Genomic DNA, 112,811 nt, shown 5'->3' on the forward strand with positions numbered 1-112,811 from the left:
TGAGTTCTCCCTGAGACTTTAAGTCTCCTGAAGGAACGTTGAAGACGACGACGTTGATAGGCCGGGTGTGTAAGCGCAGCGATGCGTTGAGCTAACCGGTACTAATGAACCGTGAGGCTTAACCTTACAACGCCGAAGATGTTTTGGCGATTTGAGAGAAGATTTTCAGCTCTGATTCAGAGTCCGAAGGATTTTGCGCTGAGACAAGGCGGCAAACGAGGCGATGGAAGGAGCATACATAAGTATGTGACTGACACTCGCGAGAGCAGCCAACGCAGTATGAGCGCAAAAGACACAGGACGAGCACAAAGAATTTGCCTGGCGGCACTAGCGCGGTGGTCCCACCTGACCCCATGCCGAACTCAGAAGTGAAACGCCGTAGCGCCGATGGTAGTGTGGGGTCTCCCCATGTGAGAGTAGGGAACTGCCAGGCATCAAATTGCAGTAAGCCGGGGTGACAACCGGTGGTAATAAAGCGAAGAAATTCGGTGGAGCGGTAGTTCAGTCGGTTAGAATACCTGCCTGTCACGCAGGGGGTCGCGGGTTCGAGTCCCGTCCGTTCCGCCACTTATTAAGAGCCCTGAGCATTTGCTCAGGGCTTTTTTGTTTGATCTGTTCTCTATTATTGCTAATTCAGCAAAAATCCTCTGCATTAATCGCTCTTTTTCTCCTCCACACCATCAGCCATAATTTCATCCGTTAACCGAAATGAAGAAATAACGAGGAAAATCATGGCAATCCCTGCATTTGGTCTTGGCACCTTCCGTCTGAAAGATGATGTTGTTATCGCATCCGTAAAAACCGCGCTGGAGCTGGGCTATCGTGCTATCGACACCGCGCAAATCTATGACAACGAAGCAGCGGTGGGTCAGGCCATCGCCGAAAGCGGCGTGCCGCGTGATGAGCTGTTCATCACGACCAAAATCTGGATCGAAAACCTGAGCAAAGACAAACTCATCGCCAGCCTGAAAGAGAGCCTGCATAAGCTGCGCACTGACTATGTTGATCTCACGCTGATCCACTGGCCGTCACCGAACGATGCGGTAGCTGTTGAAGAGTTTATGGCAGCCCTGATGGAAGCGAAGAAGCTGGGTCTGACCCGTCAGATCGGTATCTCCAACTTCACTATTCCACTGATGGAGCGCGCGATTGCCGCCGTTGGCGCTGAGAATATCGCGACTAACCAGATTGAGCTCTCGCCGTATCTGCAAAACCGTAAAGTGGTCGATTGGGCGCGTGAGCACGGCATCCATATCACCTCTTACATGACGCTGGCCTACGGTAAGGCACTGAAAGATGAAGTGATTGCCCGCATCGCGGCGAAACATGGTGCGACCCCAGCGCAGGTTATCCTGGCATGGGCGATGGGCGAAGGCTATGCGGTTATCCCATCGTCCACCAAACGTGACAATCTGGCCAGCAACCTGAAAGCGCAGGATCTGCAGCTGGATGATGAAGATCGTAAAGCGATCGCCGCACTCGACTGCAACGATCGTCTGGTGAGTCCGGAAGGTCTGGCTCCACAGTGGGATTAATCTCCCGCTTTCGGCATGCCGTTCGCACTGCCGTCTGAGACGATATTACGACAGCTCCTTCGGGAGCTGTTTGACGTGCTCACTTAGAAAGTCAATAAATGCCCTGATGCGCGTGCTGACCGCCCGGTCGCTGTAGTACACCGCACTGAATGGCATCTCCACCGGCAAGCGTTTGTCGGCAAGTAACTCCACAAACTCCCCACGGCCAATCTCTTTATCCACCATATAATCCGACAAACAGGCTATGCCGTTACCGGTCAGGCACAGCTGCTTGAGCGTTTCGCCGCTATTGGAGGACACCGCCGATTCGATCTCTAACAGCTGACCATCGCAACAGGAGACAGGCCAGGTATTCAGCGATACCGGCTCGGTGAACCCGAGGCAGTGATGCTGTTTCAGATCTGACGGATGCTGCGGCATACCGTAGCGCGCGACATAGTCTGGCGAGGCGACGATCTTACGATAGCTGGTAAATAGCGGTCGGGCGCGCAGGCTGGAATCCGTTAAGGTCCCGGCCCGAATGGCCACATCCACTTTTCGTTCAATCAGGTTAATAAACGTCTCTGAAGAGACGAGCGACAGCGTCATTTCCGGGTAGCGCTCGCGAAATGGCTTCACCAGCGGCATGAGAAAATGCAGCATCACCGGCGTCGCGGCATCCACCCGCAGCAGGCCCCGCGGCGTTGTGCGCGTTTCCAGCAGGTCATTCTCTGCTGCCGCCATTTCCTGCAAGACCACCTGCATCCGGCGAAAATAGCGCTCGCCTTCCTCCGTCAGACTGAGCTGGCGGGTGGTCCGATTGAGCAGGCTTACGCCTAGCTTTGATTCCAGCTTCTTGACCGCCCGGCTGACGGCAGAGTTGGCCTGTCCGAGCTGCTCGGCCGCCCGGCTGAAACTTCCGCTTTCCACCACCGCCACAAAGATGGCGATCTCCTCTGATGTGGCTCTCATTATTGCACCTGTAGCAAAATTCTATTGATACTTTGATAGTTTTTGTTATTTATACAGCCCTTCATACTACGTGTCATCTTAATCCTGATGCTACGGAGTAAATTATGCCACTGGCGCTATTTGCCTTAACTATCGGTGCCTTCGCGATTGGCACCACTGAATTTGTGATTGTCGGCCTGGTCCCGACTATCGCGCAACAACTCTCTATCTCTCTGCCTTCGGCGGGACTGCTGGTCTCTATCTACGCGCTGGGCGTGGCGATTGGCGCTCCGGTGCTGACGGCGTTAACGGGGCGTATGCCGCGTAAACAGCTGCTGCTGGCGTTGATGGTCCTGTTTACGGCGGGTAATGTGCTGGCCTGGCAGGCCCCGGGCTATGAAACGCTGATCCTGGCGCGATTGCTGACCGGTCTGGCACACGGCGTGTTCTTCTCTATTGGCTCGACAATCGCCACCAGCCTGGTGGCAAAAGAGAAAGCCGCCTCAGCTATCGCTATTATGTTCGGCGGCCTGACGGTCGCGCTGGTCACCGGGGTGCCGTTCGGGACTTTCATCGGTCAGCATTTTGGCTGGCGGGAAACGTTCCTCGCGGTATCGATTCTGGGCGTGATTGCGCTTATCAGCAGTCTGCTTCTGGTACCGAATAATATTCCGGGCCGCGCCAGCGCCAGCCTGCGCGATCAGATGAAAGTCTTAACTCATCCTCGCCTGCTGATGATCTACGCCATTACCGCGCTGGGCTATGGCGGCGTATTTACCGCCTTTACTTTTCTTGCTCCGATGATGCAGGAGCTGGCCGGTTTCAGTCCGTCTGCGGTTAGCTGGATCCTGTTGGGCTACGGTGTCTCGGTCGCTATTGGCAATGTGTGGGGAGGCAAACTGGCCGATAAGCATGGCGCCGTCTCCGCGCTGAAGTTTATCTTCGCCGCGCTGGTTGTGCTGCTGCTGGTCTTCCAGTTGACCGCCAGCATCCACTATGCTGCGCTGGCAACGGTGCTGGTAATGGGTATTTTCGCCTTCGGCAACGTGCCGGGTCTGCAGGTATACGTGGTGCAAAAAGCCGAACAGTATACGCCTGGCGCCGTCGACGTCGCTTCCGGCCTGAATATTGCCGCCTTCAATATTGGTATTGCGCTGGGGTCCATCGTCGGCGGGCAGACGGTTGAACGGTATGGTCTGGCGCAGACGCCGTGGATTGGTGCGGTGATTGTGCTGGTCGCCCTGCTGTTGGTGATGCTGAGCGGTCGTTTAGATAAATCGCCGCGCCGTTCGACAGCGGTTTCTCTCGAAGGCTAGGGTTTATCGCAAATTGCATTGAAAGTGGATGGGAAAATCCCTATAACAGAAGAACCAGTCGTTGTTGGGCTGGTTTCTGTTATTGAGGATTGATGCCCAAATTGCGAAAGAATACCTATGCCATGCGCTACGTCGCCGGACAACCTGCGGAGAGGATATTGCCTCCGGGGGCGTTTGCGGGCGTCAGTCCGGTTTATCCTGCCGGCACGCCGTTAAGCAGCGATGAAAAGATCCGCGTGCTGGTATGGAATATCTTCAAGCAGCAGCGCGCAGAGTGGCAGTCGGTCCTCAAAAATTTCGGCAAAGATGCGCATTTGGTCCTGTTGCAGGAGGCGCAAACTACCCCAGAACTGGTCAGGTTCGCGACTTCAAACTATCTGGCCGCCGATCAGGTACCGGCGCTGGTATTGCCGCAGCATCCTTCCGGCGTGATGACGCTGGCCTCCGCTCACCCCATCTATTGCTGTCCGCTGCGCGAGCGCGAGCCTATTTTGCGATTGCCGAAATCGGCCTTAGTGACCGTTTATCCGCTGCCCGATGCGCGGCTGCTGATGGTGGTCAACATCCATGCGGTCAACTTTAGCCTTGGCGTCGATGTCTACAGCAAGCAGTTGCTGCCGATCGGCGATCAGATCGCTCATCACAGCGGGCCGGTGATCATGGCCGGGGATTTCAATGCATGGAGCCGGCCGCGAATGAACGCGCTGTACCGCTTTGCGCGTGAGATGTCGTTACGCGAAGTTCGTTTCTCTGACGATCAGCGCCGCCGTGCGTTTGGTCGTCCGCTCGATTTTGTGTTCTATCGTGGGTTAAGCGTGCACGATGCTACCGTGCTGGTGACCCGCGCCTCCGATCACAACCCGCTACTAGTCGAATTCAGTCCCGGCAAGCCTGATTAATTTAAGGTATGTCAGGCCTGCCATCGGGCAGGTCTGCGTTCAGCACGATGCTGCCCTAAATTACTCACACAACCGAAGGACAACACAATGACAACACGCTCTCACCATGACAACGTCGAAAAGCAGTTCGGCTCCCAGGCCAGCGCCTATTTGACCAGCGCCGTGCACGCCTCCGGGCGCGATCTGCAGCGGCTGGCTGAACGGCTGGCCGATTTCCCTCAGGCGAAAGTGCTGGATATGGGCTGCGGGGCAGGGCACGCCAGCTTTACCGCGGCGGGACAGGTTGCCGAGGTGACCGCCTATGATTTATCAAGCCAGATGCTGGAAGTGGTTACCGCGGCGGCAAAAGAGAAAGGCTTTAGCAATATCGTGACCCAGCAGGGATATGCTGAAACGCTGCCGTTCGCTGATGCCAGCTTTGATGTGGTGATTAGCCGCTACTCCGCGCACCACTGGCATGATGTCGGCCAGGCGCTGCGTGAGGTGAAACGTGTTCTCAAGCCGGGCGGGGTGATGATCATAATGGACGTGATGTCGCCGGGTCATCCGGTACGTGATGTCTGGTTGCAGACCGTGGAAGCGCTGCGCGATACCTCGCACGTGCGTAATTATTCCAGCGGCGAGTGGCTGGCGCTGGCCAATGACGCAGGCCTGGTGATTAATCATTTATCGACCGATCGCCTGCCGCTGGAGTTCAGCTCATGGGTGGCGCGGATGCGCACCCCAGAGGCGCTGGTAGAAGCGATTCGCTTATATCAGCAGAGCGCTTCGGCGGAGGTCAAAGCCTACTTCGAATTACAGCAGGACGGGTCGTTTACCAGCGATACCATCCTGTTCGAAGCGCATAAAGCGGTTTAATACGGGCAACAAAAAAGGCACCGGGGGAAGTCGGTGCCTTTTTATCGAACCCTGACGTATCAGGACTCTGGTCGATCGCTGTTTTTCACAAACAGCGTTAGCTGATCGCCAGGCCGCAGATTGTCGGTATCGCTGTTCCAGCGCATCACGTCGCGAATATTAACACCGTGACGCTTGGCGATGCTCGACAGCGAATCACCTTTGCGAACACGATAGGTGATGCTATCGCTGTTGTTCGCCAGGCGCTGTGCGCTGCTACCTGCGCCGACAACCAGACTCTGCCCGACTTTTAACCCTGAACCGCGCAGATTGTTCCACTGCTGCAAATCCCGGGTCGTGACGCCGAGACGCGAAGCAATCCCGGAAATCGTGTCGCCAGAGCGTACCTTATAGCTACGGCTGGTCAGCGGCGTATTGTCCGCGAGCTGCGTTGGCTGCACGGCGGCAATGTCGCCAGAGGCCAGCGATTCACGCAGCTGAGCGGCGTGCTTCTGCGGCACCATGACGTACTTTGGCCCACTCGCGCCCAGCGTTGACCCCTTTACGCCAGCGTTGAAGGTTTTCAGTTTGCTGACCGGCATTCCTGCCATGTCCGCGAGCTGAGAAATATCAACCGGGCTGTCGAGGCGAACGCGCGCCAGCGCACGGCTTTCATCGGCCGTAGGCAGCTTTACGCCGTAACGCTTGCTGTTTTTGAGAATGTCGCTCAACGCCAGCATTTTCGGTACGTAGATTTTCGTTTCATGCGGCAGAGACAGCGACCAGAAATCGGTGGGTTTACCACGCGAACGGTTCGCTTTTACTGCTTTCATGACCCGACCTTCGCCGCTGTTATAGGCTGCGACCGTTAATAACCAGTCGCCGTCGAACATTTTGTTCAGACGTTGCATCATGTCCAGCGCCGCGGTAGTAGATGCGACGACGTCACGACGCGCATCGTAACTGCGGGTCTGTTTTAAACCATAATTGCGCCCTGTGCTCGGAATGATCTGCCAAATGCCTGCGGCATTGGCGCCAGACGTCGCGTGTGGGTCAAAAGCGCTCTCCACTATGGGTAGTAATACCAGTTCCATTGGCATGTTACGTTTCTTAACCTGCCCGGCTATCCAGTACATATACGGCTCTGCCCGTAAAGTTACATCGTGGAGATAGCTCTTATTTCTTAAGTACTTCTGTTTCTGTTCGCGAATCCGGGGATTATCCGGTATTCCCATCTTTAGCTCGTCGCCTATGGAAGTCCACAGATCCTGGTCTTGCGCGTAGAAGGTTCCATCATCTAACCAGCGCGCTTGACTTGTGAACTTACCTGCTTCCCCTTGACCAGCCGCAGAAAGGCTCTGTGCTCGCTGTTCGACGGTGCCATCGTGCTTAGACGCCTGGCACCCCACCAGCAGGACAGAGGCGAGTAATATCGCTCGTGCCTTCATGTGTGTGTCAATAGTTGCTTAAAAGACGACCAAGAATAACGGCGAAGTTGGCCGATGACAAGAATTAAATATCAGAAGTCGTCTTTCTTTGACCTTAACCATGCAAATCGCGCCACAGAGTGTTGCAAATTTGTTTCTTGGTTAATTTTATCAATTAAATCAATATCATTTACGCGTAAAAATAAATTTATACGACGCTCATTTTTCAGAGTTACGGGTAGTGTTTTTTGTTTTTTTGCACGTAACTCATTAACTTTATGATAGTAATCGTTTATGTCCCTATCATCTGGCAGGATACTCAATGCAAACTTCATATTCGCTAACGTATATTCATGTGCGCAACATATGAGGGTTTCTTCAGGAAGGGCGTTAATTTTCATAAATGATTGATACATCTGCTCTGCAGTACCTTCGAAGAGCCTTCCGCAGCCGCCGGAGAACATTGTGTCGCCACAGAACAGATAAGGTTCGCTGTAGTAACAGATATGTCCTAATGTGTGACCTGGCGTAGAGAAAATGGAAAAATCGTGCCCGAGAATTGACAGCCGATCGCCATCGCCTACCACCTGAGTGACTCCCTTATCCTGGGTTTCCGCCGGCCCGTAAACCACTATAGAAGGGAATTTTTCACGTAATTGTTTTACGCCACCGACGTGATCCTGATGGTGATGGGTTAGTAAAATGGCTTCGGGCTGCCATTGGTTTTCCTCAATGGCCGCCAGAACCGGCGCGGCTTCGCCTGGGTCAACGATGATGCAGCGGCCGTTATTCTCACTGAGAACCCAGATGTAGTTGTCCTGAAACGCGGGAATACTGATAAGATTCATAAATTACCTCTAAAGCGTAGCGGAAGGTGGCAATGAAGCCGGCAAGGATACCTCACACAGTGACAGCGCCTGAGCATTGGTCCAGTATGCCGTGGGGCGAATACTATCGCGAAACGCTGGAGCAGCAGATGAAACCGTGGCTGGCTAAATTATATGGCTTTCATCTGCTTAAGATTGGCAATCTGAGCGCGGAAATCAATACTGAAGCTTGCGCCATCTCGCACCAGGTCAATGTCTCGCTGGCAGGAAATCCGATGCAGGTTCGGGCCGATCCGCTGCATTTACCCTTTGCCGAAAAGTCCGTCGACGCGTGCCTGCTGGCGCACACCCTGCCGTGGTGTAGCGATCCGCATCGTCTGCTGCGGGAAGCCGATCGTGTACTGATCGATGATGGCTGGATGATCCTGACCGGGTTTAATCCGGTCAGCCTGATGGGGTTGCGTAAGCTGGTGCCGTTCCTGCGCAACGGTACGCCTTATAATAGCCGTATGTTTACGCTGATGCGCCAGCTGGACTGGCTGTCGCTACTCAACTTTGAAGTGCTGCACTATGGGCGTTATCAGGTTTTACCCTGGTCGCGCCACGGCGGCAAACTGCTGAGCACCCATCTGCCAGCGCTGGGCTGTTTGCAATTGATTGTCGCCCGCAAACGGACCATTCCGCTGACGCTCAATCCGATGAAATCCGGTAAAGCGAAAACCCAGCTGCGGCCGGCAGTCGGCGCCACCCGGCAGTGGCGCAAGGGGCAGAATTAGCTCTCCGGCTGGTAGCCGATGTCGTCCTGAGTGGGATGGGAGGCCGCCGCGCGGGCCAGCTCGTCGCAGCGTTCGTTTTCTGGATGGCCGGCGTGGCCCTTCACCCACTCCCATTTGATCTTATGCTGGCCAAGCGCAGCATCCAGCCGCTGCCAGAGGTCGACATTCTTTACCGGTTTTTTCTCTGCCGTTTTCCAGCCGCGCTTTTTCCAGTTGTGGATCCACTGGGTGATCCCCTGGCGGACATACTGGCTGTCGGTGCTGAGCACCACCTCACAATGCTCTTTTAACGCCTCGAGAGCGACGATTGCCGCCATCAGTTCCATGCGGTTATTGGTGGTCAGACGGTAGCCGGCGCTAAAGGTTTTTTCGTGCTGGCGGTAGCGCATGATGGCGCCGTAACCGCCGGGTCCTGGATTTCCCAGGCAAGAGCCGTCGGTGAAAATTTCTACCTGTTTGAGCATCTCTGGTAGACTTCCTGTAATTGAAATCGATTTGTAAACGATAAGTCTGACATAAATGACCGCTATGAGCACTGCAATTACGCGCCAGATTGTTCTCGATACCGAAACCACCGGTATGAACCAGATCGGGGCGCACTACGAAGGACACAAGATTATCGAGATCGGCGCCGTGGAGGTGATCAACCGCCGCCTGACCGGTAACAATTTCCATGTCTATCTGAAGCCCGATCGGCTGGTGGATCCTGAAGCATTCGGCGTGCACGGGATCGCCGATGAGTTCCTGCTGGACAAACCCACCTTTGCCGATGTGGCTGATGAGTTTATGGATTACATCCGCGGCGCGGAGCTGGTGATCCATAACGCCTCGTTCGATATCGGCTTTATGGATTATGAGTTCGGTAAGCTGAACCGCGGCATTGGAAAAACCGAGACCTTTTGTAAAATCACCGACAGTCTGGCACTGGCGCGGAAAATGTTCCCCGGCAAGCGCAACAGTCTGGATGCGTTATGTTCGCGCTACGAAATAGATAACAGCAAGCGTACGCTGCACGGGGCATTACTCGATGCCCAGATCCTTGCCGATGTCTATTTGATGATGACCGGCGGCCAGACTTCGATGGCGTTCTCTATGGAAGGCGAAAGCCAGCAGCAGGCGGGAGAGATGGGCATTCAGCGCGTCGTCCGCGCCGCCAGCCAGTTACGGGTAGTTTATGCCTCTGATGAAGAACTGGTGAACCATGAATCCCGCCTCGATCTGGTACAAAAGAAAGGCGGAAGCTGCCTGTGGCGTGCCTGATAACCACTAAAATGGATTAAAAGTAGGCGGTTGGGCGATTTTTGCAGCAAACGATTCAAAACGGTAGAAAAAGCGTTGACGGGGTAGAGGGGAATCCGTAATATTCGCCTCGTTCCCAACGGAACAACAACGCGGAGCGGTAGTTCAGTCGGTTAGAATACCTGCCTGTCACGCAGGGGGTCGCGGGTTCGAGTCCCGTCCGTTCCGCCACTATTCAGAAAGCCTGAATCAGCAATGATTCAGGCTTTCGTCGTTTTCGTCGCCGAATTTCAGCGCGCCTCTTGTTCCTCCTGCATACACTGCATGAATACCCGCATCGCCGGACTGATTGCTTTCCCGGCGTGATGGGCGCAGAGCGCATGGATCGTCAGCGGCGTCTCGCTGAACGGCAGCTCGACCAGCGTCCCGCGTTTGAGTTCCTCCTCTACCGCAAAGCGCGGCAGAAAACTCACCCCCAGATTGCCCGCCACGCACTGCTTGATGCTTTCAATACTCCACAGTTCGATGGTGTTCTCCATGGTAATGCCGCGCTGGCGCAGGGTACTTTCAAAAATCTGCCGGAACACGCACTGGGGCTCGTTGATGATAAAGCTCAATGGGATATGCTGCCGCGGGCGCAGGAAGTCGACCGGCGCCTGATCGACTGACGCGACCAGCGCCAGCGGCTGCGAGCCAAGTTCCATCATGGTGAGCGCATCATCGTTGCCAACCCGGTAAAACACCCCCAGGTCGACTTCGTCAGCGAGCAGCGCATCACGGATGCTGTAGCAATTGAGCGACTGCAGTGACAGGCGGACCTTCGGGGCGCGTTGCTTAAAACGCTGCAGCACCGGCGGCATTTTGTACGCCAGCAAGGTTTCACCAGTGGCGACGCGAAGTTCGCCGCCGGGTTCATCGTCCTGGCGCGCCGCCTGGCGAATCGACGCCATCACTTTGGTCAGATCGTAGACGTGCGGCAGGACATTTTTACCGGCGGCGGTGAGACACATCCGTCGGCCAATTTTCTCAAAAAGCGGGATAGCAAGCTCCTGCTCAAGCTGCTGGATATGAAAGGTTACGGTGGACTGGGTGCAGCACAGTTTCTGCGAGGCGCGCAGAAAGGATCCTTCTTCGACAACCGTTTTGAAGGTGATAAAGCGTCGCAGATCCATATTTCCTCTTTATATCGACATTCTCGAATTCAGAATGAAAAAACATTCATTTTTTTAAATTATCAGCTTCGGGTACTGTCTGCCAGTCAAGAGGAGAAAACACGTGACACCTACCCTGATTAGCGCCTTTTTAACTTACACCCTGATCACCGCCCTGACGCCCGGGCCGAATAATATTCTGGCGCTGAGCAGCGTCACCGCGCACGGCTTTCGACGGAGCATGCGGGTTCTGGCCGGCATGAGCCTGGGGTTTGTGATCATCATGCTGATTTGTGCCGGGCTGACGTTCACTCTCGTTACCCTGGATGAGGGGATAACCTCCCTGCTACGCTGGGTCGGCGCAGGGTATATCCTGTGGCTGGCCTGGCACATTGCCCGCAGCGACCCGGCCAGCGGTGGGCAGGAGGAGCGGCCTGTCAGCTTCTGGGCCAGCCTGGGGCTGCAGTTTGTGAATGTAAAAATTATCCTGTACGGCATCACGGCCCTGTCGACCTTTGTTCTGCCAGTGACTCGCGAGCCATTCTGGCTGGTGATGATAAGCCTGTTGCTATCAGTAATAGGCGTTGCCGGCAATCTTTGCTGGGCGCTGGCCGGTCAGCTGTTTCAGCCGGTGTTCGAACGCCATGGAAGAGGGTTAAATCTGCTGCTGGCGCTGCTGCTGGTCTGGTGCGCGGTACGAATGTTTATGGAATGAATTAAGGGAGCGTAACGCTCCCTTGAGGTTATTTATCCTGCGGCAGGGCGGGTTGCCCTTCATTTACCCAGGTCATGAAGATCCGATAACCGATGGCCAGCAGGGTGGCGCCGAGAAACATACCGAGAATGCCGTTAGAGGCCATTCCGCCGAGGGCGCCCAGCAGCACTACCGGCATTGGCGCGTCGACTCCGCGCCCCAGCAGCAGAGGTTTGAGGACGTTATCGGCCATGCCGGCGACGATCAGCAGGATGGTGTAGAAGATATCCATGCCGGTACTGTGGGTGCCGAGACTCCACATTAGCGCAATGGCCGGGGCCGTCACCAGGATCACCGGCACCTGGGCAATGCCGAGGAGCAGGGCCAGAATAAAGAAGATCCCGACGGCGGGAATGCTGGCCATCAGCATGATCACGCCGACCAGCAGCGCCTGGATCAATGCCACCCCGATGACGCCCTGGGCGACCGCGCGGATGGTGCTGGTGCACAGGCGGGTGAGGGTCACGCCTTTATTTTCATCGGTAATACGGATGGCAATACGCTGGGCGCTGATGGCGCCCGCTGCGCCCCAGGCCATCATAATTCCCGAGACGATAAACGAAATAATAAAGCCAATCAGCCCGCCGCCCATGCTGGCCAAAATACTGAGAAACTGTTTGGCAATGTCGCCGATTTGCGAGCGGTAATTACTGAGCAGTCCCGGGAGATCGACGGAAGCTCTCATCCACAGGGCGCTAAGCCGTTCGCCAATGATCGGTAACGCGGCAATGCGCGAGGAGGGCGGGGGAATGGTAAAGCTCTGGCTGCCCATCTTGTCTATCATGGCGCTGGCGCTTTCCGCCAGCGAGGTGATCATCAGCACCGTGGGGATGACGATCAGTAAAATACCTAACAACACCAGCACCACTGACGCCAGTCCCTGTTTGCCCGCTAACAATCCGGCAAAATATTGATGTAAGGGATAGAGCGCCACGGCGAGGATCAGCGCCCAGAGCATCATATTGATAAAGGGAGAAAAGACGGTAAAACAGAATGAGGCCAGCGCCAGAATAAGCCCAAACCGAATAAACATATCGAGAAAGCGGGTGACCAGCCGTTTTTCAATCAACAGCAGATTATTATTATCCATTTTCTTTTACGCTCACATAATATTCTTACGCCAACGCTCAGCGTTGTTTAACAAAACACGCCAGCAACAGAAAATTCATGATTTACAACGCAGAAGTGAGTTGAAGGTGATCTCCGCCCATTTGGTTGTGGGGTCTTTTAATGAGTGTAGAACAGAAATGAATGGCGCCCGGCAAATATTCTGCGGTGCGCTGGCGGGCGAAATCCCGCTTTCTTTACCTGCTGAATGAGGAAGAAAGCGGAGGGAGATTAACCGAGGGTAAAAGGATCGGCATCGCGCCAGGCGGGAAATTTTTCGCGATATTCCTGGAGGGCAGCCAGCGACAATTCGGCATCAAGACGGGTGGCCTGATGCGGATCGGCAGTGGCGACAATCTCCCCCTGGGGACTGATAATCCGGCTATCGCCGCGGTAATGATGGCCGTTACCGTCAGTACCGACCCGGTTACAGCCGGCGACATAGGCCTGGTTCTCGATAGCGCGGGCGACCAGCAGCGACTGCCAGTGCAGGGAGCGCGGCGCCGGCCAGTTGGCAACATACAGCGCCAAATCATAGTCGTTCAGATTACGCGACCATACCGGAAAGCGCAGGTCGTAACAGACCAGCGGCAGGATACGCCATCCGCGCCATTCAAAGACCACGCGTCGGTCACCAGCCTCATAATGATGGTGTTCATCGGCCATACGGAACAGGTGCCGTTTATCATAATGGTGCACCGTACCGTCGGGCTCGACCAGCAGGAAGCGGTTAACAGCGCCGTGTTCGGTTTGCAGCGCTGCGCTGCCGGCAATCAGCGCCTGGGTTTGCGCGGCCCGGGCATGCATCCACTCCACCACGTCGGCTTCGGGTAAAGACTGTTTTGCCGCTTCCATGGCAAAGCCGGTGGTGAACATCTCCGGTAAAACAATGACATCGCGCCCAATAATCCCTTCCAGTTGGCGATCAAAATGGCGCAGGTTGGCAGGGCCGTCCATCCAGACCAGCGGTTGTTGCAACAGCGTAATTTTCAGGCCAGGCACAATGGTCAACTCCATTCTCATGAGGGGGTTAGGTTAACTGTAACACCATATCAGCCTCGCGGCGGTCAGCGGAATATTTTGTTAAAAAAATGCTACTCACAGAAGCCACGGAGGAGGGGGGACGAAAAAAAGGCGGGGAAAATTCCCCGCCCGGCGTGTGATGTGGTGATTGTTTTATTATGCGGCTTCAACTTTGCGAACTTTTTCCGGCAGCTTTACCGGCTTTGTCGCCAGCTCCTCTGGCGCAAAGTCGTCGACGTTGATGCTGCGCAAGCGACTGTGCTCTGCGCGGGTCAGAATAGCGGCTTCTTCCTGATTTATTAATCCTTTGGCCAGCGCGTTGTGTGCCAGCTCATCCAGACGGGTGAACGGCAGGTTTTTACCCAACTCTTTGCAGATCCGCTGGTGGATAGGATCGGCCGCCATCACTTCCAGCAGCGCCTCTTCCAGCAGACCAACCGGGTTATGCTCGCTCGGCGTCAGGTACTGACCGCGACCGATGCGGGAGCGAGTGGCGCTGGGCACCTGCAGAATTTTAGCGACTTTATGGTCCAGCTTATCCGACGGCGCATGATGATGACGCCCGGTCGGGAAGATGGCCACACGCATCGCACCTGCCACCAGACGGTTGGGGAAGTTTTTCAGCAGATCGTCGATGGCCTGTTCAGCCTGGTGCAGCGCATCCTGCACTCCCCAGTGAACCAGCGGCAGATCGGCTTCATTGCGTCCTTCATCGTCATAGCGTTTCAGCACCGCCGAGGCCAGATACAGCTGGCTTAACACATCCCCCAGACGCGCGGAGATACGTTCGCGACGCTTGAGGCTGCCGCCCAGTACCGCCATCGACACGTCTGACAGCAGCGCGAGGTTGGCACTCAGACGGTTCATTTGCTGATAGTAACGACGGGTGGCGTCACGGGTCGGCGCGCTGCTGGTGCGTCCGCCGGTCAGGCCCAGCCAGAAACTCCGGACTTTGTTACTGCCGACATGGCCGATGTGTTTGAACAGCAGCTTATCGTAGGCGTTCAGGTCGTTATTCTGCGCGGCGGCCATCTCTTCCAGCACGTAAGGGTGGCAGCGAATAGCCCCCTGACCGAAGATCATCATGCTGCGGGTCAGAATGTTGGCGCCTTCAACGGTGATGGCGATCGGCGCGCCCTGGTAAGCCCGGGCGAGGAAGTTACCTTCGCCCAGCATAATGCCTTTCCCGCCGGTAATATCCATCGCGTCGATAATGGAGCGCTGGCCGCGGTGGGTACAGTGATATTTCACAATCGCGGACAGCACTGCCGGTTTCTCGCCGAGCATAATGCCGTAGGTGATCAGCGACGCCGCGGCGTCCATCACATAGGCGTTACCCGCGATGCGCGCCAGCGCCTCTTCAATCCCTTCCATTTTGCCGATCGAGATTTTGAACTGACGGCGAATGTGGGCGTAGGCGCCGGTCGCCATGGCGACGGATTTCAGGCCGCCGGTGGCGTTGGAAGGCAGGGTAATGCCGCGGCCCACGGACAGACATTCAACCAGCATGCGCCAGCCCTGACCGGCCATGCTCGGGCCGCCGATGATGTAATCGATCGGCACGAAGATATCCTTGCCGCGGGTTGGGCCGTTCTGGAACGGGACGTTCAGCGGGAAGTGGCGACGGCCAATTTCCACGCCCGGCGTTGAGGTGGGGATCAGCGCGCAGGTGATGCCCAGCTCTTCCTCGCCGCCCAGCAAACGGTCCGGGTCAGAGAGTTTGAAGGCCAGCCCCAGCACGGTGGCGATTGGCGCCAGCGTGATATAGCGTTTGTTCCAGGTCAGGCGCATCCCCAGCACCTGTTGACCCTGCCAGTCGCCCATGCACACCACGCCGGTATCCGGAATAGCGCCGGCGTCAGAGCCCGCTTCCGGACTGGTCAGTGCGAAGCAGGGGATTTCCAGGCCGCGCGCCAGACGCGGCAGATAATGATTCTTCTGTTCTTCGGTACCGTAATGCTGCAGCAGTTCGCCCGGGCCCAGCGAGTTTGGGACGCCGACGGTGATCGCCAGGATGCCGGAGACGCCAGAAAGTTTCTGTAGCACTCGTGCCTGAGCGTAAGCGGAGAACTCAAGCCCGCCATACTCTTTCTTGATAATCATCGCGAAGAAGCGGTGCTCTTTCAGATAGGCCCACAGCTCGGGCGGCAGATCGGCCATTTCGTGGGTGATGGCGAAGTCGTTAGCCATCCGGCAGGCCTCTTCCACCGGGCCGTCGAGGAAAGCTTGCTCTTCGGCGGTCAGGCGCGGCTGCGGATAGTTATGCAGCTTGTGCCAGTCCGGGTTGCCGCGGAACAGATCGCCTTCCCACCAGGTGGTGCCGGCGTCGATGGCTTCTTTTTCCGTACGCGACATCGGCGGCATCACCTTGCGGAAAGCGCGAAATGCCGGTGCGGAAATCATCGATTTACGCATGGGGGCAAAGTTGAACGGCAACAAAATAATGGCCAGCGGCAGCAGCAGCCAGATATTCCACAGTCCGGCCGCGCCGAGCGCCGCGGTCCAGGCGAGCAAAATCACACTGCTGAGCAGCAGGCTGACCCGGTGATAGAAGAGCGCACCGAGTAAAACGACGGTTGCAACAATACTCAAAATCATCATAGAGAAATGCTCCCTGAGCTTGTAGGAGGTCTGACCACTTGTGATGTATTGGTTGTAGTGCATGCGTTTTTATTTAGCAATGTGTTTACAAAATAATTACAACCTCGCTCACATTGTTGTATGCAAAAGCGGCACATAAAATCAAAAGGGCGGGGGATAACACTGCCTGCTGCTTCTCGCTTCGGCGGCTATCCGGTACACTGCCAGGGTTATTCCACTCATACTGAAGGATTATCCTCATGTACCAGGATCTTATTCGTAACGAACTGAACGAAGCCGCGGAAACGCTGGCTAACTTTCTGCAGGACGAAGCCAATATCCATGCTATCCAGCGTGCCGCTGTTCTGTTGGCGGATAGCTTTAAGGCGGGTGGGAAAGTGCTGTCCTGTGGTAACGGCGGTTCCCATTGCGATGCGATGCATTTTGCGGAAGAGCTGACCGGTCGTTATCGCGAAAACCGCCCGGGTTACCCGGCCATCGCGATCTCCGACGTCAGCCATCTCTCCTGCGTGAGCAATGATTTTGGCTATGAGTATGTGTTCTCCCGCTATGTTGAATCCGTCGGCCGTGCGGGCGATGTGCTGCTCGGCATCTCCACGTCAGGTAACTCCGGCAACGTGATCAAGGCCATTGAAGCCGCGCGGGCGCAGGGGATGAAAGTGATCACCCTGACCGGTAAAGACGGCGGCAAAATGGCGGGTTCCGCCGACGTTGAAATACGCGTGCCACACTTTGGCTATGCCGACCGCATCCAGGAGATCCACATCAAAGTGATCCATATCCTGATTATGCTGATCGAAAAAGAGATGGTGAAAGGCTAACAGGCAGGCGAGTGTGTACTGTTGACGGCGGCCTCGCTTTGGCGCCGTCGTGATTTGTGAGGGTGAGGTGATCTATGTGCGAACTGCTCGGGATGAGCGCCAATGTGCCAACAGATATCTGTTTTAGCTTTACCGGGCTGGTGCAGCGCGGGGGCGGGACGGGGCCGCATAAAGACGGCTGGGGCATCACCTTCTATGAAGGCAAAGGCTGTCGCACATTCAAAGATCCGCAGCCGAGCTTTCAGTCGCCGATCGCGAAACTGGTCCAGGATTACCCGATTAAGTCCTGTTCCGTCGTCGCCCATATCCGTCAGGCCAATCGCGGGATGGTGGCCCTGGAGAACACCCATCCCTTCACCCGCGAACTGTGGGGGCGCAACTGGACCTATGCGCACAATGGGCAGCTCAAAGGCTATAAATCGCTGAAAACCGGTAATTTCCATCCGGTAGGTGAAACCGACAGTGAAAAAGCGTTTTGCTGGCTGCTGCACCGTTTAACCGAGCGCTATCCGCGCACGCCGGGCAATATGCTGGGCGTTTTCAAGTATATCGCCACCCTGGCGGGTGAACTGCGTGAGAAAGGGGTGTTCAACATGCTGCTGTCGGACGGGCGCTACGTGATGGCGTTCTGCTCGACCAATCTGCACTGGATCACCCGGCGGGCGCCGTTTGGCGTGGCAAAACTGCTGGACCAGGATGTGGAGATCGACTTTCAACGCGAGACCACACCCAACGATGTGGTCACGGTTATCGCCACGCAGCCGCTGACGGCCAATGAAACCTGGCACAAGATCATGCCAGGCGAGTGGGCGTTATTTTGTCTCGGGGAGCGTGTAGTTTGAGGCCAGCTGCGGCTGAACAACCTCGTGGCTGAGCGGCTTGCTTACCACATAGCGGCCGTCAGTCACTGACACAATCGGCGGTTTGTGGGTCTGCTGGAAATAGTCATAGCCAGGCTTAAGCTGTTTCCAGAAATCTGCATAGTAGGAGTATTTGTGGCGTTCCATATTGGCGTTGGTCATGCGGAACGGATAGATACTCACCTGCACGCTTGGCTGGCCGAAGACTAAGGCGCCGGTCACAAACTGGAAGATCTCATCGATCCCGCTGTCGGTCATGGCGTAGCAGCCGACTGAGACGCAGTCGCCATGGATCATCAGGTATTTCCCTTCATAACCATGGGCGCGATCGTAGGCGTTCGGGAAGCCGATGTTAATGGCTTTATAGAAGCGGCTGTCGGGTTTGAGCTGGCTGCGGGTGACGCTATAGAACCCTTCCGGACTCTTGAAATCACCCTGACGCTGTTTCGGACCCAGGCCACCGGAATAGTTGCAGATCCGATAGCTGTCGAGGAGCTGGTAGGTTTCACCCATTTTGACGTAAAGGTCGAGCATGCGCTCTTCTTTAAAGATCTCAATGTAAACCGGTGAACCCATTAATTGCTGCTTGTATTCTTTGCTAACCGGCGTCGTCGGGCTATTGCTGCTGAGCAGCCCGGCAAATGACACGCACGGCAACAGAAGCATCGCAATAAATAATGCGATTTTGCGCATACTGCTTGTTCCTTGATAAAACAAAATAGCCACATTGCCAGGACGGCAAGAGAGACCCGAAATCAGAGTTTTCTGGATTTAGAGCGCTCACATTAGCATCACGGCATTTTTTCGCAAGGGCGACGTGGCGGCGTTTACAATTCAGCCTCACTTTATAACCCGCTTACGGCGAAAACACAGTCAGAACTTTGCGCAATAGCTCGCATTTTAGAAGCACTTATTGCCCCTCGTGCTACAGCCGCCGCTCACGAAATGTTACACTTGCGCCGGTTCATCACCAGAGTAAGAAAGGAGGCTTCTCTTCCGTCATGAGCGCCACTGGCGCCGTTTCGCCCTTTCTTCTCTGCCATTCTGTCAATAAGCTGGCCCCGGCCTGCGTCGGGGTTGAGGTTACGGATACCTGCTAACGATATGATTAAAATCACGAAAGGGCTGGATTTGCCCATAGCTGGCATGCCATTACAGCAGATCTCTCCTGCGCCAGCGGTGAAGCGCGTCGCGCTACTCGGCGAAGAGTACGTCGGGATGCGTCCCGCTATGGCGGTCAAAGAGGGCGATCGGGTCAAAAAAGGTCAGATCCTGTTCGAAGATAAAAAGACCCCCGGCGTCTACTTTACCGCCCCGGCGAGCGGGGTTGTCAGCGCCATCCACCGCGGTGAACGGCGCGTTTTACAGTCAGTGGTGATTGATATCGAGGGCAATGACGCGGTGGCCTTTACCCGTTACGCCGCGGACGCACTGGCTGAGCTGCCGCGCGACACCGTACAGCAGCAGCTGCTGGCCTCGGGCCTGTGGACCGCGCTACGCACCCGGCCATTCAGTAAAACGCCGCGCCCGGGCAGCGTGCCCGCCGCTATTTTTGTCAACGCCATGGATACCAATCCGCTGGCGGCGGAGCCGCAGCCGATTATTCTGGCCGAGCGTGCCGCCTTCGATGCCGGTCTTACCGTGCTCACGCGTCTGACCGACGGGAAAGTGCACGTCTGCCAGCCCAGCGGCGGCAAGCTGGGCGGCCATCCTGCCGGCCAGGTCTGTTTTAATCAGTTCTCCGGGCCGCACCCGGCGGGGCTGCCGGGAACCCATATTCACTTTCTGGAGCCGGTGAGCCTGAATAAACAGGTCTGGCACCTCAATTATCAGGATGCGATCGCTATCGGTCAGCTTTTCCTTGAAGGTGAGCTGAACTGCGAACGGGTAATTGCGCTCGGCGGCCCGCAGGTGAAGTCGCCGCGGCTGGTCAAAACGACGCTGGGCGCCAGCCTGGACGATCTGCTGGCGGGCGAGCTGGAGGAGGGGGAAAACCGCGTCATTTCCGGCTCGGTACTTAGCGGTACCCGCGCCCACGGCCCCCACGCTTTCCTCGGGCGTTTCCATCTGCAGGTGAGCGTGGTTCGCGAAGGTCGGGAAAAAGAGCTGTTTGGCTGGGTGATGCCGGGCAAAGAGAAGTTCTCGATTACCCGCACTACGCTAGGCCATTTCTTCAAGCGCAAGCGCTTTCATTTCTCCACGGATACTAACGGCGGCGAGCGGGCGATGGTGCCGATCGGCAACTATGAGCGGGTGATGCCGCTGGATATTCTGCCAACCATATTGCTGCGCGATCTGCTGGCCGGCGATAGCGATAGCGCCCAGGCGCTGGGCTGTCTGGAGCTGGATGAAGAAGATCTGGCGCTCTGCACCTACGTTTGTCCGGGCAAATATGAATACGGTCCGGCGCTGCGCAGCGTGTTAACCCAGATTGAGCAGGAAGGATAAGAGATGGGCTTAAAGCACCTGATTGAGAAACTTGAGCCGCATTTCACGCATGGCGGCAAGCTGGAAAAATATTACCCGCTGTATGAAGCGGCGGCGACCATCTTCTACACGCCGGGGCAGGTCACCCGCGGCGCGGCGCACGTGCGCGACGCCATCGACCTCAAGCGGATGATGATCCTCGTGTGGTTTGCCGTATTCCCGGCGATGTTCTGGGGCATGTACAACGTTGGGCTGCAGACCATTCCGGCGCTGCACAAACTGTACGGCGCCGAACAGCTGCAGCAGGTGATCGCCAACAACTGGCATTACAGCGTCGCCCAGTGGTTAGGGGTCAGCTTCAGCGCTGACGCCGGCTGGCTGAGCATGATGACCCTGGGCGCGGTCTTCTTCCTGCCGATCTATATCACCGTTTTTATCGTCGGCGGCTTCTGGGAAGTGCTGTTCGCGATTGTGCGCAAACATGAGATCAACGAAGGCTTTTTCGTTACCTCAATTCTCTTCGCGCTGATTGTGCCGCCTACGCTGCCGCTATGGCAGGCGGCGCTGGGGATCTCCTTTGGGGTGGTGATCGCCAAAGAGATTTTCGGCGGTACCGGGCGCAACTTCCTCAACCCGGCGCTGGCGGGGCGCGCGTTCCTGTTCTTCGCCTACCCGGCGCAGATTTCCGGCGATCTCGTGTGGACGGCGGCGGATGGTTTCTCCGGCGCCACGCCGCTCTCCCAGTGGGCCAGCGGCGGCGGTGAAGCGCTGGTTAACGTCGCGACCGGCATCCCGGTGAGCTGGATGGACGCCTTCCTCGGCAACATTCCTGGCTCAATTGGCGAAGTCTCCACGCTGATGATCCTGATCGGCGGCGCGATCATTCTCTTTGGCCGCGTCGCGTCCTGGCGCATCGTCGCCGGGGTAATGATCGGCATGATCGCCACCGCCACCCTGTTTAACGTTATCGGCTCCGATACCAACCCGATGTTCTCGATGCCGTGGTACTGGCATCTGGTGCTCGGCGGCTTTGCCTTCGGCATGATGTTTATGGCGACGGACCCGGTATCCGCCTCGTTTACCGATAAAGGGAAATGGAGTTACGGCGTGCTGATCGGCGTGATGTGCGTGCTGATCCGCGTGGTGAACCCGGCTTATCCGGAAGGGATGATGCTGGCGATCCTCTTCGCCAACCTCTTCGCACCGCTGTTCGATTACCTGGTGGTGCAGGCCAATATTAAGCGGAGGAAGTCGCGTGGCTGAGAAGAAAAGTAACGATAGCATCGGCAAAACGCTGCTGGTGGTGCTGGTGCTTTGTCTGGTCTGCTCCATCGTGGTAGCGGGCTCGGCCGTGGGGCTGAAATCCCGCCAGCAGGCGCAGCGGGCGCTGGATAAACAGCGCAATATCCTGGCCGTCGCCGGCCTGATACAGCCCGGGATGGATGCTGATGCGGTAGCGGAAACCTTCGCGGCGCGCATTTCGCCGCGACTGGTGAATCTGGCGACCGGCGAGCTGCTGGAGAAAGACCCGGCAAAATTTAATCAGGCCCAGGCGCTGAAGGATCCGCAGCAGAGCATCGCGCTGGACGCCAGCCAGGATCCGGCCGGCATTAAACGCCGTAGCAACCTGGCGGAAATTTATCTGGTGCGCGACGCGCAGCAACAGATTGAGCAGATGGTGCTGCCGATCTACGGCAATGGCCTGTGGTCGATGATGTATGCCTTTGTGGCGCTGGACGTTGATGGCCGCACGGTGAAAGGCATTACATATTACGATCAGGGGGAAACCCCGGGGCTGGGCGGCGAAGTGGAGAACCCGAACTGGCGCCAGCAGTTTATTGGCAAGCAGGTGCTGGATGACAACGGCATGCCGGCACTCCGGGTGGTGAAAGGCGGCGCGCGCGCCGGTGACCTGCATGCAGTAGACGGTTTATCCGGCGCCACGCTAACGTCTAACGGCGTGCAGCACAGCTTTGATTTCTGGATGGGCGAACTGGGCTTTGGTCCGTTCCTGAAAAAAGTGCGTGAGGGAGGGCTGAATAATGGCTGAACAGAGCGATATGAAAGAGGTGAAGCGCGTGCTGGTGGGGCCGCTCATCGCCAACAACCCCATCGCCCTGCAGGTGCTGGGCGTCTGCTCCGCGCTGGCGGTAACCACTAAACTGGAAACCGCCTTCGTGATGACCATTGCGGTGACGCTGGTGACGGCGTTTTCCAGCATGTTTATCTCGATGATTCGCCACCATATTCCCAATAGCGTGCGCATCATCGTGCAGATGGCGATCATCGCCTCGCTGGTCATCGTGGTGGATCAGCTGTTGCGGGCTTTCGCTTATGAGACCTCTAAGCAGCTGTCGGTATTCGTCGGGCTTATCATCACCAACTGTATCGTGATGGGGCGCGCCGAAGCCTACGCCATGAAATCGCCGCCGCTGGCCAGCTTTATGGACGGTATTGGCAACGGTCTCGGCTATGGCGCGATCCTGATAATCGTCGGCTTCCTGCGCGAGCTTATCGGCAGCGGCAAGCTGTTCGGTATCACGGTGCTGGAGACGGTGCAGAACGGCGGCTGGTATCAGCCGAACGGCCTGTTCCTGCTGGCGCCGAGCGCATTCTTCATTATCGGTTTGCTGATCTGGGCCCTGCGTAGCTGGAAGCCTGAACAGCAGGAAAAGGAGTAATCGATGATGGCTCATTACATTAGCCTGTTTGTCCGCGCGGTGTTCGTTGAGAACATGGCGCTGGCCTTCTTCCTCGGGATGTGTACCTTCCTCGCGGTGTCGAAAAAGGTCTCCACCGCCTTCGGCCTCGGCGTCGCAGTGACGGTGGTGCTGGGTCTTGCTGTGCCAATCAACAACCTGGTCTATAACCTGGTGCTGCGCGACGGCGCGCTGGTGGAAGGCGTAGATCTCAGCTTCCTGAACTTCATCACCTTTATCGGGGTGATTGCGGCGCTGGTGCAGATCCTGGAGATGATCCTCGATAAGTACTTCCCGGCACTCTATAACGCGTTAGGGATCTTCCTGCCGCTTATCGCCGTTAACTGCGCCATTTTCGGCGGCGTGTCGTTCATGGTGCAGCGTGATTACAACTTCCCGGAATCCATCGTCTACGGCTTCGGCTCCGGCATCGGCTGGATGCTGGCGATCGTGGCGATGGCGGGGATCCGCGAAAAAATGAAGTACGCCAACGTGCCCGCCGGTCTGCGCGGGTTAGGGATCACCTTTATCACCACCGGGTTGATGGCGCTGGGCTTTATGTCCTTCTCCGGCGTGCAGCTATAAGGGCGAATAAGTATGGAAATTATTCTTGGCGTCGTGATGTTCACGCTGATTGTGCTGGTGCTGTCGGGGCTTATCCTGGCTGCGCGCTCAAAGCTGGTGAACGCGGGCGACGTGGTTATTGAGATCAATAACGAAGCGGATAAACAGATCCGCACCCCGGCGGGTGACAAACTGCTGAACACGCTGTCCAGCAACGGTATCTTCGTCTCTTCCGCCTGCGGCGGCGGCGGCTCCTGCGGCCAGTGTCGGGTGACCATCAAAGAAGGCGGCGGCGATATTCTGCCGACCGAGCTTTCGCATATCACCAAACGCGAAGCCAAAGAAGGGTGCCGCCTGGCCTGCCAGGTGGCGGTGAAGCAGAATATGAAAATTGAGCTGCCGGAAGAGATTTTCGGCGTGAAAAAATGGGAGTGCGAGGTTATCTCTAACGATAACAAAGCCACCTTCATTAAAGAGCTCAAATTACGGGTGCCTGATGGTGAAGCGGTGCCGTTCCGCGCCGGCGGCTATATTCAGATCGAATGCCCGTCGCATAAAGTGGCCTATGCCGACTTTGATATTCCTGATGAATATCGTTCAGACTGGGACAAATTCAATCTGTTCCGCTATGTCTCTGAGGTGAAAGAGCCGACCCTGCGCGCCTACTCGATGGCTAACTATCCGGAAGAGAAGGGCATCATTATGCTCAACGTGCGCATCGCCACGCCGCCGCCGAAGGTCCCGGATGCGCCGCCGGGGATCATGTCGTCCTATATCTGGTCGCTGAAGCCTGGCGATAAGGTGACGATTTCCGGGCCGTTCGGCGAGTTCTTTGCTAAAGAGACCGACGCTGAGATGGTGTTTATCGGCGGCGGCGCCGGCATGGCGCCGATGCGCTCGCATATCTTTGATCAGCTTAAGCGGCTGCACAGCACGCGCAAAATCAGCTTCTGGTACGGCGCCCGTTCGCTGCGCGAGATGTTCTACGATGATGAGTTCGAGCAGCTGGCGCGCGACAACCCTAACTTTACCTTCCACGTCGCGCTCTCCGATCCGCTGCCGGAAGATAACTGGACCGGGCATACGGGCTTTATCCATAATGTTCTGTATGAAAACTATCTGCGCGACCACCCGGCGCCGGAAGACTGCGAATTCTATATGTGCGGGCCGCCGGTGATGAACGCCGCGGTGATAAAAATGCTCAAAGACCTGGGCGTCGAAGATGAGAACATCATGCTCGACGACTTTGGAGGCTGACGATGCTGACGGTATTTGTCGCGACCTTTGTGATTTTTGCGCTGGTGATCCTCGGTATGTCGCTGGGCTACCTGGTGAAGCGCAAGAGCATTCAGGGCAGCTGCGGCGGGATCTCGTCGCTGGGGCTGGAGAAAGTCTGCGACTGTCCGGAACCGTGCGACGCGCGTAAGAAACGTCTCGCTCGCGAGGCGCAGCGTCAGCAGCGGCGTATTTTGTAATGCCCGGCGGCGCTGCGCATGCCGGACCTGCTGCTTCAGTTTTGTAGGCCGGGTCAGGCGCAGCCGCCACCCGGCATAAAGCGGCTCCGTGCCCGGTGGCGCTGCGCTTGCCGGGTCTGCTGCTTCGGTTTTGTAGGCCGGGTAAGGCGCCAGCCGCCACCCGGCAATAGCATGCCAGCAATGTGAGGCCGCTTTCGCGGCCTTTTTAGCCGTTGACTCCCTTACTGCCAGCTTTTCGCCTGTGCCGGAGAATCCACCATCACCCCGTCGGCACCCAGCTCCTTCGCCGTGCGGTAGTCTTCCGCACTGTTGATGCCGAAGAAAATAATGTGCGCTTTGCCCTGTGAGCGGAAGCAATCCATCGCCTCTTTATCCCAGGTGAGCGTTGCCGGGGAGATCCCTTCGCCAAGGGTAAACTTCTCCACCACCTCCACCTTGCGCTTCAGCTCCAGCCCATACCACTGCTCGCCCTCGTGCTGGCTGCTCAGTTGACACTGGTGGCTGAGTGAAATAGTCGCAAGTTTAGTGCGAGTCTCGCTGCGGGTGACGAAGCGGGGAATAGCCGATGGCAGGGCGGCGATATAGCGGTCATCGGTGGAATAGACCCGCACGCGATCGAGGCTGTCGGTGGCTTTTAACACCGCCAGCAGGCGTTCGCCCATCACCGCCGGATCGGCATCTGGAGATTTGATATCGATGTAGAAAAAAGTGTGCGGCCACTGTTGCAGCACGCTTTGCAGGGTCGGGATCGTAGCCTGCTTACCGCGCCACGGGTGGCTGTCATCCCCCCATTTCCAGCCGGCGTCGACTTTCGCCAGCTCGGCGGCGGTTAAGCTGGAGACCTTACCCTCGGCGTTGGTCAGGGCGGAGAGATCGCTTGAACGGTAGAGTACCGGTACGCCGTCGCGGCTTAACTGCACCGTGACCCAGATGGCCTCAGCGTGGTTCTCCAGCGCCAGTTTAATGGCCGGCAGGGTATTTTCCGGCGCATCGCCGGTACCGCCGCGGTGGGCAATCAGCTGTGGGTTAGCTAAAGCGCTGCTGGCGGCCAGCAGGCAAAGGGCGGTGAGTCGTTTCTTCATAATTGTATCTTTCAGATTAGTTGATTAACGTTATGAAAATAAACATGATTTATTGCACTTTTATGTTGTCAGCGTTTTTTTGACCACCGGAGTAAAAAAAGCATCAAACTGGCGCGCAGTTTTGCTATGCTGTATGGGTATACAGTGTTGAGTCTGACGATGCGTAAAATTATCCATGTCGATATGGACTGTTTCTTTGCAGCGGTGGAGATGCGCGACAACCCGGCGTTGCGTGATATCCCCCTCGCGATAGGCGGCAGTCGGGTACAGCGTGGCGTGATTAGTACCGCGAACTATCCTGCGCGTAAGTTTGGTGTGCGCAGCGCCATGCCGACGGCAACGGCGCTCAAGCTGTGCCCGCATCTCACGCTGCTTCCCGGCCGCTTCGATGCCTACAAAGAAGCCTCGAATCATATCCGCGAAATTTTCTCCCGCTATACCTCGCGCATTGAGCCGCTGTCGCTGGATGAAGCCTACCTTGACGTCAGCGACAGCGTGCATTGTCACGGGTCGGCCACTCTAATAGCTCAGGAGATCCGCCAGACCATCGAACGGGAGCTGCACCTCACCGCCTCGGCGGGCGTGGCGCCGGTGAAGTTTCTCGCTAAAATCGCTTCCGATATGAATAAACCCAACGGCCAGTTCGTTATCGCTCCCCATCAGGTGGCAGAGTTTGTGCGGGCGCTGCCGCTGGCGAAAATACCCGGTGTCGGAAAGGTGTCGGCGGCGAAGCTGGAAAATATGGGCCTGCGTACCTGTGGCGATGTGCAGAACAGCGATCTGGCCATGCTGCTCAAGCGCTTCGGTAAATTCGGCCGTATTCTGTGGGAGCGCAGCCACGGGATTGATGAGCGGGAAATCCATAACGATCGGCAACGTAAATCGGTGGGCGTGGAGCGGACGTTAGCGGAAGATATCCACGAATGGTCAGCGTGCGAAGCGATTATCGAAAATCTCTATCCCGAACTGGAGCGGCGGCTGGCGAAGGTCAAACCGGACCTGTTGATCGCCCGCCAGGGGATTAAACTGAAATTCAATGACTTCCAGCTGACCACTCAGGAGCACGTCTGGCCGCGGCTGAACAAAGAGGATCTGATTGCCACCGCCCACAAAGCCTGGGATGAGCGGCGCGGCGGACGGGGCGTGCGTCTGGTTGGGCTCCATGTGACGCTGCTCGATCCGCAGCTGGAAAGGCAGCTTTTATTAGGGATTTAACCATGCATATTCGTGCTTACCGCGACAGCGATTTGCCATTGCTCTGCCAGATCTTTCTGCGCGCGGTGCAGGAAACGGCGAGCCGGGACTATACCCCGGCGCAGATTGCGGCCTGGGCGCAGGTGGATGAGACGCGCTGGCGACAAAAGCTGGCTGACTCAGTCGGGCGGGTGGCCGTGGTTAACAATCAACCGGTTGGCTTTATCACCGCCATCGGGACGCATATCGATTTGCTCTTTGTCTCGCCGGATCACGCCCGGCAGGGTATCGGCGGCGCGCTTATCGAGGCGCTCTGCGCTCAGTATCCTGCGCAAATCCTGACGGTGGACGCCAGCATTACCGCAAAGCCCTGTTTTACGGCCCATGGATTTAAAGTGGTGGCGGAGCAGCGGGTGGCAGCCCGTGGGGAGTGGTTTATTAACTACCGGATGGAAAAACGCGTGGCGCTAAGGTGATGCGGGGAAAACCGGCGGCGGGCCGCCGCCGGTGGTGGGGCTTATTTAGCCGGAATGGCTTTCAACAGCTCGGTCAGCAGCGTCCAGTACTGACCGACGCTTTCGATATGTACCTGCTCATCCGGGGAGTGCGGACCGGTAATGGTTGGCCCGATGGAGACCATGTCCATCTCCGGATACGGTTTTTTGAACAGACCGCATTCCAGACCGGCGTGGATGATCTGGATGTTCGGCGTCTTGTTGAACAGACGCTGGTAAGTCTCGCGCACCAGGTGCATTACCGGCGAGTTGGCGTCCGGCTGCCAGCCAGGGTAAGCGCCTTTGGCTTCGGTTTTCGCCCCCGCCAGTTTACCCAGAGAATCCAGCATGCTGACCACGTAGTCTTTGCCGCTGTCGATCAGCGAGCGGATCAGGCAGTGGATCTGCACGTTGTCATCGGTCATGGTGACGACGCCGACGTTCAGCGAAGTTTCCACTACGCCTTTCGCCACGTCAGAGTTGCGGATAACCCCGTTCGGCGTGGCGTTCAGCAGGCGGATGAAACCGTCGCGGGAAGCCTGCGTCAGCGCTGCTTTGTCGTTATCAACCGCTTCCAGGAGCACTACCAGGTTCTTCTCTTTGGCCTCCAGCTCGTTTTTCAGCAGCGCCTGGTAAGTATTCACCAGCGCTTTCAGCGCATCGGCTTTATCCGCGGCGACGGCGACGGTTGCGTATGCTTCGCGCGGGATGGCGTTGCGCAACGTACCGCCGTTGAAATCGACCAGACGCAAATCCAGCTCATCGGCGTGGCCGGCGAGGAAGCGCGACAGCAGCTTGTTGGCGTTACCCAGACCCAGGTGAATGTCACCGCCGGAGTGGCCGCCTTTCAGCCCTTTTAAGGTTACTTTAAAGCTTTGGAACCCGGCCGGAATCGCTTCGCGAGTCAGCGCCAGGTTAGAGGTGAAATCGATCCCGCCGGCGCAACCCATGTAGATTTCGCCTTCTTCTTCGGAGTCGGTATTGATCAGGATATCCGCCTGCAGCCAGTTGGCCTGCAGACCGAACGCGCCGTCCATACCGGCCTCTTCGGTCATGGTCAGTAGCACTTCCAGCGGGCCGTGAGCGACGCTGTCGTCGGCCAGCACGGCCAGTGCGGACGCCATCCCGATGCCGTTATCCGCGCCCAGCGTGGTGCCGCGCGCTTTCACCCATTCGCCGTCAATGTACGGCTGGATCGGATCTTTGGCGAAGTCGTGGACGGTATCGTTGTTTTTCTGCGGCACCATATCGAGGTGCGCCTGCAGCGCTACGGGCTTGCGGTTTCCCATACCGGCAGTCGCGCCTTTACGAATCAGAATGTTGCCAACCTGGTCACGTTCCGCGTGTAAGCCTTTTTCTTTTGCCCAACCCATAATGTGCTCGGCGAGCTGTTCTTCGTGATAGGACGGGTGCGGGATGGAGCAAATCTTGGCAAAAATATCCCAAAGCGGCTGCGGGGATAGTTGAGACAGTTCAGACACGGTAAGTCTCCTTACAGACTCCTGCATACAGCGGTTGCAGGACGAGGGTTAGCGTTAAAATACACAACAAGCCCGGGCTTGCGCGATGGGGTTGAGAATACCACTTTCCATCGCCGCAGGTAGTGTAAACAACGCAAAAAGCGTTGCGCAAACCGCTTAACACTGGTTTTTAGTGCGTCAGATCTCTATAATCTCGCGCAACCATTTTCCCCCTCGAACATTATTTAAGCCGTATTACACAGGCTGGGACACTTCACATGAGCGAAAAATACGTCGTCACCTGGGACATGTTGCAGATTCACGCCCGCAAACTGGCCAGCCGTCTGCTGCCGGTTGAGCAATGGAAAGGCATTATTGCCGTCAGCCGCGGTGGACTGGTACCGGGAGCCTTACTGGCGCGTGAACTGGGCATTCGTCATGTTGATACCGTATGCATCTCCAGCTACGACCATGATAACCAGCGCGAGCTGAAAGTGCTGAAACGCGCGGAAGGCGATGGCGAAGGCTTTATCGTTATCGACGATCTGGTGGATACCGGCGGTACCGCCGTGGCGATCCGCGAAATGTATCCAAAAGCACACTTTGTCACCATTTTCGCCAAGCCGGCAGGCCGCCCGCTGGTGGACGATTACGTTGTGGATATTCCGCAGGACACCTGGATTGAACAGCCGTGGGATATGGGCGTGGTGTTTGTACCGCCTATCGCAGGTCGTTAATTCTTCAGGACAGTGCTATTTACCACGCCCGGCTTGCCGGGCGTGGTTTTTTTTATCCTTTAGCAGGTTACAATAACAGGAGTGGCACTACGACGGAGGCTGCACATGTCACAGGCTAACCTCAGCGAAACGCTGTTTAAACCCCGCTTCAAACATCCCGAAACCTCTACGCTGGTGCGTCGGTTTTCCGCCGGAAAACCGCAGGCGATGCAGTCGGCGCTGAGCGGCAATCACGTCGATCACTGGTACCGTCTGATCAACCGTTTGATGTGGATCTGGCGCGGCGTGACCCCGCAGGAGATCCTCGATGTGCAAGCGCGCATTGTGATGAGCGAGGCCGAACGAACGGATCCAGAACTGTTCGATACCGTTATCGGCTATCGCGGCGGCAACTGGATCTTTGAGTGGGCGAAAGAGGCCATGCAGTGGCAGCAAAAGGCCGGGCAGGAAGCCGATCCTTTGCTGAGCGGCCGCCACTGGTTGCATGCATCGAACCTGTATAGCATTGCCGCTTATCCGCATATTAAAGGCGATGAGCTGGCCGAACAGGCGCAGGCTTTAGCCAACCGGGCGTATGAAGAGGCCGCCCAGCGGCTGCCGGGCTCGCTGCGCGAACTGGAGTTCACCATTCCTGGCGGTTCGCCAATAACCGGCTTTTTGCATATGCCAAAAGGCGATGGGCCGTTTCCGACGGTGCTGATGTGCGGGGGCCTGGACTCACTGCAGACGGATTATTACAACCTGTATGAGAACTACTTCTCACCGCTCGGTATTGCCATGCTGACGATCGATATGCCTTCCATCGGCTTCTCGTCAAAATGGACGCTGAATCAGGACACCAGCCTGCTGCACCAGCACGCGCTGCGCCATCTGGAAAATGTACCGTGGGTCGATCATACCCGGGTCGCGGCCTTTGGCTTCCGCTTTGGCGCCAATATCGCGGTCCGTCTGGGTTACCTGGAGCCGCAGCGGCTGAAGGCTGTGGCGTGTCTGGGCCCGGTCGTTCATGGTCTGCTGGTGGATCCCCTGCATCAGGGGCGCGTGCCGGAGATGTATCTTGACGTGCTGGCCTCGCGGCTGGGCATGCATGACGCGTCCGATGAAGCGCTGCGCGTGGAGCTCAACCGCTACTCGTTAAAAACCCAGGGACTGCTGGGGCGCCGTTGCCCGACGCCGATGCTTTCCGGCTTCTGGAAGGACGATCCGTTCAGCCCCGAAGAGGAGTCGCGGTTAATCACTTCGTCATCTGCCGATGGCAAACTGCTGGAGATCCCGTTTAACCCGGTGTATCGCAATTTTGATCACGCATTGCGACAGATCGCCCGCTGGATCAATCATAGATTTGGTTAATTTATTGCTAAATTCTATTGGTTTGGTAAAACAGTTGCATCACTAAAGGAGATCGCAATGACGTTACCGAGTGGACACCTGAAAAGTAAGTTGATCAAGAAATTCACGGCGCTAGGGCCTTACATTCGCGAAGAGCAGTGCCATGACAACCGTTTCTTTTTCGATTGCCTGGCAGTTTGCGTCAATGTTAAGCCCGCACCGGAGAAGCGTGAATTCTGGGGCTGGTGGATGGAAATGGAAGCACAAGAGTCACGTTTCACCTATAGCTACCAGTTTGGCCTGTTCAATAAAGAAGGTTCATGGCAGGCGGTCGACATTGACGACCCGGAAGTGAGCGAGAGACTGGAAAAAACGCTACGCGAGTTCCACGAGCGCGCGGCAGCACTGCTGACCACCTTTAATCTGAAGCTGGAACCGGCCGACGATTTCAGCGAACCGGTTCGCCTGCGGGCCTGATTGATCTACGGATACGATTTCTCCACGCCCGTGCGGCGTGGAGGAGCGTGCCGCCATACCCGTAATTTCAACCCCACCATCTGACTCACCCTGCCTGCGGCGACAGCTTGCCAGCCATCGCCTGTTGAATAATCGGGATAGGGGTCAGTAAGTGCTCGCGCATCAGCGCGCTGGCTCGTTCGGCATCGCGCGCCAGAATGGCGTCCAGCAGGGTCTGGTGTTGAACATGTTTGTCTTCCAGCATCTCCACCGACAGCACGGTGGTGCGCAGCCAGATGAAACGGTAGCGCGCCGCCAGATCGAACAGCCTTTCGCGCATCTGCAGCAGATACTGGGAGCCGCAGCCGGCGACGATGGCGGTGTGAAACGCCTGATGGCGCTGGTCCCATTCATCGAGTAAGCGCTCACTGGCGTCACAGGACTCCAGCTTGTTGAGCAGATGGGCGCGGGCCAGCAGCTCGGCTTCCCACTCGTCGCCGCCGCGTTCGATGGCGAGGCGCACCAGCATGGCTTCCATATTGGCGCGCGCGTCGAAGATATCGAGAAGCTCCTGCTCCGACATGGGCGCCACCCGATAGCCTTTCTGATTAACCACCGTCACCAGCCTTTCCGCCACCAGCTGCGAGAGCGCCTCCCGCAGCGGCCCGACACCGAGCTCATAGCGCGACGTCAGCAGGCTCATTCGCAGCTTCTCATCGGGTTGGTAGACCCCGCGGATGATGTCGTTTTTCAGCCAACGGTACCCGTCAATGGCCGTCGCCTGGGGAATGGCGGTCATGTTCTTACTCCTGAATACTCTTCCCGGCGGGCGCCGGGAACAGGGTTAACGCGTATTTTGCAGCGGCAGTTTTTGCCACAATACCAGCTTTTTCCAGCGCGACATAATCGGGACTGTACAAATAATTCCCAATGCTAACAGGCCGGTAGAGATCACCTCCAGCTGCTGCGCCGGACGGAACAGCATCACCACCAGCACGAAGGTGATAAAGGCGATCACCAGCCAGGTCAGGTACGGATAGAGCCACATTCTCAGACGGATCTCGCCGCCTTGCGCCTGAAGGATTTTGCGCATCCGCAGTTGTGAAACGGCGATCACCAGATAGACCAGCAGGGCGATGGCGCCAGAGCTGTCGATGAGGAATTTAAACACCTTCGCGGGCGCATAGTAGTTCACCACCACGGTGAGGAACGCCGCGCCGGTGGAGAGCAGCACCGCCACGTACGGAGTTTTGCTGCGGTTGGTCCGGCCCATGATGGCCGGCGCATCGCCGCGACGGCTCAGGGAGTAGAGCATCCGCGAGGCGGTATACAGCGCCGAGTTCAGACAGCTGGTGACCGACAGGAGGATCACGCCGTCCATAATCAGCTTCGCGTAGGGAATATGCAGCAGCTCGAGCACCGAGCGGTAGGAACCGATGCTCTTCAGCCCCGGCATATTCCATGGGATGAGGGCGACGACGATAAAGATCGAGCACAGATAAAAAATAGAGATACGCCAGATCACCGAGTTGGTGGCGCGGACGATGTGTTTATCCGGCGTGTCCGATTCGGCGGCGGCAATGGTGACGATCTCCGCGCCCATAAAAGAGAACATGGTGATCAGCATCGCGCTCAGCACCGCGCCGAAGCCGTTCGGCATAAAGCCGCCGTGGTCCCACAGCCGCGAAATGCCGCTGACCTCGGCATAGGGATAAAAACCGGTAATGGCGACCGCGCCCAGTACGATAAACGCCAGAATAGCGATCACTTTGCACAGCGCCAGCCAGAACTCGAATTCGCCGTAGTTCTTGACGCTCAGCAGGTTACTGCCGGTGAGGGCGAGAGTGATGACCAGGGAGAACAACCACACCGGGACGCCCGGCACCCACGAATGCAGAATAATCGCCGCGATATTGGCTTCCAGCGGAATAACCAGTACCCAGAACCACCAGTACAGCCAGCCGATGGTATACCCCGCCCAGCGGCCGATGGCTTTGTCGGCGTAGGTGGAAAAGGAGCCAGTATCCGGCGTGGCGACGGCCATTTCGGCCAGCATACGCATAATCATCACCACCAGCAGCCCGGCAAACAGATAGGCCAGCAGCACCGCCGGGCCCGCTTCGGCAATGGCGACGCTGGAACCGACAAATAAACTCGCGCCGATCACCCCGGCGATAGATAACATCGTGACGTGGCGCGACTTCAGTCCCGCCCCTAAATCCTGTGATTGCGACAGTTGCCCCATCATTTACCCTCTCGAAGTGTGTCACCTGGGAGAGCGCCCCGACATTCCCGCGCCGGGGCACGCGTATTATTGTTGTTTTGCAGGTCTCGTCTTCATTCCCTTACGAACGTACTTCGCTTCCGCATGTGTTCTGTTCTATGCCTGTTTCGCCTTGGTAAAGCAGTCGGCGATGATCTTGAGACCCTGCTCGATCTGCGCCTCTTCAATGGTCAGCGGCACCAGGATGCGCAGCACGTTGTAGTACGGCCCGCAGGAGAGCAGGATCAGGCCTTTGTCGCGGGCGCGGGCGACGATATCCGCCGTCAGCCTGGCGTTAGGCTTGCTGCGGTCGCCCTCTTCAAACAGCTCAATGGCGATCATCGCCCCCAGGCCGCGAACGTCACCGATCTCCGGATGCTCTTCTCCAATCGCCAGCAGGCCCTGGCGCAGGGTGTCGCCGAGCTGGTTGGCTTTTTCCAGCAGGTTCTCCTGCTCGAAAATCTGTAATACCGCCAGGGCGGCGGCGCAGGCGATGGGGTTGCCAGCGTAGGTGCCGCCGAGTCCGCCGGGGGCGATGGCATCCATCACCTCCGCCCGCCCGGTGACGCCCGCCAGCGGGAAACCGCCGGCGATGGATTTGGCGAAGGTGGTGATATCTGCCGCCACGCCCATCTGCTCCATGGCGAACAGCGTGCCGGTACGGCCCGCGCCGCTCTGGACCTCATCGGCGATGAGCATAATGCCGTGTTCGTCGCACAGGGCGCGCAGGCGCTGCATAAAAGCCGGGGAAGCGGCATAAAACCCGCCTTCACCCTGCACCGGCTCAATAATGATGGCGGCGATATCTTCCGGCGCGGCATCGTTTTTGAAGATGCGATGGATGCTGGCGATCGCCTCGTCATCACTGACGCCGTGCAGCGCGCACGGGTAGAGGGCGCGATAGACGTGGCCCGGCATTAACCCCATACCGGCGGAGTACGGGTTCACTTTTCCGGTCAGCGACAGGGTGTAATGGGTACGGCCGTGATAAGCGCCGGTGAAGGCGATGGCGCCGCTGCGCCCGGTTGCCGCGCGGGCGATTTTCACCGCGTTCTCCACCGCTTCCGACCCGGTGGTGACCAGCAGGGTTTTCTTGGCGAAATCACCGGGCACCTTCTGGTTCATCTTTTCGCACAGCGCCAGATAGGGCTCGTAGGCCAGTACCTGGAAGCAGGTATGAGATAGCTTTTTCAGCTGGTCTTCGACGGCGGCGACAACCTGCGGATGCAGATGGCCGGTATTGAGCACCGCGATACCGCCGGCAAAATCGAGATATTCCCGGCCTTCGACGTCCCACACCCGGCAGTTCTCCGCGCGTTCGGCGAAGATAGGGTGGATCTGGCCGACGCCGCGCGGGACCGCATCGCTGCGACGCGCCATCATTGCTTTATTGCTGTTCATCCATCGCTCCTGTTAAAGGCCAATACACATATATTTGATTTCTAAGTAATCTTCGATGCCGTACTTCGACCCTTCGCGGCCGAGGCCGGAGGCCTTGACGCCGCCGAACGGGGCGACTTCGGTGGAGATAATGCCGGTGTTAATCCCGATAATGCCGTATTCCAGCGCTTCGCCGACGCGGAAGACGCGGCTCAGATCGCGGGCGTAGAAATAGGCGGCGAGGCCGAATTCGGTATCGTTGGCCTGGGCAATGACGTCGGCTTCATCCTTAAAGCGGAACAGCGGCGCCAGCGGGCCGAAGGTCTCCTCTTTCGCCACTTTGGCGCTGTCGGGAACGTTGACCAGGATGGTCGGCTGGAAGAAGTTGCCGCCCAGGGCGTGCGGTTTGCCGCCGGTGACGACTTTCGCGCCTTTGGCGATGGCGTCGGCAATATGTTCTTCAACTTTGGCGACGGCTTTCTCGTCGATCAGCGGGCCGGTGGTGACGCCATCCTGCAGGCCATCGCCGATGCGCAGTTTTTCCACCGCCTGCTGCAGTTTTTCAGCGAAACGGTCATACACCCCGTCCTGGACGTACAGTCGGTTGGCGCAGACGCAGGTCTGCCCGGCGTTGCGGAACTTCGACGCCAGCGCCCCTTCGACGGCTTTATCAAGGTCGGCATCATCAAAGACGATAAACGGCGCGTTGCCGCCCAGCTCCAGGGAGACTTTTTTGATGTCTTTCGCGCACTGCTCCATCAGCTGGCGGCCAATCTCGGTCGAGCCGGTAAAGGAGAGCTTGCGCACCAGCGGGTTGCTGGTCAGTTCGCCGCCGACGGCCCCGGCGGAGCCGGTGACCACGTTGAACACCCCGGCGGGGATCCCGGCGCGATTGGCCAGTTCGGCCAGCGCTAGCGCTGAAAACGGCGTCTGGCTGGCCGGTTTCAGGACCATGGTGCAGCCGGCGGCCAGCGCCGGGCCCGCTTTGCGGGTGATCATCGCCGCCGGGAAGTTCCACGGGGTGATGGCGGCGGTAACGCCGATGGGCTGCTTAATCACCAGCAGGCGTTTGTCGGCCTGATGGCCGGGAATGGTATCGCCGTAAATGCGCTTACCTTCTTCGGCGAACCACTCAATAAAGGAGGCGGCGTAGCTGATTTCGCCTTTGGCTTCCGCCAGCGGTTTTCCCTGCTCGAGGGTCATCAGGCGGGCGAGATCGTCCTGATTCTCCATCATAAGATCGAACCAGCGGCGCAGAATATTCGCCCGCTCTTTGGCGGTCAGGGCACGCCAGGCGGGAAGGGCGCGATTGGCGGCTTCAATTGCTTCGCGGGTTTCGTCGGCGCCCATTTTCGGCACATTGCCGAGCTGCTCGCCGTTGGCCGGGTTGGTCACCGCAATCACATCGCCGTTGGGCGCATCGCGCCACTGACCATCGATCAGCGCCTGCTGGCGAAACAGTGTCATATCGTTGAGTTGCATAATCGCTTCCTGTCTTAAGGGGGTTAACGGGTAAAAGCGGCGTGTAGTGTCTCCACGCTACGTGCCGCACGCAGCGTGCGTCCGGGATTGCTCTGGCTTTCCAGCAGGGTCTGCACCTTGCTGACGATGTGCGCGCCGATCGGGATAGCGGAGGTGGCCGCCGGCGATGGCGCATTGCAGGTATGTATCGAACGCGCGGTGGTGACGAAGAGAAAATCGTCGATCAGTTTGCCCTGCGGCGATACCGCCTGCGCCCGCACGCCGGCGTGCCACGGGCGTAAATCGCTCAGCGTCAGGCTCGGGCAGTATTTCTGCACCAGCCGCAGATAGCCGCTTCTGCACAGCGAATTCTTCATTTCGCCCAGTCCGGCGCGCAGGTTGTTTTGCAGTACCCGGCGGATGCCGGGCGAGGTGAGGATCTCCAGGGTATCGGCCAGCGAGATATCGCGCTTGCGGTAGCCTTCGCGCTTCAGAGCCAGCACGGCGTTGGGGCCGACGGTGACGCTGCCGTCGATCATGCGGGTCAGGTGGACGCCGAGGAACGGCATCGCCGGATCGGGGATCGGATAGATCAGATGGTTGACGATCTGGTTGTGCTGCGGCGCCAGCTGGAAATACTCGCCGCGGAACGGACAGATGATAAACCCGGGATCGACGCCGAGCATTTTTACCAGCCGATCGGCCATCAAGCCCGAACAGGCGATCAGCGTGGAGGCCTCATATTCGGCGCCCTGGCGGGTGCGGATCACCACGCCGCTGGCATGTTCTTTCAGGGCGCTGACTTCGGCGTCGTAGACGATCGTTCCGCCTTTTGATTCGAAGATCTTCGCCATTGCCGCCGCCACGTCGCGGTAGCTGACGATGCCGCTGGAAGGGACGAAGATCCCGCCGAGCCCGGTAATGTTCGGTTCGCGCTCGCGTAGCTCCCCGGCGCTTAGCCACTCGCGCTGCAGGCCGTTGGCGGCGGTGCGATCCCACAGGGCGCGCATCCGCTCCATCTCCAGCGGCGAGGTGGCGACCAGCATTTTGCCGCAGACGTCATAGCGGATGCCGTTCTGCTCGCAAAAGGCCTTGGTGGCGCGGTTGCCGGCGAGGCAAAACTGCGCCTTGAGGCTGCCGGGGGTGTAATACACCCCGGCGTGGATCACGCCGCTGTTGTGGCCAGTCTGATGGCAGGCCGGACCGGTCTCTTTTTCCAGCAGCGCAATGCGGGCGTCCGGGTAAATCTCAATTAACTGCATGGCGGTCGACATGCCGATGATGCCGCCGCCGATAATCACGAAATCATACATCCGCTCAATTCCTTCGCCTGAGAACCCTTATTGATGAGTCTGGTAATGTTTCGTGGAATACGCAAAGTAGCCGCGCTGGCGCATCAGTTCGCGGCGCAGGTCCGGGTGCGGCGTAAACCGGTCGCGGCCGTGCAGCCAGAACAGGTTGTTAATCAGCAGGAATTTGCCCACCGGCACCGGTATTGAAAGGATGTTTTTGCTGGTTTCCAGCGCGTCGGAAAGGCGGCTCAGCCAGGTGCCTTCTTCAAAATCTTTCGGCTGGACGAACTGGTCGATATAGCGCATTACCGGACGGCCCAGCGAATCGACGTCGAACACCGGGTGGAAAACATCCTTGCTGACGTTTTTGCTCGGCGGCGCGGCCCAGCGCATTGGGCGGCGAGCCAGCGGGTCGCGGAAAAATTCGTCGAGATGCTCCCAGTCGTCGAGATGCAGCAGCAGGGAATTACCGCCCTGCATGTTCTGCTCGTCGATCTTCATCATTAACACGTAGTCGGTTTGCTCTTCGACGTAGGTGCCGTCGTTGTGCAGCTCCATCACCCGGTGCGGCTGGCGCAGGTAGCTGTCGGAGTTATCGACATTTTTCACCACAAAGCGAGCGTAATACTGACCGCTCATGGCGTCGAAGTTGGAACGGCCAATCAGATGGGCGACGGCGGTGGCCAGCTTGACCATCTCCTCGGCCTGGCTGACGTTATCGATCCCTTCGCCGTTGATCAGCAGCGCGCCTTCCGCACGATCGAGCAATGTTTTGATCAGCAACGGCTGCAGCTGATTGCCGCACAGATCGTCGAGGATCTTGCCGACCTGGAAGCGTAAGAAAGATTTGTACTCCAGCGCCTGCACCGGCCACTGCGCGACCTGCTGCAGGAACTGCGTGGTTGTTTCGGCGGAAAAGGTGAGCTCCAGCAGGCGCGGCGACTGTGCGGAAGGGGCAATGGAAAAGCCCGGATATGGCTGGGCTAACGGCGCGGGTGTCGGTTTTACTGCGGTCAGGGCGTTCATCAGGATCGTTCCTCGCTGTAAGGTCAGGGTGATGTTCATTTCGTAGCCATAAATTAAAAATATCTACATTTTTATAAAATGCGTACGAAATGGCCTTTTTGTTTCTATTTTGTGATCTGAAAACAATTATTTAACAATGCGGGAGGGAGATAAGGTGGTGGTTAATCTTGAGGAACAGAGCGGGTGGCGGAAAGCGCAAAATGCGGGGAAGGCTGAGGGGAAATCGTAATACCGGTCACAGTTTTTAATCTGCGCCATACCCTTATGAACTGAGGGTGTTAGTATTCAGCGCGTTAATACCTTTCAATGCTTACCGAGGCTTCGATGCTGGAGAATGTCATTATCAGATAATCAGTTCCCCGACCTGCCCAGGCCGGACTGATTATCGCTGCGCTTAAACCTTACGCACACACCTGCGGGTGTAGGCATGTTTTCGCACATGATAATGAACAGGTTTCAGTATGAATTTATCCCGTCAGGAACAACGGACCTTACACGTTCTCGCCAAAGGTGGCCGTATTGCGCACGTCCGCGATACCTCCGGCCGCATTACCGCCGTCGAATGCTACACCCGGGAAGGGCTGTTGCTGAACGACTGCACCCTCGCGGTCTTCAAAAAGCTCAAAACCAAAAAGCTGATTAAGTCGGTGAACGGCCAGCCGTACCGGATCAACACCACTGGTTTGAATAACGTTCGCGCGCAGGCGGACAACCGCTGATACAGCGACCCGGGCAGGGTCGCTGCCCGGGCGTATGGCTCTCAAGGAGAAACACCCATGATCGATATCCCTCGCATTTTTACTATCAGTGAAAGCGAACACCGTATTCATAACCCTTTTACCCCGGAAAAGTACGCCACCCTGGGACGGGCGCTGCGGATGGCGCCGGGCACCGCTATTCTTGACCTTGGCAGCGGCTCCGGCGAGATGCTCTGTAGCTGGGCGCGCGATCATCAGATCGTCGGCACCGGCGTGGACATGAGCCTGCTGTTCAGCCAGCAGGCGACCGCCCGTGCAGAAGCGCTCGGGGTAAGCGACCGGGTAACCTTTGTGCATCAGGATGCCAGCGGATACGTCGCCAGCCAGCCGTGCGATATTGCCGCCTGCGTGGGGGCCACGTGGATCGGCGGCGGGGTGGCCGGCACGATTGCGCTGCTGAAGCAGAGCCTGCGGCCCGGCGGCATGCTGCTGATCGGCGAGCCATGGTGGCGTAAACGTCCGGCCACGGCGGAAGAGGCGGTTGCCTGCGGCGCGCAGACTCCCGATGACTTCCTGACGCTGCCGGCGCTGGTCGCCCACTTTGGTGAACTGGGCTATGACGTGGTGGAGATGGTGCTGGCCGACCAGGAGGGCTGGGATCGTTATGAAGCGGCGAAATGGCTGACGATGCGCCGCTGGCTGGAGGCCAATCCGCACGATGACTTCGCGCCGGAGGTTCGCCAGCAGTTGACCACCGCGCCGCTGCACCATGTCACCTGGACCCGGGAATATCTCGGCTGGGGCGTGTTTGTCCTGATGGCGCGTTAACCGGTATGTCGGTAGCGTCAGGAGGCGCTACCGACCATCTTCAGACCTTCAGTTCGTCGTAGCTGACCATGACGTGCTGGCGAAAGGCAGGCCGTTCGGTTAGCCGTGCATAGTAAGCCGCCAGATGGGGGAGGGAATGACGGGTGATGTCGATGGCAAAGTAGCGGTACAGCACATGGCCAAACTGGATGTCGGCCAGGGTGAACGTATCGCCCACCAGATAGCGACTGCCGGCGAGACGCGTCTCGGCAATCGCCAGCTTTTGCTCCAGAGCCTTCACCGCCGCGGCGATGGCCTGCGGATCCCGCTCGGCGGCAGGCGTGCGCACCACGCGCCATAACACCGGCGCCGTAAAGCCGAGGGCGATATTCTGCTTTGACCACTCGGCCCAGCGATCAACCTCAGTGCGGGCCAGCAGATCGCCCGGCCAGAAGGCGTCATCGGCGTAGCGATTGGCTAAATAGCGAAGGATAGCGCCCGTTTCCCACAGCGGCGGATTATCGCCATCCTGCAGCACTGGCACCGTGCGATTGGGATTGAGCTGATAAAACGCCTCGCTGTCGGTACCACCATAGCGATGCCCCACGTCGAACCGGAGATAGTCCAGCCCAAGCTCGCCAACACACCACATCAGCGCCTGCACGTTAGAGGAGGTTTTTCGGCCCCAGATGGTCAGCATTGAGATCTCCAGAGAACAGGGAAAGAAGGAGCATAGCAGGTTGGGTTGAAAACGTGAGGGGGAAAAGATGGGTGGTATAGCGGTGTATATGGTGTGGGGACGCATGTTATCCCCTTGCGATAACGCGAATTCATCCCTACAAAGGTATAATGACCATCAATATGGCGCTTGTATAAAATAATGCAGCAATCATCTTTGAACGAGAATAAGGCGAGGGAGTGGAAACGTTAGTTATTCTGGCCGTAGTCGTATGGATACTTTTCAAGCTGGTACAAAAGGTTACGAGCAAACTCTATCCTCAAGACTCGGTGAAGGTACAGGAGAAGCCCGACACAACGCCAGCGACGGATGCCTGGGGAAATTACCCTAAAGCTGAAGGGCATGTCGTTTTATTCGAGCAGTACCGGCGTGAGCAGGCGCTGCGGCAGCAAGCAGCTAAAGAGGCTGATACGTTCTACCGCTCAAGGGAGTGGCGGCGTTTACGTTACCAGGCGTTCCAGCGCTACGGCAATAAATGTTGCGTATGCGGGCGCGGCGCCAATGACGGAATGGTGATGCACGTTGATCATATTAAACCGCGTTCTCTTTACCCGCATTTAGCCCTCGATATTGCCAATCTGCAAATCATGTGCAACGAGTGCAACGTCAGTAAGGGCAACAGAGATGAGGTCGAGTGGCAATAATAAGGACAGGTTAGCGGCTATGTGCAATTCCCCTGGTATTAAAATGTTCGTAACGAACAAATAAGCAAGTCTTGACGGAATGAATCCGCAATGACGCTTTTATTTCGTTACAGCAGCTCATTGGTGAATTCCTTCATCACCGCATTTGTCGGTAGCGCCATTTGCCTTGCGTTAGTCCTGCTCATTTTCAATAAAGTGAGATGACTGCCAGTGGCTGGAGATCAATGATGCGGGATACTTACCTAACGACGGGCTGTTACCTTATCGAACGTTCAAGGAAAATACAGGAGGGATAACGGGCAACTTACTCCGTATCGCGCAGCTATCGCCTCCCTTATTTCTTATTGATGCAACGGTTGGTCGCAGGCCGCGAGGATTGACTCATGCATCGCTTCGGAAAGTGTCGGATGCGCAAAGATCATCGACAGGAGACTTTCATCTGTGGCCTCCAGGTGACGGGCGATGCCAAACCCCTGGATCTGTTCCGTGACCTGTGCGCCAACCATATGCGCGCCCAGCAACTCGCCGGTTTCAGCATCGAAAATAGTCTTCACAAAACCCTCCGTCTCGCCGCTGGCCAGCGCCTTACCATTGCTCTGATAAGAGAACTTACCGATCCTGACGGGTCGTCCTCTGGCCAGGGCCGTCGATTCCGTCAGGCCCAGACTGGCAACCTGAGGCCGGGAATAAGTGCAACCGGGCACATAGTCGCGATCAAGCGGGTGGGTGCCTTCGACACCAGCCAGTGTCTCAATGCAGATCACGCCTTCGTGGCTGGCCTTGTGCGCCAGACACGGCGGGCCGGCTACATCGCCGATGGCATAAAGCCCAAATACGTTAGTGCGACAAGCCGCGTCCGTCTTGATAAAACCGCGGTCTAACTCGACGCCCAGTGCTTCCAGCCCCAGATCTTCAATATTCGGCTGTACGCCAACCGCCAGCAGCACGCGTTCGACTTCCAGGAAAGATTCGGCGCTCGTATTTTTCATTGTACAGCGCACCCCGGTATCGGTGAGCTGTACTTGCGTTACCTGGGTCTGGGTATGGACCTGAATCCCGCGCTTTTCGAATGACTTACGCACCGCCGCTGACACTTCGGCATCTTCCACGGGCAAAATCTGCGACGCTAGCTCGACCAGCGTCACTTTACAGCCCAGATCGTTATAAAGGCTGGCGAACTCGACGCCAATCGCGCCTGAACCGATGATTAATAGCGACCTGGGCAATCGCTTAGGCTGTAGTGCCTCGTAATAGGTCCAGATATATTCGCCATCTGGCTCTATGCCTGGTAATGCGCGTGGTCGGGCGCCCGTGGCCAGGATCACGTGATCGGCCCGGTAATCGTGCGCTTCCCCCCGGGCATCCGCTACCGTTATTTGTCCCTTACCGCGCAGCCGCGCGGTGCCATCAATCACCCTCACGCCATTTTTCTTCAACAGGTACTCAACCCCGCCGGTGAGCTGTTGCGAAACGGCACGGCTAAACTGCACCAGTTTTTGCAGATCGACATTCACCTCACCCACGCTGATGCCCAGCTGACTGGCATGGGTGATACTGTGCGCGACCTCAGCGCCATGCAACAGCGCCTTGGTTGGAATGCATCCCCAGTTCAGGCAGATGCCGCCCAGATGTTGTTTTTCCACTAAGGCGGTACGAAGACCTAGCTGGCCGGCACGGATGGCGGCCACATACCCCCCAGGACCCCCGCCGATGATCAGCACATCGTAATTATCGTGCATAGCTCGTCTCCTGGATAAACATCAGGGTTGGGGTTTCAGTCAGTCGCTTGAGTTCCTGGAGAAAAGCTGCACCTGCCGCCCCATCGATGACCCGGTGATCGCAGGATAGCGATACCGTCACTTGGTGGCGCGCGACGATTTGCCCGTCGCGTACTACCGCCCGCATCTCGCCGGTGCCAATGGCGAGGATTGCGCTTTGCGGTGGATTGATGATGGCGTCAAACTGCCGGATGCCGAGCATCCCCAGATTTGACACGCTAAAGGTCCCCCCCTGGAACTCTTCCGGCTTCAGCGTGCCCGCTTTGGCCCTGGTCACCAGGGCGTGAATTTCGGCCGATATGTCGCTGATCGATTTCCGGTTCGCCGAGCGAACAATGGGGGTAATTAGCCCGTCAGGCAGCGCAACGGCCACTGAAATGTCGGCATCCACAAAGCGGCGGATACTTTGTGTCGCTTCATCAAACTGGATGTTGACGTCTGGCACGGCCACCAGCGCCAGGGCACAAGCTTTCACCAGCAGGTCGTTAACCGAAATCTTGACACCGGGTACTTCGCGGTTAATTTCCTGACGAAACGCTAACAGTCGTTCCAGATCGATATCGACACTCAAACGGAAATGGGGAGACTGTTGCTTAGAGGTTTGCAAGCGAGAAGCGATAGCCCGCCGCATACCGGACATGGGGATGCTCTCAAAGGGTGTCGGGGCACTCTCCTGCACAGGGCTGGTCTGCGGGGGCCCGTCGAGCAACAACGACGCAGCCAGCACATCATCGCGACTCACCCGACCGCGTGAACCGCTGCTTCGGCAGTCATGCAAGTTGATACCCAGCTTGCCGGCCAGGCGGCGCGCCAGCGGGGTGGCCGATACCTGGCTATCATCGGCATGCGAGCGGGGCGCTTTGCTGCGACGAACGGGTGGCGTCGGAGAGGCCAGGCGACCGCCGGCGGCAACGATCGCGCTTTCCAGATCAGAAACAGAGATACGATCCCCGCGTCCGCTGCCGCGGACCTTTTTCAGGTCGACACCCCAGCGGGCAGACAGTCGTAACGCATGGGGCGTGGCATTAACCTGAGTCACATCAGTCACGCCTTGCAGACTGACGGGGATGACGGTCTGCCCAATAGGGGGCTCCGGACTGTTGGATGGCGGCGAAACAACGGAAGGTGGCTTACCGCCTGCCTGTGCCGCTACGTCCGGCGCGGCAGCCTCCGGGCCAGGGGCTGCGGGTTTCACTGTAGCCAGACTGGCAGCGAATTCGTCCAGTTCAGCATCGCTGACCGAAGCGTCAGCCACCAGAGCCAGCACGGCGCCAACCTGAAGCGTCTCACCCTCCCGGGCGATTATCCGGCGTAATGTACCGGCAAAAGGTGCCTCCAGCACATTGACGATTTTACTGGTTTCAATCTCACAGATTTCCTGTCCTCTGGTGAAATCGTCACCCTCCTGGATTGCCCATCGAGCGAGCAAGCCTTCCTCCATGGAAAGCCCCCACTTTGGCATTTCAAGCGTCTTGATTTCGCTCATAGGTTAATCCTCCAGCACTTGACGGACGGCGGCTTCGATACGTTCAACGCCAGGGATCCAGAGTTTTTCGAGAGCAGGGGAGAACGGGACCGGCGTGTGTGGCGGCGTCACCAGCAGAACGGGCGCTTTGAGGAAATGGAATGCCTGAGACGCAATCAGCGCCGCGACATCATGAGCAAAACCGAAGCGTGCAGCAGATTCGTCGACTATCACTACCCGCCCCGTGGAAGCCACCGATTCCAGAATACCTTCCTCATCCAGCGGCGAAATGGTTCGCGGGTCGACCACCTCGACCGAGATCCCCTCTCTGGCCAGTTTGTCCGCCACCTGGTTTGCTTTATGTACCATTGCCGACAACGCAATGATGGTGACATCCTCTCCTTCGCGCGTGTAGTTGGCTACACCTAGCGGGATGGTATAGATCTCGTCCGGTACCTCGCCCTTGAGGTCGTACAGCATTTTATGCTCGCAGAATACCACCGGGTCGTCGTCGCGAATGGACTGGATTAACAGACCCTTGACGTCATAAGGCGTCGAGGGCACCACCACTTTCAGTCCAGGCGTGGTGGCAAAGATATTATAGGGTGACTGTGAATGCTGGGCCGCGGCGGAAAACCCTGCGCCGATCATCCCTCGCATTACCAGCGGAGCTCTGGCTTTGCCACCAAACATGTAGCGGAACTTAGCCGCCTGGTTATACAGTGCATCGTGACTCACACCAAAAAAATCCATGAACATCAATTCCGCGACTGGCCGCAGCCCCGTTGCTGCGGCGCCGGCCGCCATACCGATAATGGCCGACTCGGTAATGGGCGTGTCGATCACCCGATCGGAGCCGAACTGCGTCCACAGCCCTTTAGTGACACCCAGTACACCGCCAAAGGCTTCAATCTTCGCCTCTTCGGGCGCATTTCCGCCATGACCGCCACGCAAGTCTTCACCGATGAGCACTACGCGTTCATCGCGTTCCATTTCCTGAGCCAGGGCTTCCTTGACCGCTTCACGATAGGTTTTTATTGTCATGGTTATCACCCTCAGTATGAGACGTACACGTCTGTCAGCAGGTCTTCCGGAGCCGGGTAGGCAGCGGCGCGGGCCTTCAATACGGCATCGTTGACCAGGGCTTCTACTTCCTCGTCAATCGCCGCCAGTTCTTCCTGGGTGATATGCTGCTTGACCTTAGCGGTGAAAATCTTCAGCGGATCATGTTGTTCACGCAGGCGTTGCACTTCACCTTCCGCGCGGTATAGCGCGGGATCGCCCTCAAAATGACCATGCCAGCGGAAGGCTTTGGCCTCAATGACGCTTGGGCCACCGCCTTCTCGCGCACGCTTGACCGCCTCTGAGGTTGCCTCATAAACGGCAAAGAAATCGGTGCCATCGACGGTCACTGCCGGCAGGCCGAAGCCAGCGGCGCGCCGGGCGATATCACGCCCACCCACGGCGTAGTCATGGCCGGTCCCTTCGCCGTAACCGTTGTTCTCGAAAATAAAGACGGCTGGAAGCTGGAGCACGACGGCCATATTGATGGCTTCAAAGACCAGGCCCTGATTAGAACCCCCATCGCCCGTAAAAGAGACACCGACGTTGCCGGTTTTTAGCGTTTTTGCCGTTAGCGCGGCGCCGATGGCCAGTGGAGGGGCCCCCCCAACGATAGCGTTCGCCCCCAGCATTCCTTTCGACAGATCGGCAATGTGCATCGAGCCACCCTTACCGCGACATAACCCGCTGTCCTTACCGAATATTTCGGCCATCATGCCGTGAATGTCACAACCTTTAGCAATACAGTGGCCATGTCCACGGTGTGTTGAACCAATGAAATCTGCGCTCGTTAAATTTTCGCAGACCCCCACCGCGATGGCCTCCTCACCGGTATAAAGGTGAATGAAGCCCGGAATATCACCGCTGGTATTTTCCTGATGCAACCGCTCTTCAAAGGTCCTGATCTCCCGCATCTTGCGGTAAGCCTGCAATAACGCCTGTTTGCTGAGCATCGTTTAATTCTCCTCAATAAAGGTCACCCAGGCGGGGCCAACAGACAGGGCGAATAACCCTGGCCACACCCATGCAATGAATCTACGAGCGGTTAGAGAGAGTGCGAAGCCACCTTCATGGGGGGGTAGGTGGGGGTTTTCATGCTTGAGGTCAAACTTTCTAAATTTTGTGTAGCCATAAAGTTTGCCTGCCCCATGTCATCCCGGTGGCTGGCGTACAATTGAAAAAAACAAAACGAGTAGACACCACGGATGAAGCCATTGGATTTAGAAGGTCGCCAATCACCCTCACTGGTCTCCGGGCCATTGCGGCTGACGCGAGGCTTGCCGTTAATCCTGACCAAATTCGTCCCGCCTCGCTCCTCGATACAATTGCTGGAGCGCCCCCGGCTTCTTCAGCTTCTCAGTCCCGTTCAGCAGTGCCGGCTGGGCGTCGTCTGCGCCGGCGCTGGATTTGGCAAAACCACGTTGTTGGCGCAATGGCATCAGCAGATGGTCGCCCAGGGTGAACGTATCGCCTGGCTGAGCCTCGATGAGGATGATGATGACGTATGGCAGTTTATTCCTTATCTGCTGCAAGCATTGCGTCCACTCTATGCTGACTGGGACGCCGATTTCTGGCGTGACATGGAAGAACAGAAGCTCTCCAGCTCCGAGCAACTGCTGGCCGGGCTCATTAACCAGCTACACTATTGCCCGCATGACGTATACCTGATCATCGACGACTTCCACGTGATTAACGATCGTGGGGTCTATGAAGCCGTGGGGTATTTAATCAAGCATGCGCCTGCCGCCTTGCATCTGATCATTGGCAGCCGTTTCCACCCGAATCTTGCGCTGAGCCAGCTGCAGGCCCAGGACCAACTGGTGGAAATCTATGATCGAGACCTGCAATTCACGCTCGAAGAAACAAAACACTATTTTAGCCGCACGGTTGCGCTACCCCTCAGCAACCACCATGCACAGCGGCTACAGTCCGTGACTGAGGGCTGGATTGCAGGGATGAAGATCGCTTCATTGTCCGCAGAATTACAGCATGATCCCGAGCATCTGTTGCGCAATATGCATGGAGGAACACGGTCTATTGCCCGCTATCTGAAAGAGGTGGTACTGGATCCGCTGCCGGAAGAGGTTCTTGATTTTCTGGTGAAAACGTCCTTCCTCAGTCGGTTAAATGCCGAATTATGCAATGCAGTGACTGGACGTGATGATAGTAAAGCGATGCTGGCATGGATTGAGCGACACAACCTTTTTTTGTCAGCCCTTGACGAACAAGGCTACTGGTTCCGCTACCATCCTCTGTTGCAGGAAAATCTTCGGACCATGCTGCAGCAGAACAACGATATTGATCGCAAACAGCTACATGAATTAGCCAGTCATTGGTTCGTCGAACAGAAGCTGTGGTCTGAGGCGGTACGCCATGCGCTCAGCGCAGGCAAGCCGGTGCATAGCCCCGTACAGGACGGCGCAAGCGCTCAGTCACTGGCGGAAGAAGGGGATATCGATACCCTGATCTCATGGATGCATCATTTACCGCCCAGCACCGATCCTTCGCGCATTGACCTGCAAATTAATCTGGCCTGGGCACTGGCGCATTATTTCCACTTTGATGAGTCGAGGCAGCTGCTTGATAACCTCGATCAGATGGTACTTCATCATCGTGAGGATTTAACTCGCAGCACCTGGTGTAAATTGCGCGTTGTGCGGGCAATTTGCGAAGCCTTTGCGGAAAACATCCCGGAGAGTCTGGCTATTGTTCAGCCGTTGCTGGCCGAAGTGCCCTGCGGCGACACCTGGGTTGATGGTCTGATATGCAATATTCTCAGCTATTGCCATGTTGTTAACCAGCGCTATCACGATGCGCTGGAGGTTCAACAGCATATGCCCTCTCCGGAAAGTCCTTTAGATAATCTGTTTGTCTCGGTTTATCGCGCTTTTATCATTGCCCAGTGCCATCTTTGTCAGGGCGATCTGGGGAAAGCCGGGTGGTACGCAGAGAAAACGTTGCGCCAGGCTGAATGTTATACCGGTACCCAGTCGACCAGTGGCGCGACGCTGGCGCCGCTGCTGGCGGAGATAGCCTATGAATGTCAGAGTGGCGACTCGCCCGATCATCTGTTAGCCGACCGGCTCGAATTCATCGACCGATTCAGTCCACCCGATGCGCTGCGTCGTTGCTATACCTATCTCGCGCGTCAGGCCCTGGATGGCGATATGCCGTATGAGGCCGAGCGATTGCTGGAGCATGCGCAGCGTCTTGCCGTGTCTCGCGGCTGGCAACGGCTCCAGGCCATGATGTTAGCCGAGCAGGTGAGGGTGCGGCTGCAGCGCGGCAATGTCACAGGCGCAGAGCAACTGCAGCGACAACTCGAACAAATGGCCGCCAGCTTCCGAATGGATGCCGAACATCCCTGTCAACGCGCTATCGTTCTGTATGCATCCCTTAGCCACTGTCGCCTTCTTCTCGCCACAGGCCAGGCGCCGCAAGCCTGTATTCTCCTGGCTGACATGGTCCCTGATCAGGAAAGCCGGGGGGACAGGTTAACCGCAGCGCGTCTGCGTACGCTCTGGTCATTAGCCTTGTGGAACAGCGGCAAAACTGCGGCAGCGCGCACGACATTTCAGCCAGTCGTGCAGCTGGCTGAACAACAGCATCTCAAGGGCCTCTTTCTTGAGGCTGGCGATACCTTGCAACCTTTGCTTGCCGGTATGAATGAAACCTCTTCGGCTTGTACAGAGGAAGGGATAGTCCATGAACCCTGGGCCGGCAAGTGCGCGCCTGCAGATGGAACACCGTTTAATAGTGGAAGCCCCGATATTCATGGGGAACTCAGCGAGCGAGAGTTGCAGGTATTACAACTGATCGCTGAAGGTCAGATGAATAAAGAAATTGCTCGCACCCTCGTTATTTCTGCTGAAACGGTCAAATGGCACATCAAAAATATCTACGCGAAGCTCAAAGTGAATAGTCGCACTCAAGCGATGAGCCGGGCGCTGGAGATGAAATTACTAGATTAACGGTTTGAACAGGGGGCAGTTTTGATGTCCTTGCTCAGCGATAAGTGCGTTGAGTTTAAGGGGGCGACGCAAGGGGAAAGCAACCCTGGTGTAAACCCAGAGAGGCTTTTATCTTGATGTAGAGTGGTACTGTTTTCCGGGAGGAGATCAATTAAACCGTTTTCTCATGCTTATGACTGGCATAAGCGGGGGGCATTATCCTTGCACCAGAGATAATAGAAGCGCCTGAGCAGTTCTTGTGGCCAGGCTGGTTCGCCGGACATCTCGGCCATTTCCAACCCTTCGCCGCACTGTTTGAGGCAGGCGGCCATAATATCCCAGGTAAATTCCGGGTGGAACTGCACCGAATACGCCGTGTCGCTATAGCGCAGAATCTGGCAGACGTCCCGGGTGGAAAAAGCCAGTACGCTGGCACCTTCCGGCGGCCGTAGCACGGTTTGCCGGTGAGAAAGCCAGGCCGCGAAGCGACCGGGACATGTCGTTAGCAGCGGGGCAGTGCTGTTTTCGGCGATCTGGATCAGCTGAAGCCCGTGTTCACTCCCCTGCGGGTTATCCGCAACCAGCCCTCCCAGCGCGTGGGCAATCAGCTGGTGGCCATAGCCGACGCCAAGCAATGGCAGGTTCAGGGCGTGGGCGAGGCGTATCCATTGCGCGGTCTCCTCGCTCCACGCCAACCGGTCGGTGACCATCGCCCAGGAGCCGCTGATGATAGCGCCGCAGATTGTGTCGATAGCGGGCAGGAGCTCATGGCGATCCGGGCGAAAAACCCGGTACTCCCCGCGGTTTAAGGCGAGCACCTGAACGAACCATCGGCTTTGCTCGCCTGCCTCCTGGCGGATGACCGCCGGCGGATCGCCCATTTGAATAATCGCCAACGGCCTGGCCATCTTAATCCTGCAGATAAAAGTCGATGCTGGAGTTCAGTACCGGGCGAATAATCCCCGTCTGTATCGCAAAGTCGCCGAACGCCTCATCCGGGTTATCCGCCTGCGCCCAGGCGCTCAGTAACGCGTCAAGGTCGCGGATAATCTCCTCAAGCGGCTGGTTCTCTTTATAGAGGCGAGGAATACGCGTTCCCTCGCGGTTGCCGCCGAGGTATATGTCATAGCGGCCCACGGCACGGCCGACGAGGCCGATTTCGGCCAGCATCGCCCGGCCACAGCCGTTAGGGCAGCCGGTGACGCGAAATATCACGTCCCGATCGGCAATCCCGTTACGTATTAAGATAGCGTCAAGGCGATCGACGATGTCCGGCAGCACGCGTTCGGCCTCGGCCATCGCCAGCGGACAGGTGGGATAGGAGACGCAGGCCATCGCGCTTTTTCGCTGCGGCGATACCGTGTCATCAATCAGGGAATAGCGCTGCGCCAGTGCGTCAATCTGTGCTCGGTTGCGCTCGCTGACGCCGGCGATAATGATATTTTGATTGGGGGTTAAGCGAAAATCGCCCGTGTGGACGGCGGCGATGGCGGCCAGGCCCGATTTGAGCGGCTTGCCGGGCTTATCAATCAACCTGCCGCTGGGGATAAACAGGGTGAGATGGTGCTTACCGTCGATCCCTTCGACCCAGCCGATACGATCGCCGCGACTGCTGAAAGCGTAAGGGCGCAGCGGTTGGAATGCCAAGCCTGCCCGCAGCTCGACTTCCGCTTTAAACACCTCAATGCCGAGTCGATCGATAGTATATTTTGTTTTAGCGTTGCGTCGATTTGCGCGGTTTCCCAGGTCTCTTTGGGTGGCGACAACGGCGGTGGCAACCGCCAGCGTAGCGTTCAAAGGAATATACCCCAGCTCCGTCGCCAGGCGCGGATAGGTACTCTGATCGCCGTGGGTCATCGCGAGGCCGCCGCCTACAAGCACGTTGAAGCCCGTCAACTGCCCATTGTCGCCGATAGCGATAAAGTTAAGATCGTTGGCGTGTAAATCGACGTCGTTTTGCGGCGGAATGACCACCGCGGTTTTAAATTTGCGCGGCAGATAGTTGTTGCCCAGAATGGGTTCTTCTTCCGGCTGTGCGATCTTTTCACCGTCCAGCCAGACTTCGGCATAGGCGTTTGTTTTCGGCAACAGATGCTCCGATATCTTTTTAGCCCACTCGTAAGCCTGATGATGAAGCCTTGACTCCACCGGATTTGAAGTACACAGCACGTTACGGTTGACGTCGCCCGCCGTCGCCCGCGAATCGAGACCCAGCTGATGCAATAGCCGATGAACCGGCTTGATATTGCGTTTTAGCACGCCGTGTAGCTGCAGTGCCTGGCGGTTGGTGATGCGGATGCTGCCGTAAAGCGTATGCTGCGACGCAAACTCGTCAATCCCCAGCCACTGCTGCGGGCTGATGATCCCGCCGGGTAAACGCACCCGCAGCATCACCGTATGCAGCGGTTCCAGCATTTGCGCCGCTCTTTCCTGGCGAATATCGCGATCGTCCTGCTGGTACATACCGTGGAAGCGGATCAGCTGAAAGTTATCGCCGAGAAATCCGCCGGTTAATTCGTTATGCAGATCTTCTTTAATCGTGCCGCGCAGAAGCTGGCTCTGCTGTTTCAATCGTTCATTATCCGAAAATTCATCATTGCTCATTATAGTGTTCTCAACAGAGTGCGGGTTAATTCACCCGAAAATACCAGTGAATTACATCACAGCGGATCCTTCACCAACATGAACAGTTTGTTTGTTAATCGATATAACAGTTGTTATAACCACTGATTCTAATTAATTATTATTCGTTCTGAGTTATTTTTCCGCTATTCGTTAGCGATTATTTTGCTAATGGTTGAGCGCATCGCCGATAGATGGTATCAGGGAGGCAGTGATATTGGGGGGCAGCGCGCAGCGATTTATTTTTTATGTGCTGCGACTGCCGGCAGGCTATGTAAGGCAGGAGTGGTATGGATATAGATGCTGAATCTGATTGATAAACGCATGTTTACTTTTGAAATTATATTTAAGGTAGGCCGAGTCGGCATCCTCAATACCGAGGATGATATCCATCATCGCATATTCGATTTTTTTATGGCTGATAAAGGTGTTGACGGTCATTCCGGTTTGTTTTTTGAAAATGCGATGCACATATTGCCGGGAAACTTGCAGATATTCAGAGATATCATAAACTGAAATGTTATTCTTTATATTTTGATAAATATATTGTATGGCGGAATTAACCAATGTCTGGCTGTTGGATATTATGCTGTCGGAGAGTTGAACATGGTGTTGCATAGATACTACTTCTTTTTTTACTATATCTTTTTTATTGTAGGTAATTTAAAACAAAACGAAATATACAATGTTGTGGTTTTTATGGATAACAGTATTACGAGTCCGTGATGATCGAGATTTTAGCGCAGGCGTTTTGTCGGCGTCATTTCCGCTCGCACAGCAGAGTATGGCCTGAAGCATGGCCGATCGCAATCAACCATGCTGCAGCAGGGGCGAGTTAAACGATTTCGTTTATCTGCAGATAATTCCGGCCGTGAAATTGCTGAGCGGCGGCGTTGTCCCGGCACTGCTGACTGTAGCGGCCGGGGGTGACCCCTGTGATGCGTTGAAATGCGCGATTAAACGCAGCCTGGGATAGATAGCCGACTCGTTCCGCGCTCTGCGTCAGGCTTACACCGCCGGCGATGTGCTGGCAGGCCAGTGCAATGCGAATATGGCGCACAATTTCTGCAGGTGACAGCGGCGAAACCTGGTTAAAGCGCTGAATAAACCACGAGCGCGACAGGCCCGATGCGCGCGCCATGGCTTCCACCGTCCAGGGGCGTGCCGGAAACAAGACAATCTCCGCCATCAGATTGAGGAATTCTGTTGTCAGCGGAATATTATCCAACGGCGTCTTCACCGTATGGCTGGATAAATAGTGGCGGATCACCATAAAAAAGAGTAATTCCGTCAGCGAAGCGATAAGCTTTTCACTGCGTAGCGCCGTCTGTGTCGCTTCCCGATTAATCACCGCCACCAGTTTGCCGATGGAGCCGGACCGGTCGTCCTGTGCTTTAAATACGATAACCTGCGGCAAAAAGCTCAACAGCATCTGGCTAATGGTGGTTTTAAAGGTAATAAAACCGCAGGCTAATGCGGTGCTGGTCTCATCTTTGTAAGTCAGCGGCTGCATTTCCTGCACCGGCGCGCGGTAGGCGCTTTGCGCATTTTCATGGGAGGAAAGAACGAATGGACAATCCTGTAAAATAAAAACCATGTCGCCTTTTTCAAGACGTAACGCGCTGGAATGCTGGGCGCAATGCAGCCAGCAGTGCCCCTCCATCACCAGGTGATAGCTGGCCTTTCCACTGCCCGAAGTGCCGCCTTTCCACGAGCCGCAATACTTGCCCACATGGAAAACGGAGTTCTCAATGCTCAGATTATCTAATAACCATTCGCTATTTAGCATAGTAAAAAAGAATAAATAAAGGACGAATGAACAATAATCAACTTTTTATCAGTATTGCTCCCCATGTTCAATAAAAACATACTGATTGTAATTTAACAGGAGGCTAATTATGACAAGAATTACCTTGCAGACCCTGGCAACTGCTCCAGAGGAATCAAAAACTTATCTGGAAAACGCCCGGCGTTCTTCAGGATTTATTCCCAACTTATTACTGGCGCTGTCTAATTCGCCGCAGGCGCTGCAAACATATATAACAGTTGGCGCTATAAATAATAATAACAGTCTATCCGCAGCGGAACGAGAAACGGTGCAATTAATTGCTGCAACTGTCCATGGTTGCGGTTTTTGCGTGGCGGGACACAGCGCAACGGTCGAAAAGAAAAAGATCATGCCTCCGGCCGATTTACAGGCGCTACGCAAGCGGCAGCCGCTGCCAGACCCGCATCTTGAAGCCATTGCCAGCTTCGCACGCGAAGTCATCGCCACGCGCGGCGCGGTTAGCGAGGCGGCATGGCAGGGGTTTCGCGCGGCGGGTTACGGCGAGCGCCAGGCGCTGGATGTGATCCTCGGCGTCAGCTTGGCCACGCTGTGCAACTTCGCCAATAGCCTGGCGCAAACGCCGCTCAATACCGAGCTAAGTCCGTGGGCTTGGTCCGACTAAATCTGGCCCGTTCTCTGCTGAAGGAGAGTACGCATGCTACATCATTCCTTACGCGAGTGGCTTGACGACCGGGCGGCGGAACTCGACCGTTCCAGTGAACTTAGCCACGCGTTATTGCTAAAGCTGGCGCAAGCGAACCTGTTTCGTATCGGGATCGCGCCGGCGCTCGGGGGCAGCGGCGGTACGCTGCTGGATGCGATTGATGCCATTAGCGCGGTAGCCCGCCATTCGCTGACGGCGGCGTTTATGTTTTGGGGACACCGTACCTATATCGACATCCTGACGCAGGCGCCACAGAGCGCGTTATGCGATCGCATATTGCCCGATCTGCTGGCCGGCCAGCTGGCGGGGGCGACGGGTTTATCCAACGCGATGAAATTCCTCTCCGGGCTCGAAGAGCTGCAGATCGGCGGCGTAGCTGACGGGAAGGGGGGCTGGCGGCTCTCCGGGCAGCTTCACTGGGTTACCAATTTACAAACCCGCGGTTTCCAGGCGGTGACGGTTGTTCAGCCTGTTGGCGGCGGTGAACCGTTCATCGCCAGCATCGGATCCGGCCTTGCCGGCGTGTCGCGCTCTGCCGATCTTGCGCTGATGGCGATGCAGGGCAGCGCCACGGCGGCATTGCACTTTGACGATGTCGCGCTGGAAAAAGACGGGGTGATCCATTCTGCCGCCCGGACGTTTTTGCCCGCGGTGCGCCCGCGTTTTCTCGGTTTGCAGTGCGGCATGGCGCTAGGGCTGGCCGAATGTATTCTTGACGAGTGCCGCGACCGATTAAGCGACGGCCATGTGCTGCGCGGGGAATGGCAGACGCTGGCACAGCGCTATCGCCAGATCCGCAGCGACCTTTACGCCGGTGTGGAAAGCCAGCGCTTTGTACAGCAGCCCGGTGAACTGTTCCGGCTACGTATCGGGCTGGTCGAACTGGCGATAAACGGCATACAGCTGGAACTCATGCTCGCGGGAGGGCGGGCCTATCTATCGCCGCAGGGCGATCGGACCGCGCGCCGCTGGCGCGAATGTGCTTTCCTTCCGCTGGTCACCCCCAGTGTTGTGCAGCTGAAACAGCAGCTGGCAAGGCTGCCGGCATGAGCGTGTTACTGCATGCCAGCCACCTTGAGGTGGGGTATCACCGCGGGCAGGCAACGACCCGCCTGCTGCAGGATTTCAACTTTTCGCTGGCGGAAAATGAAATTGTCGCCGTAGTGGGAGCCAGCGGCGTCGGGAAGTCGAGCCTGCTGCGGATCCTCGCCGGGCTGGAAAAGCCGCTGGCTGGAGAGGTGAACTACCTCGGCCAGCCGCTGGACGGCCCGCATCCCCACCTTTCGGTGGCTTTCCAGGACCCCACGCTGCTGCCCTGGCGCACTCTGGAACAGAATGTCGCTTTTGGCCTCGATTTCCGCCATCAGCCGCGGCTTGAGGCGCACGAACGTCAGGAACGCGTGCGGCAGGCGATTGCGTCGGTCGGTCTGATTACCCATCTCAGCAAGCTACCGACCCAGCTTTCCGGCGGGATGGCACAGCGCGTGGCGCTAGCCCGATGTCTGGCGCGGCGGCCGAAAGTGATGCTGCTTGATGAGCCGTTTAGCGCGCTGGATGAAGTCACCCGCCATGATATGCAGCGGCTGCTGATCGCCGTGCTGAATCAACACCGGATGTCGGCGCTGCTGATTACCCATGATATTGATGAGGCGCTGCTGGTGGCGGACCGGGTTATTTTGCTGGGCGGCGCTCCGGGCCGCCTGATGGGCGAATGGCGCCCACAGATCCCGCATCCGCGCGATAATGCGCTGGAGGCGCTCGCTGCCCTGCGGCTGGACATATTGAAGAAACTGCGTGATGTGCGCGCGGATACCGATGCGGAGAAACGCTATGTGCCTGATGTGTGATGCGATGTCGCGCCGCGACTTTCTGAAATTGAGCGCGCTGCTGAGCGCTGGAGCCGCACTACCGCTGGTAATGCAACAGCAGGCGCGCGCCGCCGCTGAACCGGACGCGCCGGTCAGAGTCGGCTATCTGCCGATCGTCGACGCGGCGCCGCTGCTGGTGGCGCACGGGCTGGGCCTGTTCGACAAGGCCGGGGTGAAAGCCGAGCGTCCGGTGATGTTCCGCAGCTGGTCGCAACTGACAGAGGCATTTATCGGCGGCCGGGTGAACGTGATTCATATGCTTTCGCCGGTAACGATTTGGGCGCGCTACCAGGCGAAGCTGCCGGCCAAAGTGGTGGCCTGGAACCATACCAACGGTTCGGCGCTGACCGTAGCGCCGCAAATTAGCCGCGTCGAAGAGCTGGAGGGGAAAACCGTCGCCGTACCTTTCTGGTACTCAATACACAACGTGGTGCTGCAGCAAATATTGCGCAGCGCCGGGCTGCAGACAGTCACCAGCGCGCCGGGGAAAAAACAGGTTCGCCTGCTGGTACTTTCACCCGCGGATATGGTGCCCGCGCTGGCGGCCGGGCAAATTCAGGGTTTTATCGTCGCTGAGCCCTTTAACGCGCTAGCCGAAACACGCCATGTCGGGCGGATCCTGCGCTTTACCGGCGATGTCTGGCAAAACCACGCCTGCTGCGTGGTCATGATGCACGAAAGCGATCTCAGCATGCGCCCGGCATGGAGCCAGAGCGTGACTGACGCGCTGGTTAACGCCCAGCAGTGGATCCGCCAGCACCGGGCGGAAACGGCCCAGTTGCTGTCGCACAGCGACGAACATCGCTATACCCCACACGACGCCGACGTGCTTCGCCAGGTGCTGCTGCCGACGCCAGCGATGCAGGCTAGCTGGCACAAGGACGGCGCTATCCGCCACGATGCGTGGCACCAGCAGCGGATTGATTTCCAGCCATGGCCGTACGCCAGCTATTTCGCATCGCTCACCGACCAGCTAAAGCAGACGGTGATGGAGGGCAATAGCGATTTTCTCGCCCGACTCAACGGGCAGCAGGTCGCCGCCGATCTGGTAGCGTCGGATTTCGTGCGTCAAAGTATCGTCCGCGCCGGCGGTATGACCGCGTTTGGTCTTCCCGACGGCGCGTTTGACCGTGAGGAAACGATCGCGCCATGAAACCGATTTTAATCCGTATTGGCTGGGCGCTGCCCGGTCTGGCGCTGCTGCTGCTGATCTGGGGGGCAATCACTCACTTTGCCGGCGGAATGGCCGGGCTATTCGCGCCGGAAAACGCCTTGCGTAGCCTTCAGGAGATGCTTGCCCAGGGGGAGCTGGTGCGCAATATTGCCATCAGCTTGTCGAGGGTGGCGGTTGGCTTGGGGCTGGCGCTGATCGTCGGTATCCCGTGCGGCTTGCTGATGGGCTGCTCGGCGGCAAGCGAACTCCTGGCGATGCCGGCTCTGCAGTTTTTGCGTATGATCTCGCCGCTCTCGTGGATGCCCGTCGCCGTGATGCTGCTGGGGATCGGCGATCGGCCGATCTGGTTCTTGCTTAGCTTTGCCGCCGTGTGGCCGGTGCTGCTCAATACCGCCAGCGGCGTCAGGCAACTACCGCCCGGCTGGCTGCTGCTGGCCCGTTCGTTGAGCGCGACGCGCCGGGAAACGCTTTGGCATATTATTCTGCCCGGTGTTCGTGCCCATATTCTCACCGGCGTCCGGCTGGCCATCGGCATCCTGTGGATTGTGCTGGTGCCTTGTGAAATGTTGGGGGTCAGCTCAGGGCTGGGCTATGCCATTCTTGATGCTCGCGACCGGCTGGATTATTCCGCCCTGATGGCGGTGATTGTGACTATTGGCGCGATCGGCTTTTTGATGGACTGGCTGGCCAGGTATTTTATCCATACGGTTAGCGCCTGATCGCCCTTAACCCTCTGCCGAGGGCGAATGTTCTCGGCATGCCGTAGCGTACCAGCCCATCGGCATGGAAATCAGGGACGGTGCTTGCATGGATTGGGTCAGCCCAGCCACCTTGCGGCGTACGCATCTGAACTCGAGGCTGTACCTTCCCACAGATATAGCCCGGCAAGCCTGCTGGACTGACCCCGAACTATCCGCTTTGTGTAAGCAACGGCGCTCTAAACACAGGAGGCTATTACCATGTTATAACAGCGCTGGAGCTGAAATGACTCTCTTACAGGACCGGCTTTCTGGCGGTCCCTCTGAAACCTGATCAGGCAATAAACCTCTTCGAAACCCTAACTCTTCTGTTAGATACAAGAGAGAGCGTTCCTGTGATAAAAACTCGATTTTAACCTTAACAATTCTAAACATGTTTAACGTTTTTTTAAGAAATGAAATGCTATTAATTTATTGATATTTTATAAAAAATATTTTTTCAGGCTGGATATATAAAAGCGTATGCATGCCATAAGACACTTCATATCGAAGCTACAGTCTTTTAAACATCGCATCGTGGGGGTCTCTATCCAGAACAGTGTATGGCAGTTTTGATGCCCTGGTTCAGCGATAAGAACAGTGAGCTTAAGTGCGTTGGTTGCGGGGGAAAAAGTAACCCAGGCGTAACCCCAAACAGGTTTTTAAAGACAGTGGCTTATGTAACTTTTTGATTGAAATGGTGCCGATAATAGGAGTCGAACCTACGACCTTCGCATTACGAATGCGCTGCTCTACCAACTGAGCTATATCGGCCCTGCAAGAGGTGTTCACGAGCGTGAATCACGAGGCAAAAGGTTAGAACTTAGCGGGCGATGCGTCAATAGCCAGTGGAATCAACTGCCTATTTTTGCATCGCCCGTTCTCATTTACGCACGAATGGTATCGTCGCCGAAACCAATCCACTTATAGGTGGTTAACGCTTCCAGCCCCATCGGGCCGCGGGCGTGTAGCTTCTGGGTGCTGACAGCCACTTCCGCGCCAAGGCCGAACTGGCCGCCGTCGGTGAAGCGCGTGGAGGCGTTCACGTAGACGGCGGAAGAGTCCACTTCATTGATAAAGCGGTTGGCGTTACGCAAGGTGCGGGTCAGGATGGCGTCGGAGTGCTGGGTGCCATGTTCCCGAATATGGGCGATAGCCTCATCCATATCGGCCACCACTTTGACGTTCAGATCCAGCGACAGATACTCGTCGTCATACTGCTCCGCTTTCACCGGCTCGACCTTCGCAGGGCCGTTTTGCAGCGCGGGCAGGGCGGAAGGGGCGGCGTGCAGGGTGACGCCGCTCTCGGCCATCTGCTTGCTCAACGCCGGCAGGAAGGTGTCGGCGATGTTGCGGTGTACCAGCAGCGTTTCCACGGTATTGCAGGTGCTCGGCCGCTGGGTCTTGGCGTTGACGATGATCTTCAGCGCAGGGGCGATCTCGGCGGTTTCATCAACGAAGATATGGCACACGCCAATCCCGCCGGTGATCACCGGGATCGTTGACTGCTCGCGGCACAGCTTGTGCAGGCCAGCGCCGCCGCGGGGGATCAGCATATCGATGTATTTATCCATCTTCAGCATTTCGCCCACCAGCGCGCGATCCGGGCTCTCAATGGCCTGTACCGCGGCGGCCGGCAGACCGCACTCCTGCAGCGCCTGCTGGATCACCTTCACCGTGGCGGCGTTGGTGCGCCAGGTCTCTTTCCCGCCGCGCAGGATCGCTGCGTTGCCGGTTTTCAGACACAGGGAGGCGACGTCGACCGTCACGTTGGGTCGCGCTTCATAAATCACGCCAATCACCCCCAGCGGGACGCGGCGACGTTCAATACGCAGACCGCTGTCCAGCAGCCCGCCGTCGATCACCTGGCCGACCGGATCGGCCAGATTGCACACCTGGCGCACATCGTTGGCGATGCCGCTCAGACGCGCCGGGGTCAGCGCGAGGCGATCAAGCATCGCTTCACTCAGGCCATTGGCGCGAGCTTCGGCTAAATCTTCCGCGTTGGCGCGCAGAATATCGTCGGTCTGCGCTTCCAGATAATCGGCGATCTTTTCCAGTACCTGGTTCTTTTCCCGGCTGGAGAGTAACGCCAGCTGCCAGGAGGCCGCTTTGGCGGCAATGCCCATTTGTTCCAGCATTTTCAGCTCCTTAACGGATGATCATATCATCGCGGTGGACGGCCACCGGGCCGTATTCATAGCCCAGAATGGCATCGATTTGCTGCGAGTGCTGGCCGGCGATAAGGCGCAGCGCATCGCTGTTGTAGCGGCTGACGCCGTGAGCGATATCGCGTCCTTCGCTATTACGGATGCGGATCACTTCGCCGCGGGAGAAGTTGCCGCTGACGATTTTGATGCCTTTTGGCAACAGCGAGCTGCCTCTTTCGAGGATCGCCTGAGTCGCGCCCGCATCGACGGTCAGTTCACCGGCCGGCGGGGCGCCGAAGATCCAGCGCTTACGGTTCTCCAGCGGAGACTCCTGAGCGTGGAAGCAGGTGCCTACCGGCAGGCCTTCCATCGCATGGCCGATGACGTCCGGGCGGTTGCCAGCGGCGATAATGGTATCAATCCCCGCGCGGCAGGCGACATCCGCGGCCTGCAGCTTGGTGCCCATGCCGCCGGTGCCGAGTCCGGAGACGCTGTCGCCGGCGATGGCGCGCAGCGCGTCGTCGATGCCGTAGACGTCTTTAATCAGCTCCGCCTGCGGGTTGCTACGCGGGTCGGCGGTGAACAGGCCTGGCTGGTCGGTTAACAGCAGCAGCTTATCCGCCCCGGCGAGGATCGCGGCCAGTGCGGAGAGATTGTCGTTATCGCCCACTTTGATTTCCGCGGTGGCGACGGCGTCGTTTTCGTTAATGACCGGGACGATGCTGTTATCCAGCAGCGCGCGCAGAGTGTCGCGGGCGTTGAGGAACCGTTCTCTGTCTTCCATGTCGGCGCGGGTCAGCAGCATCTGGCCAACGTGAATGCCATAGATAGAAAACAGCTGTTCCCACAGCTGGATCAGACGGCTTTGTCCCACCGCCGCCAGCAGCTGCTTGGAGGCGATGGTGGCGGGCAGTTCCGGGTAACCAAGGTGCTCGCGCCCGGCGGCAATGGCCCCGGAGGTCACGATGACAATACGGTGTCCCATGGCGTGCAGCTGTGCGCACTGGCGCACGAGCTCAACGATATGGGCGCGGTTCAGGCGGCGGGACCCGCCTGTTAAAACACTGGTGCCCAGTTTTACCACCAGCGTCTGGCTTTCACTCATGATTCTCTGCCGTTCAAAAGGAATATCGATATCGAGCTGATGTTGTAGCAGGAGTCGGCCCGCTTGCCAACACCCGGGGCGGCGGGCGCGCCATTTTATTGCGCGGGATCGGGCATTCTGGAGAGGGGATGTGACAAAAATATGTCAGATACATTTAAATACTCTTTTTTATAAAAAGTTCCACCTTGTCATAAATATTTAATCTCCCGGCGTTAAAAAACCTCCTGTTTTTGATGGGCGAGCGCCCGCAATTGAATAGCGCGTATAAATAAATCACCAGGACTGAATAATGAAAAAGAGTACTCTGGCATTAATGATGATGGGCTTTGTGGCTTCAACAGCGACGCAGGCAGCGGAAGTTTATAACAAGAACGCGAACAAACTGGATGTGTACGGCAAGATCAAAGCCATGCACTACTTCAGCGATTATGACAGCAAAGATGGCGATCAGACTTACGTGCGTTTCGGTATTAAAGGCGAAACGCAGATTAACGACGACCTGACCGGCTATGGCCGTTGGGAATCTGAATTCTCGGGCAACAAAACCGAGAGCGACTCGAGCCAGAAAACCCGTCTGGCATTCGCCGGGGTGAAGCTGAAGAACTACGGCTCCTTCGATTACGGTCGTAACCTTGGCGCCCTGTACGACGTGGAAGCCTGGACCGATATGTTCCCGGAATTCGGCGGCGATTCCTCTGCCCAGACCGATAACTTTATGACCAAACGCGCCAGCGGCCTGGCGACCTACCGCAATACCGATTTCTTCGGTCTGGTGGATGGTCTGGATATGACCCTGCAGTACCAGGGTAAAAACGAAGGCCGTGAAGCGAAGAAACAGAACGGCGACGGCGTTGGCACCTCATTAAGCTATGATTTCGGCGGCAGCGACTTCGCCGTCAGCGCGGCCTACACCAGCTCCGACCGTACCAACGATCAGAACCTGCTGGCCCGCGGCCAGGGTTCGAAAGCGGAAGCCTGGGCGACCGGCCTGAAATATGACGCCAACAATATCTACCTGGCGACCATGTATTCTGAGACCCGCAAAATGACCCCGATCAGCGGCGGTTTTGCCAACAAAGCGCAGAACTTTGAAGCGGTGGCGCAGTATCAGTTCGACTTCGGTCTGCGTCCGTCCCTCGGCTATGTGCTGTCGAAAGGGAAGGATATCGAAGGGGTGGGTAGCGAAGATCTGGTTAACTACATTGACGTGGGCCTGACCTACTACTTCAACAAAAACATGAACGCCTTCGTGGATTACAAAATCAACCAGCTGAAAAGCGATAACAAACTCGGCATCAACGATGACGACATCGTCGCGCTGGGTATGACCTACCAGTTCTGATTGACCGCAGAACCACCCGCCGCAGCCCTGGCTGCGGCTTTTTTTTAGCGGCGATTCTTCGCCAGATGCAGGGTGTCGCTGTTCATGGTGATCTGCGCGTTATACTCCTTCGGCAGACGACGCGCCTGATAGAACGCCGATTCCCAGTAAGGGTTGTCCAGCGAAGAGCGCATCACGCCCTGGCTGCTCGAGGCGTGAAGGAAATTATGATCGGTATCGTAAAAGCCAACGTGCATCCCGGCCCGGGTGCGGAAGAAAACCAGATCGCCGGGACGTAAATCGCGTTTATTGACCCGCACGCCCATGTGCAACAGCTCGCGGGTGGTGATCCGCTCCATCGGCAGGTTAAAGCGATCCTTCAACGTGCGCCAGACGAAACCCGAGCAGTCGACGCCGCTTTGTTCAGTACCGCCCCATTCATAGGGGGTTCCCTGCCAGGTGTGCATCTGATCATGCAGGGCCGCCACCACCGGGATCAGATCGTCCGATCCGCCGTCAATGGTCATATCCGCATGAGATTTTGTGTTCTTTGCCTGTTTCGGTGAGGAGGAGCATCCTGCCAACAACAAAAAAGGAATTAAAAAGAGAGCATGCGTCAGTTTTGGCTTCATATCGTTATTTTCGAAGTAGCAAGCAGACTGCTTTGTTTTATAGCCGATTAAAAAGAACGGCTGAATAAGCCGAGGCCGCCTTTACGTTTATTTACGATTAAAAATAAACAACCAGTCGAGAGATCACCCATAAAAGGCAGTTGTCACTTCCGAACGGCCTGTGCCAGGATTCTGATTAAACATTTCACGAGGCATTCCATGACGCATTACGCCATCTCTGGTGAGACTTTGCCCGGCGCCGCTTTCGACGCGGGGTGGATGACGTCTGCGCTTCATCATTGCTTCACCACGCTCTGCCCACCGCCTCCCCCTCCAGACCGGGTTGTTTTCGACGCTTAACGCCGTCTTTAGCAGGCGCTTACCTGCCGGTATGACGCTTGATACCTTGTGTTTGACGTTCTGGAGCATGCTATGCACGTTCGCTATTCTCTGCTCGCCTCGCAGGCGACAACGGCCATTTTTGTGCTGCTGTGGGGCAGCGCGGCCATCTTCACCCGCTGGGGACTGGACAACGCTTCGCCGATGGCGCTGCTGGTCTTTCGTTTTCTGATTGCCCTGGTCGCGCTGGCGCCGCTGGCCATCGTCCGTCGGCGCTGGCTACCCGCGCCGGGCACCCGCCTGCAGACAGCGGCCACCGGCCTGATGCTGATTGGCGGCTATTCGGTCTGTTACTTCGAGGCGATGGCTAACGGTGTGACGCCGGGACTTATCGCCACCATCATGGGGATCCAGCCCATCCTTACGCTTTGCGTGGTGGAGCGTCGCCTGCAGGGGCGGCGGCTGTCAGGGCTGCTGATTGCCCTGGCGGGGCTGGTGCTGCTGGTGTGGCGCAGCCTGGCGGCCTCGCCGATGGCGATGGTGGGGATCCTGTTTGCGCTGGCGGCTCTGCTGCTGATGACCTTTGGCGCGCTGTGGCAAAAGCGCAGCCGTCAGGCGCCGGCGGATGTCCTGCCGCTGCAGTACGCCGTCAGTCTGGGGCTGTGCCTGCTGATTGCCCCGGTCAGCGGCTTCCAGTTTACTGTTAACGCCGGGTTGATTATTCCGGTGCTGTTTCTCGGGCTGCTGATTTCGGTGGTCGCCCAGCTGCTGCTGTATCGTCTGCTGAGCGCGGGAAATATTGTCAATGTCACCAGCCTCTTTTATCTGGTGCCAGTGATCACGGCGCTACTGGATTATCTGCTGCTGGGCAACCGGCTGCCGGCGGCGGCGATGGTCGGTATGGTGGCGATCATCGGTGGGATCGTGCTGGTGTTCCGCACCGCGAAGGTCCGCGCCGGCTTATGGCGAGCCGGGCGCTTTGGCGTCCGGTTCATTTTCCTGTCATCTTTTTTACGCATGCTCCCGGCAGCTTATTTTGACCAGTAAGGGAAAGTACCATGGGCAACACGCTGACGATTTTTGATCTCGATAACACCCTGATACAGGGCGATAGCAGTACGGTCTGGAGCCAGTTTATGGTTCGCGAAGGGCTGGCAACGCAGAAGGGGTATCTTGCCCGCGAGGCGCGGCTAATGGCGGATTATGACCGGGGAGAGATGAATATCGCCGATTATGTGGCCCTGATCCAGGCGCCGCTGGCCGGAATACCGAAGTCGGACGTTGATGCGCTGGTGGCCCGCTGCGTGCGCGAGGCGATCCTGCCCCGGGTCTATCCGCAGGCGTGGGAGCTCATTCGTCGTCTGCGGGCCGAGGGGGAGCAGATGCTGATTATCTCCGCCTCGGTTAGCCTGCTGGTGCAGGCGGTGGCCGCCGCGCTGGAGATTGATCAGGCGCTGGGCATTGACGTGGAGATGGTCGACGGCGGCTACAGCGGGGTCATTGCCGGGATCCCTAGCTATCAGCAGGGGAAGGTGGCGCGTCTGGCGCAGTGGCGCGAGGCGCATCCGCAGTATGACGGCGAGGTGACTTTCTATACCGATTCCATTAACGATCTGCCGCTGTGCCTGCATGCGGATCGCGTGCGGCTGGTCAATCCCTGTCCGCAGCTGCAGGCGGCGGGTGCCGGATATGGCTGGCCGGTGCTGAGCTGGCGGCTGGAATAGCAACAACGGTGAATAAATTAACGGCAGGGCGCACGAACCCCTGGCCGGGTAAGGCGCAGCCGCCACCCGGCGGAATAACGGTACAAGCGTAAATTTCCCTGTGCATACTGCGCCTGGCAGGGCTACAACTTCTATGTTATTTCCGGACAGATAGCGCTCCCAATATTTTTTCTGCACTATGTCACTCATGGCGCAGGGAGCGCACAGGGGGCGGCCAGTCGCCGCCGCCCCCTGTACCCCCGGGCTCCGGCCAGCAACATCGCCACTGCGTGGTGCCTTCGACTTATCCCTGCAGGCTTCGGGTCGGGCCGAGGCAGCATCCCTGCAAAACACGGCCCTCAGCCCGCATCCATGCGGGCTGCCCCGGCCTTCCGGGAACGTCTCAGCGATGTTGAGGCCGCCAGTACCGGCAGTTTCAGTTGCCCCAGGCCCGGCGGTGAGTCAACAGCCAGTCCTGGACGAGTAGGCCGGATAAGGCGAAGCCGCCATCCGGCGCAAAGGTGTGCTAGCGTCCGCCCTGATACAGCGGCACCGCGGCGCCGCCGATATAGCGACGGCGCAGCCAGGCGGAAAGGGTGTCCATGATCATCACCACCGCCACCAGCAGCAGGGTGATAAACATCACCACATCCCAGTTCCACAGGCGCATGTTCTCGGCATAGATAAGCCCGATACCCCCGGCGCCGACGAAGCCCAGCACCGCCGCGGAGCGGGTGTTGGATTCAATCTGATACAGGCTCAGGGCGAGGAAGGTTGGGAACGACTGGGTAAAAATGCCAAAGCGATGCTTTTGCAGGCCGTTCGCGCCCACGGCGGTCAGCCCGCGCCCGGGCGAGCGGTCCACGGCTTCGTGTCCTTCCGCGTACAGCCGTCCCAGCAGACCGGTGTCCTGCATGATGATCGCCAGCACCCCAGCCAGCGGCCCGAGGCCGACCGCGCGCACGAAAATCAACCCCCAGATAGCCATGTCGATCCCGCGCAGCACATCAAACAGGCGGCGCATCAGCAGGGCAAGGGTCCCCAGCACCACGCCGCGCATGATGTTGCGGGCGGCAAAGAAGGAGAGCAGCAGCGCCAGCACCGTGGCGGTCAGCGTCCCGGCGAAGACGATAGCCAGGGTGATGCCGATTTGCGTGAAGTAATAGCCGAACGGCCAGTTCCAGAAGTCGTGCCAGACGAACATCCGCGCCAGGTAGCGGCCAATCTGCTGCAGACCGGTGGTCAGCTGCTCGCCGCTGATGCCAAACTGCAGAAAAAACCAGACGTAATAGAGCACGCAGGCCAGCGCCACCAGCCCGACGTAGCGCAGGTAGCGCCCCTGAACCTGATAGAGCTGTTTATGCTGCCGCCGGCTGGCGGCGATATCCGGTTGCATGTGCCAGACGCTCATTTCTTACCCTCCAGTACCCACAGGCGCAGACGACCGGACAGCATGTCCAGCGCCGACACCACCAGAATGATCAGCAGCAGGGTGATGCTCACCTGATCGTAGCGGTCGAGCTTGATATTGGTCATCAGCTCCTGGCCGATACCGCCCGCGCCCACCAGCCCGAGAATCGTCGACGAACGGAAGTTGATTTCAAGCCGCATAAAGCCGTAGGAGAGAAACAGCGGTTTCACTTGCGGCCACAGGGCGAAGCGGATTTTCTGCAGCGGCGACGCGCCGCAGGCCGCCAGGCCGCGTACCGGTTTGTTTTGCGCGCTCTCCACCGCCTCGTAGAACAGTTTGGTCAGGCTGCCGACGGTGTGCAGCATCAGCGCCAGAAAGCCCGGGATCGCGCCGATGCCGAACGCCATAACAAAGATCACCGCCCACGCCAGCTCGGGCATGGTGCGCAAAAACGCCACCAGTACCCGAATGGCAAAGCGTACCGGCGCCGGGGTCCAGGCGTTGTTGGCGGCGAGGAACGCGAAGATGGTGGCAATGGCGACTGCCACCAGCGTCGAGGCCAGCGCCAGCTGCAGGGTTTCCCAGATGAGCGGCAGCTGGATCGGCAGGCGATAGCCCCACCAGGCCAGCGAGCCTTTGGTCTGCACATCGGCGAACAGGTTACCGGCACTCAGAGGCGGAATGGTCTCTGCCATATAGTCAAAGAAGTGGGGCAGCGAGTGCCAGATGGTCAGCAGATTAAATTCTGCGGCGCTGCCGGCGGCAAAATAGAGCGCCAGCAGGAGTAACGACCAGCAGACGGTATCGCGCTTTTGCCGCGAGCGTACCTGCTGGTAATAGCGTTCAAATTCGGTGTGGGTCGTCTTCATGCGTCGGGGATCTTCAACGTAGCGCCGCCGCTCACCCTGTGGGCAAGCAGGCGGCGTTGAGGCAGGATTAACGCGCGCTCACCAGCTCGCGTTTCATGTCGATAATCTGCTGGAAGTCAGCCACGCTGCCCGGACCGATGTGCTGGGTACCGCCCATCGCTTTGATAAAGCAGGCGTGATCCTCGGTGTCCAGTTTTTTCACCGCCGCCACGACTTTCGCCTTAAAGTCCGCCGGCAGCGCATTGCTTACCAGGATCGGGCCGTTCGGGATCAGCGGTGATTGCCAGATAATGCGGATCTGCTTCATCAGATCCGGATGATCCATGCGAATCAGACGGTTGAACGCGCCGGTGGTGTAGCCGGTGTTGTAATCGCCGACCATCGAGGTCCAGGTGACCGCGCCCGCGAACTGGCCGTTCAGCACGCCGAGAATGTCCTGCTCGTGGCCGCCGGAGAAGGTGACGCTGGAGAAGGTATTGTTGTATTTGTTGTCGGCGTTTCCGCCAAATTTTTCTTTAAACGCATGGTTAGGGATCAGATACCCGGAAGTGGAATCCGGATCGGCGAAGCCGAAGGCTTTGCCTTTTAAATCGTCCAGCGTTTTGTACGGGGAGTCGGCTTTGACGATCACCACGGAGTGATAGCCGCGGGACTGATCTTTATCGTCCACGGCGATGCCGACGATATCCACGGCTTTCGGGTTATTGATATAAACCGAAGCGTAAGAGGAGGGGGACATGCTCAGCACCACGTCGACTTTGCCCCCCAGCAGACCCTGGATCACCCCGGAATAGTCGGAAGAGTTACGCAGTTTGGTATCCACGTTCAGCTCTTTATCGAGGAAGGTCTTCACACACTGGTTATCACCGATTTGCTGGGTGGCGTTCTGCCCGCCGAGAATGCCCAGATTCAGCTCTTTCGGCTGCGCTGCCGCCGCCTGCCATGCCATCATCATGCCCGCGACCACTGCGGATAAACGAACTGCGCCAGTCATATATTTTTTCATTATGTTGCCCGTGTGAGTGAAATTAATGCAATTGGCTAACTTCATCGCCGTACAGCTGCTGCAGCACATCCTGCGTCAGCCGGGAGGGGTGATCGTCAAAAATAAGCTGGCCGCTGGCGACGCCGATAACCCGGGTGCAGTAGGTCTTCACCAGCTCTACCGAATGCAGGTTTACCATCACGCTGATGCCCTGCTCGCTAATCTCGCGCAGCACATCCATGATGCGCTGGGTGTTTTTCGGATCCAGCGAGGCGACAGGTTCGTCGGCCAGCAAAATGCCGGGGTTTTGCATCAGTGCCCGGCAGATTGCCACCCGCTGCATCTGTCCCCCGGAGAGATTCTCCGCCCGCTGCAGCGCGTGCGGCAGCATGTTCATCCATTCGAGCAGCGCAATGGCGCGCGCCCGGTCGGCGGCGGGGAAAATTTTAAACAGCGACTTCAGGGTTGAAGTCTGGCTGAGGCGGCCAAGCAGGACGTTGGTGAGCACGTCGAGGCGCGGTACCAGGCAGAAGTCCTGAAAGATCATCCCGCACTGACTGCGCCAGGCGTTGAGTGAGCGGCCTTTCAGCTTTGAGACATCGTGTGGCATACCGACTTCCGGATAGCTAAGAATTTCACCGCCGCTGGCGCTGTGCGTACCATTAAGGACATGCAGGAGCGTCGATTTACCGGCGCCGGAGCGGCCAATGACCCCGACCATTTCACCGGCGTGCAGGTCAAAGCTGATGCCGTCCAGCACCTTGTGCTGAGCATGATAGGCTTTCGTCAGGTTACGCACGCTTAAGACCTTCCGCTGCAGGCCGGCATCGAGATCGGTGAACGGCTGGAAATCAGTTTCGGCCACCGCGGCAAGAGAGCTGTTCATAAGAGTGTCCAGGTTCGTCATTAACTGGGCACTATTAATAGGTCTTTATATGAAATTTCGATGACGGTATTGCGAACAAAGCGTGAACAGGCGGGAAAAGGCGGGGATGACAGGCCGACCGCGCGGCTTGCTGACCGCTGGCGAAGCCTTGAAAAGCGGCTATGCTTTCGGGGGGCGCGAAGGCAGGCGCAGCCGTGACGGCAGGCACCTATCGGCAAAACTCGTTTTATCTTGCTAATGAGGTCTGTTTAATCGAATAGATAATGCTTCTACCTTTGTTTAGCATTCATCATTCCGCAGAATTAACATATGCATAACTATTTTGTGCGGCAGGTTAATCTATTCATGTGACTTATGAATTGGTAAATCATCCTGGTTATTGCTTATATTCAGATTTATATTCTTTATTTTGTTGTTAATTTGGTTTATTTGACAACTCCAGCCTGCTCCTCATTAAGAATATTCCTAACATAATAGGGCGAAGATCCTGGGTAATATAAAGCACAAGTAAGAATTGAGGGTAATATTGCCAATAACCTCATGAAAATAAATGTCTTTTTCCACTCCTCAAAAATCCGATATTTTCAGTTTTTGTAAATATTGACCCAGGCACGAAATTGATTGCCTGTCCGCGTGTTGACACTCCATAGGAAAAAACTTAAATTCAACGCCATGCAGAAATAATTAAAATTAAACCCGGCTTATCAAATATTGATAAGTAATGCGTGTCTTATTTAATGGCGATTTATTAAAGGAAGCGAATACGCCAGTTAACTTTGTAGGCCTGGCAAACAGTGAAGTTGTAAAAATGATTACTTCAAGGACTATGAGGTTAAAAACTATATGGAATATAAATGCTGTTCCGATAAGTACATTTGGTCTGCCCATGACTCCTACTTCTATAAAGGACTATCCGAACTCATTCTGGATATCGATGAATTAATTTATCTGTCGCAGGAGAAGATTAGAAAGGATTTTGTGTTTATCAATCTCAACACGGCTTCTTTAAATGAATTTATCAGGCGCGATAGCGAATGGCTATCCGCGGTAAAGGGGAAACAGGTCGTATTGATTGCGGCCAGGAAATCAGAAGCCTTAGCAAATTACTGGTATTACAATAGCAATATTCGCGGCGTGGTATATGTTGGCCTGAGTCGCGATATTAGAAAAGAACTGGCCTACGTAATTAATGGCAGATTTCTCCGCAAAGATATTAAGAAAGATAAAATTACTGACCGGGAAATGAAAATAATCCGCATGACCGCTCAGGGCATGCAGCCGAAATCGATCGCCAGAATTGAAAATTGTAGCGTGAAGACAGTATATACCCATCGGCGCAATGCTGAGGCCAAACTGTATTCCAAAATATATAAGTTAGTTCAGTAACACCTAGGCAATATTGTTTTTTAAATGGTTCACCGGGACATCATGTCCTTAATTCAACTCAGGATGAAAAAGCGATGAAAAAAAAGGTTCTGGCAATAGCTCTGGTAACAGCGTTTACCGGTATGGGTGTGGCGCAGGCTGCTGACGTAACGGCTCAGGCTGTTGCGACCTGGTCGGCGACCGCTAAAAAAGACACCACCAGCAAGCTGGTTGTGACCCCGCTCGGCAGCCTGGCATTCCAGTACGCCGAAGGCATTAAAGGCTTTAACTCGCAGAAAGGTCTGTTTGACGTGGCGATTGAGGGTGACGCAACGGCGACCGCCTTTAAGCTGACCTCGCGCCTTATCACCAACACCTTAACCCAGCTGGACACTTCCGGCTCCACGCTGAGCGTGGGTGTGGATTATAACGGCGCCGCGGTCGAAAAAACGGCAGATACCGTGATGATCGATACCGCTAACGGCGTGCTGGGCGGCAACCTCAGCGCGCTGGCTAATGGCTACAACGCCAGCGGCCGTACCACCGCGCAGGATGGTTTCACTTTCTCCATCATTAGCGGCACCACCAACGGCACCACCGCAGTGACCGATTACAGCACCCTGCCGGAAGGGATCTGGAGCGGCGACGTCAGCGTCCAGTTCGACGCCACCTGGACCAGCTGATCCTTCTGATGCACCAGCAGGGGGGGCTCCCCCTGCTTTTTTCACGGACGGAATTGTTATGAAAAAGCACCTTCTGGCTCTCGGGCTGCTGCTTGCCGGGGTGTCGCCGGCGCAGGCGCTGGATGTCGGCGATATCTCATCTTTTATGAACAGCGGCAGCAGCACGCTGAGCAAAACAATCAAGAACAGCACAGACAGTGGTCGACTGATCAATATCCATCTCGAACGGCTCTCTTCCCCGCTGGATGGTGGGCAGGTTATCCCGATGGATAAACCGGATGAGGTGCTGCTTACCCCCGCCAGCCTGCTGCTACCCGCCCAGGCCAGCGATGTGATCCGCTTCTTCTACAAAGGCCCGGCGGATGACAAAGAGCGCTACTACCGTATTGTCTGGTTCGATCAGGCACTCAGCGATGCCCAGCGCGATAACGCCAACCGCAGCGCGGTAGCGACGGCGTCCGCTCGCATCGGCACCATCCTGGTGGTGGCGCCGCGTCAGGTGAATTACCGCTTTCAGTACGCCAACGGCTCTCTGACCAACACCGGGAATGCGACGCTGCGGATCCTCGCCTACGGCCCTTGCCTGAAGGCCGCCGACGGTAAGGAGTGTAAAGAGAATTACTACCTGATGCCGGGTAAATCGCGCCGTTTTACGCAGGTGGACACGGCGAATAAAAAAGGACGGGTTGCGCTTTGGCAGGGTGAGCAGTTTGTTCCCGTGAAATAGACAGTTGTGCAGATGGATAACGACGATGCCTCTACGACGGATTTCCCCAGGACTGAAAACGCAGCTTGCCTTCGGCATGATCTTTTTGTTCGTTCAGCCCGACGCCAGCGCTGCTGCCGTACGTGCCCAGCAGATTGGCGGGGTGATTATTCCGCAGGCCTTCAGCCGGGCGCTGCAGGACGGTATGAGCGTCCCGCTCTATATTCATCTTGCCGGCAGCCAGGACACCCGTGACGATCAGCGGATCGGCAGCGCCTTTATCTGGCTGGACGACGGCCAGCTGCGTGTCCGGCAGATCCAACTGGAGGAGAGCGAGGGGAACGCCAGCGTCAGCCAACAGACCCGACAGCAGCTGATCGGCCTGGCCAACGCCCCGTTCAGCGAGGCACTCACCATTCCCCTGACCGACAGCGCGCAGCTGGATCTCAGCCTGCGCCAGCTGCTGCTGCAGCTGGTGGTCAAACGCGAGGCGCTGGGCACCGTGCTGCGCTCGCGCAGCGAAGATATCGGTCAGTCCAGCGTGAACACCCTCAGCAGCAACCTGAGCTATAACCTCGGCGTCTATAACAACCAGATGCGCAATGGCGGGAGCAACACCTCCAGCTACCTGTCGCTGAACAACGTCACCGCGCTGCGGGAGCATCACGTGGTGCTCGACGGCTCGCTGTACGGGATCGGCAGCGGTCAGCAGGACAGTGAATTATATAAGGCCATGTATGAGCGCGATTTCGCCGGCCACCGCTTTGCCGGCGGGATGCTCGACACCTGGAACCTGCAGTCCCTGGGACCGATGACCGCTATTTCGGCCGGCAAGATTTACGGCCTTTCCTGGGGGAATCAGGCCAGCTCCACCGTCTTCGACAACAGTCAGTCGGCCACGCCGGTGATTGCCTTTTTACCGGCGGCGGGCGAGGTGCATCTCACCCGTGACGGCCGGTTGCTGAGCGTCCAGAACTTCGCCATGGGCAACCATGAAGTGGATACCCGCGGCCTGCCGTACGGTATTTACGACGTGGAAGTGGAGGTGATCGTTAATGGTCGGGTGGTCAGCAAACGCACCCAGCGGGTCAATAAGCTGTTCAGCCGGGGACGCGGCATCGGCGCGCCGCTGGCGTGGCAGGTATGGGGCGGCAGTTTCCATATGGATCGCTGGTCGGAAAGCGGCAAAAAGACCCGGCCGGCAAAAGAGAGCTGGCTGGCAGGCCTCTCGACCTCCGGGTCGCTCAGCACCCTGAGCTGGGCGGCAACGGGCTATGGCTACGACAACCAGGCGGTGGGGGAAACCCGCCTGACGCTGCCGCTGGGCGAGTCGATCAACGTTAACCTGCAGAATATGCTGGCCAGCGACAGTTCCTGGAGCAGCGTCGGCAGCATCAGCGCTACGCTGCCGGGAGGCTTCAGTTCAGTGTGGGTCAACCAGGAGAGAACCCGCATTGGCGATCAATTGCGGCGCAGCGATGCCGACAACCGGGCGATCGGTGGCACCCTCAACCTGAACGCGCTGTGGTCGAAGCTGGGGACGTTCAGCGTCAGCTACAACGATGACCGCCGCTACAACAGTCATTACTACACTGCGGATTACTATCAGACGGTCTACAGCGGCGCGTTTGGATCGCTCGGCCTGCGGGCGGGGATCCAGCGCTATAACAATGGCGACAGCAGCGCCAACACCGGGAAATATATCGCTCTCGATCTCTCGCTGCCGCTGGGCAACTGGTTCAGCGCCGGGATGACCCATCAGAACGGCTACACCATGGCTAACCTCTCAGCGCGCAAGCAGTTTGATGAAGGCACTATTCGCACCATCGGCGCCAATCTGTCGCGGGCCATCTCCGGCGATACCGGGGATGACAAAACCCTCAGCGGCGGAGCGTATGCCCAGTTCGACGCCCGCTACGCCAGCGGCACGCTGAACGTCAACAGTGCGGCGGACGGCTACGTCAACACTAACCTCACCGCCAGCGGCAGCGTCGGCTGGCAGGGCAAAAACATCGCCGCCAGCGGACGAACTGACGGTAACGCCGGAGTGATCTTCAACACCGGGCTGGAGGACGATGGTCAGATTAGCGCCAGGGTTAACGGGCGGATTTTCCCGCTCAGCGGCAAGCGTAACTACCTGCCGCTCTCTCCCTATGGCCGCTATGAGGTGGAGCTGCAGAACAGCAAAAACTCGCTCGATAGCTACGACATCGTCAGCGGGCGTAAGAGTCATCTGACCCTTTATCCGGGCAACGTCGCAGTGATTGAGCCAGAGGTGAAGCAGATGGTCACCGTCTCCGGTCGTATTCGTGCAGAAGACGGCACGCTGCTGGCGAATGCGCGGATTAACAACCATATCGGCCGTACCCGGACCGATGAAAACGGCGAGTTTGTCATGGACGTGGATAAGAAATACCCCACTATCGATTTCAGCTACGGCGGCAATAAAACCTGCGAAGTGGCGCTGGAGCTCAGCCAGGCACGCGGCGCCGTCTGGGTCGGGGATGTGGTCTGCAGCGGCCTCTCGTCGTGGGCGGCGGTGCAGCAGACAGGAGAAGAGAATGAAAGTTAATGCACTGATGGCGCTGGCGATCCTCGCGCTGCTTTGGCCGGCAGCCGCACTCAGGGCGGCGGTGACCAAGACCACCTGGTCGGATGCGCCGGCGCGCGAGTTTGTGTTTGTTGAAAACAACTCCGACGACAACTTTTTCGTCACCCCCGGCGGGGCGCTGGATCCGCGTATGACCGGCGCTAACCGCTGGACCGGCTTAAAATACACCGGCTCCGGCACCATTTATCAGCAGAGTCTCGGTTATATCGATAACGGCTACAACACCGGGCTCAATGCCAACTGGAAGTTTGATATGTGGCTGGAAAACTCGCCGGTTTCGCACCCCTTAACCGGCCTGCGCTGCATCAACTGGTACGCCGGGTGCGATATGGCCACCAGCCTGATCCTGCCGCAAACCACCGACGCCAGCGGGTTTTATGGCGCGACGGTGACCAGCGGCGGCGCGAAGTGGATGCACGGCATGATGTCGGACGCGTTTTATCAATATTTGCAGCAGATGCCGGTCGGCGGCAGCTTTACGATGACCATCAATGCCTGTCAGACCTCGGTGAACTACGATGCCAGCAGCGGTGCGCGCTGTAAGGATCAGGCCTCCGGTAACTGGTATGTGCGCAACGTCACCCACACAAAAGCCGCGAACCTGCGGTTGATTAATACCCACTCGCTGGCGGAGGTGTTTATCAACAGCGACGGCGTGCCGACCTTGGGAGAAGGGAACGCCGACTGCCAGACGCAGACCATCGGCAGCCGCGCAGGATTAAGCTGTAAGATGGTCAACTATACCTTGCAGACCAACGGCTTAAGCAACACCTCGATCCATATTTTCCCGGCGATCGCCAACTCGTCGCTGGCCTCGGCCGTCGGGGCGTACGATATGCAGTTCAGCCTCAACGGCAGCTCCTGGAAGCCGGTGAGCAATACCGCTTATTACTACACTTTCAACGAGATGAAGAGCTCAGACTCGATCTATGTTTTCTTCTCCAGCAACTTCTTTAAGCAGATGGTGAATCTCGGGATCAGCGATATCAACACCAAGGATCTGTTCAACTTTCGCTTTCAGAACACCACCTCGCCGGAGTCAGGCTGGTATGAGTTTTCCACCTCCAACACGCTGATTATCAAGCCCCGTGATTTCAGCATCAGCATTATCTCGGACGAATATACCTCGGCGCCGTCGCGCGAGGGATATGTCGGCAGCGGCGAACCGGCGCTCGATTTCGGCTACATCGTCACCACCAGCGGTAAAACGGCCGCCGATGAAGTGCTGATCAAGGTGACCGGACCGGCGCAGGTGATTGGCGGGCGTTCCTACTGTCTCTTCAGCTCTGATGACGGTACGGCGAAAGTGCCGTTCCCGGCGACGCTCTCTTTTATCACCCGCAGCGGCACGACGCAGACCTACGATGCCGGGTGCGATGACAGCTGGCGGGATATGACCGATGCGCTGTGGCTGACCACGCCATGGACCGATATCTCCGGCGAAGTGGGGCAGATGGATAAGACCACGGTGAAATTTTCGATTCCGATGGATAACGCCATTTCGCTGCGGACGGTAGACGATAACGGCTGGTTTGGCGAAGTCAGCGCTTCAGGAGAGATTCATGTCCAGGCGACGTGGCGCAACATTAACTAAGGCCCTGCTGACGGTGGGCTGCCTGCTGGCAGCGCCGCTGGCTCAGGCGATCTCGGTCGGTAACCTGACCTTTTCCCTGCCGGCCGAAGCGGATTTCGCCAGCAAACGGGTGGTCAACAACAATAAAAGCGCGCGGCTGTACCGCATCGCCGTCAGCGCCATCGATCGCCCGGGCGGCAGCGAAGTCCGCTCCCGGCCGGTGGATGGCGAACTGCTGTTCGCCCCCCGCCAGCTGGTACTGCAGGCAGGTGAGAGCGAGTATTTTAAATTTTACTATCATGGGCCGCGGGATAACCGCGAGCGCTACTATCGGGTCTCGTTTCGCGAAATCCCCACCCGCAACCTGACGAGGCGCAGCCCGACCGGCGGCGAGGTCAGCATGGAGCCGGTGGTGGTGATGGATACCATTCTGGTGGTGCGCCCACGCGAGGTGCAGTTTAAATGGTCTTTCGATAAGGTGGCCGGGACGGTGAGCAACACCGGCAATACCTGGTTCAAGCTGCTGATTAAACCCGGATGCGATTCGACCGAAGAGGAGGGGGACGCGTGGTATCTGCGTCCTGGCGACGTGGTTCGCCAGCCGGCATTGCGCCAGCCGGGGAACCACTATCTGGTTTATAACGACAAATTTATTAAGATCAGCGATACCTGCCCGGTGAAGCCCCGTCCCGCGGAGTGACCCTTATCCGGTGGTCGCGCGGCGGGTAAAACGCCGGCTGGCCAGCAGGCTCAGACCGCAGCACAGCAGGTAGTACACCGCGCCGGTGAAAACGAAGATCGCCAGGGGATAGATTTGCACCCGGTTGTTGACCTGACCGGCCACGGTGGTCAGCTCCGGGACGTTGACGATAAACGCCAGCGACGTGTCTTTCAGCAGGCCGATAAAGATCCCCACCAGCGAGGGCTGAACATTGCGCAGCGCCTGCGGGAGCAGCACCAGGCGCAGCGTTTGCCCGGGGGCGAACCCCTGGGTCAGCGCCGCCTCATACTGTCCTTTCGGCAGCGACTGCAGCCCGGCCAGCACCGAGTGCATCACCGAGGCGGCGGTAAACCACGCCAGCGCCAGGGTCACGGTCACCGCGCCGGGCAGATCGCCGCCGGTCAGCATCGGCAGCAGATACCACAGCCAGAAGATGACAAATATCAGCGGGATGCCGCGAATAATTTCCGCCCACAGAAACAGCAGACGCCGCACCAGCCCGCCGTAGCGCCAGGCCAGGCCCGCCAGCGCAATGCCTCCCGGCAGCGCCAGCAGGGTGGCGCCGATGGCCATCAGCAGGGTCAGCGCCACGCCGCCGGGCTGGCCCTCCGCCAGTCGGCCCCACAGCAGGTAATCGAGGTTATCGGCGATCACCGCCAGATTAGCGTTCATGTTGGGCGCTCCGTTGCAGTTTTCTTCCCGGGCCGAGACGCGTTAGCGCCACGCCCATCGCCACCCCCAGCGCCAGGTACAGCGCGGTACCGACGGCAAACGCCTCCAGGGCGTGCGCGTTATAGCTCTCAATCTGTCGTACCTGATAGGTCAGTTCCGCAAAGCCGATGCCGCTGGCCAGCGATGAGAGTTTCATCAGGTTAAGATACTGGCCGACAATCGGCTGCCAGGCGTTGGCCAGCCCCTGCGGCAGGAGGATAAAGCGCAGCTCCTGCCACGGCGTAAAGCCCTGCGACAGCGCGGCTTCCCGCTGCCCGTGGCTGACGGCGCGCAGTCCGGAGGCGATCTCTTCCACCAGAAAGGCGGAGGTAAAGACCCCCAGCCCCCACATCGAGCAGAGGAACTCCGGTGTCAGCCACCAGACGTTACCCGGCAAAATGGACCAGGCGTGTTCGTCGTTCACCACCTTCTTCACCGCCAGCGGCAGCAGGTTCCAGGCGGCAAAGTACCAGAACAGCAGCTGGACCAGCAGCGGGGTGTTGCGAAACAACGAGACCCACGCGGCCACCAGTCCGCGCCCCGCGCGGCCGCCGCCGAGGCGCAGGGCCAGCAGCAGGACCGCCAGCAGGGTGGCGAGCAGGATCCCGGCGACGCTGACCCAGACGGTGGTGAGAAAACCAGAGATAATCCATTGCAACGGCTGCCCGCTCAGGACGCCGTGCCAGTCAAGCATCGGCGTCACTCGAGGCTCTCCTGGTGCAGCGGATCCAGCACCTTCTGCAGAAAACGCCGTGCGCGGGCATGCTGCGGATGGGCGAAAAACTCAGCCGGCGGGGCGACCTCGAGAATGTCGCCGCCGTCGATAAACACCACCCGGTCGGCAATTTCCCGGGCAAACTGCATCTCATGGGTCACCACCAGCATGGTGATCCCGCTGTGGGCGAGGGTTTTCATCACCTGCAGCACTTCGCCGATCATCTCCGGGTCGAGCGCCGAGGTGGGCTCATCGAACAGGATAATCTGCGGCGAGGAGGCCAGGGCGCGGGCGATCGCCACCCGCTGCTGCTGGCCGCCGGAGAGCTGCGCCGGCATCTGCTGCGCTTTTTCTTCCAGTCCGACCTGGCGCAGCAGCGCCAGCGCTCGCTCCTGAGCCGCACTTTTCCCCCAGCCGTGAACGCGCTCCAGCGCCAGCGTGATGTTCTCCTGCGCCGTCAGGTGGGCGTAAAGGTTGAACTGCTGGAAGACAAAGCCGACGCGGCTGCGCAGCTGGCGCAAGGCGCTGCCGCTCAGCCGGCTGGTCGGTTTATCGTCGATCAGGATCTCGCCGCCGCTTAAGGATTCGAGCTGGTTGATCAAGCGGATCAGCGTCGATTTTCCCGAACCGGAAGGGCCGAGGATCGCCACCACTTCGCCGGGCTCGACCTGCAGGTTGATGGCGTTTAGCACCTGATGATCGCCGTAGCGCTTGGCCACATCACGGAACGTAATGCTGGCGCGCTGCAGACGTGAAAAATCCGCGGCCGGGGCCGCGGAGTGGGAGAGTAAACCCGAGAACATATTATTTCGCTTCTATGGTAAAGGCGCGCGGCTGCGGCGTTTTAGTGGCAGGTCCAAACCAGACATCATAGATTTTCGCGGCTTCGCCGGTTTTCTCCAGCTTCACCAGCTCATCGTTAACGGCTTTCAACAGGGCCGGTTCGCCTTTCTTCACGCCCACGCCAATCTCTTCTTTGCTGAGCAGGTCGGGCAGAATTTTAAACTTGGCTTTATCCGGCGCTTCCGCCAGCAGACCGGCGAGGATGGTGCTGTCCTGGGTGATGGCCTGGACGTTGCCGTTGCGCAGGGCGGTCAGGGCCAGCGGAATATCGTCATAGGAGAGGACGCGAGCCTGCGGGAAACGCTGGTGCAGGGCTTGCTCGCCGGTGGTGCCTTTCACCGCGCCGATGCGCGCTTTGCTGTACTCATCGAGCTTATCCGGAGAGCCGGCCGGCACGAGGAACTGCTGGCCGGTGACGAAATACGGCGTCGAGAAATCAATAACCTGGGCCCGCTCCGGGGTGATGGTTATGTCGGCGACGATCAGGTCGGCTTTGCCGGACTGCAGCAGCGGAATACGGTTGGCCGGGTTGGTGGCCACCAGCTCGAGTTTGACGCCGAGCGCTTTCGCCAGCGCCTGGGCAAAGTCGACATCATAGCCGACGATATGGTGGGTTTTGGCATCCACGGAGCCGAACGGCGGGTTGGCGTCGAAGGTGGCGACTTTCACGACGCCGGCGGCTTTGATGTCAGCCAGCTGGTCTGCCTGTGCCTGAGACGCGAGCAGCAGCATACCCAGCGCCAGTGCAATTTTTGTGGTTTTATTGCGCATGTTTTTTCCCCTGAATCCCTGTTTTGTTTTGTGGACATCACGCTCCCACAAATTCCCCGTCGGCGGCAAAGAAGAAAAAATTCTTATCTATAACGAAAAAGAACTTAACAAACCTGTGGGTATTCTTTATGCGCCGCTGGCGTTTTACCGGCGCGGCAACGATTGCCGGGCGGTTCCCTCTCCCTCCGGAGAGAGGGGGAGGGGTAGGGGTAATTTTCCGTTCATCGTGCGCATGGGCGTTAGCCCCGCGGTGTATACCGGGGCTGTAACGATTGCCGGGTGGTTCCCTCTCCCTCAGGGAGAGGGTTAGGGTGAGGGGATAGGAGCGGGAGTAATATGCGCCAGCCAGGATTGCAAATTCGGAATTAATATTTCCCGCGCCCGGCCAACTGTGGTTGAAATAGACCCAGGCGATTCGCTTCCCGACAGAGGAGAAAATGAAAGTGGCATTGTGGCAACGATTAACGGGCTGGCTGGCTTTTTTGTCCAACGGTGAAGCCGGACAGCAGGATACCCAGCGCGTCATGGAGGCGATACTGCCGGTGGCCAGCCTCTACGGCGTGGACATTGGCAACGTGGAAACCCGGTGGTTCCGTCATGATAAGACATACTGAGCGACGCAGGACGCGAGAAGCCTACTGGAACGAGGTGTGCTTTGTGTAGCAAGAGACTGCCTGAGGTTGCGGCAACACAGGATGCGCCGCCGCAGCCCAGGCAGTTTTGACCACGCTTATCCCCCCAGATACATCCGCTTAATTTCCGGGTTAGTCAGCATCTCCCGCGCCGCGCCTGACAAGGTGATCCGGCCATTCTCCAGGACATACGCCCGATCGGCGATAGCCAGTGCTGCCGTCGCATTCTGCTCCACCAGCAGCACCGTCATATTCTCTTCGCGCAGTTGCTTAATGATGCCGAACAGCTCGCCGACAATTTTCGGCGCCAGCCCGAGGCTCGGTTCATCCAGCATCAATAACACCGGCTCGCTCATCAGCGCCCGGGCGATGGCCAGCATCTGCTGCTCGCCGCCGCTCATGGTGCCCGCCATCTGATGGCGTCGTTCCTTGAGCCGAGGAAAGAGGGCGTACATGCGATCGCGCAGGCGGGTGTAGCCGGCGAGATTATTGTAAGCGCCCATGCGCAGGTTCTCTTCGATAGTCAGGTTGGTAAAGACCCGACGTCCCTCCGGCACCAGCGCCAGCCCGCGGCGTACAATCTGGTGGGTCTGGCTGCGTGAGATATCGTCGTTGAGGAAGCTGACGCGCCCGCTGGAGCGCACCAGGTTGACGATCCCGTTGAGGGTGGAGGTTTTACCGGCGCCATTGCTGCCGATCAGGGTGACGATCTCCCGGTCATAGACGTCGATATCAACGCCTTTCAGCCCCTGGATCACGCCGTAAAAGACCTTCAGTTCCCGGGCGTTAAGCATAATTGGCTTCTCCCAGATAAGCGGAAATGACGTCAGGATGCTGGATCGCCTCGGCCATCAGGCCGCTGAACAGCGGCTTACCATACTCCAGCACCATCACCCGCTCGCACAGGCGATTGACGAAGGGCATATCGTGCTCAATCAGCAGGACGCTGAGCTGATAGTCATGTCGCATGCGGAAGATCAGCTCCGCCAGGTCCTCGGTTTCCTTCGGGTTCATCCCGGCGGCCGGCTCATCGAGCAGCAGCAGCTTCGGCGCGGTGGCCAGCGCGCGGGCGATCTCCACTTTGCGCTGGTTGCCATAGCTCAGATTTGTGGCCTGCATATGGGCGAAGTGGGCGATGCCGATGTCCTCCAGGATGGCCATGGCTTTGGCCTTCGCCGCCCGCTCGGCCGGAAAGTAGCGGCCAATATGCAGAGCTGCCTCCAGCAGCGAGTAGCGGCTGGCGCGGTCGAGCCCGACCATCACGTTCTCCAGCACCGTCATGGAGTTAAACAGACGGATATTCTGGAAGGTACGGGCGATCCCGGCGTTCACCACCTGGTTGGGCTTCAGCCCCTTCAGCGACGTACCCGCCAGGGTGACGTTGCCGCTGGTGGGTTTATAGTTGGCGGTGATGACGTTAAACAGGGTGGTCTTGCCCGCACCGTTAGGGCCGATAAGGCCAAAGATCTCCGCTTCATCAACATGGAAGCTGACGTTGTCGATGGCCCGCAGGCCGCCAAACTGCATGGTGACGTCCTGCACCTGCAGGATAACGTTATTTTCCGCCATAGCTGCTGTTCCTTCTTCCCATCTGCCAAATCTCTTTTTTCCCCAGCAGCCCTTCGCGGGCGAAGAGCATGATGATCAGCAACAGCAGGGAGAAAACCACCATTCGCAGGCCCGGATAGGCGCCGAGATCGTGACCGAAGAACTGTAGCGGCTGGTCGAGGAAGCGCAGCCATTCGCCGCTGCCGACCACCAGTACGGTGCCGAGCAGGGCGCCGGTGGTGCTGCCGAGCCCGCCGAGGACGATAATAATCAGCAGCTGGAAGGTGAGCATAAAGTCGAACAGCCCCGGGGAAATAGTGGTCAGCAGCGAAGCCAGCAGACCGCCGCCGATCCCTTCGAAGAAGGCGCTGGTGGCGAAGGCGCAGGTTTTGATGCGGAAGGTGTTGACCCCCATGGCGATCGCCGCATCTTCATCGTCGCGAATGGCTTTCATCATCCGGCCATACTTCGACCACACCAGCTGAAGGATCATGCCGGTGGCCAGCAGGGCGAACAGCCCGCACCAGAACAGGAGATGCGGCTGCTGCGGAATATCGTTCAGCCCGATGGCGCCGTTGGTGATTTGCGGATTGTTAATAGCGAGGATCTTGATGATAAACCCAAAGCCGAGGGTGACAATGGCCAGGTAGTCGCCACGCACCCGGAAGACCGGCACGGCGAGGCACACCGCCAGCGCCGCCGCGCACAGGCCGCTTATCAGCAGGGCAGGGAGGAAGCCTGCGTGCAGGCTGAGGATCCACGGGCTGGGGGCGGCCATTTCAAACATGTCTACCTTGCTGTCGCTGGAGAGGATCAGCAGGGCGGTGACGTAGGCGCCCACCGCCACGAAGCCGTTCGGCTCCAGCGACAGCTGGCCGGTCACGCCGTTGATCAGGTTGTAGCTGACCGCAAGGATCATAAAGATAAAAATGGTGCTGATGACACGAACAATGTAGTCATTGAAAACCACGTTGATTCCGGCCAGCAGCGCGATACAGATGACAATAATGGCCAGGTTGCGCAGCTGCGCCCCGGCGGTCGTCGTCGCGTTGAGCATCAGAAACGGCTCCTTTCCAGACGTTCGTCGCCCATAATGCCGACCGGGCGGAACAAGAGGACCAGAATCAAGAACAGGAAGGCGAAAGCATCTTTATAGCCGCCCAGTTCGGGGAAGATCGCCACGGCGACCACTTCGGTAAAACCGAGGATAAAGCCGCCCAGCACCGCGCCGGTGACGCTGCCGATCCCGCCCAGCACGGCGGCGGCGAAGGCCTTCAGGCCGATAAGCACGCCCATCAGGGGATCGATAGTGGGGTAGCTGATGGAGTAGAACACGCCGCCGAGCGCCGCGAGACTACTGCCGAGGGCGAAGACCAGGGAGATGATCCGGTTGGCGTCAATGCCCATCAGGCGCACGGTGTTGACGTCAAAGGCCACCGCGCGGATCGCCATCCCATAACGGGTGCGGTACAGCAGCCAGAGGATCGCCAGCAGCAGCAGGACGGTGATCAGCGGCACAATCCACGCCACGTTGGTAATGATGACGCTGCCGAAGGCGCGGGTCTGGTTGAAAAAGTCAGGGGCGGAGAAGAAGCGTGAGCTGCCGCCGAACAGCACGTTAAACAGGTTTTCGAGGAAGAAGCTGACGCCGATGGCGGTGATCAGCATGGAGATTTTCGAGGCCTGACGCAGCGGACGATAGGCGACCCGGTCAATCAGCATACCAAACAGGCCGCACAGCCCGAGGGTCAGGAAAACGGCTACCCCGAAGGGTAGCCCAACTGAAGAAAATAAAAACAGCGTACTAAACGCGCCGACCATCATCACGTCCGCATGGGCGAAGTTGATCAGCCGTAGCACGCCATAAACCATCGTATAACCGATGGCAATCAGGGCGTACATGCCCCCAAGACTCATTCCATTGACCACTTGCTGGAGAAAAATGGCGCCGTCCATTTTGTAGCCTCGTCACAACTTAAGGGTTAACCACGGTACGAAACGCCAGCTTGCCATCTTTAACTTCGTTGATGACCGCGCTGCGAATGGCATCGCCGTTCTGTAACGTCAGCGTGCCGGTCACGCCCTGGAAATCTTTGGTGGCGCGGATTTTTTCATTCACGCAGACCCGATCGTGGGGATCGCTGCACTGGTTCATGGCGTTGACGATGACGTTATAGGCGTCCGCCGCCATTGCGCCCCAGGTATGGGTCGGCTGCTGGTATTTGGCTTCCCAGGCTTTGATGAAGGTTTCCCCGGCCGGGGTCTGCTCTTTGGCGTTCGGCGAGTAATAATCGGTGGTCATATAGCCGTTGACCGCGTCTTTACCGACATCGAAGAAGACCTGATCCGCGGCCAGACCGTCGCCGCCCACCACCGGTTTGTTGAGCCCCAGTTGTTTAGACTGCACGGCAATCAGCGCCCCTTCGGTGTAGTAGATCGGCATGTAAATCATGTCGACATTCTTCGCCTTGACGCTCGCCAGCTGGGCTTTAAAGTCCTTGCTGCCGCCCGGGGCCTGTACCTCGATGGGAATGGTGCCGCCGTTTTTCAGGAACTGGGTGCGGAACGCTTTCGCCAGGCCGACGGAGTAGTCGTTGCTGCTGTCAAACACGATGGCGGCGGTTTTGGCTTTCAGATCGCGGGAGGCCAGATTGGCCCCGACCACCCCCTGGAAGCTGTCCGAGAAACAGACCCGGCTGACGTACGGATGGTTACGGGTGACGCGGTCGTTGGTGGCGGTGGAGGAGACCAGCGGCGTTTTGCTGTCGTCGGCGATCTTGGTCATCGCCAGGGTGTTGGAGGAGGTGACTTCCCCGATCACGGCATCCACTTTATCGCTGGAGACCAGGCGCTGCATGGCGTTGGCCGCTTCGACTTTGTCGCTTTTATCATCGATAACGATAAGCTTGATGGTATCGCCATTTTTTAACGTCGGGGTGATGGCCTGAATAATGTCCAGCCCTTTCTGCGACGGCTGGCCGTAGCCGCTGAGGGCGCCGCTCAGGGGTAATACCACCCCGATTTTAATTTCCGCTGCCTGCGCGCTGCTGGCGCCGACCAGCGCGGCAACCAGCGTGGCCATTAAAGACGCTTTCCCGGAAAACGATTTCATGGGTATTTCTCCGTCGGTCGATTATTTATCTTTAACCATCAATGACTGCATAACATTGAGGAATAATTCGCCAGCGTGTCCGACGAATTATTGGCTGTTATGTTGAATAGATAACGAGATATATACCCTAAATAATTCGAGTCGCATGAAGGCGGCAAGTGAGCGAGTCCCCAGGCGCTTACAGAAGTAAGTGACTGGGGGGAGAGAACGCAGCCAACGCACATGCAACTTGAAGTATGACGGGTATTTTTAATGCGCTGATTTACCTTACAACGTCCGTTTCGTTTTTACTCATGCAATATTCTTATTACCTGCTGGGAGGGGCATAAGGCTGATGACAACACGGTTTTTGCTACGGTGAACGCATTTTGCCGGGTGGCGACTGGCGCCTTACCCGGCCTGAAAAATCCACCATATAAACCGGTTGAACGGTTTGCGCAGGCCCGCGCAAGCGAAGCGCCGTCGGGCAATTTCAGCGCGCACCCGAATATAATATTCAGGTGCGCCGGTAGTATTAAAATTTATTCTGCTGCTGGTGTGACTTATTCTTTTAAAGGGGGCAATGGTTTTATTTTTCCATGCAGCGCCGGATTATCACTTTCATCTTTTAACTGCACGCCGGTGACGCGGCGTAAAAAAGCCTGCTCCAGCAGCCAGGCCAGTTTAAAGGCGGCGGCGTCATGGCTTAATCCCTCCGGACGAATATTGGAGATACAGTTGCGCTCAGATTCCAGACGCTGACGATGGGGCTGCCAGGTGAGGTAGACGCCGAGGCTGTCCGGCGAGGAGAGACCCGGTCGTTCGCCAATCAGGATCGCCACCGCGCGGGCTTTCAGGGTTTCGCCAATATCATCCCCCAGCGCCACCCGCGACTGATGCGCCAGCACTACCGGCGCCAGGCCGATACCCAGCGTTTGCAGATAGGGCAGCAGGGCGCGGATCAATGGCACCGCCTGGCGCTCTACCGCCCAGGAAGAGAGGCCATCGCCGATTACCAGCAGCAGATCGGCGGGGCGGACGCCGCTGGCGGCGAGGTCGGCGCGGCTTTCGTCGGCGAGCTGCCGCCCGAGATCCGGACGCCGAAGATAGGTGTGACGGTCCGGCGCGGCGCTGCGCACCGTCAGGGCGTCGAGGCCGAGCGCCGCCAGCGGCGCCACCAGCTGCTGGCTGGCGAACGGTTGATGAATGGCATCCCGCGCTCTGGCGTGGGCCAGACCAAAGTTGAGAACTTCGCGGGTCGGCAGGCTGGCGCCGCTGCGCCCCAGGGCGATCCGCGCATCGGTAAATTCACGCAGCGGGTTCCAGGCATCGGGACGGTTCATACAGGGGCTCCTTGCGGCAGAACGGACAACAGCGGATGGCGGGCGTCAGTGAGCCGCAGCGCGCCGTGCGGATCGATAATTTGCATCTTCGCCAGCCAGTCGGCGAACTCCGGGGCATGTTTTAAGCCAAGCAGGCGACGGGCGTACAGCGCGTCATGGAACGAGGTGCTCTGGTAATTGAGCATGATATCGTCCGCTCCGGGCACACCGATCAGGAAGGTGAGCCCGGCGGTGCACAGCAGAGTCAGCAGGGTGTCCATATCATCCTGATCCGCTTCCGCGTGGTTGGTATAGCAGACGTCGCAGCCGATCGGCAGGCCCATCAGCTTGCCGCAGAAATGATCCTCCAGCCCGGCGCGAATAATCTGCTTGCCGTCGTAGAGATACTCCGGACCGATAAAGCCGACCACGGTATTGACCAGTAGCGGTTCAAAGTGACGGGCGACGGCGTAGGCCCGCGCCTCACAGGTCTGTTGATCGACGCCGTGGTGGGCGTTGGCCGACAGGCAGCTTCCCTGGCCGGTCTCAAAATACATCACATTGTTGCCGAGGGTACCGCGCCTGAGGCTGAGGGCCGCCTCGCGGGCCTCCTGCAGCATGGCAAGATTGATGCCGAAGCCGCTGTTGGCCGCTTCGGTTCCCGCCACCGACTGAAACACCAGATCCACCGGCGCGCCGCGCTCAATCAGCTGCAGCGTATTGGTGACATGGGTCAGAATGCAGGACTGGGTGGGAATGGCGAAGCGCTGAATAATATCGTCCAGCATGACGTTCAGCTGCGCCAGCACCGGTAAGCTGTCGCTGGCCGGGTTGATGCCGATCACCGCGTCCCCGGCGCCGTACAGCAGCCCGTCGAGCATACTGGCGGCGATGCCTTTCAGGTCGTCGGTAGGATGGTTGGGCTGCAGGCGTACGCTGAGGTGGCCGGGCAGGCCGATGGTGTTGCGAAAGCGCGTCACCACCTGGCATTTGCTGGCGGCAAGGATCAGATCCTGATTGCGCATCAGCTTACTGACCGCCGCCGCCATCTCCGGGGTGATGGCGCGGGCGACCCGCTGCAGCGTGGCGGTATCGGTAGCATCATCCAGCAGCCAGTCGCGAAAATCGCCGACCGTCAGATGGCGCAGGTCGGCAAAGCCCTGCGCATCATGGGTGTCGAGGATCAGGCGAGTCACTTCGTCCTGCTCGTAAGGGATAAGCGGGTTGTCGAGAATGTCGGTCAGCGGCACCTCGGCGAGGGCCATTTTCGCCGCCATCCGCTCTTCGGCTGAGGTGGCGATAACCCCTGCGAGGGCGTCGCCGGAGCGGGCTGGCGACGCTTTCGCCATCAACGTTTTCAGACTATCAAAGCGCCATACCTGGCCCGATAGCGTGGTTTTATACATGCCGCCTCCTCAGGAGACCGTGCGCAGTTGAGGATCCACTGGCGCCCGTTCACGGGCCGCTGCGGTTTTGCGGAACCACAGGTAGCCGCCGAGCATCATCGCCGCGAAAATCAGCGCCAGCAGCAGGTTATACCAGACCATCGCCACCAGGCAGAGCACCGCCATGCCGAGGGCAAAGGCCGGCGCCAGCGGGTAGAGCGGGGCGCGGAATGGGCGGATCAGCTTCGGCTCGCTACGGCGCAGTTTGAACAGCGCCGCCATGGAAGTGATATACATAACAATAGCCCCAAATACCGACATAGTGACGATACAGGCGGTCAGCGGCATGCCGCTGATGGTGATCAGCGAGTCGGAGAAGATCGCGGCGATACCGACCACCCCGCCGGCGAGGATCGCCAGATGTGGGGTGCGGGTGCGGCGGTTGAGGGTCGCCAGCCCGGCGGGCAGATAGCCGGCGCGGGCGAGGGAGTAGATCTGCCGCGAATAGCCCATAATGATGCCGTGGAAGGAGGCGACGAGGCCAAACAGCCCCAGCCACACCAGCATATGCAGCCAGCCGCTGCCATTGCCCACCACCGTCTTCATCGCCTGGGGCAGCGGATCGTTAATATTGGACAGCGCGCGCCAGTCGCCGACGCCGCCGGCGAAGACCATCACGCCGATCGCCAGCACCGTCAGCGTCAGAATGCCGCCGCCCAGGGCGCGCGGAATGGTGCGCTGCGGATCTTTGGCTTCTTCGGCCGCCATGGAGGCCCCCTCAATGGCGAGGAAGAACCAGATGGCGAACGGAATGGCGGCGAACATCCCCGGCAGCGCCAGGCCGCTGAAGCTTTCCGCGCCCGCCCAGCCGTTAGTGGTGAAGTGGCTCCAGGAGAAGCCGGGCGCGACCACGCCCATAAACACCAGCAGCTCGAAGATGGCCAGCAGGGTGACGATCAGCTCAAAGGTGGCGGCAATGCCGACGCCGAGAATATTGAGCGTCATAAAGATCACGTAAGCGCCGCAGGCGACCCATTTCGGATCCAGTGCCGGAAACTGCACGTTGAGGTAGGCGCCGATGGCCATGGCGATGGCCGGCGGGGCGAAGACGAATTCAATCAGGGTGGCAAAACCGGCGATAAAGCCGCCGGTGGGCCCGAAGGCGCGGTAGGCATAGGCGAAAGGGCCGCCAGCGTGCGGGATGGCGGTGGTCAGCTCGGTAAAGCTGAAAATAAAGGCGCAGTACATCGCGGCGACCGCCAGGGCGACGACCATAAACCCCATCGTGCCCGCCTGCGACCAGCCGTAGCTCCAGCCGAAGTACTCCCCGGATATCACCAGTCCGACGGCGATCCCCCATAAACGAAAACTGCCGAGCGTTCTTTTTAAGGTGGTGGTTTGCTCTGTCATACGTGTTGCCTCGCCAGATAGAAAGGTTCTGAACGACAGGCTGCAAAGAGAGTGCCAGAACGTGGTCCGTCGCGATGAGGCGTCAGCGCGTGGCGCGCCCGCTGGCGCTGCGCAAAAATGGGGCAGGCTGCACGCTGTCGGCGCGTGCCCTGGTGCAGCGGCTTTGCTTTTTCCGCGGCGGCACGGTATAACACTTCTTCTTTTGGATGTTTAGATGTCTATACGTTTATACGCATCATGACCCGGGCAAGCGGGCTGGCGTGAGAAAATAAAATGCAAAGCACAACACAACAACAAGGTGGGCAACTGAAGCGCACCATGAAAACGCGCCATCTGATCATGCTGTCGCTCGGCGGCGTGATTGGCACCGGCTTATTTTTTAATACCGGCTATATCATCTCCACCACCGGCGCGGCCGGGACGCTGCTGGCGTATCTGATTGGCGCCCTGGTGGTCTGGCTGGTGATGCAGTGCCTCGGTGAATTGTCGGTGGCGATGCCGGAGACCGGCGCCTTCCACGTTTACGCGGCGCGCTATCTTGGCCCGGCGACGGGCTATACCGTGGCGTGGCTCTACTGGCTAACGTGGACGGTGGCGCTGGGTTCGAGCTTCACCGCGGCGGGTTTCTGCATGCAGTACTGGTTCCCGCAGGTGCCGGTCTGGATCTGGTGCGTGGTGTTTTGCGCGGTGATCTTCGGCCTTAATATCATTTCGACGCGCTTCTTCGCGGAAGGCGAGTTCTGGTTCTCGCTGGTGAAAGTGATCACCATCATCGCGTTTATTATTCTCGGCGGCGCGGCCATTTTCGGCATCATTCCGATGCAGGATGGCTCGCCGGCGCCGGGCCTGCACAATATCACCGCCGAAGGCTGGTTCCCGCACGGCGGCCTGCCGATCCTGATGACCATGGTGGCGGTGAACTTCGCCTTCTCCGGGACGGAGCTTATCGGCATTGCCGCCGGAGAGACGGAAAACCCGCATAAGGTTATTCCGGTCGCCATCCGCACCACCATTGCCCGGCTGATTATTTTCTTTATCGGCACCGTGTTCGTGCTGGCGGCGCTGATCCCAATGCAGCAGGCGGGGGTGGAGAAAAGCCCCTTCGTGCTGGTGTTTGAAAAGGTGGGCATCCCTTACGCGGCGGATATTTTCAACTTTGTGATCCTGACGGCGATCCTCTCGGCGGCTAACTCCGGCCTGTACGCTTCCGGGCGGATGCTGTGGTCGCTGTCGAACGAGAAGACGCTGCCGGCCTGCTTTGCCAAAGTCAATAAACGGGGCGTGCCGGTGACCGCGCTGTCGGTGAGTATGCTGGGCGGCGTGCTGGCGCTGTTCTCCAGCGTGGTGGCGCCCGATACGGTGTTTGTGGCGCTGTCGGCGATCTCCGGTTTTGCGGTAGTGGCGGTGTGGTTGAGCATCTGCGCCTCGCACTTTATGTTCCGCCGCCGCCATCTGCAGCAGGGTAAGGCGCTGAGCGATCTGCAGTATCGCGCTCCCTGGTATCCGGTGGTGCCCGTTCTGGGGTTTGTGCTGTGCCTGGTGGCCTGCGTGGGCCTCGCCTTTGACCCGAGCCAGAGAATTGCGCTGTGGTGCGGGATCCCCTTTGTGGCCCTGTGCTATGGTGCCTGGTATCTCACTCGTTCACGGAATATGACTCAGGAGTCCCAACATGTCGCAGACTAACCCGTTCACTGCTCTGCTTGCCGCCCAGCCTTATGTCCTGCTGGACGGCGCCATGGCCACCGAGCTGGAGGCCCGCGGCTGCGATCTGGCCGACAGCCTGTGGTCGGCGAAAGTGCTGCTGGAGAACCCGCAGCTGATCCGCGATGTGCATCTCGACTACTTTCGCGCCGGGGCGCAGGTGGCGATCACCGCCAGCTATCAGGCCACCCCGGCGGGCTTTGCCGCGCGCGGGCTGGATGATGCGCAGTCCCGGGCGCTGATCGGCAAAAGCGTCGAACTGGCGCGCAAAGCGCGCGAGGCGTACCTCGCCGAGAACCCGCAGGCCGGCACGCTGCTGGTGGCCGGTTCGGTAGGGCCGTATGGCGCGTTTCTCGCCGACGGCTCGGAGTATCGCGGCGATTATCAGCGCAGCGCGGCAGAGTTCCAGGATTTCCACCGCCCGCGCGTCGAAGCCCTTCTGGATGCGGGCGCCGACCTGCTGGCCTGTGAAACCCTGCCGTCATTTGCTGAGATCCAGGCGCTGACGGCCCTGCTGCAGGACTATCCCCGCGCCCGCGCCTGGTACTCTTTCACGCTGCGCGACGCCGAACATCTCAGCGATGGGACGCCGCTACGCGAGGTGATGGCTGCCCTGGCGGATAACCCGCAGGTGGTGGCGGTGGGCATCAACTGTATCGCCCTGGAAAATACGCCCGCGGCGCTGGCGCATCTGCACAGCCTGACGGCCCTGCCGCTGGTGGTCTATCCTAACTCCGGCGAACATTATGATGCGGTGAGCAAGACCTGGCACCATCATGGCGAAGCCTGCGCCACCCTGGCGGATTATCTGCCGCAGTGGCTGGCGGCCGGGGCGAAGCTGATTGGCGGCTGCTGCCGCACCACGCCGAAGGATATCGCCGCGCTTAACGCGAAGCGCTGAGTTTTTTGCCGGGTGGCGCTGCGCTTACCCGGCCTACACTTTGCGCGATCCGTCGCCGCCACCCGGCGCCAACCATCTGCCACTCACCAACCGCTCAAAACCAACTATCCTTTCCCGCTTTTGTTCTAAAAACGATTCGCTATTAGCCAGAATTTTTAATTACTTCATCTCCCTCCTGATGCCGGAAATACTGCACCTATAACAACTCAGGGGAAGCAGACATTATGGCATTCACATCGCGAATTACTCTTCTGGCGGCGCTGGCTGTCGCCGCCTTCCAGGCGCAGGCGGTCAACGTGACAGTGGCGTATCAAACCTCCGCTGAGCCGGCGAAAGTCGCCCAGGCGGACAACACCTTCGCCAAAACCAGCGGCGCGACCGTCGACTGGCGGAAATTCGACAGCGGCGCCAGCGTGGTGCGTGCCCTGGCCTCCGGCGATGTGCAGATCGGCAATATCGGCTCCAGCCCGCTGGCGGTGGCCGCCAGTCAGCAGGTGCCGATTGAAGTGTTCCTGCTCGCTTCAAAGCTCGGCAACTCCGAAGCGCTGGTGGTGAAAAAAAGCATTACCAAACCGGAAGATCTGATCGGCAAGCGCATCGCCGTGCCGTTTATCTCCACCACCCACTACAGCCTGTTGTCGGCGCTCAAACACTGGGGCATCAAGCCGGGCCAGGTGCAGATTATTAACCTGCAGCCGCCGGCGATTATCGCCGCCTGGCAGCGCGGGGATATCGATGGCGCTTACGTCTGGGCGCCAGCGGTTAACGAACTGGAAAAAGAGGGCAAGGTGCTGACCGATTCCGCGCAGGTTGGGGAGTGGGGCGCGCCGACCCTCGACGTTTGGGTGGTCCGTAAGGACTTCGCCGAGCAGCATCCGGAGATCGTCAAAGCCTTTGCTAAAAGCGCCATCGACGCCCAGCAGCCCTACATCGCCAACCCGGAAACATGGCTGAAACAGCCGGACAACATCAGCAAGCTGGCGCGCCTGAGCGGCGTGCCGGAAGCCGATGTCCCCGGGCTGGTGAAGGGGAACACCTACCTGACCGCCGCTGAGCAGGCGCAGGCGCTGAATGGTCCGGTCAATCAGGCCATCGTCGATACCGCGCGCTTCCTGAAAGAGCAGGGCAAAGTGCCCGCGGCGGGAACCGATTATCGTCAGTACGTCACTGACCGTTTCGTGAAGTAAAGGAGGCGGCGATGCTGCAAATCTCGCATCTTTCCGCCGACTACGGCGGTAAACCGGCGCTGGCGGATATCAACCTGACGCTGGAGAGTGGGGAGCTGTTGGTGGTGCTGGGGCCGTCGGGCTGCGGTAAAACTACCCTGCTAAACCTGATTGCCGGATTCGTGCCCTATCAGCACGGCAGCATCACCCTCGAAGGTCAGCGGGTGACCGGGCCGGGCGCAGAGCGCGGCGTGGTCTTCCAGAACGAAGGCCTGCTGCCGTGGCGCAATGTGCAGGATAACGTGGCGCTGGGCCTCCAGCTGGCGGGCGTGGATAAAGCGCAGCGCCGGCAAGCGGCGGCGCAGATGCTGAAGAAGGTGGGTCTCGAAGGGGCGGAAAAACGCTTTATCTGGCAGCTGTCCGGCGGTCAACGCCAGCGGGTGGGCATCGCCCGGGCGCTGGCGGCGAATCCGCAGCTGTTGCTGCTGGATGAGCCCTTCGGCGCGCTTGACGCCTTTACCCGCGAGCAGATGCAGACATTGCTGCTGAAACTGTGGCATGAGACCGGCAAACAGGTGCTGCTGATCACTCATGACATTGAAGAGGCCATCTTTATGGCCACCGAGCTGGTACTGCTGTCGCCGGGGCCGGGACGGGTGGTGGAGCGGCTGCGGCTTGATTTTAGCCGTCGCTTTGTCGCGGGCGAATCCTGCCGCAGCATCAAATCCGACCCGCGGTTTATTGAACAGCGGGAATACATTCTGAGCCGGGTGTTTGACCAACGGGAGGCTTTCTCATGAGCGTGGTACTGAACGACAAACCGCGTCAGACGACGCTGAAGTGGCGCTGGCCGCTCTCCCGTCAGCTCACCCTCAGCGTGGCGACTCTGGCGGTATTGCTGGCCGTCTGGTGGGCGGTCGCGGCGCTGCAGCTGATTAGCCCGCTGTTTCTGCCGCCGCCGGGCCAGGTACTGCAAAAGCTTATCACCATCGCCGGGCCGCAGGGTTTTATGGATGCGACGCTCTGGCAGCATCTGGCGGCGAGCCTGACGCGGATCGTCATCGCCTTGCTGGCGGCAGTGCTTATTGGCGTACCGGTGGGGATCGCCATGGGGCTCAACTCGACGGTGCGTGGGATCCTCGATCCGCTGATCGAACTCTATCGTCCGGTGCCGCCGCTGGCCTACCTACCGCTGATGGTGATCTGGTTTGGCATCGGTGAAACCTCGAAGATCCTGCTGATCTACCTGGCGATTTTCGCGCCGGTAGCCATGTCGGCGCTGGCAGGGGTAAAAAGCGCGCAGCAGGTGCGCATTCGCGCCGCCCGTTCGCTGGGCGCCAGCCGGGCGCAGGTGCTGTGGCTGGTGATCCTCCCCGGCGCGCTGCCGGAGATCCTCACCGGGCTGCGCATTGGTCTCGGGGTGGGCTGGTCAACGCTGGTGGCCGCTGAGCTGATCGCTGCCACCCGCGGATTAGGATTTATGGTGCAGTCTGCCGGCGAGTTTCTCGCCACCGATGTGGTGCTGGCGGGGATCGCGGTGATTGCCATTATCGCCTTTTTACTGGAACTGGGTCTGCGCGCGCTGCAGCGTCGCCTGACGCCCTGGCATGGAGAAGTACAATGAGTGAACGTCTGAGCATTACCCCGCTGGGGCCCTATATTGGCGCGCAGGTGACCGGGGCGGATTTAACCCGTCCGCTGAGCGACAACCAGTTTGAACAGCTGTATCACGCGGTGCTGCGTCATCAGGTAGTATTCCTGCGCGAGCAAAATATCACCCCGGCGCAACAGCGCGACCTGGCTCTGCGGTTTGGCGACCTGCATATCCATCCGGTCTACCCTCACGCCCCTGGCGTGGAAGAGATTATCGTCCTCGATACCCACAACGATAATCCGCCGGATAATGACAACTGGCATACCGATGTCACCTTTATCGACACGCCGCCCGCCGGCGCCATTCTGGCGGCGAAAGAGCTGCCGACGACCGGCGGGGACACCCTGTGGACCAGCGGCATTGCCGCCTGGGAAGCGCTGTCAGAACCTTTCCGGCAGCTGCTGAGCGGCCTGCATGCCGAACATGATTTCCGCAAATCGTTCCAGGAGTATAAGTACAACAAGACCGAAGCCGAGCATCGGCGCTGGCAGGAAGCGGTGGCGAAGCATCCGCCGCTGCTGCACCCGGTAGTGCGTACCCACCCGGTGACCGGCAAGCAGGCGCTGTTCGTTAATGAAGGGTTTACCACGCGAATTGTCGAGGTGAGTGAGAAAGAGAGCGCAGCGCTGCTGAACTTCCTGTTTGCTCATGTCACTAAACCGGAGTTTCAGGTGCGCTGGCGCTGGCAGCCGAACGATGTCGCTATCTGGGATAACCGGGTGACCCAGCATTACGCCAACGCCGACTATCTGCCGCAGCGGCGGATCATGCACCGGGCGACGATCCTCGGCGATAAGCCGTATTACCGGGCGGGGTAAGGCTTGTATCAGCCGCGAGTCGCGGAGAAAAGCGGATGCTGCATTGCCCGCTGCTTCCCGGAGGCGGCGCCTGACGCAGCTTTTCCGGGCGACCGATCCGTCGGAAACGGTGAACCGTAGCCCGGCTAAGGCGCAACGCGCCGCAAGCCGGGAAAAAGCGTTTATGCCGATTTTTGCGCACCCAGATGCGCGCCAATATAGCGCTGATAGCGATTGGCCTTCAGGTAGGTGAGATCCACCAGCACCAGACCATCCACGCAGTTATTGAAATCCGGATCGCTGCCGAAATCGATAAACTGCACGCCGCCCGGCTCGCACACTTCCGAGTACTGCTTATACAGCGGCGGGATCGCGCAGCCGAGATTGCCGAGCAGGGACTTCAGCCGGGCCAGGTCGTCGTTGTAATCCTCCCCGCCAAACTGCGCCAGCACGTCGGGCAGCGACGCCGGATAAGGTCGACGCGACTCCGCCAGCGGATGCGTCGCCGGGAACCACAGCCGGTAGAACGCCACCAGCAGATCGCGGGCGGCGGGCGGCAACCCGCCAGAAATCGACACCGGACCAAACAGATAGCGATAGTGCGGATAGCGCGCCAGATAAGCGCCGATGCCTGACCACAGGTAGTCCAGCCCGCGACGCCCCCAGTAGCGCGGCTGGATAAAGCTGCGCCCCAGCTCAATGCCGTGCTGCAGGACATCGTCCATCCGCCCGTCGTAATGGAACAGGCTGTAACTGTAGATCCCTTCCAGGCCGCGCTCTGCCAGCTGGATGGCCGTCGGCATAAAGCGGTAAGCGCCGACGATTTCCAGATCGTCTTCATCCCACAGGATCAGATGCAGATAGTCGTCGTCATACCCGTCGATATCCCGCCGTTTGCCGCTGCCTTCCCCGACCGCGCGGAAGGCGATTTCCCGCAGGCGTCCCAGCTCGCGCAGCAGCGGCGCGTCCTCCTGGCCGTTGCGCTGCCAGAGGTAAATCACTTTGCCGTCGGTGGTGCGGCCCAGGCATTCGGTCTTGTGCAGTTCGCGTTTGAGCAGCGCCCGGTCTTCCGGACGGGCGATGGCGCTTGCGGTTTTAAACCGCCCCGGCAGCCCTTTGCGCAGCTGTTCAAGGTGCTGATAGCAGCGGCCGGTAAGCTCGCGAGCGCTGGACTTGGCATCGAACCAGCTCGACCAGGGGATCTGCTGGCCGATGCGCACCGGCAGGCTGCTGTTGCGCCGGCGAAACATCTGCTGCATCAGCAGGAGCAGCGGCAGGTTGTCGGAGACCAGCGTGCTGGCGTAAAACAGGGCGCTGTTGTGGGCGTTAATCCACGCCGGCAGCAGCGGGGCGCGATATTTTGCCGCCAGCTTAATAAAGCCGGAGTGCCATTTTTTATCGCGGATACCGCGACGGGTGAGGCGGGAGACTTCCCCCGCCGGGAAGAAGATCAGCACCCCGCCGGCCTGCAGCTGGTGATCCATCTGCTGCAGCGCCGCTTTAGCGGTGCGGCCATGAATATTATCTACCGGGATAAACAGCGAGCTCAGGGGCTCAAGGTGGGTGAGCATGCGGTTGGTGACCACTTTGACATCGCGGCGCACGCGGGATACCGCATACAGGAGCGCCAGGCCGTCGAGGGTGCCGGTGGGGTGGTTGGCGATAATGACCAGCGGGCCATATTCGGGGATTTGTTCGAGATCGTGCGCCGGGATGGCGCAGCGGATATTGAGGTATTCCAGTACCTGTTCGACCGTATCAAGCCCCTTCAGGTGGCGATGACGATCGGCAAATTGTTGAAACTCTTCCTCATAAAACAGCTTTTTTAACAGTTTCTTTTGCCAGGGGGCGGGCCTCGCCTGAGGCCACAGGTCATCGAGTACGTTGTCGAGACTAAACATAGTGGCTCCTCCTCCGTCCTGCCCAGACAGTAGAAGGTGGAGATGTCGTTCAGATTACAGTTGGGTGAAGTTTCGGTCGCAGCGGGGGAGGTTTCCCGGATAGCGGCTAACGCCTCATCCGGGCTACGGTTGGCGCCGATTTGTAGCCCCGGTAAGCGTCAGCGCCACCGGGGAGAGGCTATCGGCGTTCACCGCAGCTAAGATCAAAGCTATCGCCAGCCAAATTTGGGGGATATAGCCCGCGCTGGACATCGCGATGAAAGGTTGAAAATGGCCAATCGATCACCCGGGTGACCCAGCCATGCTTAAGTGGATTGATATGGATGTAATCAACGTGTCGGCGGTAATCATCTTCATCGCGTATGGCATGCTCCCAGAAGCGCGGTTGCCAGAGGGGTTGTCGTTTTAACGTTCTGCTAAAACAGCCTTTGATATCTCACCAGCGTGAAGAAAAATCGTCATCATTATGAGGTAGTGTCCAGATGCAATGCAGATGTTCAGGCAACACCACCCAGGCATCAATAATAAAGGGGCGATGTTGTTTAACAACGGCGACAGAGTAGCGCAATAATTCTATGTTTTCAGTTAGGTGCATGCTTCTACGGTCTTTAAGGTTAACAGTGAAGAACCAGGTTCCCCCCTTAATGTAATAACGTCGATAAGCCACCACAGGATCTCCTGGAATTCGGTATTTATGATGTGGTTTAACACGTTAGAAGGCGAAATCCGGTACGCCAAGGAGAAGGCGCAGAAGGTGGAAAGCGGCGCGCAAAGTTTTAGCTACAGATATTGGTTAGCGCCTGTCCCCGGATAGCGGCGCAAGCGCCTTATCCGGGCTACGGTGTGGTGGTCGCGATAAATACAGCGCACCGGGGATGAGGTTTGGTAGCCCCGGTAAGCGAAGCGCCACCGGGGAGGGACGGGTTTAACGGAGGATTTTTTTCTCGGCCAGATCGAGGGCGAAATAGCTGAAGATCAGGTCGGCGCCTGCGCGTTTGATAGCGCCGAGGCTTTCCAGAACCACTTTCTCTTCATCGATAGCGCCCGCCTGGGCAGCGAATTTGATCATCGCGTACTCCCCGCTGACCTGATAGGCGCCGAGCGGCAGATCGCTGCGTTCGCGGATATCGCGCAGAATATCCAGGTAGGCGCCAGCCGGTTTCACCATCAGGCAGTCGGCGCCCTGGGCTTCATCGAGCAGCGACTCGCGAATGGCCTCCCGGCGGTTCATCGGGCTCATCTGATAGGTTTTCCGATCGCCCTTCAGCGCGGTACCGGCCGCTTCGCGGAACGGGCCGTAGAAGGAGGAAGCGAACTTGGTGGAGTAGGACATAATCGCCGTATTAGTGAAACCGGCGGCATCCAGCGAGCGGCGAATCGCCTGTACCTGTCCGTCCATCGCGGCGGAAGGAGCGATGAAATCCGCCCCGGCGGCGGCGGCGACAACGGCCTGCTTGCCGAGGTTTTCCAGGGTCGCGTCGTTATCCACCCCGTGGTCGCACAGCACGCCACAGTGACCGTGGGAAGTGTATTCGCAGAAGCAGGTATCGGACATGACGATCATCTCCGGCACCGTGGACTTGCAGATCCGCGACATACGCGCCACCAGGCCATTTTCATTCCAGGTATCGCTGCCGGTGGCATCGGTGTGATGAGAAATGCCAAAGGTCATCACCGAGCGAATACCGGCGTTGGCGATGCGTTCGATTTCACGTGCCAGATATTTTTCCGGAATGCGCATCACGCCGGGCATGGCCTCGATCGCTTTGTAATCATCAATTTCTTCTTCAACAAAGATCGGCAACACCAGGTCGTTCAAACTCAGTGTTGTCTCTTCAAACAGGGCGCGCAGCGCAGCGGATTGACGCAGGCGGCGGGGGCGAGTGATTAAATCTGTCATGGTTTGCCTGATTTTGTGAAATGAAAGACGTTAGTGTAACTGAAATGGCATGGGGATGTTTCGCCAAAACGATCGTTATGTCGTGTCGGCGAAACCCCCGCGAGCTTACTGGCTGGCCGTCTGCATGTTGGGCTGCGCGCCGCTCAGCTCGCTGACCAGGTCGTTGATGCCATCGCTCATATTGTTGAAGCGGGTTAACGGCGAGCGGGTTACCACCACAAAAGCGCCGACGTTAGCCTGCGGATTCATCGCCATATAGGTGATAAACCCGCCGCCACCGCCGGTTTTCTGAATAATCCCCGGATGGCCATTCTTCGGCTTCATATACACCCAGCCAAGTCCCAGCGCGTCGGCGCGGCCCGGCACGTCCATACCAATCACCCGGGTCAGTTGGTTACGCTGATAAATCAGCGTCTGCATCCGATCGGCCTGCTGGCTGCGGGTATAGAAATCGGATGACAGGAACTGCTGCATCCAGCGCATCATATCCCCCGGCGTCGAGTAGACTCCGCCGCTGCCGATCGCCGCCAGGGTGTTGTTGCATGGGCTGGCGCCTTTTTCCGGGATCATCAGCCGCTGGCACTGATCCGGTGACGGGGTAAAGGTGGTGTCCTTCATCCCCAGCGGCCGGGTGATCTGTTCTTCAAACAGCTGCGGATAAGGTTTGCCGGCAGCGGTGGAGAGCGCGTCCGCCAGTAAATCAAAGGCCAGGTTGGAGTAGGCCGCCTGTGAGCCCGGCGCGGTCTTCAGGGTCGCGGTAGAGAGCCAGTTCCAGCGCTGCTGGCGGGTCGGCCAGACAAACACCGGACGATGAGCGGCGCCGCCAGGCTGCTCGCGCGGCAGGGCGCTGGTATGGGTTGCGAGGTTAACCAGGGTGATTGGTTTTCCCTGCCAGTCAGGCACCCGGGTACCCGGCGGGGCGTATTTGCTCAGCGGATCGTTGAGTTTCACCACTCCCTGGTCGAGCAGCTTCACCAGCATCTCGCTGGTCATCAGTTTGCTGAGGGAGGCGATACGGATCACCGAGTCGAGCTGCGGGTGCTGATTATTCCCCGGGCGGGTTTCGCCAAAGCTGCGAAAAACACGCTGATTGCCATCGATAACCACCAGCGCCATGCCGGTGGCGCCGCTGCCGTAGTAGATATGATTGGCGTAACGATCGACCACATCCGAGGCGAAAACCGGGTCAACGGTAGGCTGTGCGGCCTGCACCGAGGTCCACGACGCCGCGCACAGCGCAGCAAAAATGAGCAAACTACGTTTCAACGGAGATCATCCATTAAATAAATAAAAAAGAAGAGGGTATTTATACTACGAAGTGGCGCAGAACAAAGTGGGATTCACGACATTCCTGCAGGAAAAAGGTAACGGTGCGTAAAAAAGACTTTTTTACGCTTTCAGATATCGGCTTTTTCCGCTGCCGCGTATGATGACCGTTTGGCTGAAAGTTCGTGGGAGAGAACAATGACGGCTCAACGGGTAGTGATGGTCGTGGATATGCAAAACGGCGTGTTCGCCACGCCGCGTCTGGCGCGCGAGCGCTGCGTCGCGCAAATTAATCGTCTGGTGCGCGCGGCGGACAAGGTTATTTTCATTCAGCATGATGAGGCCGGCGGCCTCGAAGCCGGCAGCGAAGGCTTCGCCCTGCTTCCCGAGCTGGAACAGCCAGCTGGCGCGCTGTATGTCACCAAAACCGCCTGCGACGCCTTCTACCACACCTCGCTGGCGCAGGTGCTGGACGAACACGACATTCAGCAGTTCGTTATCTGCGGCTGCGCCACCGACTACTGCCTCGACACCACCATTAAAAACGGCGCCAGCCGCGGGTACGGTATTGTGATCGCGGAAGATGCCCATACCACCGCCGACCGCCCCGCCGCGCAGGCCGCGACGCTTATCGCCCACTACAATGAGGTGTGGCGTACGCTGACCGTTCCTGGCAATCCTTTACAGGTGAAACCCACAGAAACAATTCTGCACGCCTGGCAGCAGAACTAAGCTGTTGATATCCGGTCTTATCATTCGTCTGCCCCGCGAGAGCGCATCCACGCGGCGGCCGACGTATGCGTCGTACACAGCAATAGCAGAACGATAAGAAGTTAGCAGGAGACAATGATGTTTAAATCTTTTTTCCCCAAACCGGGGCCGTTTTTTATTTCTGCCTTTATCTGGTCGCTGCTGGCCGTGATCTTTTGGCAGGCGGGCGGCGGCGACTGGCTGCTGCGGGTCACCGGAGCATCGCAAAATGTGGCGATCAGCGCGGCGCGCTTCTGGTCGCTCAACTATCTGGTGTTCTACGCTTACTATCTGTTTTGCGTCGGCGTGTTTGCACTCTTCTGGTTTGTCTACTGCCCGCATCGCTGGCAGTACTGGTCGATTCTCGGCACGTCGCTCATCATCTTCGTCACCTGGTTTCTGGTGGAAGTCGGGGTGGCGATCAACGCCTGGTATGCGCCGTTCTACGACCTGATCCAGAGCGCGCTGGCCACCCCGCATAAGGTCAGCATCAACCAGTTTTATCATGAGATCGGCATCTTTCTCGGCATCGCGCTCATCGCGGTGATCATTGGCGTGATGAACAACTTCTTCGTCAGCCACTACGTCTTCCGCTGGCGCACGGCGATGAACGAACACTATATGGCCCACTGGCAGCATCTGCGCCATATCGAAGGCGCCGCGCAGCGTGTGCAGGAAGATACCATGCGCTTTGCCTCCACCCTGGAAGATATGGGGGTAAGCTTTATCAACGCGGTGATGACCTTGATCGCCTTCCTGCCGGTGCTGGTGACGCTCTCCGAACACGTTCCCGACCTGCCTATCGTCGGCCATTTGCCGTATGGTCTGGTGATTGCCGCTATCGTCTGGTCGCTGATGGGGACCGGCCTGCTGGCGGTGGTGGGGATTAAGCTGCCGGGCCTGGAGTTTAAAAACCAGCGCGTGGAAGCCGCCTATCGTAAAGAGCTGGTCTACGGTGAGGACGATGAAACCCGCGCCACGCCGCCGACGGTGCGCGAGCTGTTCAGCGCGGTGCGTCGCAACTATTTCCGTCTCTATTTCCACTATATGTATTTCAATATCGCCCGCATTCTCTACCTGCAGGTGGATAACGTTTTCGGCCTTTTCCTGCTGTTTCCGTCGATCGTTGCCGGTACGATTACCCTCGGGCTGATGACGCAAATTACCAACGTCTTCGGCCAGGTGCGCGGCTCGTTCCAGTACCTGATTAGCTCGTGGACGACGCTGGTGGAACTGATGTCCATCTACAAACGTCTGCGCAGTTTTGAACGCGAGCTGGACGGCAAGCCGCTGCAGGAAGCGATCCCGACATTACGTTAATTAAGACAAGGAAGCATGATGGCCGCACGTTTATCGCGCATTATTCCCGGTTCATTGACGCTGTTGGCGGCCATGGTGCTGAGCGCCTGTACCAGCCAGCAGGCCCCGACGCTGAAAAAGGGCGAGAAGCCCGTTGACGTGGCGTCGGTGGTGCGGCAGAAAATGCCGGCCAGCGTCAAGGATCGGGAGGCCTGGGCGCAAGCCATCGCCACCGCGTTTGACAGCCAGAAGCTGGCGCCGACGGAAGAGAATGTCTGCTCGGTGCTGGCGGTCGCGCAGCAGGAGTCTAACTATCAGTCCGATCCGGTGGTGCCGGGGTTGAATAAAATCGCCTGGCAGGAAATTGACCGCCGGGCGGAAAAAATGCACATTCCGCCGTTTCTGGTCCATACCGCGCTGAAGATCACCTCGCCAAACGGTAAAAGCTATAGCGACCGTCTGGACAATGTGAAGACGGAAAAGCAGCTGAGCGCCATTTTTGATGACTTTATCGGGATGGTGCCTATGGGGCAGAAGCTGTTCGGTTCACTTAACCCGGTGCACACCGGGGGGCCGATGCAGGTCAGCATTGCCTTTGCCGAGCAGCACACCTCCGGCTACCCGTGGAAAATGAACGGGACGGTGCGCCAGGAGGTCTTCAGCCTGCGCGGTGGCCTGTGGTTTGGCACCTATCATCTGTTGAATTACCCGGCCAGCTACAGCGTGCCGCTGTACCGCTTTGCCGACTTCAACGCCGGCTGGTATGCCAGCCGTAACGCCGCCTTCCAGAACGCGGTGGTGAAAGCCAGCGGGGTGAAACTGGCGCTCGACGGCGACCTTATCCGCTACGACAGCGAGGAACCGGGCAGCACCGAGCTGGCGGTGCGTCGTCTGGCGGGCCAGTTGGGAATGAGCGACAGCGAGATCCACCGCCAGTTGAAAAAGGGCGACAGCCTGGCGTTTGAGAAGACCGACCTTTATCAGCAGGTTTTCCGCCTCGCCGAGAAAAGGGCGGGCAAGACTCTGCCGCGGGAGATGTTGCCAGGGATCCAGCTTGAGAGTCCGAAAATTACCCGTAATCTGACGACGGCGTGGTTTGCAAAACGGGTTGATGAGCGGCGGGCAAATTGTATGGCGCGGCGTTAACGGCGCTGACGCCAGCGCACAATGAGCGCCAGCAGCCCGATGAACGAGCAGCCGATCAGGAAAGGGATCAGGCCAAAGAGGGTGCCAACGGCGAGACTGATGTCGACTTGCGGACGGCTGGCGTCCTGCGTTTGCATCAAGCGTTCAAATACCCCCGGAGCGTGGATCAGCATGCTGAGCATCTGCGCGCCGGCCCAGCAGCAGACTAGCACGAACAGGCCGTAGGCGACATGGCTGCCGGTCAACGCCCCTCTTTTTTTATTTCCCAAAAGCGATTTTGAAAAACTGAATTCAGCCATAGGCCCTCCCACCTCTGTACTGCTGGTTTTTTCTCCAGCTCTATGGCAGGTATTCTGGCAGTGAGGGGCCATTGTCAGTATCAGATTGCTGGTAATTGCCGTCCAGGAATAATCCTGTTTTCGCTGGTGTGTTAACCGCGCCACAGGAATGGAAAAGGGAGAGCGGCGTCGCAATCCAGCAACATTCTCTCCCGCGCTACAGACCGCCGCGGGCGGCTATGCGAAGATGCGTTTTTTTGCTGTTGGAGGTCGCATGAAGCTCACAGATAAAATTCGCCGCGACTGGCACTACTACGCGGTGGCGCTGGGGCTAATTTTTATTCTCAATGGGGTGGTGGGGCTGCTGGGGTTTGAAACACAGGGCTGGCAATCCTACGCCGTCGGTCTGGTCACCTGGGTCATTAGCTTCTGGGCCGCGGGCCTGGTGATCCGCCGCCGCCCGGCAGAAGAGGCCTGAGACCCCTGCTGCCAGGCGCGATAAACGCGTTTTAGTTCATGGAGGTTTTCAGCGCCCGGTCCGCGGCATGGCGCTCCAGCGCCAGCTCAATCAGCCGGGTGATCAGACTGGTGTAGTCGAGGCCGCTGGCCTGCCACAGCTTCGGATACATGCTGATGTTGGTAAAGCCCGGCAGGGTGTTGATCTCGTTGATCACCACCTCGTTGTCGGCGGTGAGGAACACGTCGACGCGGGCCATGCCGCTGCAGCCCAGGGTCTGGTAGGCCTGCACTGCAATCGCGCGGATCTTGTCGTTGATCTCAGGGGCGATGGCGGCCGGGACCACCACCTGCGCGCCCTGGTCATCGATATATTTGGTGTCGTAGGCGTAAAACTCGCTGTTGAGGACAATTTCACCGCAGGTGCTGGCCTGCGGGTGGTCGTTACCCAGCACCGCACACTCAATTTCCCGCCCTTTAATGCCTTGTTCCACCACGACTTTATGATCAAATTCAAAGGCCAGGGCCACCGCCTGATGGTACTGCTCTTCGTTTTTAACTTTGCTGACGCCAACCGATGATCCCTGGTTGGCCGGCTTCACGAACAGCGGCAGCCCCAGCTTCGCTTCAACATCGGCAAAGCTGAACTGCGCGCGGTTGGCGCGGGTCAGGGTGATAAACGGGGCGACGGCGAGCCCGGCATCGCGCAGCAGACGTTTGGTCACGTCTTTGTCCATACAGGCCGCGGAACCCAGCACATCGGAACCCACGAAAGGCAGATTCGCCATGCGCAGCATCCCCTGCAGGGAGCCATCCTCGCCCAGCGTGCCGTGGACGATGGGGAAAATCACATCGATAGCCGCCAGCGGCTGGCCGCTGTCGGCGTTAATCAGCTGCTGTGCTTCGCGGCCCGGGATCTGCGCCAGGGTCACCGTGGAAGGACGCAGGGCAATGCGGGCAGGATCCTGAGCATTGAGCAGGTAGTTGCCGGCGTCGTTGATGTGCCATAGCCCCTGTTTATCAATACCCAACAGAACCACATCGAAGCGCGATTTATCAATCGCTTCCACGATATTCTTCGCTGACTGCAGCGACACTTCATGCTCCGCCGACTTGCCGCCAAAAACGATCCCAACCCTCATCTTTGCCATTTCAACTTCCATCCAGATAACATCAAAGGGCATAACATACCATGTGAAACCGCTGCCTGCCTGCCATAATATTTACCTGATCAATTGACGGGAGTGGGCGTGAGAGGAAAGACGCTGCTGGTGCTGGCCGGGCTGCTCGGCGCGGGCCTGTTAGGATACCGCTATCTGCCGCCGCACCTGAATCCGCTGGCGCCGCTGGCGCTTGACGATCCCCCGGGCTGGTTGACGTCATTCAAGCTGCGCAGGCTGACGGCAGACCAGTGCGCCTCCCTGCTGGCGGAAGCCAATCGCCGCCGGCTTATCGCCAGCCAGCCGGTGGCGGACAGCGAGGGAAGCTGCCCGCTGCATAACGTGGTGCGGGTAGCGAATTTTGGCAGCGTGACGCTGAGCAGCAGTTTCCTCGCCAGCTGCCCGCTGGCGCTGAGCAGTGCGCTGTATGTCGAGCAGCAGGCGAAACCGCTGACCCGTCAACTGATGGCGAGCGATCTGCGCCAGATCGATCATCTCGGCAGCTTCGCCTGCCGCAATATCTACCATCGGCAACAGGCGCGGCGCAGTGAACACGCCACGGCGGACGCGCTGGACGTCAGCGGTTTCCGCCTGGCGGACGGCCGACGCGTCAGCGTCCTGCAGGGCTGGCGGAGCGAGACCTCGCATCCCTGGCTGGCGGCGCTGTTGAACAACAGCTGCCACTACTTCGGCAACGCGCTGGGGCCAGAGTACAATGCGGCTCACGCCAATCATTTTCATCTGGGGATGCGCGGACAGGGCTTCTGCTTTTGAGCATAAAGCGCTGTGAGTAGCCTAAATGACCAGAAAATGCTTCGTCAGGTTCTCATCCACACTCATAAAACACCAAACTCACCGCCAGCGCATCTATGGTAGTACACCAGTGGAATGAAATTGCTAAGCTAGGTAATAATTGGCAAATCATTAATGAATACGCGTAGTTATGGAATCCTGGAAGGTTAATCTCATCTCCGTCTGGTTTGGTTGCTTTTTTACCGGCCTGGCGATCAGTCAAATTCTCCCTTTTTTGCCCCTCTACGTCTCCCAGCTGGGCGTTACCTCGCATGAAGCGCTGTCGATGTGGTCGGGGCTGACCTTCAGCGTGACTTTTCTTGTCTCGGCGATCGTCTCGCCGATGTGGGGGAGCCTGGCAGACCGCAAAGGCCGCAAGCTGATGCTGCTGCGTGCCTCGCTGGGGATGGCGATTGCTATTTTACTGCAGGCCTTCGCCACTAACGTCTGGCAGCTGTTTATCCTGCGGGCGATCATGGGCTTAACCTCCGGTTATATCCCCAACGCCATGGCGCTGGTGGCCTCCCAGGTGCCGCGCGAGCGCAGCGGCTGGGCGCTGAGCACGCTATCAACCGCGCAAATCAGCGGCGTGATCGGCGGCCCGCTGCTGGGCGGCTTCCTGGCGGACCACGTCGGGCTGCGGATGGTCTTTTTTATTACGGCGATCCTGCTGACCATCAGTTTTCTGGTGACCCTGTTTCTGATCAAAGAGGGAGGGCGCCCTCAGGTCAGTAAAAGCGAGCGCCTCACCGGAAAACAAGTCCTTGCCTCTTTACCCTATCCGGGGCTGGTGATCAGCCTGTTCTTCACCACCCTGGTGATCCAGTTGTGCAACGGCTCAATTGGCCCGATCCTGGCGCTGTTTATCAAGTCGATGGCGCCGGACAGCAACAATATCGCCTTTCTGGCCGGGATGATCGCCGCGGTGCCTGGTGTGTCGGCGCTGATTTCTGCGCCACGGCTGGGTAAGTTAGGCGATCGCATCGGTACCTCGCGGATCCTGCTCGCGACGCTCTGCTGCGCAGTGGTGATGTTTTTCGCCATGTCTTTTGTCACCACCCCGCTGCAATTGGGTACGCTGCGTTTCCTGCTCGGCTTTGCCGATGGCGCGATGCTCCCGGCGGTGCAGACTTTATTGCTGAAATACAGCAGCGACAGCGTCACCGGACGCATCTTTGGCTATAACCAGTCGTTTATGTATCTGGGCAACGTCGCCGGGCCGCTGATTGGCGCCTCTGTATCGGCGATGGCCGGCTTCCGCTGGGTGTTTATTGCTACCGCCATTATCGTTTTCATTAACCTCTGGCAGCTGGCATGGATGCTGCGCCGCACCCGCCGGGCTAACGCCTGAACCTCTGCTGACGGTATTTATCGCGATACCGTCAGCGTTATTCACCGTCGGTACATTTACCATTACTTTTTGTTATCGCCATGCCGTGAGCGCTATTCCATTTTATTATTTCCTGCGCCATCTGGTTATAACCATCCCCGGCCATGATTAAACAATACTATTTATAGTGGTATTTTGTTGTGGTAAAACGTTTCGCTGTATATTGGGTGTTGCGATGATTCTTATTTTAAGTAATTCTGAGGTCCGTCATCGGGTATGACATCCCAATCAAAAACAGGCCTCGCATAAGGAACTGGTGCTATGAAGAATCTCATTGCTGAGTTACTGGTTAAACTGGCGCAAAAGGAAGAAGAAGCAAAGGAACTGACGGTGCAGGTTGAAGCGCTGGAGATCGTGGTCACCGCATTATTGCGCCATATGGAGCATGATGCCCAGCAGGCATTGATTCAGGATATAGAACAGGCGATTGACCAGGTGACGCCCTGTCCGCCGGTCAACGACCAGGATGCGATGCTGCTGCAGCAATATCTAAAGAAGCTGTTGCGGCATCCTCGTAGCTAGTCTTTGTGACACGACAAGGATGCCGTCATTTTTCTGTCATCTCCCTTTTATAAAGTCTCCCTCGTTTTGTTTTTTTTAAGTATTTTTTACATGGAGATGACAAAAGTGAAATTAAGCGCCCTGTTTATTGCCCTGGTTCCTCTGCTGGGCTCGCCGGTTATTCATGCAGAAACGACTGCTGCGCCGGTTCTGGAAAATCGCGCTGCGCAGGGAGATATCACCACTCCCGGCGGCGCGCGTCGTTTAACCGGCGATCAAACCGAAGCGCTGCGCGCCTCGTTAATCAATAAGCCGGCTAAAAACGTTATTTTGCTGATTGGCGATGGCATGGGTGATTCGGAAATTACCGCTGCGCGAAATTATGCGCAAGGGGCGGGCGGTTTCTTTAAAGGGATTGACGCCTTGCCGTTAACCGGGCAGTACACGCACTATTCGCTGGATAAAAAAACCGGGAAACCGGACTACGTGACCGACTCGGCGGCGTCCGCCACTGCCTGGACCACCGGCGTCAAGACCTATAACGGCGCGCTGGGCGTCGATATTCATGAGAACGCGCATCAGACCCTCCTCGAGCTGGCGAAAGCGGCGGGGCTGGCCACCGGCAACGTTTCCACCGCCGAGCTGCAGGACGCCACCCCCGCAGCGCTGGTGGCGCATGTGACATCGCGTAAATGTTACGGCCCCACGGTCACCAGTGAAAAATGCCCCAGCAATGCGCTGGAGAAAGGGGGCAAAGGCTCCATTACCGAACAGCTGCTGAACGCCCGGCCGGATGTCACCTTAGGCGGCGGGGCGAAGACCTTTGCCGAAACGGCGACGGCGGGCGAGTGGCAGGGCAAAACCCTGCGCGAGCAGGCGGAAGCGCGCGGCTACCAGATTGTGACCGACGCGGCTTCCCTTGCCGCCGCGACTGACGCCAGTCAGGCTAAGCCGCTGCTGGGTCTCTTCGCCGATGGCAATATGCCGGTTCGCTGGGAAGGGCCGAAGGCGTCTTATCACGGCAATATCGATAAGGCGCCGGTGACCTGTACGCCAAACCCGAAACGCGACGCCTCGGTGCCGACGCTGGCGCAGATGACGGAGAAAGCGATTGACCTGCTGAGCCGCAACGAGAAAGGTTTCTTCCTGCAGGTGGAAGGCGCTTCCATCGATAAACAGGATCATGCGGCGAATCCGTGTGGCCAGATCGGCGAAACCGTAGACCTCGACGAAGCGGTGCAGAAGGCGCTGGAGTTTGCGCGAAAAGACGGCAATACCCTGGTGATCGTCACCGCCGACCATGCGCACGCCAGCCAGATCATTCCGGCGGACAGCAAAGCCCCGGGACTGACCCAGGCTCTGAATACCCACGATGGCGCAGTGATGGTCATGAGCTACGGCAACTCTGAGGAAGAGTCGATGGAGCATACCGGCACCCAGCTGCGCATTGCGGCCTACGGTCCACACGCGGCTAACGTCGTCGGCCTGACCGACCAGACCGACCTGTTCTCGACCATGAAAGCCGCCCTGAGTCTGAAATAAGTCGCTGCCGGTGGCGAAATTGCGTCACCGGCTGGTTTTTTTTCTATCTGCGTCCAGACTTACAACGATCCACTCACAGAAGGATGGTGCGATGAAAATAACCTTACTAATGACTCTACTGTTTGGCTTGATCTTTATCAGCGCGGTTGGCGCGGCAGAAAAAACGCCCACTCCACAGCAGCAAAAGATGACGGACTGCAATCAGCAAGCGTCAGCCAAAGCGCTGAAAGGAGATGAGCGCAAAACGTTTATGAGCCAGTGCCTGAAAAAAGAGACCACTACGTCGCAAGGAAAAGCGCTCACCCCTCAGCAGCAGAAGATGAGCGACTGCAACAAAGCGGCCTCGGCAAAATCGTTGAAGGGTGATGAACGCAGTACCTTCATGAGTACCTGCCTGAAGAAAGCCTGAAAAAAAGGGAGCGCTTATCCGCTCCCTTCTTCTTTGAACACTCAGGGCATTGCTGCCTACCCTCTCAGGCTCAGGAGCGGCTCAGTTTCTCTGATTTCTCCATACATTGGGTGATGGCTTCGATCACCGCGGAGCGGAACCCTTTCTCTTCCAGTACGCGGACGGCTTCGATGGTGGTCCCGCCAGGCGAGCAGACCATATCTTTCAGCGCCCCCGGATGCTCGCCGCTCTCCAGCACCATTTTGGCGGAGCCCATTACCGCCTGGGCGGCGAATTTATAGGCCTGGGCGCGCGGCATGCCGCCGAGGACGGCGGCATCGGCCATCGCTTCGATAAACATAAAGACATAGGCCGGCGCGGAGCCGCTCACGCCCACCACCGGATGGATCATCGGCTCGGCAATTTGTTCCGCCTGGCCAAAGCAGCGGAACATGGTCAGCACTTCGGCCACGTCTTCGCTGCTTACCAGCGCGTTAGGCGTGACGGAGGTCATACCGGCGTTGACCAGTGACGGCGTATTGGGCATCGCGCGAATAATTTTGCGATCGTGACCGAGGGCGCGCGCCAGTTGCTCAAGCGTGACCCCGGCGGCGATGGAGACCACCAGCGACTCTTTATTCAGGCTTGAGGCGACGTCGCCCAGCACTTTGGTCATGATCCCCGGCTTAACCGCGCCGAAGACGATATCGGCAATCTGCGCCACTTCCTGAGCGCTCCCGGCGGCGTTGATGCCATACTGGTCGCGCAGAGCCGCAACCTTATCCGGCGACGGGGTATAGACCCAGATTTGTCCCGGCTGTACCTGGCCGCTGGCGATCAGTCCACCCAGAATGGCCTTACCCATATTGCCGCAGCCG

At 58.1% G+C, this 112,811-nt stretch carries 107 protein-coding genes, 3 tRNA genes, 2 rRNA genes and 2 pseudogenes (2 of these 114 running past the window's edge); 61 read left to right on the forward strand and 53 right to left on the reverse strand.

Annotation, left to right across the window (positions count from 1 at the left end):
* The 4 genes from SPE70_RS04525 to dkgB all read left to right on the forward strand — a co-directional run.
* Positions 1-126: ribosomal RNA gene (locus tag SPE70_RS04525) — 23S ribosomal RNA — on the forward strand; it begins 2,780 nt to the left of the window's first position.
* Between the two features lie 191 nt (positions 127-317).
* A 5S ribosomal RNA gene (gene rrf / locus SPE70_RS04530) occupies positions 318-433 on the forward strand.
* A 57-nt stretch (positions 434-490) separates the two neighbouring features.
* A tRNA-Asp gene (locus SPE70_RS04535) sits at positions 491-567 on the forward strand.
* A 164-nt stretch (positions 568-731) separates the two neighbouring features.
* Positions 732-1,535 carry a 2,5-didehydrogluconate reductase DkgB gene (dkgB, locus tag SPE70_RS04540; protein WP_023339613.1) on the forward strand — a complete coding sequence of 268 codons (804 nt, stop codon included), beginning with the start codon at positions 732-734 and terminating at the stop codon, positions 1,533-1,535.
* A 45-nt stretch (positions 1,536-1,580) separates the two neighbouring features.
* Here the strand turns inward: dkgB and yafC are convergent, their stop codons facing one another.
* A complete protein-coding gene (gene yafC / locus SPE70_RS04545) occupies positions 1,581-2,486 on the reverse strand; it encodes a DNA-binding transcriptional regulator YafC (RefSeq protein WP_012968896.1) in 906 nt (301 codons plus the stop codon).
* 104 nt (positions 2,487-2,590) lie between these two features.
* Between yafC and SPE70_RS04550 the strand changes: the two genes are divergently transcribed.
* The 3 genes from SPE70_RS04550 (at position 2,591) to SPE70_RS04560 (ending at position 5,538) form a co-directional block, all read left to right on the forward strand.
* The gene (locus tag SPE70_RS04550) at positions 2,591-3,781 is read left to right on the forward strand and encodes an MFS transporter (RefSeq protein ID WP_008805250.1); all 1,191 of its coding nucleotides are present in this window, start codon (positions 2,591-2,593) and stop codon (positions 3,779-3,781) included.
* 101 nt (positions 3,782-3,882) lie between these two features.
* Positions 3,883-4,680: an endonuclease/exonuclease/phosphatase family protein gene (locus SPE70_RS04555; RefSeq protein WP_074188505.1), complete on the forward strand. Its 798-nt coding sequence runs from the start codon at positions 3,883-3,885 to the stop codon at positions 4,678-4,680.
* Between the two features lie 87 nt (positions 4,681-4,767).
* The gene (locus SPE70_RS04560) at positions 4,768-5,538 is read left to right on the forward strand and encodes a class I SAM-dependent methyltransferase (RefSeq protein ID WP_008805251.1); all 771 of its coding nucleotides are present in this window, start codon (positions 4,768-4,770) and stop codon (positions 5,536-5,538) included.
* Between the two features lie 59 nt (positions 5,539-5,597).
* Here SPE70_RS04560 and mltD read toward each other — a convergent pair whose 3' ends face one another.
* Both mltD and gloB read right to left on the reverse strand, forming a co-directional pair.
* Positions 5,598-6,965, reverse strand: a complete 1,368-nt coding sequence (gene mltD, locus SPE70_RS04565) for a murein transglycosylase D (protein WP_008805252.1) — start codon at positions 6,963-6,965, stop codon at positions 5,598-5,600.
* A 71-nt stretch (positions 6,966-7,036) separates the two neighbouring features.
* Positions 7,037-7,792 (reverse strand): hydroxyacylglutathione hydrolase, encoded by a 756-nt coding sequence (gene gloB / locus SPE70_RS04570; protein ID WP_008805253.1) that lies wholly within the window; start codon positions 7,790-7,792, stop codon positions 7,037-7,039.
* 32 nt (positions 7,793-7,824) lie between these two features.
* Here gloB and SPE70_RS04575 point away from each other — a divergent pair, with 32 nt between their 5' ends.
* Positions 7,825-8,547, forward strand: coding sequence for a class I SAM-dependent methyltransferase (locus SPE70_RS04575; protein WP_008805254.1), 723 nt, complete (start codon positions 7,825-7,827; stop codon positions 8,545-8,547).
* On the opposite strand, the gene rnhA is transcribed toward SPE70_RS04575, so the two are convergent.
* Positions 8,544-9,011 (reverse strand): ribonuclease HI, encoded by a 468-nt coding sequence (gene rnhA / locus SPE70_RS04580; protein WP_004204620.1) that lies wholly within the window; start codon positions 9,009-9,011, stop codon positions 8,544-8,546. The two genes, SPE70_RS04575 and rnhA, sit on opposite strands and share 4 nt — an antisense overlap.
* A gap of 64 nt (positions 9,012-9,075) precedes the next feature.
* On the opposite strand from rnhA, the gene dnaQ reads away from it, so the two are divergent.
* A complete protein-coding gene (dnaQ, locus tag SPE70_RS04585) occupies positions 9,076-9,807 on the forward strand; it encodes a DNA polymerase III subunit epsilon (RefSeq protein ID WP_004204621.1) in 732 nt (243 codons plus the stop codon).
* Between the two features lie 133 nt (positions 9,808-9,940).
* A tRNA-Asp gene (locus SPE70_RS04590) sits at positions 9,941-10,017 on the forward strand.
* A 59-nt stretch (positions 10,018-10,076) separates the two neighbouring features.
* Here the strand turns inward: SPE70_RS04590 and SPE70_RS04595 are convergent.
* A complete protein-coding gene (locus tag SPE70_RS04595; protein ID WP_022065053.1) occupies positions 10,077-10,958 on the reverse strand; it encodes a LysR family transcriptional regulator in 882 nt (293 codons plus the stop codon).
* A gap of 103 nt (positions 10,959-11,061) precedes the next feature.
* Here SPE70_RS04595 and eamB point away from each other — a divergent pair, with 103 nt between their 5' ends.
* Complete coding sequence (gene eamB / locus SPE70_RS04600) at positions 11,062-11,652, forward strand: cysteine/O-acetylserine transporter (protein ID WP_012968889.1); 591 nt, start codon at positions 11,062-11,064, stop codon at positions 11,650-11,652.
* 28 nt (positions 11,653-11,680) lie between these two features.
* On the opposite strand, the gene SPE70_RS04605 is transcribed toward eamB, so the two are convergent.
* The 3 genes from SPE70_RS04605 to fadE all read right to left on the reverse strand — a co-directional run bounded on the left by SPE70_RS04605 (position 11,681) and on the right by fadE (position 16,422).
* Positions 11,681-12,781 carry an AI-2E family transporter gene (locus SPE70_RS04605; RefSeq protein WP_032734849.1) on the reverse strand — a complete coding sequence of 367 codons (1,101 nt, stop codon included), beginning with the start codon at positions 12,779-12,781 and terminating at the stop codon, positions 11,681-11,683.
* A 248-nt stretch (positions 12,782-13,029) separates the two neighbouring features.
* A complete protein-coding gene (locus SPE70_RS04610) occupies positions 13,030-13,800 on the reverse strand; it encodes an amidohydrolase (RefSeq protein ID WP_016160335.1) in 771 nt (256 codons plus the stop codon).
* A 177-nt stretch (positions 13,801-13,977) separates the two neighbouring features.
* The gene (gene fadE, locus SPE70_RS04615; protein WP_012968887.1) at positions 13,978-16,422 is read right to left on the reverse strand and encodes an acyl-CoA dehydrogenase FadE; all 2,445 of its coding nucleotides are present in this window, start codon (positions 16,420-16,422) and stop codon (positions 13,978-13,980) included.
* A gap of 239 nt (positions 16,423-16,661) precedes the next feature.
* Here fadE and lpcA point away from each other — a divergent pair, with 239 nt between their 5' ends.
* The gene (gene lpcA / locus SPE70_RS04620; protein ID WP_008805261.1) at positions 16,662-17,243 is read left to right on the forward strand and encodes a D-sedoheptulose 7-phosphate isomerase; all 582 of its coding nucleotides are present in this window, start codon (positions 16,662-16,664) and stop codon (positions 17,241-17,243) included.
* Between the two features lie 74 nt (positions 17,244-17,317).
* Entirely contained in the window at positions 17,318-18,085 is a 768-nt protein-coding gene (locus SPE70_RS04625) for a class II glutamine amidotransferase (RefSeq protein ID WP_008805262.1), read from the forward strand.
* Here the strand turns inward: SPE70_RS04625 and dpaA are convergent.
* A complete protein-coding gene (gene dpaA / locus SPE70_RS04630) occupies positions 18,056-18,796 on the reverse strand; it encodes a peptidoglycan meso-diaminopimelic acid protein amidase (protein ID WP_008805263.1) in 741 nt (246 codons plus the stop codon). The genes SPE70_RS04625 and dpaA overlap by 30 nt on opposite strands.
* Positions 18,797-19,207: 411 nt before the next feature.
* Between dpaA and SPE70_RS04635 the strand changes: the two genes are divergently transcribed.
* Genes SPE70_RS04635 through nqrM form a run of 7 tightly spaced genes read left to right on the forward strand, consistent with a single transcriptional unit; the run spans position 19,208 to position 25,268 of the window.
* Positions 19,208-20,551 (forward strand): Na(+)-translocating NADH-quinone reductase subunit A, encoded by a 1,344-nt coding sequence (locus SPE70_RS04635; RefSeq protein ID WP_012968886.1) that lies wholly within the window; start codon positions 19,208-19,210, stop codon positions 20,549-20,551.
* Between the two features lie 3 nt (positions 20,552-20,554).
* The gene (locus SPE70_RS04640) at positions 20,555-21,793 is read left to right on the forward strand and encodes an NADH:ubiquinone reductase (Na(+)-transporting) subunit B (RefSeq protein WP_012968885.1); all 1,239 of its coding nucleotides are present in this window, start codon (positions 20,555-20,557) and stop codon (positions 21,791-21,793) included.
* On the forward strand, positions 21,786-22,580 hold the full coding sequence (locus SPE70_RS04645) for a Na(+)-translocating NADH-quinone reductase subunit C (RefSeq protein WP_008805266.1): 795 nt from the start codon (positions 21,786-21,788) through the stop codon (positions 22,578-22,580). Before SPE70_RS04640 ends, SPE70_RS04645 begins: the two co-directional genes overlap by 8 nt.
* A complete protein-coding gene (locus SPE70_RS04650) occupies positions 22,573-23,211 on the forward strand; it encodes an NADH:ubiquinone reductase (Na(+)-transporting) subunit D (RefSeq protein WP_002889716.1) in 639 nt (212 codons plus the stop codon). Before SPE70_RS04645 ends, SPE70_RS04650 begins: the two co-directional genes overlap by 8 nt.
* A 6-nt stretch (positions 23,212-23,217) precedes the next feature.
* Positions 23,218-23,814, forward strand: coding sequence for an NADH:ubiquinone reductase (Na(+)-transporting) subunit E (nqrE, locus tag SPE70_RS04655; RefSeq protein WP_004177335.1), 597 nt, complete (start codon positions 23,218-23,220; stop codon positions 23,812-23,814).
* Between the two features lie 12 nt (positions 23,815-23,826).
* Positions 23,827-25,050 carry an NADH:ubiquinone reductase (Na(+)-transporting) subunit F gene (gene nqrF, locus SPE70_RS04660; RefSeq protein WP_008805267.1) on the forward strand — a complete coding sequence of 408 codons (1,224 nt, stop codon included), beginning with the start codon at positions 23,827-23,829 and terminating at the stop codon, positions 25,048-25,050.
* Between the two features lie 2 nt (positions 25,051-25,052).
* Positions 25,053-25,268: a (Na+)-NQR maturation NqrM gene (gene nqrM / locus SPE70_RS04665; protein WP_004204638.1), complete on the forward strand. Its 216-nt coding sequence runs from the start codon at positions 25,053-25,055 to the stop codon at positions 25,266-25,268.
* Between the two features lie 221 nt (positions 25,269-25,489).
* Here the strand turns inward: nqrM and SPE70_RS04670 are convergent, their stop codons facing one another.
* Entirely contained in the window at positions 25,490-26,350 is an 861-nt protein-coding gene (locus SPE70_RS04670) for a glycerophosphodiester phosphodiesterase family protein (RefSeq protein WP_012542789.1), read from the reverse strand.
* Between the two features lie 159 nt (positions 26,351-26,509).
* On the opposite strand from SPE70_RS04670, the gene dinB reads away from it, so the two are divergent.
* Positions 26,510-27,565 carry a DNA polymerase IV gene (dinB, locus tag SPE70_RS04675; protein WP_008805269.1) on the forward strand — a complete coding sequence of 352 codons (1,056 nt, stop codon included), beginning with the start codon at positions 26,510-26,512 and terminating at the stop codon, positions 27,563-27,565.
* A gap of 2 nt (positions 27,566-27,567) precedes the next feature.
* Positions 27,568-28,020 carry a GNAT family N-acetyltransferase gene (locus SPE70_RS04680; protein ID WP_012542788.1) on the forward strand — a complete coding sequence of 151 codons (453 nt, stop codon included), beginning with the start codon at positions 27,568-27,570 and terminating at the stop codon, positions 28,018-28,020.
* A gap of 41 nt (positions 28,021-28,061) precedes the next feature.
* Here SPE70_RS04680 and pepD read toward each other — a convergent pair whose 3' ends face one another.
* Positions 28,062-29,519, reverse strand: coding sequence for a cytosol nonspecific dipeptidase (gene pepD, locus SPE70_RS04685; protein ID WP_064170503.1), 1,458 nt, complete (start codon positions 29,517-29,519; stop codon positions 28,062-28,064).
* A 257-nt stretch (positions 29,520-29,776) separates the two neighbouring features.
* Here pepD and gpt point away from each other — a divergent pair, with 257 nt between their 5' ends.
* From gpt to crl, 3 genes are all read left to right on the forward strand, one after another.
* The gene (gpt, locus tag SPE70_RS04690) at positions 29,777-30,235 is read left to right on the forward strand and encodes a xanthine phosphoribosyltransferase (RefSeq protein ID WP_002889733.1); all 459 of its coding nucleotides are present in this window, start codon (positions 29,777-29,779) and stop codon (positions 30,233-30,235) included.
* A gap of 105 nt (positions 30,236-30,340) precedes the next feature.
* Entirely contained in the window at positions 30,341-31,585 is a 1,245-nt protein-coding gene (gene frsA / locus SPE70_RS04695) for an esterase FrsA (protein WP_012542786.1), read from the forward strand.
* Positions 31,586-31,642: 57 nt separating this feature from the next.
* The gene (gene crl, locus SPE70_RS04700) at positions 31,643-32,041 is read left to right on the forward strand and encodes a sigma factor-binding protein Crl (RefSeq protein WP_004178681.1); all 399 of its coding nucleotides are present in this window, start codon (positions 31,643-31,645) and stop codon (positions 32,039-32,041) included.
* Between the two features lie 85 nt (positions 32,042-32,126).
* Here crl and csiR read toward each other — a convergent pair whose 3' ends face one another.
* From csiR to glaH, 6 genes are all read right to left on the reverse strand, one after another.
* Positions 32,127-32,819 carry a DNA-binding transcriptional regulator CsiR gene (csiR, locus tag SPE70_RS04705; protein WP_008805273.1) on the reverse strand — a complete coding sequence of 231 codons (693 nt, stop codon included), beginning with the start codon at positions 32,817-32,819 and terminating at the stop codon, positions 32,127-32,129.
* Between the two features lie 45 nt (positions 32,820-32,864).
* Positions 32,865-34,265, reverse strand: coding sequence for a GABA permease (gabP, locus tag SPE70_RS04710; protein ID WP_002889795.1), 1,401 nt, complete (start codon positions 34,263-34,265; stop codon positions 32,865-32,867).
* Between the two features lie 135 nt (positions 34,266-34,400).
* Positions 34,401-35,684: a 4-aminobutyrate--2-oxoglutarate transaminase gene (gene gabT, locus SPE70_RS04715; RefSeq protein WP_040973064.1), complete on the reverse strand. Its 1,284-nt coding sequence runs from the start codon at positions 35,682-35,684 to the stop codon at positions 34,401-34,403.
* A 12-nt stretch (positions 35,685-35,696) separates the two neighbouring features.
* Positions 35,697-37,145, reverse strand: a complete 1,449-nt coding sequence (gene gabD, locus SPE70_RS04720; RefSeq protein WP_022065064.1) for an NADP-dependent succinate-semialdehyde dehydrogenase — start codon at positions 37,143-37,145, stop codon at positions 35,697-35,699.
* Positions 37,146-37,168: 23 nt separating this feature from the next.
* Positions 37,169-38,437 carry an L-2-hydroxyglutarate oxidase gene (gene lhgO / locus SPE70_RS04725; RefSeq protein WP_040973066.1) on the reverse strand — a complete coding sequence of 423 codons (1,269 nt, stop codon included), beginning with the start codon at positions 38,435-38,437 and terminating at the stop codon, positions 37,169-37,171.
* A gap of 27 nt (positions 38,438-38,464) precedes the next feature.
* Positions 38,465-39,442: a glutarate dioxygenase GlaH gene (gene glaH, locus SPE70_RS04730; protein WP_040976037.1), complete on the reverse strand. Its 978-nt coding sequence runs from the start codon at positions 39,440-39,442 to the stop codon at positions 38,465-38,467.
* Between the two features lie 461 nt (positions 39,443-39,903).
* Between glaH and SPE70_RS04735 the strand changes: the two genes are divergently transcribed.
* Together SPE70_RS04735 and SPE70_RS04740 are read left to right on the forward strand one after the other, a co-directional pair.
* Positions 39,904-40,161, forward strand: coding sequence for a YjhX family toxin (locus SPE70_RS04735; RefSeq protein ID WP_008805277.1), 258 nt, complete (start codon positions 39,904-39,906; stop codon positions 40,159-40,161).
* A 57-nt stretch (positions 40,162-40,218) separates the two neighbouring features.
* Complete coding sequence (locus SPE70_RS04740) at positions 40,219-40,968, forward strand: SAM-dependent methyltransferase (protein WP_022065067.1); 750 nt, start codon at positions 40,219-40,221, stop codon at positions 40,966-40,968.
* A 40-nt stretch (positions 40,969-41,008) separates the two neighbouring features.
* Here SPE70_RS04740 and SPE70_RS04745 read toward each other — a convergent pair whose 3' ends face one another.
* Complete coding sequence (locus tag SPE70_RS04745; RefSeq protein ID WP_040973068.1) at positions 41,009-41,647, reverse strand: glutathione S-transferase family protein; 639 nt, start codon at positions 41,645-41,647, stop codon at positions 41,009-41,011.
* A 218-nt stretch (positions 41,648-41,865) separates the two neighbouring features.
* Here SPE70_RS04745 and SPE70_RS04750 point away from each other — a divergent pair, with 218 nt between their 5' ends.
* The gene (locus tag SPE70_RS04750) at positions 41,866-42,330 is read left to right on the forward strand and encodes an HNH endonuclease (protein WP_040973070.1); all 465 of its coding nucleotides are present in this window, start codon (positions 41,866-41,868) and stop codon (positions 42,328-42,330) included.
* Between the two features lie 341 nt (positions 42,331-42,671).
* On the opposite strand, the gene lpdA is transcribed toward SPE70_RS04750, so the two are convergent.
* The 4 genes from lpdA to SPE70_RS04770 are packed head-to-tail and all read right to left on the reverse strand — an operon-like array spanning position 42,672 to position 47,588.
* Positions 42,672-44,069, reverse strand: a complete 1,398-nt coding sequence (lpdA, locus tag SPE70_RS04755; RefSeq protein WP_039102881.1) for a dihydrolipoyl dehydrogenase — start codon at positions 44,067-44,069, stop codon at positions 42,672-42,674.
* On the reverse strand, positions 44,059-45,594 hold the full coding sequence (locus SPE70_RS04760; RefSeq protein WP_040973072.1) for a 2-oxo acid dehydrogenase subunit E2: 1,536 nt from the start codon (positions 45,592-45,594) through the stop codon (positions 44,059-44,061). The genes lpdA and SPE70_RS04760 overlap by 11 nt, the downstream gene beginning before the upstream one ends.
* Positions 45,595-45,597: 3 nt before the next feature.
* Positions 45,598-46,617 (reverse strand): alpha-ketoacid dehydrogenase subunit beta, encoded by a 1,020-nt coding sequence (locus SPE70_RS04765; RefSeq protein ID WP_002889881.1) that lies wholly within the window; start codon positions 46,615-46,617, stop codon positions 45,598-45,600.
* Between the two features lie 11 nt (positions 46,618-46,628).
* Positions 46,629-47,588 carry a thiamine pyrophosphate-dependent dehydrogenase E1 component subunit alpha gene (locus SPE70_RS04770; RefSeq protein ID WP_002889884.1) on the reverse strand — a complete coding sequence of 320 codons (960 nt, stop codon included), beginning with the start codon at positions 47,586-47,588 and terminating at the stop codon, positions 46,629-46,631.
* A 252-nt stretch (positions 47,589-47,840) separates the two neighbouring features.
* Between SPE70_RS04770 and SPE70_RS04775 the strand changes: the two genes are divergently transcribed.
* Complete coding sequence (locus SPE70_RS04775) at positions 47,841-50,606, forward strand: LuxR C-terminal-related transcriptional regulator (RefSeq protein WP_064170502.1); 2,766 nt, start codon at positions 47,841-47,843, stop codon at positions 50,604-50,606.
* A 170-nt stretch (positions 50,607-50,776) separates the two neighbouring features.
* Here the strand turns inward: SPE70_RS04775 and SPE70_RS04780 are convergent, their stop codons facing one another.
* From SPE70_RS04780 to SPE70_RS04795, 4 genes are all read right to left on the reverse strand, one after another.
* The gene (locus tag SPE70_RS04780) at positions 50,777-51,493 is read right to left on the reverse strand and encodes a glutamine amidotransferase (protein WP_008805288.1); all 717 of its coding nucleotides are present in this window, start codon (positions 51,491-51,493) and stop codon (positions 50,777-50,779) included.
* A 1-nt stretch (position 51,494) separates the two neighbouring features.
* Positions 51,495-53,189: an assimilatory sulfite reductase (NADPH) hemoprotein subunit gene (gene cysI, locus SPE70_RS04785; RefSeq protein ID WP_008805289.1), complete on the reverse strand. Its 1,695-nt coding sequence runs from the start codon at positions 53,187-53,189 to the stop codon at positions 51,495-51,497.
* Positions 53,190-53,477: 288 nt separating this feature from the next.
* Complete coding sequence (locus SPE70_RS26380) at positions 53,478-53,825, reverse strand: AraC family transcriptional regulator (protein ID WP_008805290.1); 348 nt, start codon at positions 53,823-53,825, stop codon at positions 53,478-53,480.
* Between the two features lie 217 nt (positions 53,826-54,042).
* Positions 54,043-54,996, reverse strand: coding sequence for an AraC family transcriptional regulator (locus SPE70_RS04795; RefSeq protein WP_008805291.1), 954 nt, complete (start codon positions 54,994-54,996; stop codon positions 54,043-54,045).
* Between the two features lie 109 nt (positions 54,997-55,105).
* Between SPE70_RS04795 and SPE70_RS04800 the strand changes: the two genes are divergently transcribed.
* Genes SPE70_RS04800 through SPE70_RS04820 form a run of 5 tightly spaced genes read left to right on the forward strand, consistent with a single transcriptional unit; the run spans position 55,106 to position 59,460 of the window.
* Positions 55,106-55,657, forward strand: coding sequence for a carboxymuconolactone decarboxylase family protein (locus SPE70_RS04800; protein WP_008805292.1), 552 nt, complete (start codon positions 55,106-55,108; stop codon positions 55,655-55,657).
* A gap of 33 nt (positions 55,658-55,690) precedes the next feature.
* Positions 55,691-56,749 carry an acyl-CoA dehydrogenase family protein gene (locus SPE70_RS04805; RefSeq protein ID WP_008805293.1) on the forward strand — a complete coding sequence of 353 codons (1,059 nt, stop codon included), beginning with the start codon at positions 55,691-55,693 and terminating at the stop codon, positions 56,747-56,749.
* Positions 56,746-57,546 (forward strand): ABC transporter ATP-binding protein, encoded by an 801-nt coding sequence (locus tag SPE70_RS04810; protein ID WP_008805294.1) that lies wholly within the window; start codon positions 56,746-56,748, stop codon positions 57,544-57,546. Before SPE70_RS04805 ends, SPE70_RS04810 begins: the two co-directional genes overlap by 4 nt.
* Positions 57,530-58,720 carry an ABC transporter substrate-binding protein gene (locus SPE70_RS04815; RefSeq protein ID WP_008805295.1) on the forward strand — a complete coding sequence of 397 codons (1,191 nt, stop codon included), beginning with the start codon at positions 57,530-57,532 and terminating at the stop codon, positions 58,718-58,720. The genes SPE70_RS04810 and SPE70_RS04815 overlap by 17 nt, the downstream gene beginning before the upstream one ends.
* The gene (locus SPE70_RS04820) at positions 58,717-59,460 is read left to right on the forward strand and encodes an ABC transporter permease (RefSeq protein WP_040973082.1); all 744 of its coding nucleotides are present in this window, start codon (positions 58,717-58,719) and stop codon (positions 59,458-59,460) included. The genes SPE70_RS04815 and SPE70_RS04820 overlap by 4 nt, the downstream gene beginning before the upstream one ends.
* A gap of 716 nt (positions 59,461-60,176) precedes the next feature.
* On the opposite strand, the gene SPE70_RS04825 is transcribed toward SPE70_RS04820, so the two are convergent.
* The 3 genes from SPE70_RS04825 to proB all read right to left on the reverse strand — a co-directional run bounded on the left by SPE70_RS04825 (position 60,177) and on the right by proB (position 62,733).
* Positions 60,177-60,252, reverse strand: a tRNA-Thr gene (locus SPE70_RS04825).
* 113 nt (positions 60,253-60,365) lie between these two features.
* Positions 60,366-61,619 carry a glutamate-5-semialdehyde dehydrogenase gene (gene proA, locus SPE70_RS04830; protein WP_008805305.1) on the reverse strand — a complete coding sequence of 418 codons (1,254 nt, stop codon included), beginning with the start codon at positions 61,617-61,619 and terminating at the stop codon, positions 60,366-60,368.
* Between the two features lie 10 nt (positions 61,620-61,629).
* Entirely contained in the window at positions 61,630-62,733 is a 1,104-nt protein-coding gene (gene proB / locus SPE70_RS04835) for a glutamate 5-kinase (RefSeq protein ID WP_008805306.1), read from the reverse strand.
* A gap of 289 nt (positions 62,734-63,022) precedes the next feature.
* Here proB and phoE point away from each other — a divergent pair, with 289 nt between their 5' ends.
* On the forward strand, positions 63,023-64,075 hold the full coding sequence (gene phoE / locus SPE70_RS04840; RefSeq protein ID WP_008805307.1) for a phosphoporin PhoE: 1,053 nt from the start codon (positions 63,023-63,025) through the stop codon (positions 64,073-64,075).
* A gap of 44 nt (positions 64,076-64,119) precedes the next feature.
* Here phoE and SPE70_RS04845 read toward each other — a convergent pair whose 3' ends face one another.
* A complete protein-coding gene (locus SPE70_RS04845; protein WP_004222859.1) occupies positions 64,120-64,686 on the reverse strand; it encodes an NlpC/P60 family protein in 567 nt (188 codons plus the stop codon).
* A 411-nt stretch (positions 64,687-65,097) separates the two neighbouring features.
* On the opposite strand from SPE70_RS04845, the pseudogene SPE70_RS04850 reads away from it, so the two are divergent.
* A pseudogene (locus SPE70_RS04850) lies at positions 65,098-65,964 on the forward strand (DMT family transporter); the annotation flags it as partial.
* A gap of 98 nt (positions 65,965-66,062) precedes the next feature.
* On the forward strand, positions 66,063-66,728 hold the full coding sequence (locus tag SPE70_RS04855) for an HAD family hydrolase (RefSeq protein ID WP_012542740.1): 666 nt from the start codon (positions 66,063-66,065) through the stop codon (positions 66,726-66,728).
* A 505-nt stretch (positions 66,729-67,233) separates the two neighbouring features.
* Here SPE70_RS04855 and phnE (SPE70_RS04860) read toward each other — a convergent pair.
* The 4 genes from phnE (SPE70_RS04860) to phnC all read right to left on the reverse strand — a co-directional run bounded on the left by phnE (SPE70_RS04860) (position 67,234) and on the right by phnC (position 70,858).
* Positions 67,234-68,118, reverse strand: a complete 885-nt coding sequence (gene phnE / locus SPE70_RS04860; protein WP_012968865.1) for a phosphonate ABC transporter, permease protein PhnE — start codon at positions 68,116-68,118, stop codon at positions 67,234-67,236.
* Positions 68,115-68,987 (reverse strand): phosphonate ABC transporter, permease protein PhnE, encoded by an 873-nt coding sequence (gene phnE, locus SPE70_RS04865; protein ID WP_012968864.1) that lies wholly within the window; start codon positions 68,985-68,987, stop codon positions 68,115-68,117. Before phnE (SPE70_RS04865) ends, phnE (SPE70_RS04860) begins: the two co-directional genes overlap by 4 nt.
* Positions 68,988-69,054: 67 nt before the next feature.
* A complete protein-coding gene (phnD, locus tag SPE70_RS04870) occupies positions 69,055-69,993 on the reverse strand; it encodes a phosphonate ABC transporter substrate-binding protein (protein WP_032691132.1) in 939 nt (312 codons plus the stop codon).
* 22 nt (positions 69,994-70,015) lie between these two features.
* Positions 70,016-70,858 carry a phosphonate ABC transporter ATP-binding protein gene (gene phnC / locus SPE70_RS04875; protein ID WP_040973090.1) on the reverse strand — a complete coding sequence of 281 codons (843 nt, stop codon included), beginning with the start codon at positions 70,856-70,858 and terminating at the stop codon, positions 70,016-70,018.
* An 843-nt stretch (positions 70,859-71,701) separates the two neighbouring features.
* Between phnC and ecpR the strand changes: the two genes are divergently transcribed.
* From ecpR to SPE70_RS04905, 6 genes are all read left to right on the forward strand, one after another.
* Positions 71,702-72,244 carry an ECP biosynthesis operon DNA-binding transcriptional regulator EcpR gene (gene ecpR, locus SPE70_RS04880; protein ID WP_008805314.1) on the forward strand — a complete coding sequence of 181 codons (543 nt, stop codon included), beginning with the start codon at positions 71,702-71,704 and terminating at the stop codon, positions 72,242-72,244.
* A 74-nt stretch (positions 72,245-72,318) separates the two neighbouring features.
* Positions 72,319-72,906 carry a common pilus major fimbrillin subunit EcpA gene (gene ecpA / locus SPE70_RS04885; protein WP_012542737.1) on the forward strand — a complete coding sequence of 196 codons (588 nt, stop codon included), beginning with the start codon at positions 72,319-72,321 and terminating at the stop codon, positions 72,904-72,906.
* Positions 72,907-72,964: 58 nt separating this feature from the next.
* Positions 72,965-73,633: an EcpB family pilus assembly chaperone gene (locus SPE70_RS04890; RefSeq protein WP_023339636.1), complete on the forward strand. Its 669-nt coding sequence runs from the start codon at positions 72,965-72,967 to the stop codon at positions 73,631-73,633.
* 25 nt (positions 73,634-73,658) lie between these two features.
* Positions 73,659-76,184 carry a fimbrial usher EcpC gene (gene ecpC, locus SPE70_RS04895; protein ID WP_012542736.1) on the forward strand — a complete coding sequence of 842 codons (2,526 nt, stop codon included), beginning with the start codon at positions 73,659-73,661 and terminating at the stop codon, positions 76,182-76,184.
* Complete coding sequence (gene ecpD, locus SPE70_RS04900) at positions 76,174-77,817, forward strand: fimbrial adhesin EcpD (protein ID WP_012968862.1); 1,644 nt, start codon at positions 76,174-76,176, stop codon at positions 77,815-77,817. Before ecpC ends, ecpD begins: the two co-directional genes overlap by 11 nt.
* Entirely contained in the window at positions 77,786-78,496 is a 711-nt protein-coding gene (locus SPE70_RS04905; RefSeq protein ID WP_032732575.1) for a fimbria/pilus periplasmic chaperone, read from the forward strand. Before ecpD ends, SPE70_RS04905 begins: the two co-directional genes overlap by 32 nt.
* Before the next feature lie 3 nt (positions 78,497-78,499).
* On the opposite strand, the gene SPE70_RS04910 is transcribed toward SPE70_RS04905, so the two are convergent.
* Genes SPE70_RS04910 through SPE70_RS04925 form a run of 4 tightly spaced genes read right to left on the reverse strand, consistent with a single transcriptional unit; the run spans position 78,500 to position 81,557 of the window.
* Entirely contained in the window at positions 78,500-79,189 is a 690-nt protein-coding gene (locus SPE70_RS04910; protein ID WP_012968861.1) for an amino acid ABC transporter permease, read from the reverse strand.
* The gene (locus tag SPE70_RS04915) at positions 79,179-79,931 is read right to left on the reverse strand and encodes an amino acid ABC transporter permease (RefSeq protein ID WP_168443364.1); all 753 of its coding nucleotides are present in this window, start codon (positions 79,929-79,931) and stop codon (positions 79,179-79,181) included. Before SPE70_RS04915 ends, SPE70_RS04910 begins: the two co-directional genes overlap by 11 nt.
* Positions 79,928-80,746, reverse strand: a complete 819-nt coding sequence (locus SPE70_RS04920; protein WP_008805322.1) for an amino acid ABC transporter ATP-binding protein — start codon at positions 80,744-80,746, stop codon at positions 79,928-79,930. Before SPE70_RS04920 ends, SPE70_RS04915 begins: the two co-directional genes overlap by 4 nt.
* 1 nt (position 80,747) lies before the next feature.
* Positions 80,748-81,557, reverse strand: a complete 810-nt coding sequence (locus SPE70_RS04925; protein ID WP_002890106.1) for an ABC transporter substrate-binding protein — start codon at positions 81,555-81,557, stop codon at positions 80,748-80,750.
* A 437-nt stretch (positions 81,558-81,994) separates the two neighbouring features.
* On the opposite strand from SPE70_RS04925, the gene SPE70_RS04930 reads away from it, so the two are divergent.
* Positions 81,995-82,171: a hypothetical protein gene (locus SPE70_RS04930; RefSeq protein WP_012542732.1), complete on the forward strand. Its 177-nt coding sequence runs from the start codon at positions 81,995-81,997 to the stop codon at positions 82,169-82,171.
* A gap of 116 nt (positions 82,172-82,287) precedes the next feature.
* On the opposite strand, the gene SPE70_RS04935 is transcribed toward SPE70_RS04930, so the two are convergent.
* The 5 genes from SPE70_RS04935 to SPE70_RS04955 are packed head-to-tail and all read right to left on the reverse strand — an operon-like array spanning position 82,288 to position 86,819.
* The gene (locus SPE70_RS04935) at positions 82,288-82,983 is read right to left on the reverse strand and encodes an ABC transporter ATP-binding protein (protein ID WP_004204908.1); all 696 of its coding nucleotides are present in this window, start codon (positions 82,981-82,983) and stop codon (positions 82,288-82,290) included.
* Positions 82,976-83,758 (reverse strand): ABC transporter ATP-binding protein, encoded by a 783-nt coding sequence (locus SPE70_RS04940; protein WP_008805323.1) that lies wholly within the window; start codon positions 83,756-83,758, stop codon positions 82,976-82,978. Before SPE70_RS04940 ends, SPE70_RS04935 begins: the two co-directional genes overlap by 8 nt.
* Positions 83,745-84,794, reverse strand: coding sequence for a branched-chain amino acid ABC transporter permease (locus SPE70_RS04945; RefSeq protein ID WP_008805324.1), 1,050 nt, complete (start codon positions 84,792-84,794; stop codon positions 83,745-83,747). The genes SPE70_RS04940 and SPE70_RS04945 overlap by 14 nt, the downstream gene beginning before the upstream one ends.
* Complete coding sequence (locus SPE70_RS04950; RefSeq protein ID WP_002890128.1) at positions 84,794-85,693, reverse strand: branched-chain amino acid ABC transporter permease; 900 nt, start codon at positions 85,691-85,693, stop codon at positions 84,794-84,796. Before SPE70_RS04950 ends, SPE70_RS04945 begins: the two co-directional genes overlap by 1 nt.
* A 19-nt stretch (positions 85,694-85,712) precedes the next feature.
* Positions 85,713-86,819, reverse strand: a complete 1,107-nt coding sequence (locus tag SPE70_RS04955; protein WP_004147267.1) for an ABC transporter substrate-binding protein — start codon at positions 86,817-86,819, stop codon at positions 85,713-85,715.
* Between SPE70_RS04955 and SPE70_RS04960 the strand changes: the two genes are divergently transcribed.
* On the forward strand, positions 86,812-86,955 hold the full coding sequence (locus SPE70_RS04960; RefSeq protein WP_042929599.1) for a hypothetical protein: 144 nt from the start codon (positions 86,812-86,814) through the stop codon (positions 86,953-86,955). The two genes, SPE70_RS04955 and SPE70_RS04960, sit on opposite strands and share 8 nt — an antisense overlap.
* A 436-nt stretch (positions 86,956-87,391) precedes the next feature.
* Here the strand turns inward: SPE70_RS04960 and eutC are convergent, their stop codons facing one another.
* Genes eutC through eat form a run of 3 tightly spaced genes read right to left on the reverse strand, consistent with a single transcriptional unit; the run spans position 87,392 to position 90,945 of the window.
* Positions 87,392-88,171, reverse strand: a complete 780-nt coding sequence (eutC, locus tag SPE70_RS04965; protein WP_008805326.1) for an ethanolamine ammonia-lyase subunit EutC — start codon at positions 88,169-88,171, stop codon at positions 87,392-87,394.
* Positions 88,168-89,556, reverse strand: a complete 1,389-nt coding sequence (locus SPE70_RS04970) for an ethanolamine ammonia-lyase subunit EutB (protein WP_060876164.1) — start codon at positions 89,554-89,556, stop codon at positions 88,168-88,170. The genes eutC and SPE70_RS04970 overlap by 4 nt, the downstream gene beginning before the upstream one ends.
* Before the next feature lie 9 nt (positions 89,557-89,565).
* Positions 89,566-90,945, reverse strand: coding sequence for an ethanolamine permease (gene eat, locus SPE70_RS04975; protein ID WP_008805328.1), 1,380 nt, complete (start codon positions 90,943-90,945; stop codon positions 89,566-89,568).
* A 74-nt stretch (positions 90,946-91,019) separates the two neighbouring features.
* Here eat and SPE70_RS04980 point away from each other — a divergent pair, with 74 nt between their 5' ends.
* The 7 genes from SPE70_RS04980 to tauD all read left to right on the forward strand — a co-directional run bounded on the left by SPE70_RS04980 (position 91,020) and on the right by tauD (position 97,185).
* Positions 91,020-91,136, forward strand: coding sequence for a hypothetical protein (locus tag SPE70_RS04980; protein ID WP_012542728.1), 117 nt, complete (start codon positions 91,020-91,022; stop codon positions 91,134-91,136).
* A gap of 82 nt (positions 91,137-91,218) precedes the next feature.
* Positions 91,219-92,628 carry an S-methylmethionine permease gene (gene mmuP / locus SPE70_RS04985; RefSeq protein WP_008805329.1) on the forward strand — a complete coding sequence of 470 codons (1,410 nt, stop codon included), beginning with the start codon at positions 91,219-91,221 and terminating at the stop codon, positions 92,626-92,628.
* Positions 92,615-93,547 carry a homocysteine S-methyltransferase gene (gene mmuM / locus SPE70_RS04990; RefSeq protein ID WP_008805330.1) on the forward strand — a complete coding sequence of 311 codons (933 nt, stop codon included), beginning with the start codon at positions 92,615-92,617 and terminating at the stop codon, positions 93,545-93,547. The genes mmuP and mmuM overlap by 14 nt, the downstream gene beginning before the upstream one ends.
* A 224-nt stretch (positions 93,548-93,771) precedes the next feature.
* Positions 93,772-94,734, forward strand: a complete 963-nt coding sequence (tauA, locus tag SPE70_RS04995; RefSeq protein ID WP_008805331.1) for a taurine ABC transporter substrate-binding protein — start codon at positions 93,772-93,774, stop codon at positions 94,732-94,734.
* Positions 94,735-94,745: 11 nt separating this feature from the next.
* Positions 94,746-95,513, forward strand: a complete 768-nt coding sequence (gene tauB / locus SPE70_RS05000) for a taurine ABC transporter ATP-binding subunit (protein ID WP_004893960.1) — start codon at positions 94,746-94,748, stop codon at positions 95,511-95,513.
* Positions 95,510-96,337 (forward strand): taurine ABC transporter permease TauC, encoded by an 828-nt coding sequence (gene tauC / locus SPE70_RS05005; protein WP_008805332.1) that lies wholly within the window; start codon positions 95,510-95,512, stop codon positions 96,335-96,337. The genes tauB and tauC overlap by 4 nt, the downstream gene beginning before the upstream one ends.
* On the forward strand, positions 96,334-97,185 hold the full coding sequence (gene tauD / locus SPE70_RS05010) for a taurine dioxygenase (protein WP_004144604.1): 852 nt from the start codon (positions 96,334-96,336) through the stop codon (positions 97,183-97,185). The genes tauC and tauD overlap by 4 nt, the downstream gene beginning before the upstream one ends.
* Before the next feature lie 161 nt (positions 97,186-97,346).
* Here the strand turns inward: tauD and SPE70_RS05015 are convergent, their stop codons facing one another.
* The 4 genes and pseudogenes from SPE70_RS05015 to ampH all read right to left on the reverse strand — a co-directional run bounded on the left by SPE70_RS05015 (position 97,347) and on the right by ampH (position 102,231).
* A complete protein-coding gene (locus SPE70_RS05015) occupies positions 97,347-99,065 on the reverse strand; it encodes a bifunctional ornithine lipid synthase OlsF (RefSeq protein ID WP_136047492.1) in 1,719 nt (572 codons plus the stop codon).
* 178 nt (positions 99,066-99,243) lie between these two features.
* A pseudogene (locus SPE70_RS05020) lies at positions 99,244-99,735 on the reverse strand (REP-associated tyrosine transposase).
* A gap of 255 nt (positions 99,736-99,990) precedes the next feature.
* Positions 99,991-100,965 (reverse strand): porphobilinogen synthase, encoded by a 975-nt coding sequence (hemB, locus tag SPE70_RS05025; protein ID WP_002890201.1) that lies wholly within the window; start codon positions 100,963-100,965, stop codon positions 99,991-99,993.
* A gap of 105 nt (positions 100,966-101,070) precedes the next feature.
* Complete coding sequence (ampH, locus tag SPE70_RS05030) at positions 101,071-102,231, reverse strand: D-alanyl-D-alanine-carboxypeptidase/endopeptidase AmpH (protein WP_008805334.1); 1,161 nt, start codon at positions 102,229-102,231, stop codon at positions 101,071-101,073.
* A 219-nt stretch (positions 102,232-102,450) separates the two neighbouring features.
* On the opposite strand from ampH, the gene SPE70_RS05035 reads away from it, so the two are divergent.
* The 3 genes from SPE70_RS05035 to SPE70_RS05045 all read left to right on the forward strand — a co-directional run bounded on the left by SPE70_RS05035 (position 102,451) and on the right by SPE70_RS05045 (position 105,426).
* Entirely contained in the window at positions 102,451-102,963 is a 513-nt protein-coding gene (locus SPE70_RS05035) for an isochorismatase family protein (protein WP_162493340.1), read from the forward strand.
* Between the two features lie 117 nt (positions 102,964-103,080).
* The gene (gene sbmA, locus SPE70_RS05040; protein ID WP_008805336.1) at positions 103,081-104,301 is read left to right on the forward strand and encodes a peptide antibiotic transporter SbmA; all 1,221 of its coding nucleotides are present in this window, start codon (positions 103,081-103,083) and stop codon (positions 104,299-104,301) included.
* Positions 104,302-104,319: 18 nt separating this feature from the next.
* Positions 104,320-105,426, forward strand: a complete 1,107-nt coding sequence (locus SPE70_RS05045) for a DUF1615 domain-containing protein (protein ID WP_008805337.1) — start codon at positions 104,320-104,322, stop codon at positions 105,424-105,426.
* Here SPE70_RS05045 and SPE70_RS05050 read toward each other — a convergent pair.
* Positions 105,423-105,725: a YaiY family protein gene (locus tag SPE70_RS05050; RefSeq protein WP_012542723.1), complete on the reverse strand. Its 303-nt coding sequence runs from the start codon at positions 105,723-105,725 to the stop codon at positions 105,423-105,425. The two genes, SPE70_RS05045 and SPE70_RS05050, sit on opposite strands and share 4 nt — an antisense overlap.
* 253 nt (positions 105,726-105,978) lie before the next feature.
* Between SPE70_RS05050 and SPE70_RS05055 the strand changes: the two genes are divergently transcribed.
* A complete protein-coding gene (locus SPE70_RS05055; RefSeq protein WP_012968852.1) occupies positions 105,979-106,182 on the forward strand; it encodes a DUF2754 family protein in 204 nt (67 codons plus the stop codon).
* A 31-nt stretch (positions 106,183-106,213) separates the two neighbouring features.
* Here SPE70_RS05055 and ddlA read toward each other — a convergent pair whose 3' ends face one another.
* Positions 106,214-107,311, reverse strand: coding sequence for a D-alanine--D-alanine ligase (gene ddlA / locus SPE70_RS05060; RefSeq protein WP_012542722.1), 1,098 nt, complete (start codon positions 107,309-107,311; stop codon positions 106,214-106,216).
* A gap of 99 nt (positions 107,312-107,410) precedes the next feature.
* On the opposite strand from ddlA, the gene SPE70_RS05065 reads away from it, so the two are divergent.
* The 5 genes from SPE70_RS05065 to SPE70_RS05085 all read left to right on the forward strand — a co-directional run bounded on the left by SPE70_RS05065 (position 107,411) and on the right by SPE70_RS05085 (position 111,954).
* The gene (locus SPE70_RS05065) at positions 107,411-108,094 is read left to right on the forward strand and encodes an extensin-like domain-containing protein (protein WP_023297115.1); all 684 of its coding nucleotides are present in this window, start codon (positions 107,411-107,413) and stop codon (positions 108,092-108,094) included.
* Between the two features lie 169 nt (positions 108,095-108,263).
* Complete coding sequence (locus tag SPE70_RS05070) at positions 108,264-109,463, forward strand: multidrug efflux MFS transporter (protein ID WP_008805342.1); 1,200 nt, start codon at positions 108,264-108,266, stop codon at positions 109,461-109,463.
* Positions 109,464-109,763: 300 nt separating this feature from the next.
* Positions 109,764-110,024: an anti-adapter protein IraP gene (iraP, locus tag SPE70_RS05075; RefSeq protein ID WP_008805343.1), complete on the forward strand. Its 261-nt coding sequence runs from the start codon at positions 109,764-109,766 to the stop codon at positions 110,022-110,024.
* Positions 110,025-110,114: 90 nt separating this feature from the next.
* Entirely contained in the window at positions 110,115-111,545 is a 1,431-nt protein-coding gene (gene phoA, locus SPE70_RS05080; RefSeq protein WP_008805344.1) for an alkaline phosphatase, read from the forward strand.
* A gap of 91 nt (positions 111,546-111,636) precedes the next feature.
* Positions 111,637-111,954 (forward strand): PsiF family protein, encoded by a 318-nt coding sequence (locus SPE70_RS05085; RefSeq protein ID WP_008805345.1) that lies wholly within the window; start codon positions 111,637-111,639, stop codon positions 111,952-111,954.
* Positions 111,955-112,024: 70 nt separating this feature from the next.
* Here the strand turns inward: SPE70_RS05085 and proC are convergent, their stop codons facing one another.
* A protein-coding gene (proC, locus tag SPE70_RS05090; protein WP_039104218.1) for a pyrroline-5-carboxylate reductase crosses the window boundary here: on the reverse strand, positions 112,025-112,811 show its 3' portion. The gene runs 23 nt beyond the window's last position; 787 of the gene's 810 nt are visible here — the last part of the coding sequence; its start codon lies off the right edge, out of view — the gene reads right to left on this strand; the stop codon is at positions 112,025-112,027.

The organism is Klebsiella sp. ZJOU C1, from assembly GCF_035620215.1.
In the GTDB taxonomy this organism is placed as follows: domain Bacteria; phylum Pseudomonadota; class Gammaproteobacteria; order Enterobacterales; family Enterobacteriaceae; genus Klebsiella; species Klebsiella variicola.

Bases quoted from the DNA above. Each gene is read 5' to 3' on its own strand.
- nqrM (WP_004204638.1), top strand. From the start codon at position 25,053: ATGCTGACGGTATTTGTCGCGACCTTTGTGATTTTTGCGCTGGTGATC.
- mltD (WP_008805252.1), bottom strand. From the start codon at position 6,965: ATGAAGGCACGAGCGATATTACTCGCCTCTGTCCTGCTGGTGGGGTGC.
- phnE (WP_012968864.1), bottom strand. From the start codon at position 68,987: ATGAAGACGACCCACACCGAATTTGAACGCTATTACCAGCAGGTACGC.
- SPE70_RS04810 (WP_008805294.1), top strand. From the start codon at position 56,746: ATGAGCGTGTTACTGCATGCCAGCCACCTTGAGGTGGGGTATCACCGC.
- hemB (WP_002890201.1), bottom strand. From the start codon at position 100,965: ATGACAGATTTAATCACTCGCCCCCGCCGCCTGCGTCAATCCGCTGCG.
- tauD (WP_004144604.1), top strand. From the start codon at position 96,334: ATGAGTGAACGTCTGAGCATTACCCCGCTGGGGCCCTATATTGGCGCG.
- eat (WP_008805328.1), bottom strand. From the start codon at position 90,945: ATGACAGAGCAAACCACCACCTTAAAAAGAACGCTCGGCAGTTTTCGT.
- SPE70_RS04930 (WP_012542732.1), top strand. From the start codon at position 81,995: ATGAAAGTGGCATTGTGGCAACGATTAACGGGCTGGCTGGCTTTTTTG.
- mmuM (WP_008805330.1), top strand. From the start codon at position 92,615: ATGTCGCAGACTAACCCGTTCACTGCTCTGCTTGCCGCCCAGCCTTAT.
- SPE70_RS26380 (WP_008805290.1), bottom strand. From the start codon at position 53,825: ATGCAACACCATGTTCAACTCTCCGACAGCATAATATCCAACAGCCAG.
- phoE (WP_008805307.1), top strand. From the start codon at position 63,023: ATGAAAAAGAGTACTCTGGCATTAATGATGATGGGCTTTGTGGCTTCA.
- SPE70_RS04820 (WP_040973082.1), top strand. From the start codon at position 58,717: ATGAAACCGATTTTAATCCGTATTGGCTGGGCGCTGCCCGGTCTGGCG.
- SPE70_RS04765 (WP_002889881.1), bottom strand. From the start codon at position 46,617: ATGACAATAAAAACCTATCGTGAAGCGGTCAAGGAAGCCCTGGCTCAG.
- dnaQ (WP_004204621.1), top strand. From the start codon at position 9,076: ATGAGCACTGCAATTACGCGCCAGATTGTTCTCGATACCGAAACCACC.
- SPE70_RS04595 (WP_022065053.1), bottom strand. From the start codon at position 10,958: ATGGATCTGCGACGCTTTATCACCTTCAAAACGGTTGTCGAAGAAGGA.
- phnC (WP_040973090.1), bottom strand. From the start codon at position 70,858: ATGAACAGCTCTCTTGCCGCGGTGGCCGAAACTGATTTCCAGCCGTTC.
- ecpC (WP_012542736.1), top strand. From the start codon at position 73,659: ATGCCTCTACGACGGATTTCCCCAGGACTGAAAACGCAGCTTGCCTTC.
- lhgO (WP_040973066.1), bottom strand. From the start codon at position 38,437: ATGTATGATTTCGTGATTATCGGCGGCGGCATCATCGGCATGTCGACC.
- SPE70_RS05045 (WP_008805337.1), top strand. From the start codon at position 104,320: ATGGCCGCACGTTTATCGCGCATTATTCCCGGTTCATTGACGCTGTTG.
- tauC (WP_008805332.1), top strand. From the start codon at position 95,510: ATGAGCGTGGTACTGAACGACAAACCGCGTCAGACGACGCTGAAGTGG.
- tauB (WP_004893960.1), top strand. From the start codon at position 94,746: ATGCTGCAAATCTCGCATCTTTCCGCCGACTACGGCGGTAAACCGGCG.
- SPE70_RS04680 (WP_012542788.1), top strand. From the start codon at position 27,568: ATGCATATTCGTGCTTACCGCGACAGCGATTTGCCATTGCTCTGCCAG.
- proB (WP_008805306.1), bottom strand. From the start codon at position 62,733: ATGAGTGAAAGCCAGACGCTGGTGGTAAAACTGGGCACCAGTGTTTTA.
- SPE70_RS04845 (WP_004222859.1), bottom strand. From the start codon at position 64,686: ATGAAGCCAAAACTGACGCATGCTCTCTTTTTAATTCCTTTTTTGTTG.
- SPE70_RS04775 (WP_064170502.1), top strand. From the start codon at position 47,841: ATGAAGCCATTGGATTTAGAAGGTCGCCAATCACCCTCACTGGTCTCC.
- iraP (WP_008805343.1), top strand. From the start codon at position 109,764: ATGAAGAATCTCATTGCTGAGTTACTGGTTAAACTGGCGCAAAAGGAA.
- SPE70_RS04795 (WP_008805291.1), bottom strand. From the start codon at position 54,996: ATGCTAAATAGCGAATGGTTATTAGATAATCTGAGCATTGAGAACTCC.
- cysI (WP_008805289.1), bottom strand. From the start codon at position 53,189: ATGAGCAATGATGAATTTTCGGATAATGAACGATTGAAACAGCAGAGC.
- sbmA (WP_008805336.1), top strand. From the start codon at position 103,081: ATGTTTAAATCTTTTTTCCCCAAACCGGGGCCGTTTTTTATTTCTGCC.
- SPE70_RS04980 (WP_012542728.1), top strand. From the start codon at position 91,020: ATGAGGCGTCAGCGCGTGGCGCGCCCGCTGGCGCTGCGCAAAAATGGG.
- csiR (WP_008805273.1), bottom strand. From the start codon at position 32,819: ATGACCGCCATTCCCCAGGCGACGGCCATTGACGGGTACCGTTGGCTG.
- SPE70_RS04770 (WP_002889884.1), bottom strand. From the start codon at position 47,588: ATGCTCAGCAAACAGGCGTTATTGCAGGCTTACCGCAAGATGCGGGAG.
- lpcA (WP_008805261.1), top strand. From the start codon at position 16,662: ATGTACCAGGATCTTATTCGTAACGAACTGAACGAAGCCGCGGAAACG.
- SPE70_RS04780 (WP_008805288.1), bottom strand. From the start codon at position 51,493: ATGGCCAGGCCGTTGGCGATTATTCAAATGGGCGATCCGCCGGCGGTC.
- SPE70_RS04905 (WP_032732575.1), top strand. From the start codon at position 77,786: ATGTCCAGGCGACGTGGCGCAACATTAACTAAGGCCCTGCTGACGGTG.
- crl (WP_004178681.1), top strand. From the start codon at position 31,643: ATGACGTTACCGAGTGGACACCTGAAAAGTAAGTTGATCAAGAAATTC.
- SPE70_RS04910 (WP_012968861.1), bottom strand. From the start codon at position 79,189: ATGAACGCTAATCTGGCGGTGATCGCCGATAACCTCGATTACCTGCTG.
- SPE70_RS05055 (WP_012968852.1), top strand. From the start codon at position 105,979: ATGAAGCTCACAGATAAAATTCGCCGCGACTGGCACTACTACGCGGTG.
- SPE70_RS04800 (WP_008805292.1), top strand. From the start codon at position 55,106: ATGACAAGAATTACCTTGCAGACCCTGGCAACTGCTCCAGAGGAATCA.
- tauA (WP_008805331.1), top strand. From the start codon at position 93,772: ATGGCATTCACATCGCGAATTACTCTTCTGGCGGCGCTGGCTGTCGCC.
- dinB (WP_008805269.1), top strand. From the start codon at position 26,510: ATGCGTAAAATTATCCATGTCGATATGGACTGTTTCTTTGCAGCGGTG.
- SPE70_RS05015 (WP_136047492.1), bottom strand. From the start codon at position 99,065: ATGTTTAGTCTCGACAACGTACTCGATGACCTGTGGCCTCAGGCGAGG.
- SPE70_RS04640 (WP_012968885.1), top strand. From the start codon at position 20,555: ATGGGCTTAAAGCACCTGATTGAGAAACTTGAGCCGCATTTCACGCAT.
- SPE70_RS04740 (WP_022065067.1), top strand. From the start codon at position 40,219: ATGATCGATATCCCTCGCATTTTTACTATCAGTGAAAGCGAACACCGT.
- SPE70_RS05085 (WP_008805345.1), top strand. From the start codon at position 111,637: ATGAAAATAACCTTACTAATGACTCTACTGTTTGGCTTGATCTTTATC.
- SPE70_RS04855 (WP_012542740.1), top strand. From the start codon at position 66,063: ATGGGCAACACGCTGACGATTTTTGATCTCGATAACACCCTGATACAG.
- SPE70_RS04605 (WP_032734849.1), bottom strand. From the start codon at position 12,781: ATGGATAATAATAATCTGCTGTTGATTGAAAAACGGCTGGTCACCCGC.
- eutC (WP_008805326.1), bottom strand. From the start codon at position 88,171: ATGAACCGTCCCGATGCCTGGAACCCGCTGCGTGAATTTACCGATGCG.
- SPE70_RS04950 (WP_002890128.1), bottom strand. From the start codon at position 85,693: ATGGACGGCGCCATTTTTCTCCAGCAAGTGGTCAATGGAATGAGTCTT.
- SPE70_RS05035 (WP_162493340.1), top strand. From the start codon at position 102,451: ATGGTCGTGGATATGCAAAACGGCGTGTTCGCCACGCCGCGTCTGGCG.
- SPE70_RS04920 (WP_008805322.1), bottom strand. From the start codon at position 80,746: ATGTTCTCGGGTTTACTCTCCCACTCCGCGGCCCCGGCCGCGGATTTT.
- gloB (WP_008805253.1), bottom strand. From the start codon at position 7,792: ATGAATCTTATCAGTATTCCCGCGTTTCAGGACAACTACATCTGGGTT.
- fadE (WP_012968887.1), bottom strand. From the start codon at position 16,422: ATGATGATTTTGAGTATTGTTGCAACCGTCGTTTTACTCGGTGCGCTC.
- mmuP (WP_008805329.1), top strand. From the start codon at position 91,219: ATGCAAAGCACAACACAACAACAAGGTGGGCAACTGAAGCGCACCATG.
- rnhA (WP_004204620.1), bottom strand. From the start codon at position 9,011: ATGCTCAAACAGGTAGAAATTTTCACCGACGGCTCTTGCCTGGGAAAT.
- lpdA (WP_039102881.1), bottom strand. From the start codon at position 44,069: ATGCACGATAATTACGATGTGCTGATCATCGGCGGGGGTCCTGGGGGG.
- SPE70_RS05070 (WP_008805342.1), top strand. From the start codon at position 108,264: ATGGAATCCTGGAAGGTTAATCTCATCTCCGTCTGGTTTGGTTGCTTT.
- SPE70_RS05050 (WP_012542723.1), bottom strand. From the start codon at position 105,725: ATGGCTGAATTCAGTTTTTCAAAATCGCTTTTGGGAAATAAAAAAAGA.
- phoA (WP_008805344.1), top strand. From the start codon at position 110,115: ATGGAGATGACAAAAGTGAAATTAAGCGCCCTGTTTATTGCCCTGGTT.
- gabP (WP_002889795.1), bottom strand. From the start codon at position 34,265: ATGGGGCAACTGTCGCAATCACAGGATTTAGGGGCGGGACTGAAGTCG.
- nqrF (WP_008805267.1), top strand. From the start codon at position 23,827: ATGGAAATTATTCTTGGCGTCGTGATGTTCACGCTGATTGTGCTGGTG.
- SPE70_RS04955 (WP_004147267.1), bottom strand. From the start codon at position 86,819: ATGGCCACGCTGGTTGCCGCGCTGGTCGGCGCCAGCAGCGCGCAGGCA.
- phnE (WP_012968865.1), bottom strand. From the start codon at position 68,118: ATGAGCGTCTGGCACATGCAACCGGATATCGCCGCCAGCCGGCGGCAG.
- dkgB (WP_023339613.1), top strand. From the start codon at position 732: ATGGCAATCCCTGCATTTGGTCTTGGCACCTTCCGTCTGAAAGATGAT.
- SPE70_RS04970 (WP_060876164.1), bottom strand. From the start codon at position 89,556: ATGTATAAAACCACGCTATCGGGCCAGGTATGGCGCTTTGATAGTCTG.
- SPE70_RS04550 (WP_008805250.1), top strand. From the start codon at position 2,591: ATGCCACTGGCGCTATTTGCCTTAACTATCGGTGCCTTCGCGATTGGC.
- SPE70_RS04625 (WP_008805262.1), top strand. From the start codon at position 17,318: ATGTGCGAACTGCTCGGGATGAGCGCCAATGTGCCAACAGATATCTGT.
- SPE70_RS04650 (WP_002889716.1), top strand. From the start codon at position 22,573: ATGGCTGAACAGAGCGATATGAAAGAGGTGAAGCGCGTGCTGGTGGGG.
- SPE70_RS04575 (WP_008805254.1), top strand. From the start codon at position 7,825: ATGAAGCCGGCAAGGATACCTCACACAGTGACAGCGCCTGAGCATTGG.
- ecpD (WP_012968862.1), top strand. From the start codon at position 76,174: ATGAAAGTTAATGCACTGATGGCGCTGGCGATCCTCGCGCTGCTTTGG.
- ddlA (WP_012542722.1), bottom strand. From the start codon at position 107,311: ATGGCAAAGATGAGGGTTGGGATCGTTTTTGGCGGCAAGTCGGCGGAG.
- gabT (WP_040973064.1), bottom strand. From the start codon at position 35,684: ATGAACAGCAATAAAGCAATGATGGCGCGTCGCAGCGATGCGGTCCCG.
- proA (WP_008805305.1), bottom strand. From the start codon at position 61,619: ATGCTGGAACAAATGGGCATTGCCGCCAAAGCGGCCTCCTGGCAGCTG.
- nqrE (WP_004177335.1), top strand. From the start codon at position 23,218: ATGGCTCATTACATTAGCCTGTTTGTCCGCGCGGTGTTCGTTGAGAAC.
- SPE70_RS04940 (WP_008805323.1), bottom strand. From the start codon at position 83,758: ATGGCGGAAAATAACGTTATCCTGCAGGTGCAGGACGTCACCATGCAG.
- ecpR (WP_008805314.1), top strand. From the start codon at position 71,702: ATGGAATATAAATGCTGTTCCGATAAGTACATTTGGTCTGCCCATGAC.
- SPE70_RS04735 (WP_008805277.1), top strand. From the start codon at position 39,904: ATGAATTTATCCCGTCAGGAACAACGGACCTTACACGTTCTCGCCAAA.
- SPE70_RS04935 (WP_004204908.1), bottom strand. From the start codon at position 82,983: ATGCTTAACGCCCGGGAACTGAAGGTCTTTTACGGCGTGATCCAGGGG.
- frsA (WP_012542786.1), top strand. From the start codon at position 30,341: ATGTCACAGGCTAACCTCAGCGAAACGCTGTTTAAACCCCGCTTCAAA.
- SPE70_RS04805 (WP_008805293.1), top strand. From the start codon at position 55,691: ATGCTACATCATTCCTTACGCGAGTGGCTTGACGACCGGGCGGCGGAA.
- SPE70_RS04890 (WP_023339636.1), top strand. From the start codon at position 72,965: ATGAAAAAGCACCTTCTGGCTCTCGGGCTGCTGCTTGCCGGGGTGTCG.
- SPE70_RS04560 (WP_008805251.1), top strand. From the start codon at position 4,768: ATGACAACACGCTCTCACCATGACAACGTCGAAAAGCAGTTCGGCTCC.
- yafC (WP_012968896.1), bottom strand. From the start codon at position 2,486: ATGAGAGCCACATCAGAGGAGATCGCCATCTTTGTGGCGGTGGTGGAA.
- SPE70_RS04670 (WP_012542789.1), bottom strand. From the start codon at position 26,350: ATGAAGAAACGACTCACCGCCCTTTGCCTGCTGGCCGCCAGCAGCGCT.
- glaH (WP_040976037.1), bottom strand. From the start codon at position 39,442: ATGAACGCCCTGACCGCAGTAAAACCGACACCCGCGCCGTTAGCCCAG.
- SPE70_RS04635 (WP_012968886.1), top strand. From the start codon at position 19,208: ATGATTAAAATCACGAAAGGGCTGGATTTGCCCATAGCTGGCATGCCA.
- gpt (WP_002889733.1), top strand. From the start codon at position 29,777: ATGAGCGAAAAATACGTCGTCACCTGGGACATGTTGCAGATTCACGCC.
- gabD (WP_022065064.1), bottom strand. From the start codon at position 37,145: ATGCAACTCAACGATATGACACTGTTTCGCCAGCAGGCGCTGATCGAT.
- dpaA (WP_008805263.1), bottom strand. From the start codon at position 18,796: ATGCGCAAAATCGCATTATTTATTGCGATGCTTCTGTTGCCGTGCGTG.
- SPE70_RS04925 (WP_002890106.1), bottom strand. From the start codon at position 81,557: ATGCGCAATAAAACCACAAAAATTGCACTGGCGCTGGGTATGCTGCTG.
- SPE70_RS04945 (WP_008805324.1), bottom strand. From the start codon at position 84,794: ATGCTCAACGCGACGACGACCGCCGGGGCGCAGCTGCGCAACCTGGCC.
- SPE70_RS04760 (WP_040973072.1), bottom strand. From the start codon at position 45,594: ATGAGCGAAATCAAGACGCTTGAAATGCCAAAGTGGGGGCTTTCCATG.
- phnD (WP_032691132.1), bottom strand. From the start codon at position 69,993: ATGAAAAAATATATGACTGGCGCAGTTCGTTTATCCGCAGTGGTCGCG.
- SPE70_RS04815 (WP_008805295.1), top strand. From the start codon at position 57,530: ATGTGCCTGATGTGTGATGCGATGTCGCGCCGCGACTTTCTGAAATTG.
- ecpA (WP_012542737.1), top strand. From the start codon at position 72,319: ATGAAAAAAAAGGTTCTGGCAATAGCTCTGGTAACAGCGTTTACCGGT.
- SPE70_RS04745 (WP_040973068.1), bottom strand. From the start codon at position 41,647: ATGCTGACCATCTGGGGCCGAAAAACCTCCTCTAACGTGCAGGCGCTG.